General features: G+C 70.6%; 139 protein-coding genes and 2 pseudogenes (1 of these 141 only partly in view). 112 read left to right on the top strand and 29 right to left on the bottom strand.

Features of this window, described 5'->3' with window-relative positions:
* The 72 genes and pseudogenes from AB0I72_RS19465 to AB0I72_RS19110 all read left to right on the top strand — a co-directional run.
* On the top strand, positions 1-225 hold the 3' portion of the coding sequence (locus AB0I72_RS19465) for a hypothetical protein (RefSeq protein ID WP_358570378.1). The gene continues 9 nt to the left of window position 1, outside the view; only the last 225 of its 234 coding nucleotides appear in the window; the start codon falls outside the window, past its left edge; it ends in the stop codon at positions 223-225.
* Complete coding sequence (locus tag AB0I72_RS19460; protein WP_358570375.1) at positions 222-419, top strand: hypothetical protein; 198 nt, start codon at positions 222-224, stop codon at positions 417-419. Before AB0I72_RS19465 ends, AB0I72_RS19460 begins: the two co-directional genes overlap by 4 nt.
* Positions 420-662 carry a hypothetical protein gene (locus AB0I72_RS19455; RefSeq protein WP_358570372.1) on the top strand — a complete coding sequence of 81 codons (243 nt, stop codon included), beginning with the start codon at positions 420-422 and terminating at the stop codon, positions 660-662.
* Positions 663-664: 2 nt separating this feature from the next.
* Positions 665-1,525: a hypothetical protein gene (locus AB0I72_RS19450; protein WP_358570369.1), complete on the top strand. Its 861-nt coding sequence runs from the start codon at positions 665-667 to the stop codon at positions 1,523-1,525.
* Entirely contained in the window at positions 1,525-1,830 is a 306-nt protein-coding gene (locus tag AB0I72_RS19445; RefSeq protein ID WP_358570367.1) for a hypothetical protein, read from the top strand. The genes AB0I72_RS19450 and AB0I72_RS19445 overlap by 1 nt, the downstream gene beginning before the upstream one ends.
* Positions 1,827-2,279 carry an SsgA family sporulation/cell division regulator gene (locus tag AB0I72_RS19440; protein WP_358570364.1) on the top strand — a complete coding sequence of 151 codons (453 nt, stop codon included), beginning with the start codon at positions 1,827-1,829 and terminating at the stop codon, positions 2,277-2,279. The genes AB0I72_RS19445 and AB0I72_RS19440 overlap by 4 nt, the downstream gene beginning before the upstream one ends.
* Positions 2,276-2,824, top strand: coding sequence for a hypothetical protein (locus AB0I72_RS19435; RefSeq protein ID WP_358570361.1), 549 nt, complete (start codon positions 2,276-2,278; stop codon positions 2,822-2,824). Before AB0I72_RS19440 ends, AB0I72_RS19435 begins: the two co-directional genes overlap by 4 nt.
* On the top strand, positions 2,821-3,111 hold the full coding sequence (locus AB0I72_RS19430; RefSeq protein ID WP_358570358.1) for a WhiB family transcriptional regulator: 291 nt from the start codon (positions 2,821-2,823) through the stop codon (positions 3,109-3,111). Before AB0I72_RS19435 ends, AB0I72_RS19430 begins: the two co-directional genes overlap by 4 nt.
* Positions 3,108-4,085, top strand: a complete 978-nt coding sequence (locus tag AB0I72_RS19425) for a helix-turn-helix transcriptional regulator (RefSeq protein ID WP_358570355.1) — start codon at positions 3,108-3,110, stop codon at positions 4,083-4,085. The genes AB0I72_RS19430 and AB0I72_RS19425 overlap by 4 nt, the downstream gene beginning before the upstream one ends.
* A complete protein-coding gene (locus AB0I72_RS19420; RefSeq protein WP_358570352.1) occupies positions 4,085-4,603 on the top strand; it encodes a hypothetical protein in 519 nt (172 codons plus the stop codon). The genes AB0I72_RS19425 and AB0I72_RS19420 overlap by 1 nt, the downstream gene beginning before the upstream one ends.
* Positions 4,600-4,938, top strand: coding sequence for a hypothetical protein (locus AB0I72_RS19415; RefSeq protein WP_358570349.1), 339 nt, complete (start codon positions 4,600-4,602; stop codon positions 4,936-4,938). Before AB0I72_RS19420 ends, AB0I72_RS19415 begins: the two co-directional genes overlap by 4 nt.
* On the top strand, positions 4,931-5,242 hold the full coding sequence (locus AB0I72_RS19410) for a hypothetical protein (RefSeq protein ID WP_358570346.1): 312 nt from the start codon (positions 4,931-4,933) through the stop codon (positions 5,240-5,242). The genes AB0I72_RS19415 and AB0I72_RS19410 overlap by 8 nt, the downstream gene beginning before the upstream one ends.
* A complete protein-coding gene (locus tag AB0I72_RS19405) occupies positions 5,239-5,385 on the top strand; it encodes a hypothetical protein (protein ID WP_358570343.1) in 147 nt (48 codons plus the stop codon). Before AB0I72_RS19410 ends, AB0I72_RS19405 begins: the two co-directional genes overlap by 4 nt.
* Positions 5,382-5,609 (top strand): hypothetical protein, encoded by a 228-nt coding sequence (locus AB0I72_RS19400; protein WP_358570340.1) that lies wholly within the window; start codon positions 5,382-5,384, stop codon positions 5,607-5,609. Before AB0I72_RS19405 ends, AB0I72_RS19400 begins: the two co-directional genes overlap by 4 nt.
* Positions 5,610-5,683: 74 nt before the next feature.
* A complete protein-coding gene (locus AB0I72_RS19395; protein ID WP_358570337.1) occupies positions 5,684-6,538 on the top strand; it encodes a phage antirepressor KilAC domain-containing protein in 855 nt (284 codons plus the stop codon).
* On the top strand, positions 6,535-6,879 hold the full coding sequence (locus tag AB0I72_RS19390; RefSeq protein WP_358570334.1) for a hypothetical protein: 345 nt from the start codon (positions 6,535-6,537) through the stop codon (positions 6,877-6,879). Before AB0I72_RS19395 ends, AB0I72_RS19390 begins: the two co-directional genes overlap by 4 nt.
* A 626-nt stretch (positions 6,880-7,505) precedes the next feature.
* Entirely contained in the window at positions 7,506-7,859 is a 354-nt protein-coding gene (locus AB0I72_RS19385) for a hypothetical protein (protein ID WP_358570332.1), read from the top strand.
* Positions 7,856-8,431 (top strand): hypothetical protein, encoded by a 576-nt coding sequence (locus AB0I72_RS19380; RefSeq protein ID WP_358570329.1) that lies wholly within the window; start codon positions 7,856-7,858, stop codon positions 8,429-8,431. Before AB0I72_RS19385 ends, AB0I72_RS19380 begins: the two co-directional genes overlap by 4 nt.
* Positions 8,428-8,700, top strand: coding sequence for a hypothetical protein (locus AB0I72_RS19375; RefSeq protein ID WP_358570326.1), 273 nt, complete (start codon positions 8,428-8,430; stop codon positions 8,698-8,700). The genes AB0I72_RS19380 and AB0I72_RS19375 overlap by 4 nt, the downstream gene beginning before the upstream one ends.
* Complete coding sequence (locus tag AB0I72_RS19370) at positions 8,697-8,945, top strand: hypothetical protein (RefSeq protein ID WP_358570323.1); 249 nt, start codon at positions 8,697-8,699, stop codon at positions 8,943-8,945. Before AB0I72_RS19375 ends, AB0I72_RS19370 begins: the two co-directional genes overlap by 4 nt.
* Positions 8,942-9,325, top strand: a complete 384-nt coding sequence (locus AB0I72_RS19365; RefSeq protein ID WP_358570320.1) for a hypothetical protein — start codon at positions 8,942-8,944, stop codon at positions 9,323-9,325. Before AB0I72_RS19370 ends, AB0I72_RS19365 begins: the two co-directional genes overlap by 4 nt.
* Positions 9,322-10,173 (top strand): hypothetical protein, encoded by an 852-nt coding sequence (locus AB0I72_RS19360; RefSeq protein WP_358570317.1) that lies wholly within the window; start codon positions 9,322-9,324, stop codon positions 10,171-10,173. The genes AB0I72_RS19365 and AB0I72_RS19360 overlap by 4 nt, the downstream gene beginning before the upstream one ends.
* Positions 10,170-10,463, top strand: coding sequence for a hypothetical protein (locus AB0I72_RS19355; protein WP_358570314.1), 294 nt, complete (start codon positions 10,170-10,172; stop codon positions 10,461-10,463). The genes AB0I72_RS19360 and AB0I72_RS19355 overlap by 4 nt, the downstream gene beginning before the upstream one ends.
* 20 nt (positions 10,464-10,483) lie before the next feature.
* Positions 10,484-11,125 carry a hypothetical protein gene (locus tag AB0I72_RS19350; protein ID WP_358570312.1) on the top strand — a complete coding sequence of 214 codons (642 nt, stop codon included), beginning with the start codon at positions 10,484-10,486 and terminating at the stop codon, positions 11,123-11,125.
* The gene (locus AB0I72_RS19345) at positions 11,122-11,319 is read left to right on the top strand and encodes a hypothetical protein (RefSeq protein ID WP_358570309.1); all 198 of its coding nucleotides are present in this window, start codon (positions 11,122-11,124) and stop codon (positions 11,317-11,319) included. Before AB0I72_RS19350 ends, AB0I72_RS19345 begins: the two co-directional genes overlap by 4 nt.
* Positions 11,319-11,717 (top strand): winged helix-turn-helix domain-containing protein, encoded by a 399-nt coding sequence (locus tag AB0I72_RS19340; RefSeq protein ID WP_358570306.1) that lies wholly within the window; start codon positions 11,319-11,321, stop codon positions 11,715-11,717. The genes AB0I72_RS19345 and AB0I72_RS19340 overlap by 1 nt, the downstream gene beginning before the upstream one ends.
* A complete protein-coding gene (locus tag AB0I72_RS19335) occupies positions 11,717-12,439 on the top strand; it encodes a hypothetical protein (protein ID WP_358570303.1) in 723 nt (240 codons plus the stop codon). The genes AB0I72_RS19340 and AB0I72_RS19335 overlap by 1 nt, the downstream gene beginning before the upstream one ends.
* Complete coding sequence (locus tag AB0I72_RS19330; RefSeq protein ID WP_358570300.1) at positions 12,436-13,215, top strand: N-6 DNA methylase; 780 nt, start codon at positions 12,436-12,438, stop codon at positions 13,213-13,215. The genes AB0I72_RS19335 and AB0I72_RS19330 overlap by 4 nt, the downstream gene beginning before the upstream one ends.
* Positions 13,215-13,454, top strand: coding sequence for a hypothetical protein (locus tag AB0I72_RS19325; protein ID WP_358570297.1), 240 nt, complete (start codon positions 13,215-13,217; stop codon positions 13,452-13,454). Before AB0I72_RS19330 ends, AB0I72_RS19325 begins: the two co-directional genes overlap by 1 nt.
* Positions 13,451-13,771 (top strand): hypothetical protein, encoded by a 321-nt coding sequence (locus AB0I72_RS19320; protein WP_358570295.1) that lies wholly within the window; start codon positions 13,451-13,453, stop codon positions 13,769-13,771. Before AB0I72_RS19325 ends, AB0I72_RS19320 begins: the two co-directional genes overlap by 4 nt.
* Positions 13,768-13,968 carry a hypothetical protein gene (locus tag AB0I72_RS19315; protein ID WP_358570293.1) on the top strand — a complete coding sequence of 67 codons (201 nt, stop codon included), beginning with the start codon at positions 13,768-13,770 and terminating at the stop codon, positions 13,966-13,968. The genes AB0I72_RS19320 and AB0I72_RS19315 overlap by 4 nt, the downstream gene beginning before the upstream one ends.
* Positions 13,965-14,174, top strand: coding sequence for a hypothetical protein (locus AB0I72_RS19310; RefSeq protein WP_358570290.1), 210 nt, complete (start codon positions 13,965-13,967; stop codon positions 14,172-14,174). The genes AB0I72_RS19315 and AB0I72_RS19310 overlap by 4 nt, the downstream gene beginning before the upstream one ends.
* The gene (locus tag AB0I72_RS19305) at positions 14,167-14,691 is read left to right on the top strand and encodes a hypothetical protein (RefSeq protein ID WP_358570287.1); all 525 of its coding nucleotides are present in this window, start codon (positions 14,167-14,169) and stop codon (positions 14,689-14,691) included. Before AB0I72_RS19310 ends, AB0I72_RS19305 begins: the two co-directional genes overlap by 8 nt.
* Positions 14,692-15,030 carry a hypothetical protein gene (locus AB0I72_RS19300; protein WP_358570284.1) on the top strand — a complete coding sequence of 113 codons (339 nt, stop codon included), beginning with the start codon at positions 14,692-14,694 and terminating at the stop codon, positions 15,028-15,030. It abuts the gene before it with no gap.
* Positions 15,017-15,694: a hypothetical protein gene (locus AB0I72_RS19295; protein WP_358570281.1), complete on the top strand. Its 678-nt coding sequence runs from the start codon at positions 15,017-15,019 to the stop codon at positions 15,692-15,694. Before AB0I72_RS19300 ends, AB0I72_RS19295 begins: the two co-directional genes overlap by 14 nt.
* On the top strand, positions 15,691-15,855 hold the full coding sequence (locus AB0I72_RS19290) for a hypothetical protein (RefSeq protein ID WP_358570278.1): 165 nt from the start codon (positions 15,691-15,693) through the stop codon (positions 15,853-15,855). Before AB0I72_RS19295 ends, AB0I72_RS19290 begins: the two co-directional genes overlap by 4 nt.
* Before the next feature lie 196 nt (positions 15,856-16,051).
* The gene (locus tag AB0I72_RS19285; RefSeq protein WP_358570275.1) at positions 16,052-16,234 is read left to right on the top strand and encodes a hypothetical protein; all 183 of its coding nucleotides are present in this window, start codon (positions 16,052-16,054) and stop codon (positions 16,232-16,234) included.
* Positions 16,231-16,974 carry a hypothetical protein gene (locus tag AB0I72_RS19280; protein ID WP_358570272.1) on the top strand — a complete coding sequence of 248 codons (744 nt, stop codon included), beginning with the start codon at positions 16,231-16,233 and terminating at the stop codon, positions 16,972-16,974. The genes AB0I72_RS19285 and AB0I72_RS19280 overlap by 4 nt, the downstream gene beginning before the upstream one ends.
* Positions 16,971-17,387, top strand: a complete 417-nt coding sequence (locus AB0I72_RS19275; protein WP_358570269.1) for a hypothetical protein — start codon at positions 16,971-16,973, stop codon at positions 17,385-17,387. Before AB0I72_RS19280 ends, AB0I72_RS19275 begins: the two co-directional genes overlap by 4 nt.
* On the top strand, positions 17,384-17,728 hold the full coding sequence (locus AB0I72_RS19270) for a hypothetical protein (RefSeq protein ID WP_358570266.1): 345 nt from the start codon (positions 17,384-17,386) through the stop codon (positions 17,726-17,728). The genes AB0I72_RS19275 and AB0I72_RS19270 overlap by 4 nt, the downstream gene beginning before the upstream one ends.
* Positions 17,725-18,093 (top strand): hypothetical protein, encoded by a 369-nt coding sequence (locus AB0I72_RS19265; RefSeq protein WP_358570263.1) that lies wholly within the window; start codon positions 17,725-17,727, stop codon positions 18,091-18,093. Before AB0I72_RS19270 ends, AB0I72_RS19265 begins: the two co-directional genes overlap by 4 nt.
* A 217-nt stretch (positions 18,094-18,310) precedes the next feature.
* Complete coding sequence (locus tag AB0I72_RS19260; protein ID WP_358570260.1) at positions 18,311-18,757, top strand: DUF6221 family protein; 447 nt, start codon at positions 18,311-18,313, stop codon at positions 18,755-18,757.
* 201 nt (positions 18,758-18,958) lie between these two features.
* Positions 18,959-19,174, top strand: coding sequence for a helix-turn-helix domain-containing protein (locus AB0I72_RS19255; RefSeq protein ID WP_358570257.1), 216 nt, complete (start codon positions 18,959-18,961; stop codon positions 19,172-19,174).
* Positions 19,175-19,561: 387 nt separating this feature from the next.
* The gene (locus AB0I72_RS19250; RefSeq protein WP_358570255.1) at positions 19,562-19,864 is read left to right on the top strand and encodes an HNH endonuclease; all 303 of its coding nucleotides are present in this window, start codon (positions 19,562-19,564) and stop codon (positions 19,862-19,864) included.
* 195 nt (positions 19,865-20,059) lie between these two features.
* A complete protein-coding gene (locus tag AB0I72_RS19245) occupies positions 20,060-20,317 on the top strand; it encodes a hypothetical protein (RefSeq protein ID WP_358570252.1) in 258 nt (85 codons plus the stop codon).
* Positions 20,298-21,740, top strand: coding sequence for a hypothetical protein (locus tag AB0I72_RS19240; RefSeq protein ID WP_358570249.1), 1,443 nt, complete (start codon positions 20,298-20,300; stop codon positions 21,738-21,740). The genes AB0I72_RS19245 and AB0I72_RS19240 overlap by 20 nt, the downstream gene beginning before the upstream one ends.
* A gap of 11 nt (positions 21,741-21,751) precedes the next feature.
* A complete protein-coding gene (locus AB0I72_RS19235) occupies positions 21,752-21,952 on the top strand; it encodes a hypothetical protein (RefSeq protein ID WP_358570246.1) in 201 nt (66 codons plus the stop codon).
* Between the two features lie 2 nt (positions 21,953-21,954).
* Positions 21,955-23,382 (top strand): phage portal protein, encoded by a 1,428-nt coding sequence (locus AB0I72_RS19230; RefSeq protein ID WP_358570243.1) that lies wholly within the window; start codon positions 21,955-21,957, stop codon positions 23,380-23,382.
* Positions 23,382-24,497 carry an HK97 family phage prohead protease gene (locus tag AB0I72_RS19225; protein ID WP_358570240.1) on the top strand — a complete coding sequence of 372 codons (1,116 nt, stop codon included), beginning with the start codon at positions 23,382-23,384 and terminating at the stop codon, positions 24,495-24,497. The genes AB0I72_RS19230 and AB0I72_RS19225 overlap by 1 nt, the downstream gene beginning before the upstream one ends.
* Positions 24,494-25,780 carry a phage major capsid protein gene (locus AB0I72_RS19220; protein ID WP_358570238.1) on the top strand — a complete coding sequence of 429 codons (1,287 nt, stop codon included), beginning with the start codon at positions 24,494-24,496 and terminating at the stop codon, positions 25,778-25,780. The genes AB0I72_RS19225 and AB0I72_RS19220 overlap by 4 nt, the downstream gene beginning before the upstream one ends.
* A gap of 59 nt (positions 25,781-25,839) precedes the next feature.
* Positions 25,840-26,265 carry a hypothetical protein gene (locus AB0I72_RS19215; protein ID WP_358570236.1) on the top strand — a complete coding sequence of 142 codons (426 nt, stop codon included), beginning with the start codon at positions 25,840-25,842 and terminating at the stop codon, positions 26,263-26,265.
* A complete protein-coding gene (locus AB0I72_RS19210) occupies positions 26,265-26,636 on the top strand; it encodes a hypothetical protein (RefSeq protein WP_358570233.1) in 372 nt (123 codons plus the stop codon). The genes AB0I72_RS19215 and AB0I72_RS19210 overlap by 1 nt, the downstream gene beginning before the upstream one ends.
* Before the next feature lie 63 nt (positions 26,637-26,699).
* Complete coding sequence (locus AB0I72_RS19205; RefSeq protein WP_358570230.1) at positions 26,700-27,314, top strand: hypothetical protein; 615 nt, start codon at positions 26,700-26,702, stop codon at positions 27,312-27,314.
* Positions 27,314-27,592, top strand: coding sequence for a hypothetical protein (locus AB0I72_RS19200; protein WP_358570227.1), 279 nt, complete (start codon positions 27,314-27,316; stop codon positions 27,590-27,592). The genes AB0I72_RS19205 and AB0I72_RS19200 overlap by 1 nt, the downstream gene beginning before the upstream one ends.
* An 8-nt stretch (positions 27,593-27,600) precedes the next feature.
* Positions 27,601-28,038, top strand: coding sequence for a hypothetical protein (locus tag AB0I72_RS19195; RefSeq protein WP_358570224.1), 438 nt, complete (start codon positions 27,601-27,603; stop codon positions 28,036-28,038).
* Between the two features lie 12 nt (positions 28,039-28,050).
* Positions 28,051-28,371, top strand: a complete 321-nt coding sequence (locus AB0I72_RS19190) for a hypothetical protein (protein ID WP_358570221.1) — start codon at positions 28,051-28,053, stop codon at positions 28,369-28,371.
* Positions 28,371-28,673, top strand: coding sequence for a hypothetical protein (locus AB0I72_RS19185; protein ID WP_358570218.1), 303 nt, complete (start codon positions 28,371-28,373; stop codon positions 28,671-28,673). Before AB0I72_RS19190 ends, AB0I72_RS19185 begins: the two co-directional genes overlap by 1 nt.
* Before the next feature lie 4 nt (positions 28,674-28,677).
* Positions 28,678-29,094: a hypothetical protein gene (locus tag AB0I72_RS19180; RefSeq protein ID WP_358570215.1), complete on the top strand. Its 417-nt coding sequence runs from the start codon at positions 28,678-28,680 to the stop codon at positions 29,092-29,094.
* Positions 29,095-29,096: 2 nt separating this feature from the next.
* Entirely contained in the window at positions 29,097-29,648 is a 552-nt protein-coding gene (locus AB0I72_RS19175; protein ID WP_358570212.1) for a hypothetical protein, read from the top strand.
* Between the two features lie 84 nt (positions 29,649-29,732).
* Positions 29,733-30,095: a hypothetical protein gene (locus tag AB0I72_RS19170; protein WP_358570209.1), complete on the top strand. Its 363-nt coding sequence runs from the start codon at positions 29,733-29,735 to the stop codon at positions 30,093-30,095.
* A gap of 26 nt (positions 30,096-30,121) precedes the next feature.
* Positions 30,122-30,466 carry a hypothetical protein gene (locus AB0I72_RS19165; RefSeq protein ID WP_358570206.1) on the top strand — a complete coding sequence of 115 codons (345 nt, stop codon included), beginning with the start codon at positions 30,122-30,124 and terminating at the stop codon, positions 30,464-30,466.
* A 24-nt stretch (positions 30,467-30,490) separates the two neighbouring features.
* Positions 30,491-31,636 (top strand): annotated as a pseudogene (locus tag AB0I72_RS19160) (phage tail tape measure protein); the annotation flags it as partial.
* 1,869 nt (positions 31,637-33,505) lie between these two features.
* Positions 33,506-33,583: pseudogene (locus AB0I72_RS19155) on the top strand (NlpC/P60 family protein); the annotation flags it as partial.
* Between the two features lie 542 nt (positions 33,584-34,125).
* Entirely contained in the window at positions 34,126-37,770 is a 3,645-nt protein-coding gene (locus tag AB0I72_RS19150) for a hypothetical protein (protein ID WP_358570203.1), read from the top strand.
* A gap of 95 nt (positions 37,771-37,865) precedes the next feature.
* Positions 37,866-38,234, top strand: coding sequence for a hypothetical protein (locus AB0I72_RS19145; protein ID WP_358570200.1), 369 nt, complete (start codon positions 37,866-37,868; stop codon positions 38,232-38,234).
* On the top strand, positions 38,213-38,755 hold the full coding sequence (locus AB0I72_RS19140) for a hypothetical protein (protein WP_358570197.1): 543 nt from the start codon (positions 38,213-38,215) through the stop codon (positions 38,753-38,755). Before AB0I72_RS19145 ends, AB0I72_RS19140 begins: the two co-directional genes overlap by 22 nt.
* 12 nt (positions 38,756-38,767) lie before the next feature.
* Entirely contained in the window at positions 38,768-39,307 is a 540-nt protein-coding gene (locus tag AB0I72_RS19135) for a hypothetical protein (protein WP_358570194.1), read from the top strand.
* Positions 39,308-39,323: 16 nt separating this feature from the next.
* The gene (locus AB0I72_RS19130; protein WP_358570192.1) at positions 39,324-39,611 is read left to right on the top strand and encodes a hypothetical protein; all 288 of its coding nucleotides are present in this window, start codon (positions 39,324-39,326) and stop codon (positions 39,609-39,611) included.
* Between the two features lie 24 nt (positions 39,612-39,635).
* Positions 39,636-40,085, top strand: coding sequence for a hypothetical protein (locus tag AB0I72_RS19125; RefSeq protein WP_358570189.1), 450 nt, complete (start codon positions 39,636-39,638; stop codon positions 40,083-40,085).
* 8 nt (positions 40,086-40,093) lie between these two features.
* Positions 40,094-40,360 carry a hypothetical protein gene (locus AB0I72_RS19120; protein WP_358570186.1) on the top strand — a complete coding sequence of 89 codons (267 nt, stop codon included), beginning with the start codon at positions 40,094-40,096 and terminating at the stop codon, positions 40,358-40,360.
* A gap of 62 nt (positions 40,361-40,422) precedes the next feature.
* Complete coding sequence (locus AB0I72_RS19115) at positions 40,423-40,782, top strand: hypothetical protein (RefSeq protein ID WP_358570183.1); 360 nt, start codon at positions 40,423-40,425, stop codon at positions 40,780-40,782.
* 3 nt (positions 40,783-40,785) lie between these two features.
* A complete protein-coding gene (locus AB0I72_RS19110) occupies positions 40,786-41,898 on the top strand; it encodes an N-acetylmuramoyl-L-alanine amidase (protein WP_358570181.1) in 1,113 nt (370 codons plus the stop codon).
* A 61-nt stretch (positions 41,899-41,959) separates the two neighbouring features.
* Here the strand turns inward: AB0I72_RS19110 and AB0I72_RS19105 are convergent, their stop codons facing one another.
* Both AB0I72_RS19105 and AB0I72_RS19100 read right to left on the bottom strand, forming a co-directional pair.
* On the bottom strand, positions 41,960-42,403 hold the full coding sequence (locus AB0I72_RS19105) for a hypothetical protein (protein ID WP_358570178.1): 444 nt from the start codon (positions 42,401-42,403) through the stop codon (positions 41,960-41,962).
* Between the two features lie 10 nt (positions 42,404-42,413).
* Positions 42,414-42,815 (bottom strand): hypothetical protein, encoded by a 402-nt coding sequence (locus tag AB0I72_RS19100; protein ID WP_358570175.1) that lies wholly within the window; start codon positions 42,813-42,815, stop codon positions 42,414-42,416.
* Positions 42,816-42,924: 109 nt separating this feature from the next.
* Here AB0I72_RS19100 and AB0I72_RS19095 point away from each other — a divergent pair, with 109 nt between their 5' ends.
* From AB0I72_RS19095 to AB0I72_RS19075, 5 genes are all read left to right on the top strand, one after another.
* Entirely contained in the window at positions 42,925-43,929 is a 1,005-nt protein-coding gene (locus AB0I72_RS19095) for a DUF932 domain-containing protein (protein WP_358570172.1), read from the top strand.
* A 45-nt stretch (positions 43,930-43,974) separates the two neighbouring features.
* Positions 43,975-44,400: a hypothetical protein gene (locus AB0I72_RS19090; RefSeq protein ID WP_358570170.1), complete on the top strand. Its 426-nt coding sequence runs from the start codon at positions 43,975-43,977 to the stop codon at positions 44,398-44,400.
* Positions 44,400-44,693: a hypothetical protein gene (locus tag AB0I72_RS19085; RefSeq protein WP_358570167.1), complete on the top strand. Its 294-nt coding sequence runs from the start codon at positions 44,400-44,402 to the stop codon at positions 44,691-44,693. The genes AB0I72_RS19090 and AB0I72_RS19085 overlap by 1 nt, the downstream gene beginning before the upstream one ends.
* A 2-nt stretch (positions 44,694-44,695) precedes the next feature.
* Positions 44,696-44,944, top strand: a complete 249-nt coding sequence (locus AB0I72_RS19080; RefSeq protein WP_358570164.1) for a hypothetical protein — start codon at positions 44,696-44,698, stop codon at positions 44,942-44,944.
* A 630-nt stretch (positions 44,945-45,574) separates the two neighbouring features.
* Entirely contained in the window at positions 45,575-45,859 is a 285-nt protein-coding gene (locus tag AB0I72_RS19075; RefSeq protein WP_358570161.1) for a hypothetical protein, read from the top strand.
* 101 nt (positions 45,860-45,960) lie between these two features.
* Here the strand turns inward: AB0I72_RS19075 and AB0I72_RS19070 are convergent, their stop codons facing one another.
* The 6 genes from AB0I72_RS19070 to AB0I72_RS19045 all read right to left on the bottom strand — a co-directional run bounded on the left by AB0I72_RS19070 (position 45,961) and on the right by AB0I72_RS19045 (position 48,553).
* On the bottom strand, positions 45,961-46,344 hold the full coding sequence (locus AB0I72_RS19070; protein WP_358570158.1) for a hypothetical protein: 384 nt from the start codon (positions 46,342-46,344) through the stop codon (positions 45,961-45,963).
* Between the two features lie 17 nt (positions 46,345-46,361).
* Positions 46,362-46,493: a hypothetical protein gene (locus AB0I72_RS19065; RefSeq protein WP_358570155.1), complete on the bottom strand. Its 132-nt coding sequence runs from the start codon at positions 46,491-46,493 to the stop codon at positions 46,362-46,364.
* A 651-nt stretch (positions 46,494-47,144) separates the two neighbouring features.
* Positions 47,145-47,369 carry a hypothetical protein gene (locus tag AB0I72_RS19060; RefSeq protein ID WP_358570153.1) on the bottom strand — a complete coding sequence of 75 codons (225 nt, stop codon included), beginning with the start codon at positions 47,367-47,369 and terminating at the stop codon, positions 47,145-47,147.
* Positions 47,369-47,593: a hypothetical protein gene (locus AB0I72_RS19055; protein ID WP_358570150.1), complete on the bottom strand. Its 225-nt coding sequence runs from the start codon at positions 47,591-47,593 to the stop codon at positions 47,369-47,371. The genes AB0I72_RS19060 and AB0I72_RS19055 overlap by 1 nt, the downstream gene beginning before the upstream one ends.
* Positions 47,593-48,039, bottom strand: coding sequence for a hypothetical protein (locus tag AB0I72_RS19050; protein ID WP_358570147.1), 447 nt, complete (start codon positions 48,037-48,039; stop codon positions 47,593-47,595). Before AB0I72_RS19050 ends, AB0I72_RS19055 begins: the two co-directional genes overlap by 1 nt.
* Positions 48,040-48,169: 130 nt before the next feature.
* Complete coding sequence (locus AB0I72_RS19045) at positions 48,170-48,553, bottom strand: hypothetical protein (RefSeq protein WP_358570144.1); 384 nt, start codon at positions 48,551-48,553, stop codon at positions 48,170-48,172.
* A gap of 192 nt (positions 48,554-48,745) precedes the next feature.
* On the opposite strand from AB0I72_RS19045, the gene AB0I72_RS19040 reads away from it, so the two are divergent.
* Both AB0I72_RS19040 and AB0I72_RS19035 read left to right on the top strand, forming a co-directional pair.
* The gene (locus AB0I72_RS19040; RefSeq protein WP_358570141.1) at positions 48,746-49,597 is read left to right on the top strand and encodes a helix-turn-helix transcriptional regulator; all 852 of its coding nucleotides are present in this window, start codon (positions 48,746-48,748) and stop codon (positions 49,595-49,597) included.
* A 12-nt stretch (positions 49,598-49,609) separates the two neighbouring features.
* Positions 49,610-49,801 carry a DUF397 domain-containing protein gene (locus AB0I72_RS19035; RefSeq protein ID WP_358570138.1) on the top strand — a complete coding sequence of 64 codons (192 nt, stop codon included), beginning with the start codon at positions 49,610-49,612 and terminating at the stop codon, positions 49,799-49,801.
* 154 nt (positions 49,802-49,955) lie between these two features.
* Here the strand turns inward: AB0I72_RS19035 and AB0I72_RS19030 are convergent, their stop codons facing one another.
* Positions 49,956-51,335, bottom strand: coding sequence for a hypothetical protein (locus AB0I72_RS19030; protein ID WP_358570136.1), 1,380 nt, complete (start codon positions 51,333-51,335; stop codon positions 49,956-49,958).
* Positions 51,336-51,597: 262 nt separating this feature from the next.
* Between AB0I72_RS19030 and folE the strand changes: the two genes are divergently transcribed.
* Genes folE through AB0I72_RS19000 form a run of 6 tightly spaced genes read left to right on the top strand, consistent with a single transcriptional unit; the run spans position 51,598 to position 56,155 of the window.
* A complete protein-coding gene (gene folE / locus AB0I72_RS19025; protein WP_358570133.1) occupies positions 51,598-52,206 on the top strand; it encodes a GTP cyclohydrolase I in 609 nt (202 codons plus the stop codon).
* Positions 52,206-52,685 carry a 6-carboxytetrahydropterin synthase gene (locus AB0I72_RS19020; RefSeq protein ID WP_358570130.1) on the top strand — a complete coding sequence of 160 codons (480 nt, stop codon included), beginning with the start codon at positions 52,206-52,208 and terminating at the stop codon, positions 52,683-52,685. The genes folE and AB0I72_RS19020 overlap by 1 nt, the downstream gene beginning before the upstream one ends.
* Positions 52,678-53,490, top strand: coding sequence for a hypothetical protein (locus AB0I72_RS19015; protein WP_358570128.1), 813 nt, complete (start codon positions 52,678-52,680; stop codon positions 53,488-53,490). Before AB0I72_RS19020 ends, AB0I72_RS19015 begins: the two co-directional genes overlap by 8 nt.
* A complete protein-coding gene (locus AB0I72_RS19010) occupies positions 53,465-54,307 on the top strand; it encodes a DUF2797 domain-containing protein (RefSeq protein WP_358570125.1) in 843 nt (280 codons plus the stop codon). Before AB0I72_RS19015 ends, AB0I72_RS19010 begins: the two co-directional genes overlap by 26 nt.
* Positions 54,285-54,923 (top strand): AAA family ATPase, encoded by a 639-nt coding sequence (locus tag AB0I72_RS19005; RefSeq protein WP_358570122.1) that lies wholly within the window; start codon positions 54,285-54,287, stop codon positions 54,921-54,923. Before AB0I72_RS19010 ends, AB0I72_RS19005 begins: the two co-directional genes overlap by 23 nt.
* Entirely contained in the window at positions 54,923-56,155 is a 1,233-nt protein-coding gene (locus tag AB0I72_RS19000; protein ID WP_358570119.1) for a glycosyltransferase family 4 protein, read from the top strand. The genes AB0I72_RS19005 and AB0I72_RS19000 overlap by 1 nt, the downstream gene beginning before the upstream one ends.
* Here the strand turns inward: AB0I72_RS19000 and AB0I72_RS18995 are convergent.
* The 3 genes from AB0I72_RS18995 to AB0I72_RS18985 all read right to left on the bottom strand — a co-directional run bounded on the left by AB0I72_RS18995 (position 56,143) and on the right by AB0I72_RS18985 (position 58,730).
* Positions 56,143-56,652, bottom strand: a complete 510-nt coding sequence (locus AB0I72_RS18995; protein WP_358570116.1) for an NUDIX hydrolase — start codon at positions 56,650-56,652, stop codon at positions 56,143-56,145. The genes AB0I72_RS19000 and AB0I72_RS18995 overlap by 13 nt on opposite strands.
* 56 nt (positions 56,653-56,708) lie before the next feature.
* On the bottom strand, positions 56,709-57,152 hold the full coding sequence (locus AB0I72_RS18990) for a DUF732 domain-containing protein (protein WP_358570113.1): 444 nt from the start codon (positions 57,150-57,152) through the stop codon (positions 56,709-56,711).
* A gap of 447 nt (positions 57,153-57,599) precedes the next feature.
* Positions 57,600-58,730: an undecaprenyl-diphosphate phosphatase gene (locus AB0I72_RS18985; protein ID WP_358570110.1), complete on the bottom strand. Its 1,131-nt coding sequence runs from the start codon at positions 58,728-58,730 to the stop codon at positions 57,600-57,602.
* A 273-nt stretch (positions 58,731-59,003) separates the two neighbouring features.
* Between AB0I72_RS18985 and AB0I72_RS18980 the strand changes: the two genes are divergently transcribed.
* The 3 genes from AB0I72_RS18980 to AB0I72_RS18970 all read left to right on the top strand — a co-directional run bounded on the left by AB0I72_RS18980 (position 59,004) and on the right by AB0I72_RS18970 (position 61,758).
* On the top strand, positions 59,004-59,396 hold the full coding sequence (locus tag AB0I72_RS18980; RefSeq protein ID WP_358570108.1) for a PPOX class F420-dependent oxidoreductase: 393 nt from the start codon (positions 59,004-59,006) through the stop codon (positions 59,394-59,396).
* A gap of 126 nt (positions 59,397-59,522) precedes the next feature.
* Complete coding sequence (locus tag AB0I72_RS18975; protein ID WP_358570846.1) at positions 59,523-60,131, top strand: TetR family transcriptional regulator; 609 nt, start codon at positions 59,523-59,525, stop codon at positions 60,129-60,131.
* Between the two features lie 55 nt (positions 60,132-60,186).
* Positions 60,187-61,758, top strand: a complete 1,572-nt coding sequence (locus tag AB0I72_RS18970; RefSeq protein ID WP_358570105.1) for an MDR family MFS transporter — start codon at positions 60,187-60,189, stop codon at positions 61,756-61,758.
* Positions 61,759-61,875: 117 nt separating this feature from the next.
* Here AB0I72_RS18970 and AB0I72_RS18965 read toward each other — a convergent pair whose 3' ends face one another.
* Positions 61,876-62,349, bottom strand: coding sequence for a MarR family transcriptional regulator (locus tag AB0I72_RS18965; RefSeq protein WP_358570102.1), 474 nt, complete (start codon positions 62,347-62,349; stop codon positions 61,876-61,878).
* 158 nt (positions 62,350-62,507) lie between these two features.
* Between AB0I72_RS18965 and ctaD the strand changes: the two genes are divergently transcribed.
* Complete coding sequence (gene ctaD, locus AB0I72_RS18960) at positions 62,508-64,148, top strand: cytochrome c oxidase subunit I (protein ID WP_358570099.1); 1,641 nt, start codon at positions 62,508-62,510, stop codon at positions 64,146-64,148.
* Between the two features lie 71 nt (positions 64,149-64,219).
* Here ctaD and AB0I72_RS18955 read toward each other — a convergent pair whose 3' ends face one another.
* Positions 64,220-64,570, bottom strand: coding sequence for a hypothetical protein (locus tag AB0I72_RS18955; protein ID WP_358570096.1), 351 nt, complete (start codon positions 64,568-64,570; stop codon positions 64,220-64,222).
* A 316-nt stretch (positions 64,571-64,886) separates the two neighbouring features.
* Here AB0I72_RS18955 and AB0I72_RS18950 point away from each other — a divergent pair, with 316 nt between their 5' ends.
* From AB0I72_RS18950 to AB0I72_RS18930, 5 genes are all read left to right on the top strand, one after another.
* Positions 64,887-65,141: a PspC domain-containing protein gene (locus AB0I72_RS18950; protein WP_358570093.1), complete on the top strand. Its 255-nt coding sequence runs from the start codon at positions 64,887-64,889 to the stop codon at positions 65,139-65,141.
* Between the two features lie 283 nt (positions 65,142-65,424).
* On the top strand, positions 65,425-67,056 hold the full coding sequence (locus tag AB0I72_RS18945) for a serine/threonine-protein kinase (protein WP_358570090.1): 1,632 nt from the start codon (positions 65,425-65,427) through the stop codon (positions 67,054-67,056).
* 214 nt (positions 67,057-67,270) lie between these two features.
* Positions 67,271-68,848, top strand: a complete 1,578-nt coding sequence (locus AB0I72_RS18940) for a BBE domain-containing protein (protein WP_358570087.1) — start codon at positions 67,271-67,273, stop codon at positions 68,846-68,848.
* A gap of 67 nt (positions 68,849-68,915) precedes the next feature.
* Positions 68,916-69,809, top strand: a complete 894-nt coding sequence (locus tag AB0I72_RS18935; protein WP_358570084.1) for an NAD(P)H-binding protein — start codon at positions 68,916-68,918, stop codon at positions 69,807-69,809.
* 9 nt (positions 69,810-69,818) lie between these two features.
* Positions 69,819-72,575 carry a LuxR family transcriptional regulator gene (locus AB0I72_RS18930; RefSeq protein WP_358570081.1) on the top strand — a complete coding sequence of 919 codons (2,757 nt, stop codon included), beginning with the start codon at positions 69,819-69,821 and terminating at the stop codon, positions 72,573-72,575.
* 265 nt (positions 72,576-72,840) lie between these two features.
* Here the strand turns inward: AB0I72_RS18930 and AB0I72_RS18925 are convergent, their stop codons facing one another.
* Entirely contained in the window at positions 72,841-74,463 is a 1,623-nt protein-coding gene (locus AB0I72_RS18925) for an MFS transporter (RefSeq protein WP_358570078.1), read from the bottom strand.
* Between the two features lie 237 nt (positions 74,464-74,700).
* Here AB0I72_RS18925 and AB0I72_RS18920 point away from each other — a divergent pair, with 237 nt between their 5' ends.
* From AB0I72_RS18920 to AB0I72_RS18870, 11 genes are all read left to right on the top strand, one after another.
* Positions 74,701-75,102 carry a hypothetical protein gene (locus AB0I72_RS18920; RefSeq protein ID WP_358570076.1) on the top strand — a complete coding sequence of 134 codons (402 nt, stop codon included), beginning with the start codon at positions 74,701-74,703 and terminating at the stop codon, positions 75,100-75,102.
* Between the two features lie 144 nt (positions 75,103-75,246).
* Complete coding sequence (locus AB0I72_RS18915; RefSeq protein ID WP_358570073.1) at positions 75,247-75,786, top strand: NAD(P)H-dependent oxidoreductase; 540 nt, start codon at positions 75,247-75,249, stop codon at positions 75,784-75,786.
* 88 nt (positions 75,787-75,874) lie between these two features.
* On the top strand, positions 75,875-76,387 hold the full coding sequence (locus AB0I72_RS18910) for a flavin reductase family protein (RefSeq protein ID WP_358570070.1): 513 nt from the start codon (positions 75,875-75,877) through the stop codon (positions 76,385-76,387).
* Positions 76,384-77,184, top strand: coding sequence for an ABC transporter ATP-binding protein (locus tag AB0I72_RS18905; protein WP_358570067.1), 801 nt, complete (start codon positions 76,384-76,386; stop codon positions 77,182-77,184). Before AB0I72_RS18910 ends, AB0I72_RS18905 begins: the two co-directional genes overlap by 4 nt.
* A gap of 14 nt (positions 77,185-77,198) precedes the next feature.
* Positions 77,199-78,062, top strand: coding sequence for an ABC transporter permease (locus tag AB0I72_RS18900; protein WP_358570064.1), 864 nt, complete (start codon positions 77,199-77,201; stop codon positions 78,060-78,062).
* Between the two features lie 14 nt (positions 78,063-78,076).
* Complete coding sequence (locus AB0I72_RS18895; RefSeq protein ID WP_358570061.1) at positions 78,077-79,195, top strand: ABC transporter substrate-binding protein; 1,119 nt, start codon at positions 78,077-78,079, stop codon at positions 79,193-79,195.
* Positions 79,196-79,226: 31 nt separating this feature from the next.
* Entirely contained in the window at positions 79,227-80,312 is a 1,086-nt protein-coding gene (locus tag AB0I72_RS18890) for an LLM class flavin-dependent oxidoreductase (protein WP_358570059.1), read from the top strand.
* 492 nt (positions 80,313-80,804) lie between these two features.
* Positions 80,805-81,914: an ABC transporter substrate-binding protein gene (locus AB0I72_RS18885; RefSeq protein ID WP_358570056.1), complete on the top strand. Its 1,110-nt coding sequence runs from the start codon at positions 80,805-80,807 to the stop codon at positions 81,912-81,914.
* Between the two features lie 296 nt (positions 81,915-82,210).
* The gene (locus AB0I72_RS18880; RefSeq protein WP_358570054.1) at positions 82,211-82,420 is read left to right on the top strand and encodes a hypothetical protein; all 210 of its coding nucleotides are present in this window, start codon (positions 82,211-82,213) and stop codon (positions 82,418-82,420) included.
* Positions 82,417-82,767 (top strand): DUF6507 family protein, encoded by a 351-nt coding sequence (locus AB0I72_RS18875; RefSeq protein ID WP_358570051.1) that lies wholly within the window; start codon positions 82,417-82,419, stop codon positions 82,765-82,767. Before AB0I72_RS18880 ends, AB0I72_RS18875 begins: the two co-directional genes overlap by 4 nt.
* Before the next feature lie 32 nt (positions 82,768-82,799).
* Entirely contained in the window at positions 82,800-85,241 is a 2,442-nt protein-coding gene (locus AB0I72_RS18870) for a hypothetical protein (protein WP_358570048.1), read from the top strand.
* 442 nt (positions 85,242-85,683) lie between these two features.
* Here the strand turns inward: AB0I72_RS18870 and AB0I72_RS18865 are convergent, their stop codons facing one another.
* Entirely contained in the window at positions 85,684-87,060 is a 1,377-nt protein-coding gene (locus tag AB0I72_RS18865) for a DUF6177 family protein (protein ID WP_358570045.1), read from the bottom strand.
* Positions 87,061-87,198: 138 nt separating this feature from the next.
* Between AB0I72_RS18865 and AB0I72_RS18860 the strand changes: the two genes are divergently transcribed.
* Positions 87,199-87,540 carry a DUF5713 family protein gene (locus tag AB0I72_RS18860; RefSeq protein WP_358570042.1) on the top strand — a complete coding sequence of 114 codons (342 nt, stop codon included), beginning with the start codon at positions 87,199-87,201 and terminating at the stop codon, positions 87,538-87,540.
* Between the two features lie 58 nt (positions 87,541-87,598).
* On the opposite strand, the gene AB0I72_RS18855 is transcribed toward AB0I72_RS18860, so the two are convergent.
* Entirely contained in the window at positions 87,599-88,549 is a 951-nt protein-coding gene (locus AB0I72_RS18855; protein WP_358570843.1) for an acyl-CoA desaturase, read from the bottom strand.
* Between the two features lie 309 nt (positions 88,550-88,858).
* Complete coding sequence (locus tag AB0I72_RS18850; RefSeq protein ID WP_358570840.1) at positions 88,859-89,746, bottom strand: alpha/beta hydrolase; 888 nt, start codon at positions 89,744-89,746, stop codon at positions 88,859-88,861.
* A 742-nt stretch (positions 89,747-90,488) separates the two neighbouring features.
* On the opposite strand from AB0I72_RS18850, the gene nhaA reads away from it, so the two are divergent.
* Positions 90,489-91,763 carry a Na+/H+ antiporter NhaA gene (gene nhaA, locus AB0I72_RS18845; protein ID WP_358570039.1) on the top strand — a complete coding sequence of 425 codons (1,275 nt, stop codon included), beginning with the start codon at positions 90,489-90,491 and terminating at the stop codon, positions 91,761-91,763.
* Positions 91,764-91,857: 94 nt separating this feature from the next.
* Here the strand turns inward: nhaA and AB0I72_RS18840 are convergent, their stop codons facing one another.
* The 5 genes from AB0I72_RS18840 to AB0I72_RS18820 all read right to left on the bottom strand — a co-directional run bounded on the left by AB0I72_RS18840 (position 91,858) and on the right by AB0I72_RS18820 (position 98,977).
* The gene (locus tag AB0I72_RS18840; protein ID WP_358570036.1) at positions 91,858-92,310 is read right to left on the bottom strand and encodes a hypothetical protein; all 453 of its coding nucleotides are present in this window, start codon (positions 92,308-92,310) and stop codon (positions 91,858-91,860) included.
* 29 nt (positions 92,311-92,339) lie between these two features.
* Entirely contained in the window at positions 92,340-92,669 is a 330-nt protein-coding gene (locus AB0I72_RS18835) for a hypothetical protein (RefSeq protein ID WP_358570033.1), read from the bottom strand.
* Between the two features lie 116 nt (positions 92,670-92,785).
* The gene (atzF, locus tag AB0I72_RS18830) at positions 92,786-94,483 is read right to left on the bottom strand and encodes an allophanate hydrolase (RefSeq protein WP_358570030.1); all 1,698 of its coding nucleotides are present in this window, start codon (positions 94,481-94,483) and stop codon (positions 92,786-92,788) included.
* Complete coding sequence (gene uca, locus AB0I72_RS18825; RefSeq protein ID WP_358570027.1) at positions 94,483-98,202, bottom strand: urea carboxylase; 3,720 nt, start codon at positions 98,200-98,202, stop codon at positions 94,483-94,485. Before uca ends, atzF begins: the two co-directional genes overlap by 1 nt.
* Before the next feature lie 49 nt (positions 98,203-98,251).
* Positions 98,252-98,977: a GntR family transcriptional regulator gene (locus tag AB0I72_RS18820; protein WP_358570024.1), complete on the bottom strand. Its 726-nt coding sequence runs from the start codon at positions 98,975-98,977 to the stop codon at positions 98,252-98,254.
* A 200-nt stretch (positions 98,978-99,177) separates the two neighbouring features.
* Between AB0I72_RS18820 and AB0I72_RS18815 the strand changes: the two genes are divergently transcribed.
* Complete coding sequence (locus tag AB0I72_RS18815) at positions 99,178-99,642, top strand: DUF6463 family protein (protein WP_358570021.1); 465 nt, start codon at positions 99,178-99,180, stop codon at positions 99,640-99,642.
* On the top strand, positions 99,642-100,217 hold the full coding sequence (locus tag AB0I72_RS18810; RefSeq protein WP_358570018.1) for a TetR/AcrR family transcriptional regulator C-terminal ligand-binding domain-containing protein: 576 nt from the start codon (positions 99,642-99,644) through the stop codon (positions 100,215-100,217). Before AB0I72_RS18815 ends, AB0I72_RS18810 begins: the two co-directional genes overlap by 1 nt.
* Here the strand turns inward: AB0I72_RS18810 and AB0I72_RS18805 are convergent.
* Together AB0I72_RS18805 and AB0I72_RS18800 are read right to left on the bottom strand one after the other, a co-directional pair.
* Entirely contained in the window at positions 100,214-100,960 is a 747-nt protein-coding gene (locus tag AB0I72_RS18805) for a hypothetical protein (RefSeq protein WP_358570015.1), read from the bottom strand. The genes AB0I72_RS18810 and AB0I72_RS18805 overlap by 4 nt on opposite strands.
* A gap of 337 nt (positions 100,961-101,297) precedes the next feature.
* Positions 101,298-102,908, bottom strand: a complete 1,611-nt coding sequence (locus AB0I72_RS18800) for a DASS family sodium-coupled anion symporter (RefSeq protein WP_358570012.1) — start codon at positions 102,906-102,908, stop codon at positions 101,298-101,300.
* 281 nt (positions 102,909-103,189) lie between these two features.
* Between AB0I72_RS18800 and AB0I72_RS18795 the strand changes: the two genes are divergently transcribed.
* Positions 103,190-104,134, top strand: coding sequence for a TAXI family TRAP transporter solute-binding subunit (locus tag AB0I72_RS18795; protein ID WP_358570010.1), 945 nt, complete (start codon positions 103,190-103,192; stop codon positions 104,132-104,134).
* 70 nt (positions 104,135-104,204) lie between these two features.
* Here the strand turns inward: AB0I72_RS18795 and AB0I72_RS18790 are convergent, their stop codons facing one another.
* The 4 genes from AB0I72_RS18790 to AB0I72_RS18775 form a co-directional block, all read right to left on the bottom strand.
* Positions 104,205-105,620 (bottom strand): HAMP domain-containing sensor histidine kinase, encoded by a 1,416-nt coding sequence (locus tag AB0I72_RS18790; RefSeq protein WP_358570007.1) that lies wholly within the window; start codon positions 105,618-105,620, stop codon positions 104,205-104,207.
* 4 nt (positions 105,621-105,624) lie between these two features.
* Complete coding sequence (locus tag AB0I72_RS18785; protein WP_358570004.1) at positions 105,625-106,293, bottom strand: response regulator transcription factor; 669 nt, start codon at positions 106,291-106,293, stop codon at positions 105,625-105,627.
* Positions 106,294-106,303: 10 nt separating this feature from the next.
* Positions 106,304-106,663 (bottom strand): hypothetical protein, encoded by a 360-nt coding sequence (locus AB0I72_RS18780; protein WP_358570001.1) that lies wholly within the window; start codon positions 106,661-106,663, stop codon positions 106,304-106,306.
* Between the two features lie 68 nt (positions 106,664-106,731).
* On the bottom strand, positions 106,732-107,040 hold the full coding sequence (locus AB0I72_RS18775) for a hypothetical protein (protein ID WP_358569999.1): 309 nt from the start codon (positions 107,038-107,040) through the stop codon (positions 106,732-106,734).
* Positions 107,041-107,256: 216 nt separating this feature from the next.
* Between AB0I72_RS18775 and AB0I72_RS18770 the strand changes: the two genes are divergently transcribed.
* Entirely contained in the window at positions 107,257-108,063 is an 807-nt protein-coding gene (locus tag AB0I72_RS18770) for a helix-turn-helix transcriptional regulator (protein ID WP_358569996.1), read from the top strand.
* Positions 108,060-108,317, top strand: coding sequence for a DUF397 domain-containing protein (locus AB0I72_RS18765; RefSeq protein ID WP_358569993.1), 258 nt, complete (start codon positions 108,060-108,062; stop codon positions 108,315-108,317). Before AB0I72_RS18770 ends, AB0I72_RS18765 begins: the two co-directional genes overlap by 4 nt.
* The last annotated feature ends 178 nt before the right edge of the window (positions 108,318-108,495 follow it).

The raw sequence follows: 108,495 nt of genomic DNA, 5'->3' as shown, positions 1-108,495 counted from the left end.
TTCGCCATCACGCTCGGCGCCGGGCTTGCGTGCGGCATCGCCATCGGGTTCGCCTTCACCTGGCTGATCATGGGCCGCCGCGCCGACGCCACCCAGATCGCCCTGTTCCAGCAGCGACGGCACAACACCACTCTCCGCGAGCTCAACACCAAGCTGTCCCAGCAGTGCGGCCACTGCGGAACCTCGCGCGCCCTGTCCGCCCCCTCGAAGGCGGTGGACCAGTGAGGCACGTCTACTGCTCCCGCTACAGCTGCGACGAGCCCGCCGAGGTGCGGGTCACCTGCCCCGCCACCCGCCAGGACTACGTGCTGTGCAGCGGCCACCGAGCGCAGGTGCGCACCGAACTCCGCGACCGCTTCGGCGACTCCGCAGCCATCCACGAGACCCCGCTGATCGAGCACCTTCAGGAGGTGGTGTGAGTGCGCACCATCCAGGACCTGGTCGCAACCGCCGAAACCGCGATCGCCGTGCGCGCCGCACGAGTGCGCCGCCGCATCCTGCACACCGCCGTGATCGAGGACATGCCCGGCCACCCCGAGCACATCCGGGACCTGGTCAGCGACGATCAGGACGCCTTCGACGACATCATCTTCGAGTTCGTCGCAGAAGCTGACCCGTGCGCCCGCACCGTGTTTGCCCTCTCCCAGAAGGCGGGGTGGTGACCGTGGCCCTCGAATTCCAGATCCACAACGCCGCTGCGGCCCGCCGTCCTGCTCTGGACGTGGACACGATCAACCGGGGCCGCCACGCCCTGCACATCTCCCATGCCGAACGGGACCGCCAGATCGAGGAGGCCGAGCGCAGCCTCGCGGGGATCATGGTGCGCCGCCTCACCAACCGGCACCACTGCGCGTCGGCGTGCGGATGCCCGACGCTGTGCCCGCCCGGCGCACACGGCACCTGCGACCACCCTGACCACGACGACGACATGAACCTGGCCCGGACGTCGCTGGAGGCGCTCGGACTCGAATGGGCACTGGAGACACCCGTCCTGCCTGAGCAGCCCGTCGGCCGCGAGCCCACACCACCACCGACGATCGAGCGACCCGAACCGCTCATCCCGGCGTCCCTCCGGCGCGACACCGTCCCGGCACAGGATGCCCCGGTCGAACACCCCCCGGCCGCGCCGGAGCCGAAGCCGGAACCGCGCCGCGCACCGCCGCAGACCGCCGCCCGTCCGGCCACACCCAAGACGCCCAAGCGCACCACCAAGGCACCACGCGCGAAGGCCACGCCCCCTGCACCGACCCGCCGCCGGGTCCCGATCGCGTGCGGGACCCGACAGGGCTACCAGCGGCACCTGCGCCGCAAGGAAGACCCGTGCGAGCCCTGTCGGCACGCCAACCGCCAGAAGCCTCAGAAGGCCACCCCCGACGCCCCGGCGCGGCCCCGTAAACCCATCAAGCACGGCACACCGGCCGGATACAGCCAGCACCGGTACCGCGGCGAACAGCCCTGCGCCGACTGCACCCGCGCCGCCAGCGCCGCCCAGCGCGCCCGGCGCGAGAAGAAGAGGAGCACCTGATGATCAAGAGGCTCACACTGAACGTCGACCACGTCGGCCGCGGGAAAGTCGAGCTCGACGGAGACGACATCAGCAACGTGGTCCGCGCCGTCACCGTGGCTGCCGAAGTAGGTCAGCTCACCGAAGTCACGCTCGGGCTGAAGCTCCGCGAAAGCGCAGTGGTCGACACCGACGCGGTCATCACCGTCCCCGACGAGACCCGGGACGCCCTCATCCACCTGGGGTGGATGCCGCCGGACGTGGCCCACGACCAGCTCGTGCAGCTCGGCTGGACCCCGCCCGCCGAGAACGGGAGCGTGTCATGACCCCTGTGACCACCCTCATGCACAACGTCCCGATCACGAGCCCCACCTCTGTCGGCGAGTCGGTGACCGCCGTGGAGCTGATCTACGACGCGGACCGCCCCTACGAGGTGACCATGGTGGTCACCAGCCCCGGGCACGACTCCGGGTGCTCCTGCCCACCCGTGAGGGTGACGTGGATCTTCGCGCGAGACCTGCTTGGGTGCGCGGCCGCCATGACCCAAGAAGGGACGGGACACGGGGACGTCCGTGTCGCCAAGGGAAACGGCCCCACCCTGAACATCACCCTGCGGTCCCCGGCCGGTCAGGCGACGCTGGCCCTGCCGATCTGGCAGGTCGCCCAGTGGCTCACCCGGGTGTACACGCTCGTGCCGAAGGGCGCCGAGCACCTTCACCAGCAGGGCGACGTGGACGCCGAGCTCGCCGAGATCCTCGCCGGGGGTGCGTCATGAGCACCAGCAGCACCCTCCGAGTCGTTGGCCTGGATCTGTCCATCTCCGCGACCGGCGTCGCCTGGGACACCGGGGCCCCCGACATCATCGGCTCCGACCGTGACGGCGACACCCGACTCCTCGACATCCGCAACGCCGTGCGCACCGTCGTCGGTGGCTGCCCACCCGGCACACGCGGCATGAACCGGTGGGTGGACCTGGTCGTGCTCGAAGAAGTCCCCCCGGTCCGCGCCAACTCCATCGCCAAGCTCGGCATGGTGCACGGCGTCGTCCGCGCCCTGCTGATCGAGGTGGGCATCCCCTACGCGCTGGTGCCACCCGCCAGCCTGAAGAAGTACGCGACCGGCCGGGGAGGCGCGGGCAAGCCGGACATGCGCATGGCGTTGTTCAAGCGCACTGGCACCGACCTGCGCGACGACAACATGGTCGACGCCGCGTGGCTCCGCCACATGGGCTTGGACGCACTCGGCCACCCAGAGCTGACGCTCCCACAAGCCCACCGTGCTGCCCTCGACAAGATCGCGTGGCCCGAGGCGGCGCGATGAGGAACCTTCACGATCACGCATGGCGCACACGCGCCGAGTGCCGGGGATTGCCGCTCTGGTTGTTCTACGGGTTCGACGACGGCGGACGCCCCGACCACACCGCGAGCTGCGAGCAGATCGCCCTTCGGATCTGCCAGCGGTGCCCGGTCGCTGCGGAGTGCCTGGACGACGAGCTCCGCCACGTGAACCAGTACGGGATTCGAGGTGGTATGACCGCCGAGGAGCGCCGGTCCGAGCGTCGCCGTCGGAAGCGTCGTGCCCGCCAGGTGCGGGAGGTGGCTGCGTGACCACGACCCACGATCCGGCGCTCGTCGAAGGCCTGCGCGTTGCGGTGCCGCTCCACATCCTCCAGCTCACGGGGCACTCCCGTGCGGAGCTGTTGGTCGTCTGCTCGAACACCGGCCGCGAGACAGGCCACAAGGGCGACGGCTTGCAGTTCCTCGCGAAGTCGTCCGGCGGCCGACGTACCGCCGCGCAGGCGTTCAACGCTCTGGCTCGGGGCTTGGCCGCCGCTACCCACCTCAACGGCGCGGTTGACGCCTACGGACTGCACTGGTGCACCCGCGACCATGACGGATGCCCGCGCCGTCCCGACCCGGCTAGCGGTATGAGGCCCATGTCCTACCAGGAGATGAAGGACCGGGCCGCCCGGCTCCTCGACGACTTCGAGGCCCTGCTCGGACCCACCCACACCGCAGAGCAGGAACGGCTCACGGTCGACGCCGTCCTACAGGCCCGGCCGTCCCTCGCCTCTGGTCGCGTGGAGGTCGACGGCGAGACCACCACCGTCACCTACACCTATGCCCACGGCGCACCGGAGCGCGATCTGATCGACGCCGCGCTGCACGAGCGCGGGCATCCGCCCCTGCGGTGGGTCCGCGACTGGCTCACCGAGTGGGTCATCTGGCTCGACGAGGACAGGCCCGAGCGGACACACCGCTACCCGGGCGGGCTGTCCCACATCACCCTGACCGGCCACCTCGGAGGCCAGCCGCTCACTATCCGCGCCGTACCCGCACCCAAGGAGGGACCCGTGTCCGTACCGCACCCGTTGATCACGCAGCTCAAGGCGGCACGCAAGGAGGCCAAGCTGTCTGCCCGAGCTGTAGCTGCTCGGACGGGATACAGCGAGGCCACTGTCTACGCCTGGGAGCACGGGCAGTCCGTCCCCAACGCGGACACGCTCACCGACTACGCCCACGTGCTCGGTTACCAGGTCGTCCTGGTGCCGCTCGACCCGGACACCGAGGAGGCTGCCTGATGAAGCTCAAGATCGACTCGAAGGTGTCCCCGGCTGCCGAGCGCGCGCTGGAACCCTACGTCACCAAGCTCTACGACACTCCAGGCCTGCGACTGATGGCGGTCGCGGAGATCAAGCCCGAGGACCGCAACGCGCCGCCACCGGACAGCGAAGCCGGGCTGTGGGTGAAGGCCCGCATCTCCGCGCTGGAGATCGCCTCCACCGACCAGGAGGCCGCCCTCCGCGAAGCCCAGCGGGCGCTGTACCTCCAGCGCACCGCCCACGGGACGCTCGACGAGGACGGCGAGATGCAGCTCGACGAGCGCACCCTCGAACTCACCGGCGGCCTGCTCAACGCCATCGAGGCCGCCCGATTGACCGCAGTCCTGCGCCACTGGGCCGCCTACGCCCGCCGCGTGAACCGCACCGAACAGCTCACCCTGTCGGAGATCCGCCACGAGCTCGACACCGTGGCCACCGGCCTGACCGCCGCCCTCGACCACGCACGCGACGACGGCGACGAGGAGCAGGACGGATGAACACCATGAAATCCCAGGTCAGGCAGGACCACCGCATCACCCTCGGCATCACCAGCACCCACGGCCGCCGCATCGGCACGCTCTACCCGGACGGGTCCGCGGTCGTGTCCCTCACCATCGGCGACCGACCCGCCGAACTCCACCTCGACCGCGACCAGCGGACCGAGCTGATCGGCGCCCTCCTGCAACCCGTCGAGGTGGCGGTGCCGAGCGAGACCGACCCCGACACGCATGAGATCCGGGTGATGCCGCCGTACCACCGCCCCGGAGCTCACCGGCGGATGCAGGACACCCGGCCTGGGTCGGACGGGAGGGAGGAGGCCACTGATGGCTAAGGCCGTTCGCCCCAAGCCCACCCACATGACCGTCTGCGACATCTGCGACGAAGAGATCCCCGACGGCGAGCCCGGCGAGGTTGGTTCCCTCACCCACGGGTTCATCGCCCACCGGGTCGAGATGCCCAGTACGACGTGGGCGCGGCTGTTCTGGCCGCCCGCGGGCCGCGATCGCCGCATCGGCTGGGAGCAGAGGCAGAAGCCGGAGAACCGGCCGCGCCGCTACGACTTCCACGCCGACTGCATCCTGCGGCTCGTCGAGGACGCGATCAAGGCCCGCACCACAGAGAGGAGCCCGGAGTGAAGTCCCCGCACCGCCGCTGGTCCCCGACCTGGGGACAGGCCATCCTCGCCGGGATCTGCTCGTTCCTGGTGACCCTCGCCCTCATCCAGGTCCTGCTCGACCAGGCCGGACCCGTCGACCTGCTCCTGGTGGTGACCCGATGACCAGAACCGATCACGCCGACGCCGCCCGGGAGCTCCTCGCCGTGTCCGGGTACTACACCGCCGCCGACGCCGCGACCGCCGAGCGCACCGAGCACGCAGCCCGGCTGATCGCCGCAGCCCAGGTGCACGCCACCCTCGCGCTCGTCGCCCACCCCATGGACATCAGTGCCCTGGCCGGAGGAGTCGGAGTTCCCGTAGGAGCCGCCCAGCAGGCGGCCGACTGACCACCCAGCTCCGCGCCCGCCGCGTGACACCGACTCCGCGGCGGGCGCGGCCCAACCAGAGAGGAGGAGGCCCGGTGTCCGACGACCTGATCCTGACCGAGTCGCGCACCCTGCGCAGCAAGCACGCCGACCGCGTCGAGGTCCTCGACAAGGTCAAGGCGCTCACGCTCATGCCCCGCACGATGTACGCGACGATCGAGCAGACCGCCACCTACTACGAGGTCCACCCGGACGCTGTTGAGAAGGCCATCCGCGTCAACCGTGAGGAGCTGGACGCCGACGGTCTCCAGGTCCTGACCGGCGCCCGACTCTCCGCCTTCAAGGCGGAGAGTGGGCTCCGCACTCGGGCCGCCTCTCTGACCCTGCTGCCGCGCCGGGCCATCCTCCGCGTCGGCATGCTGCTGCGCGACTCTTACGTCGCCCGCCAGGTTCGAACTCACCTGCTCACCGCCGAGCGCACCCCGGCTGTGGCCGTCCCGCAGACCTACGCCCAAGCACTCCGAGCTGCGGCTGACGCTGAGGAGGCCCGCGAGCGCGTGCAGGCGGAGCTGGCCGTCGCCCTGCCGAAGGCCGAGTCCTGGGAGTACCTGGCCAGCAGCGAGGGTGACCTGTCCGTCGCCGATGCCGCCAAGGTGCTCTCACGCGACCCCGCGATCTCCATGGGCCGCGACCGGCTATTCGATCACATCGCTGCCGAGGGCTGGGTGTTCCGCGCCAAGGGCGACGGCCGGTGGCGCGCGTACCAGTCCGCCGTGGACACCGGCCGTCTCACCGAGCTGCCGCAGACCTACACCCACCCCAAGACCGAGGAGCGGGTCGTGGGAACTCCCCAGATCCGCATCACCATCAAGGGTTTGCACGAGCTGCACAGGCGCCTCGGCGCGGTCCGCCAGCTCGCGTTGCCCGCATCAGGGAGCGACGCCGCATGACCAGCACCAAACGCCCCACACCGGAACGCAGCGTCCGCGAGTGGCACACCGACGAGTACCACCGCCTCGCCAACGACGCCGAGCACCTGGCAGACCGGGCGAACCACTTCACCTACGGGGACGGGGGAGATCCGACCACCGGCGCGGCCCTGGCCGCCGAAGCGCAGGCCCGCGCCACCCTCGCCTTGGCCGCCGCCCTCATGGCGACCGCGCCGACGACCACGGAGCGCACCGCGGCCACCTTCGTCACACTAACGATCCACGTCCACGGCTCCAGCCAGGCCAACCTGAGCGAGGCCGTCGCCCAGGTGCAGCGCAGCACCCCGCGAACGCAGGCCTGAACCACCAGAACGAAGGGGGGCCGCCGCGGATGACCTGGTTCAAGGTAGACGACTCGTTCCACTCCCACCCCAAGGTGCTGGCGACCTCGGCCGCTGCTCTGGGCCTGTGGGTCGTCGCTGGGGCCTGGTCGAGCGCGAACCTGACCGAAGGGTTCGTGCCAGACCACGCCTTGCCGCGACTGATCCCGGGCTCGGAGCCGCTGGCGAAGGAGCTGGTGTCCACAGGGCTGTGGACGCGAACGAAGGGCGGATACCGGTTCCACGACTTCGCGGACTACAACCCGACCCGATCGGAGGCGATCGCCGCACGCGATCGACAGTCATCGGGGGGAGCGATCGGTAACCACCGCCGCTGGCACGAGCAGCGAGGCGTCACAGACTCCTCATGCCGCTACTGCCAGCAGAAACACCCATCGGACGCCGAATCAGGAAGCGATCGGGTACCCGATCGGTCCACCGATTCGGGGGCGAGTCGCCCGACCCGGCCCGACCCGGGCCCCTCTGATGGTGCAGGTACCCAGGACCCCTCTACGTCTGCTGGGGGTGCAGGGGGGAGCGCCGACGCTGACGCGTCCGGCCAGACAGACGACACGACCAAGAAGAAGCGCACGGACCGAGGGACCCGGGTGCCCGAGGACTTCACCCCGACCGAGGAGATGAAGGCCTGGGCACGTGAGAACGCTCCCACCTGCGGGATGCGCGACCACGAGGCCTTCATGGACTTCTGGCTCTCCGTGCCCGGCGCCAAGGCCCGAAAAGTCGACTGGGTGCGCACTTGGAAGAACTGGATGCGCAGGGAGCACGACAAGAGGGCCGCCCCGCCGACGCCCCGCCGCGCCCCGCAGCAGCGCACCACCACCACCGACAAGGTCAACGGCTGGCTCGCGCTCGCCGACAACCCGACCGCCACCGACGTGCTGGAACTGGAGGGAACCGAATGGCACACGACCGGCACAAGCACAAACGGCCTCGGCGCATGAGCGATCAGCAGATGCTCATGGTTCTGGCCAAGGCCTCAGGGTTCGACGGCCGCCACCCCGACAAGGCCGTAGCCGCCGCCTGGCTGGAAGCCATCGGCGACCTGCCCTTCGAGGACACCCTGGAAGCCGTCGTCGAGCACTACGCGACGTCCACCGACTGGCTCAAGCCTGGCCACCTGCGGGCGATCGTGGAGCGCACCCGCGCCGAGCGCCTACGCAGCGTCGACCGGATGATCCCTCCGGCCGACCCGGACGCCGCTGACTACTCCGCCCAGCTCCAGCGCATGCTGGCCGCCGTCGCCGACGGCCGCACCGTTACCAAGGCCCTCGCCGCCGGGGCGCGCCCGATCCCAGCCCAACCCAGCGCGGAGTACGTCGCCGCCCGCGGACCCGACTACGTGCGCCGCCGTACCGCCCTGGCTGTGCCCTGCCCCGTGGAGGGGTGCCGCATGGACGTGGGCCGCCCCTGCCGTGTGTTCGGCGCGGGCCGCCGCGACTTGCCGACCGGCTACCACCCGGGCCGCCTGGAGGCCGCCCGCGCCGTCCTCGACCAGGAGGTGAGAGGGACGTGACCACCCGAGAGCAGGCCCGCGATGAAGCCGTTGCGCTCATCGCCCGTCGCCTGACCGAGCTACTCGGTCAGCCCGCCGCAGACCGGCCCGACCCGGAGGTGTGGGCCGCCGCTCTACTGACCGAGCTGGCGGGGTTCGGATGGCGGCCGACCGCGGCCCGGCCGGAACCGTGGCAGCCCCGGCCGGAGCGCACTCCGGCCACCGCGACGCAGGTGCACGCCTACGCCGACCACATCCGCCGCCAGCTCACCCGAGAGGGGGAGGCGTGATCAACCACCGCAGTGAAGCCGAACGACACATCGCCGAGGCCCGCCAGGAGATCGACCCGGCCCGAGGCCAGATGCAGGCCCAACTCGCCACCGCCGCAGCTGTGCTCGCTCTGGTCGACGCGGTCGCTGACCTCCGCCGCCCGTGTCCCTGCGAGACCGACGCCTACGACGACTGGCCCATGGATCCACCGGCCCGGCGCGTCGACACCATCCGCCGACCCGACCTCTTCGGAGAGTGCCCATGACCGCCTTGGACGACCAGCGTTCGCCCCGGCTGCGCTTCGAGCTGCGACACCAGCTCAACGTCGGCGACACCTTGACCGTGCCCGGCGCCGACGGCGACCCGCTCACCGTGACCGCTACCGCCTTGCCGCTGGTGTGGCACGTCCGCGACGTCGGAGCGATGCGCGTCGAGGTGATGGAGATGATCTTCAACTGGCGCGTCACCATCGCCTTCACCCGCCACCCGCTAGTCCTCGAAGGTGGCTGGTGCTACTTCGGCCGCTCCTGGGACGTCTTCGAGCGCGCCGTCCGGGCCGCGCACGCCTTCGACCCTGCCTCCCAGCACGCACCGGTGGGGTTCGACAAGGAGGCCTTGGCCTGGTTGGGGGGCGGTGCCCGATGAGCTCAACTTCACTGCCCACCGCCGACGCCCGCGCGGCCTTGAACGCGCTCGTCGGATGCCGGGCGCGTGTCATCGTCACCCGTGGCCCCTGGGGCATGACCGAGGTCATCGAGGGTGAGCTGTTCTCCGAGGAGGGCCTGTACGGCGTCCACGACGCCATCACCCGCTACCCCGGCGTGGACGTTCACGTGGACCACCGCCACCTGGTCTCTGTCGAGGAGGCTGCCCCCCGGCCCGCGTCCTACCGGGACGGTGTCCGCGACGCCCTCAACGCCGCTGCCCGCGAAGTCGAACGCGCCGACGGCAGCAGCCCGCAGACCCTCGCCACAGCCATCCGCATGATGGGCACCGCCGGGGAGCTCGCCCAGGACGGGCCCATACAGGTGGACGCCGGAGACCGCGACGACCTGCGCGAACGGATCGTCACCGTCGTCCACAACGTCCTGGACCGCCCGAACGGAATGGCCTACCGGGGGGCGCTCCCCGCGGCCTTGCTCCCCCTGATCGAGCAGGAGGCTCACACTCGGGACGCTCGTATTCGCGAGCTGGAGGAGGAGCTGGATCGCTTGCGTACCCGCCAGGAGTACGCCACGAGCGACTGGATCCGCCCTGCCGGACTCGACGAGGTCCTCGACGCTTTCGAGCACGACCATCGGCCCTGGCCGCAGGTCCCCCAGGTGCGTAACGAACCGATCGCGGGACACATCCGCCACATCATCAGCCTGTTGGCCGGAGACATCACCCGGGTCGCACTGGAGCAGGCCGACCACCAGATGCGCCTCGACGCTGACCGCGCCCAAGAGGGCGCGGAGGAGACGCCACCCGTCTCGGAAGGCGGAAGCCGATGAAGATTGACGTGTACCCCGTGGCAGTCCTCGACGACCTCCTGTGCGCCTACCGCTGGGCGCGCCACGCGGGCCGGTACAGCGAGGCGCTCTCCCGCCTGCGCTACAGCGCCCGATGCGTCATCGAGCAGGCCCGCGCCGGTCGCTGGCGGGCGGTCCGCAGAGCGTTCAGCGGCTACCTCGCCGAGCCCACCCCCTTCCCTCCCGGTCTCACCCGGTGCGGTGCCGGGTGGACTCGCGCACGGGCGGAACGGGACCTGTACCGGCGGATGCGCACGGCAGGCATCCGGTGACCCCGGACGAGGCGCGGTGGGTGCGCGACCACGTGATCGCCGGACGCAGGTTCGCGCCGGGCTGGCCGGGCTGGTGCCCGTGCTCGTGCCCCTGCCGCTGGGGCCGGTGCGAGAACTGCCGGGAGCAGCACACCGACGTCCCGCAGCCCCAACCGGAAACCCTTCTGGCCGCAGTACCTGTGTGGATCGTCGGCCACGCCTGCCGGACGGTCTGCCGGTGCTGGCCGTGCACCTCCCGCCGCATGCCCTCACCGATGCCCCTGGTCGAGGCCGACCAGGTGATCGAGCAGGTCCACCGGCCCCGCCTCGGCCGCCGGACCCTCCAACCGAACTACATGGGGCAGAACTCGTGCCTGCACCTGGCCTCGCCGGTCTGCGACGGCTGCTCCCGCAGCTACCACCGCGGCTGCTCGGGCTGGTCATGGCCCCGCCTGCACGAGACGTGGATCCGCGACAGCGACGGCTCCGACATCTACTGGCGCGAGGACACACCCCACCTGGTGTGGAACCCGCCCCGACGCTGCGCGTGCTCCTGCTCCGCTGCCCGCCCCGCGGCACCCGCGGCGACGCTCCCACCCGCCCGATCGTCCCGGCCGACACCAGCTCCGACCCAGAACCCTGCACCCGAGCAGCCCGCCCTCTTCGACCTGGAGGCGATGTGAACGCGATCCAGCTCCGCGACCACCTCAACGAGATCATCGCTGACGGCTACGGCCAGTGGCCTGTCCTGGCGACCGACATCGACCCGGACGGCACCGGGCTGGTCTACGAACCGGTCGAGGTCGACGCCCTCGTAGGCGACGACGGCGAGTGGGTCGGCATGGACCTCCGTCTCGCCGACACGGGAGGGGTCTGATGGCCACCCTCGACGACGCCCTCACACAGCTCGGCTCCGCTTACGGCCTCCACGAGGTCGCCCGCGCCGCCGCTCGCCTGGCCGCCGGCCACGACCTCGACGTCCACGGCGTCCGCATCGCCCCGGCCGAGCGCCGCGTGTGGGTCGACGGCACCGAGGTGCACCTGACCCCGCACGAGTACGACCTCCTCCTCTACCTGGCCGCCCGCGCCGGGACCGCCGTCACCCGCCCAGAGCTCCTCCGCGAGGTCTGGAAGTACAAGTTCCCCGTGGAGTCCAAGGTCATCAACGTGGCCATCGGCCACCTGCGCGCCAAGCTCGGCGAGAGCGGCCAGCACCCCCGCAGGATCATCACAGTCGACTCCGTCGGCTACCGGTTCGACCCCGGGGAGGTGTGATGGAGCGCACCTACTACGACCCCGGAGGTCGCGACTGGCTGTGGTGGCGAAACGACCCGACGCCACGAAACCCACGCTCTGAGGACGAGATCCGCCACGGCTACACCCTCGCCGACATCGAGGAACAGGCCCGGTGGGCCGCCGCATCCAGCCACTTCCCTTCCGCGGACTTCGGCGAGCGCTACCGTGCCGCCTACGACGCCATCCTCGACACCCTCCTCACCGAGCAGGACCCGCCCTCACCCACCTACCTGCGACAGATGGGTCGACGCGGAGTCGACGACGTCATCGGAGCCACACTTCGCCACCGCGGCGCTGGCCGGTGGGCTGACGACGGCCATCGTCCCGTCGGCTTCGAGCGGTACTGGTGGTTCGCCGCCCGCCACACGCCCAGCCCCGAAGACCGGGTCGTCGACGCCCAGACAGTCGCACAGATCTGGCCGCTCCTGGTGCCCCGCCAGAGGCGAGCCCTGTGGGCGCTCTCCATCACCGGCGACTACCAGCAGGCCGCCGACCTGCTCGGCATCAAGTACCAGAGCCTCGCCCACAACGTCCGCACCGCACGGATCGCCTTCCTGGAGCTGTGGCACGAAGGCGAAACACCCTCCCGGCTGTGGATGCGCGACCGGCGCATGTGGCGACGCGACGTCACCCACGTCGCCGAACACCGCCCCACCACCGTGCGGTTCCGGGCAGCCCAACGCCGGAGGGCCGCCCGATGAGCCCGAAGAACACCATCATCGTCGCAGCCCAACAGCTCGCCGACACCGCCACCGGGCACGGCGCCGACTGGGAGTGGGTCAAACAGGCCCTCATGCGCCAGGCCGCCAACCTCGGATCGGCGCGTCGCAACCTGCGCATGCCCTGGCCGCTACCTCCCGGAGCCGATGTGCCCGCCGACGCCGCCGAAGGATCGGCCCGCCTGCTCACGGACATGGACCTCGACTTCACCGACATGGGTGCGATCGGATCCCTGTACGAGACCCTCCTCGAACACGACCTGGTCGATGGCCGGGTCGTCCGCTCCCCGGACCCGCACCGGCGCGCCCAGGGCAGCTGGTACACGCCCCCCGAGCTCGCCGCGGGCATGTGCCAGTTCACCCTCGGGGCCGCGCTCAGCCAAGCCGACGAGCACAACCCCGGTATCGGGGCCGACGCCGTCCTCGCCATCAACGCCTACGACCCCGCATGCGGCGCCGGCGTGTTCCTCGTCGCAGCAGCCCGGTGGCTGACCACCACCTACACGGCCCGAGGCGGCGACGCAGACACAGCGCTGCCGCTGGTACTCACCGAGTGCATCTTCGGCGTCGACATCGACCGCGTGGCCGTCGACCTCACGAGGACCGCCCTGTGGTGGGAGATCGACGGCCGGGCCCCGATCACGTTCATGGACGACCACGTCATCGTCGGCAACACCCTGGCTGGGGACGAACCCCCGGCCCTGGCCGAGCGGTACCCGCCCCGCAGCCAAGAGTCCCTTCTCGCGGGAGGTGCTTGATGAGCGCGACGTGCCGCATCTGCCACCTGGCCAAGAAGGACCACGGCCCTGACCGCGACGGTCGCGTGTACGCCGACATCTTCGGCTGGCACACCTTCGCCGGTGACCGCGACCAGCAAACCGGAACCCCGCCGCCCGGCGCCAGCCAGCACCCCACCGCCGCCGCTGGGCGCGCCACACCGCCACGCCCGCGCCCCTGGTGGGGGAGCTGGCGTCACCTGATCGGAGGAACCCGATGAACACCGACCCCTACCTCGCTCCCGGGGCGCGGATCAGCGAACCCGCACCCGAGCCGCCGCCCCCGCCGCCCGGCCCGGCCGGTGCGTCGCAGCCGCACAGCGACGGCCCGACGCTCACGGTCGTCGAGGGCCTGGTGATCCGCCCCGGCGACACCCTCATCGTTCGCGTCGCCAACAGCGAAGAGCCCAAGGCGGCCCGGCAGTTCGCGCGCGACCTCAAGAAGAACCTGCCCGGCGTCAAGATCCTCGTCGTCGGTGCCGAACAGCTCGCCGTGTATCGCGCCAGCGAGCAGCCTGAGGAGGCGGCTGCGTCATGAGCACGATCGCTGTCGGCGACCAGGTCACCATCACCGAACCCGGGGCCGACCCCTACGACGCGGAGATCCTCGCAGTCGGGCCCGGCCCGGACGGCACCGAGATCCGTATCCGCGCTCATCTGCCGTACGAGACCCGCGTGCGGCTCCGGCCCGGCGTGCGCATCACCCGGGCGCACCACCAGGAGGACACCCGGTGAGCACACACCAGGAGATCACCGAACAGCTGCGCGAGCTCGACTCCGCCGACGAGGCAGAGATCAGCCGCCGCCTCAACGCCGCGATGGAATCCGACATCTGGCACCACCGATACGACGCGATGCGCTGGGAGTCCGGTGCCGACCTCGACGCATCCGGACTGCCCACCGATGACCGGCCAGACGACGAGGAGGTCACCGATGAGTGACCTGCACGCCCGCGTGTTCAACGCCATTACTCGTGCCGCAGACGACCGCGACCGGTTCCTCGCCCTCTCCGACCGCGAGCACATCACCGCCGCAGTACTCGCCGAGCTGGGCGGCCACCGGGAGGAGCCCACCACGTGGGTGACAACAGCTCCGACAACGCACCCGGCTGAGGACAGGCGTGCCCTGCGGGACCGCATCGCGGCCGCCACCGAGACCAAGATCAGGCAGCACCCCATGCCGCCCACCAACCCGTGGGACCCACCCGGGACGGCCGCCTTCTGGGGGCGCTCGTTCACCGACCTCGCCGACGCCGTGATGGAGGCCGTGGACGCCGAGATCGAACGTCAGCGCGGCACCTTCCTCCAGACTGTCGCCGACGCCCTGCACACCGACATGGAGCAGTTCTTCGCCGAATACCCGAAGGAACCGCACAACTCGCCCTACGTCCTTGGCCGCAAGGACGCCGAGCGCCTGGTTCGGGAGATGTCTGAAGAGCACCGAGGAGAGGTGGCCTGAGTGCCGCGCATCGCCCTCACCCTCCGAACACCCGATCTCCCGCAGCGCCTGTGGTACCGGCGCCTCGGAATGAACCCACCGGAGGCCGTCGCCGAGAGCGGACCACGCTCGGCAAAGTGGGTGCGGCTGCTGCCCTACGCATGGCGTCGCCTTCACCACGCCTACGCCACCACCCACGGGTACTACTGGCTGCCGTGCTTGCTGTGCGGGCGCGAGTACGGCGGCCACGAGTCCGGTGACACCATCCCCAACCCCCTCAAGGGCGAAGGCTGGGGAATCTCCATCTGCTCACAGTGCACGATCGCCCGACACCGCGGAGGTGGCAATGCCCAAGGTTGAGGACACAGGCCGCACCCTCGCCGCGGTCGGCGCCGCGATCCGCCGCGCCGAGGACCTGCACTGGACCGACCCCGGTTTCCTGGAGTGGGAGCGCGAGCAGGTCGGCCCCGTCCGATGGCACACGATCCTCGTGGAACGGAACCAGATGTGCACCTGCTGGGAACCGGGCCCGGGCGCCTACGACGAGGACGACGGCCACGAGATCCGACCCATGATCCAGGACGTCGCCCTTGACCGGCCGTGCGTCTCCATGCGCATCAAGGCTCACGACTACGCCCATGGGGTCGTCACGTCAGGACCGGTCATGGTCGGCCCAGAGCCCGATGTCGTCCCGTTCGACGCCCCCTCGCCAGATTGGGCGGAGGCGCTCATCGAGGTGGCTGTGGCGTACCACCGCACTATCGAAACCCAGGTCAACCGCACGATGGAGGCGCTCCAGCCCGCCTTCGAGCAGGCCCGGGACGCTGTGGGATCCGCCTATCGACAGTTCCGGGCGAACCACTGGACCTTGTGCCCGCGCCCACCGCAGAATCCCAACCCGAAGGCGTGGGTCGCCTTCACCGGCCAACCCGCCCGGGAGCCCCGCCGAAACCATCGCCGCGGCCCCGACCCACAGCAGCTGTCCGCGACCATCACTCCACGACGCGCTGGGAGACGACCGTGAACGACCACCCGATGAACCTGAAGCAGTCGGCCATCGCCTGCCACGAGTACTTCATCAGCCTCAAGCAGGCCGGGTTCACCCGCATGGAGGCCCTGTACCTGGTCGCGTGCGCGATGTCGGACGGGCCGCGCCCTCCCAAGGACGAGGGAGGGCACTCGTGACCATCTTGTTGATCATCGCCACCGTCCTGGTCTGCTACTTCGGGACCGGCTGGCACCTGGCCAAACGCGGTATGCCTCGCGCGTGGGCGGCCTTCACCGCCGGGCCCCAACACCGGCCGCGCCGCACACACCGCAACGACCCCAACCCGCGGCACCCATCCGTCCACCGCGCCCCGAACCGAGCAGGAAGGCGACCATGACCGGCTGGTATACCGGCTCCTGCGCCGGAGCCGCAACAGCGTTCGGTGTTGTCTACCTGTACGCCCAAGACGTCCTTGCCTGGCCGTGGCTGCTCGTCACGAGCCCCATGGTGATCCTTGGCGGCATCGTCGGCTTGGTCACTCAACTACTCGTCGAGCGACTCAGAGGTTACCGATGACCGACTGCCCAGGACTCTGCAACCGTCGGGCCCGCCAGGCCCGGTACGCCTACGAGGACACCATCACCGCGTGGCGGACCGCGCTCGACGACTGGGAGGCCGCCGACCCCGCCACCCGAGGCGATCGGCCCACGCCGCCCGAGGAGCCCGACATCGACTGGGTGTCCGGCGATCCCGTGTGGTGCCGCCGGTGCCGCGGCGCGATCCGCGTCGCGCTCGCCGACTTGGAGAACCTCGCCGCCCTGGTCGCCGCCGAAGCCGACGGGCACCGGGGCCGCGCCGACGACTCCGACAAGGTCCGCACCACAAAGTCCGCGCCGTCCCCGTCCCCGGCGGCCGACCACCTCGACGAGCTGTACGGGTTCCTCGCCACCACGGAGGCCGACTGGCGGGAGGCCCGCGGGTACGGGCCCCGACCGGAGAGGTCCCGCGGGGCGGCTGCCCGCTCCATCGTCATCGCCTGGCTGCTGGAACGGCTGGACGACATCCTCAACCACCCCGGCAGCGTCCAGTTCGGGCTCGGTGTGCTCCGGTGGCAGCGCGTCCTCCAGCACCTGGCAAAGGCCCGACCTCCCGGCCGCCGGAAGGCCACCCCTTGCCCGCGGTGCGACCGCCGCACCCTGATCTGGGAGGAGGATCGTGAGCTGGTTCGGTGTGAGAACTCCGGCTGCAACCGGGTCATGACCTCTACCGAATACGACGCTCACGTCGAGGAGCAGGCAGGAAGGATGGCGTCATGAAGGTCTACCTCGCCACCGCAGGCGAATACTCCGACTTCCGAGTCCAGGCGGTGTTCGCCAACCGCCCTGACGCGGAAGCCCACGAACTCGCCGACGACGTCATGGAGTACGAGGTCCATGAAGGCCCTATCGAAGTCCGCACCTGGCACGAGCTGCGCTGGCACTCCTGGCAGGAGGACCGCGAAGTCTGCCCCGGCGTCGAAGTGGGCAACCCCGTCGAGTACACCCGGAGGCACCCCTTCGACCACAACCCGAAGAGGGTCACCCACGAATGGAACCGATTCGGCAAGGCCCACCCCGGGGACTGGCTCGTACTGGTCGTCGAAGGGTGGGACCTGGCAGCCGTCGGCAAGGTGTTCTCTGAGCAGCGCACACAGTACGAGGCGACGCGTCCTCAGGAGGGACAGGCATGAGCAACTTGTGGATCCGCATCGACGACGCCGACACCGTCACCAAGAACCGGGCCCTCCACGCCCTGAACAGCGCCGGCTTGGAGGTCGCCGACGCCTGGCTCGGCACACCCGACCTCACCCACGAGATCGAGACGCGGCTCGGCCACCGCCGCGACTGGGCAGGCGTCACCCTCGGCGGAGCCATCGCCGCCGGGTTCGGCGCCGGCGCGTGGGCGTTGTGGAACCTCGGAGGCTGGTGGATCGCGGCGGCCATCGTGTGCACGGCTATCGCCCTGTTCGGCGTCGTCGGGTTCTTCGCCGACCTCCAGAAGAAACCCCGGAAGGAGGACGAGGCAGCATGACCGAACCCACCGTCACCCTGTTCAGCTTTGGTCTGCTCTCGAAATGGGGCTTCGGAGACGGCGATACGCCCGACGAGTGGCTGGACTACCTCGACGAGCACGGAATCGACTGGGACGACGCCCAGTGGCCGCTCGCCGCCCTAGTCCGTCGCTACCTGCTCCCGGAGCTGGCCAAGCACCACACCATCGAGGTGTACGAGATCGAGACCATCCACAACCCGATCAGAGCGAGCAGGGTAGACGGCATCGAGATCGACCCGCTCGCTGCGGACGACGAAGTCGAGCTGATCCCCGCGTCGGTCGACGTCCCGCTCTCCGAAGCGCTCCGGATCGCCCAGCTCGCACCCAAGGAGACCAGCTCATGAGCGGCAACCCCAGCCCTGAACTGTTCGCCCGGGGCGGTGTCATCCCCACCGGCACTGTCCGTGTGGAGATCCGCCCCGTCGAGCACATCGTGAAGCCCGACCCATCAGGGGCGTGGCTGTGCGCCCGCCCCGATCACGAGGGCGTCGGGTACGAATGTGAGGACTCCTGGTGGAACCCCGAGACACGGGCGTGGCAAACGATAGGGGAGGTCAGGTCATGATGATCGTCGATTTCCTCAACGCGCGCATCAACGAGGACGAGCAGGCGGCGCGCGCTGCGACCCCGGCGCCGTGGTCAGTGCACCTTCAGGGCGACGCAGCCGTCGTCAGCCCCGGTGTGGCCATGGACCGCGAAGAAGGCGGAGTCAGCGCCCAGGACGCCACCCACATGGTCCGCCATGATCCCGCCCGGGTGCTGCGGGAGATCGAAGCGAAACGGGGTCTGATCGCCAGTGCACTCGCCGAGAAGCACGTCGTGGTCGAGGACTCCTGGTACACCTGCCCAGCCGCCACCGAAGAGAACGACGGGGGTGAGTGCGGCAACGATGACATGGCCGACGGCCCGTGTGAGTGCGGTCGTGACGCCCGCGTGGACCGGCTGTTCCGCCAGCTCGCCGCCGTCTATACCGACCACCCCGACTACCAGGAGGAATGGCGACCGTGACCGAACTACCGCCACTGAAGTTCGAGGCACCCGACTGGCCATTCCACCAGCAGTCAGAACACGTTCGTGAAAGAGGACAGGTGGGTGTGCACGCTGCTGGCCGATCATTCAGGTGCACACTGCTTCGAGCTGGAGGGTAACGAGCCGTTCGGGTGAGGAGAATCTCCGGGTAGTCTTCCCCGCTGGCATGAGGAGGACACGATGCTCGACCACCCTGACCCGCGCCACCGCTGGTACACCAAGGCCGAGGCCGCTGAGGAAGCCGGGGTGTCCGTGCGCACCATCAACCGGTGGATCGCCGCCGGACAGCTCACCCTCCGGCTCGGCCACGTCAACGCCAACGCGCTGTTCGAGGCCGAGGCGCGTCAGCGGGCCCGCCGGAACCGTGGCCGCCCCGGCGCCCGCTTGCCCGCTTGACCTTGCGTGTCCTACTCTGATCTCAGAGTCGCACGCATGTACCCAACGCCCGGAGGTCCGCCCCGGGCGTTTGTCGTACCCGGCACCGTGTTGGTTGCGTCCCCTTCGCCGGGTACCTGCCCCGCCCTCACCTCATCCTGGGGGCGGACTCCCTGAGGGCGGGGCACTCCCACGCCACGGGCACCCAGTTGCCCAGGGGCCGGCCAACACCACCGGGCACAGGGGCCCCTCAGGGGCCAGACCCCCACGCCGGGAACCCACGCCCCCACACAGGGCACCCCCACATACCGGCCACCTCCCGCACGCACGCCCGCGGCCAACCCCTCCCCACGCGTTGGCCCCGCGCCACCCACAGCCCATCGAGCACACCCAGACACGAGGTGAGACATGACCTCCCTCGACTACAGGCGCGGACGCAGCGGCCGACCACTCGCCCGCGCCAAGGCCCGACTCAAGCGCGAAGGCTCGCACGTGTGCTGGTGGTGTGGCCACGCGATCGACATGCAGCTCAGCCAGCTCGACCCGAACCACCGCGACGCTTGGACCCTGGACCACGCCATACCGCTCAGCCACGGTGGTGACCCCCTCGACCCTGGCAACCACCGTGAGGCTCACCGCAGGTGTAACTCCTCGCGTGGCAACCGCACCGGACCCACACCCCGGCAGAAGACCAACAGCCGCCCCTGGTAGTCCAACCCCACCCAGGTGGGTCCGCACCCGCCGGGGTCGGTAGGGGCGCACTCGGGGCCAGGGTCGGACACCGGCGGGCGGTTACCCCTGGTGATCCCGGGGGGTGGGGGTGTGACTGGTTGTCACTATGGCTGACCCCGCCGCCCTACGGGACCGCTTTTCTCTCCGCGAAAAATCCCCGAGGAGGTGGGCGCGATGAGCCTGCCGGAGGTCGTGTCCACCGGGGACCGTCAGGCGTCGCTGGAGGCCCTGCGCAACGAGCTCGCCCGGCGCCTGCCGAGGGCGTCGGACCGGGAGGCGGCCCCGTTGGCGACGCAGCTGCGGCTGGTCCTGGCCGAGCTCGATGCGATGAAGAGCGGAGAGGCGGGAGACGTTGTCGACGACCTCGCCGCCCGCCGGGCTGCTCGGCGTGCAGACGCCTCAGATCAGGGTGGTGCCACCGGCTCCGAGTAGCGCCGGATCCGACGCGATCGACATCGCCGCCTCCTGCGGTCTGGTCCTCGACCCGTGGCAGAAGCTGGTGTTGGAGGACGCGCTCGGCGAACGCCCGGACGGCCAGTGGGCGGCAGGTGAGGTCGGGCTCATCGTGGCCCGACAGAACGGCAAGGGATCCATCCTGGAGGCGATGGAGCTCGCCGGGTTGTTCCTGTGGGGCGAAGAGCTCCTCATCCACAGTGCCCACGAGTTCCGCACCGCCAAGGAGGCGTTCCGCCGGTTGGTGGCGCTCATCGACCGCAACCCGTCGCTGAAGGCCCGGGTGAAGGCGGTCTCCTACTCCAAGGGTGAGGAGGGGATCGAGCTCAGGGACGGCCACCGGATCCGCTTCACGACCAGGACCGGCGGCGGGGGCCGCGGCTTGACCGCCGACCGGGTGATCCTGGATGAGGCGTACAACCTGTCCGACGATCACATGGCGGCGCTGCTGCCGACCCTGTCGGCCCGCCCGAACCCGCAGATCGTGTACACCACGTCGGCGCCGGACAAGGACCTGGCACCCTGTGACGCGATCGCGAACGTGCGCCGGCGCGCCCTGGACGGAGACCACGACCGGCTCGCGTACTTCGAGTGGTCCGCCGACGTCCACACCGAGTGGTGCCCGCCCGACTGCGACGAGCACGACGACCCGAAAGACCCGGGCACGTGGGCCAAGGCCAACCCAGGGCTCGGGATTCGGCTGAGCGAGGAGAAGATCCTCGGACAGCTCAAGGCGCTGTCGGCGCGCGGGTTCGGGCGCGAGGTGCTGAGCGTGGGCAACTACCCCACCACCGGCACAGGCTGGCAGGTCATCGGCGAGGAGGCATGGGGTGCGCTCGCCGAGACGGAGTCGATGCCGAACAACCCGGTGTGCTTCAGCTTGGACATCAACCCCGAGCGGTCCATGGGCGCGATCGGTGTCGCTGGCATCCGGTCGGACGGCCTCTACCACGTGGAGGTCGTCGACCACCTTCCCGGGGTCACGTGGATGGTGCCGCGCACCGTCCAGCTGGTGAAGAAGTGGCGGCCCGCCTGCGTGGTGGTCGGCAACTTCGGTCCTGCCGCGGCGCTGATCCCCGACCTGGAAGCCCAGGGCGTGAAGGTCATCAAGGCGTCCATGGGCGAGCGCGGCGCGGCGGCCGGCGGTTTCGTGGACGGGTGCGTGCGCCCGGCGAGCGCACCCCCGTCGTGGAGGTCGTCGATCCGCCACCTCGGCCAGGGCTCGCTCACCGCGGCGGTGTCCGCCGCCACCCGCCAGAAGCTCGGCAAGGATGGCGCGTTCGTGTGGAGCCGCAACTCCATGTCGGCTGACATCTGTCCGCTGGTCGCGGTGAGCCAGGCCCTGTGGGGCTTCCGCAAGTTCGGCACCAAGAAGCGCAAACCGAAGATGGCCGTCGTGTGAGGAGACCCCCTGTGGCGCCAGCAGTACCCGAGCACACGTCCCGCATGGAGCTGATCTCCGCTGAGGCCCGGCAGATCCGGTTCGGCCGCGGCCTGCTCGCCGCAGTCGGCGCGCTCATCTACGGAACGGGGTGGGCGCTGTCGAAGGTCACCCTCGGCGCGGCGTGGACGGTGGCGGCGTTCCGCCTCGGCTGGCGCGAGGCGCGTGAGTAGACGTGGGCCTCCTGGATCGGATCGCCGCCGAACGAATCCGCACCCGCGACGTAGGGCGTAAGGCCCGCGGACGCAAGAGCTTCACCGAGCCGCCGTTCTGGTCGTTGGACCCGTTCCGGTCGGCGTTCGTCTCCTCCCTGCCCGACCAGGAGCAGGTCGAGAACGACTTCGAGGGCTACGTCGAGGCCGCGTTCAAGGCGTCCGGGCCGGTGTTCTCGTGCATGGTGGCCCGGCAGATGGTGTTCTCCGAGGCGCGGTTCCAGTGGCGGCGCATCGTCAACGGCCGGCCCCAGGACCTGTTCGGCTCCCCCGAGCTGGCGATCCTGGAGCACCCGTGGCCGTCGGGGACGACCGGCGAACTCCTCGCGCACGCGATCCAGGATGTCGACTTGGCGGGCAACGCGTTCTTCACGGTCACCGACGACAACGGCCGGTTCGGCCGCGCGGCCGCCGGGCCCGGCCGCCGCGCGGTGCGCATGCGTCCCGACTGGATGACGATCATCATCGTGTCGCGGTCGGGCGACCCGTGGGCCATCGACAACCGGGTCGGCGGATTCCTGTACCGGCCCCGGATGAACGGCACGAACCGCGACGGGACGGCCGCGGTGACCGAGACGCTGCTCATGCCCGACCAGGTCGCGCACTTCTCCCCGATCCCCGACCCGGTGGCCCGGTACCGGGGCATGTCGTGGCTGACCCCGGTGCTGCGGGACATCGGCGCGGACAAGGCGTCGACCCGGCACAAGGACCGGTTCTTCGCCAACGGCGCGAACCCCTCCATGGTCGTGAAGTTCGACAAGGAGGTGTCCGAGGACGCCTTCGACGAATTCGTCGAGACGTTCAAGGCCACCCACCAGGGCGCGGAGAACGCCTACAAGACGCTGTTCCTCATGGGCGGCGCGGACGTCACCCCGCTCACCATGGACTTCAGGCAGCTGGAGTTCTCCCAGACGGTCGGTAAGGGCGAGTCCCGGATCGCTTCGGCCGCCGGGGTCCCCCCGTCCTGGGTGGGTTTCTCCGAGGGTCTGCAAGGGTCCTCGCTCAACCAGGGCAACTTCTCCGCCGCGCGCCGCCGGTTCGCTGATGGCACCGTCCGTCCCCTGTGGCGCGGCGTCTCCGCGAGCTTGCAGACCCTGGTCACCCCTCCCGACGACGGCGCGACCCTCTGGTACGACGACCGCGACATCGCGTTCCTGCGTGAAGACGAGCAGGACCAGGCGGAGGTCGTGCGCACCGAGATGAACGCGATCGACGCCGGAGTCAAGGCCGGCTTCGGTCCCGACGACGTCGTGCGGGCCGTGGCCAACAGGGACGTCACCCAGCTGATCGGCAGCCACACCGGCCTGGTCAGCGTGCAGATGCAGCCACCCATGGCAGCAAGTGAACCCACATCGGGCGAGCCGCCCGCGACCTCGGAAGAGGAGGACTGATGGACGTCAAGACCCTCCGCGGGGTCGAGATCAAGGACGCGGACAAGGGCATCGTGCAGGCCGTGTTCTCGACGTTCGACATGATCGACCACGACGGGGACGTGACCCTGCCCGGGGCGATCACCGACGGCGCCCCAGTACGGATCAGCTCCTACAACCACACCTCGTGGGGAGGCGCCCTGCCCGTCGGCAAGGGCGTGGTGCGGGTGCGCGACAACACCGCGGTCCTGGAAGGCCAGTTCTTCATGGGCACCACCCACGGCCGCGACACGTTCGAGACGGTCAAGCAGATGGGCGCCCTCCAGGAGTGGAGCTACGGGTTCGACATCGAGGACGCCGAACCGGGCGAGCGCGACGGCCAGCGGGTGCGGCTGCTCAGGCGGCTGAAGGTCCACGAGGTCAGCCCCGTCCTCCTCGGTGCGGGTATCGGCACCCGCACCCTGGCCACCAAGTCCCGGACCGGCGAGGGTCGTGTGCCCGCCGTGAAGGGGTCGGTGCCCGCGCACGAGACCGCTGTGGCCACCACCTCCTGGGATGCGGCGGCCACCGAGCGACGGCTGCCCGAGGACGCCCGCCCTTCGCACCTGCGCACCGTGTACGCGTGGGTGGACCCCGATGGCGACCCCGAGGCCAAGTCCAGCTACGGCTTCCCGCACCACCACGGCATCGACGGGCCCGCGAACCTGCGCGCGTGCCTGTCCTGGATCGCCGTCCTCAACGGAGCCCGCGACGGTACCGACCTGTCGGACGCCGACCGCAAGGCCGTCTACGACCACCTGGCCGCACACGTGCGTGATGCGGACCGGGAACCCCCGGAGCTGCGGGACCGCAGCGCCGGGCCCACCAAGAACCAGACCCTCAACGAGGAACTGGTCGAAGCCCTCGCCTACACGTCGGGGGTCATCGAAAGCGCGTCCAGGGTGGTCGCCCTGCGTGCTGAGAAGGGCAAGACGCTCAGCCGGGGCAACACCGAACTCCTGGACTGGATCGGCGACGACCTCAAGCAGCTTCAGGCCCTGCTCACCACCCCACCCGCGGGCACGGTCAGCGACGAGGAACTCGCCTCGACCTTCCTGGCCGGTCTGGCCCGCTTGCACGAAGGAGTGACGCGATGACGGCGACACTGGACGCCGGTGAGCGGATCATCGAGTTCCCCGCGCTGACCGAGGCGAAGAGCGCCTTGAACGCCAAGCGCGACGAGCTCGCGAAGATCTTCACCGAGGCCGGGCCCGACTACGACATGGCCAAGGTGAAGTCGATCTCCGGCGACACCCAGGCCAAGGTCGAGCACATCCGGGCCCTGAACGTCGAGATCGACGAGCGCAAGACCAAGGTCGACGAGCTCATGGTGGTGGCCCGCGCCGCCGCCCAGGCCAAGGAACACGGCGGGTCGGCCGAGCCGGGCAGCGAACCGGACGGCCGCAAGGGCGCCGAGGACGGCCTGCACTTCAAGGACGGCCGCCGTAAGAACCTCGGGGAGATCATCACCGAGTCCAAGGCGTGGAAGAACTACGAGCGCGGCTCGGACTCCGGTCCGGTCGCCACCCTCAACATCGACCTGAAGACCCTATTCGAGACGGGCGCCGGGTGGGACCCCGAGACCACCCGCACCGGCCGTGTCGAGATGTTCCCGACCCGGCCTGCACCGCACGTGGTCGACTTCATCCCGCAGACCACGACCACCCAGGCCGCGGTCGTGTTCATGGAGGAGACGACCTTCACCAACGCGGCGGCAGAGACCGCGGAGGGTTCGTCGTACCCGGAGGGTGCGCTGGCTCTGACCGAGCGGTCGCACAGTGTCCGCAAGGTCGCGGTGTTTTTGCCCGTGACCGACGAGCAGTTCGAGGACGAGCCCCGCTCGCGGGACTACGTCAACAACCGGTTGCCGTTCATGCTCCGCCAGCGGCTCGACTCCCAGGTGTTGCTCGGCACCGGGATCGCACCGAACCTGCTGGGCACCGAGAACGTCTCCGGCATCCAGTCGCAGGCGCTCGGCGCGGACCCGATCACCGACGCCGTCTACAAGGCGATGCGGCTCGTCCGCGAGGACGGGTTCGCCGAGCCCAGCGTGGTGTACGCGCGGCCCTCCCACTGGGAGTCGGTGCGCCTGCTCAAGACCGCCGACGGCCAGTACATCTGGGGCCACCCCAGCATGCCGGGCCCGATGACGATCTGGGGTGTGCCCGTCGTGGAGACCACGGCCGCGCCCGCCACCAAGATCCTGCTGGGGGACTACGCCAACTTCTCGGAGCTGGCGATCCGCCGCGGCATCGACGTGCAGGTGTCCAACAGCCACTCGACGTTCTTCGTCGACGGCAAGCTGGCCATCCGGGCGGACCTGCGGGCCGCGATGATCCACCACCGGCCCAAGGCGTTCGCCGAGGTGACCGGGCTGTAAGCCGAGACCTGTCGCGGGGAGGACCACGCTCGTGGTCCTCCCCGCGGTGAGGAGTGAAGATGTCCGTCATTCCCGGCACGAGGAAGCTCGGTTCCAGCCAGTTCCTCGGCCTTCCCAAGCCCGCCGTGGGCTTCTACGACTTCGACGTGGACGGCGGCGCCGTGTCCACCATCCCGCTGCGAGGCGACACGATCCCCTCGGGCGCGATCATCGTGGACTCGCTGCTCCAGGTCGACACCGTGCTGGCCGGAGGAACCGGCACCGACGACGTGTCCATCGACGTGGAGTCCGCCGGTGACATCCAGGCGGCGGGCGACCGCACGGCCGCCCCGTGGGACTCCACGGGAGCGAAGCGGGGTTCGTTGACGGCGACGTCGGCGCCGGTGGCCACGACCGCTGAACGGTCGATCGCCTTCACCATCGCCGGGAGCGCCCTGACCGCGGGCGCCTTCCGGGCCGTCGTCTGGTACGTGGAGCTGGTCTGATGGCTCTGGTGTACGAGAGGGCCAAGGACCCCGACGCGAGCAAGGGCATGGTCACCGTCGAACGGCGCCTGTACCTGACCGAGGACGGCGAGCGGGTGGTGCCGGACGGGCACCCTGCGGCGCGGTGGCTGTGGGCCACCCCGGGCAGTCGGGTCAGTCGCGCCGACGCCGAACGGCTCGGTGCGCTCACCCCGGAGCCGGAGGCCCGCCAGGAGAAGAAGCCCTCCCAGGAGGAGGGGAACAAGCCGACCGGGGCGAAGCGTCGCCAGCCCCGCACGAACAAGGCCCGGCAGGGCTCCGCCGACAAGGCAGCCGACACCGGCTCCTCTGACGAGGACGACCAGGCCACCACCAGCGGATCCCGATGGTGAGCTGTGGCTGACACCGGTGCGGTCGCGGATCCGGCGTTCGCGTTGAGCGACAGGGGCTGACTGATGGCGCTCGGCGACGACTACGCCACACTGTCGGAGCTGAAGGACTGGTTCCGTCCGACGATCGTCGACACCGCTGACGACGACCGGCTCACAGCCGCGTTGACGGCCGCCAGCCGCGGGGTGGAGAAGTTCTGCCGCCGCCAGTTCAACCAGACCGCGACCGCGACGGCCCGCCGCTACCGGCCCACCTCGGCCGCGCTGGTGATGGTGGACGACTTCCACACCATCACCGACCTGGTGGTCGAAACCGACACCACCGGGGACGGCACGTTCGACACCACGTGGACGAGCGCCGACTACGAACTGGAGCCGCTCGACGGCCTCCAGGACGGTGTCGAAGGGTGGCCGTTCTGGCGGGTGCGCGCCGTCAGCGACCGGGCGTTCCCGGCAGGGCGCCGCACCACGGTGCGCGTCACTGCCCAATGGGGGTGGGCGGCCGTCCCCGACCCGGTGGCGGAGGCGACCCTGGTGACGGCCGCCGACCTGTTCAAGATGTCGGACGCCCCCTTCGGCGTCCACGGGTCCGACGACTTCGGGCTGATCCGGGTGCGCGAGAACTACCGTGCGCTGACACTGCTCGCCCCGTACCGGAAGACGACGACGAGGATCGCGTGATGGACGTCTACCGTGAGCGCGCCGCCCTGGTCGCCCACCTGACCGCCCGGTATCCGGCGGTGATCTCCTACAACGACACCGACGAACCCGACTGGCCCGTGATCTACGTGACCTCACCGGTCGGGCAGCTGTCCTGGCACCTGGCACCCGCTGACCTGGATCTGTTCGGCCACGTGCCCACGGTCGCGGCGGATGACGCGCGGGCGGCCTGGGACGGCCACACCACCACCGAGAAGTACGCGCGGCTGGCGAAGCTGGCCGCCGGAGAGGGTGCCTGATGGCGTCGGTGACCAAGGTTCGCACCGTTCTGGCCAACCGGCTGCGCACGATCGAGGGGCTGAGGGTGAGCGAACGGTGGACCGGGTCGATCACCCCGCCAGCCGCCGTGGTGATTCCCGGGGTGCCCTCCTCGGGGGGTGTCCCCGCGGTCCGCTACGACCAGGCGTTCCGCAACGGCCTGGTCGAGATGAACTTCACCGTCAAGGTGATGGTGTCCACCGGCCACGACGACGCCGCCCAGGCCGCGCTGGACGCCTACCTCGCCGACGAGGACGAAAGGTCGGTCAAGGCCGCGATCGACGCGGGGATGACCGACCTGGTCCTGGACGGCGAGGTGGTGGCGTCCTCGGCGCGCGTGTCCCAGGTGGACCACTACGGGCTGGTCGGTTGGGGCGGCCTCGACTACCTCGGCGCGGACCTGCGTGTCGAGGTCAAAGCAGTGTGACCGGAGGGACTCATGGCACTGATCACGACGCAGAACATCACCACGGCGGGGACGGCGCCGACCTTCGCCGCCGCTGCGGTCGGGGACACCACGGAGACAGGCAGCACCCACTTCCTGGTGGTCAAGAACGGCGACGTCAGCTCCAAGACGGTGACGATCACCGGGCAGCCCACGCTGGAGTCCGGCGACACCTACCCGGACAAGCAGTACACCGTCAACGCCTCGGATGAGGTCTGGGTGCCGTTGCTGAGCGTGTACCGCAACGAGAACAACCAGGCGGAGCTCGTCTACTCCGACACCACATCGGTGACGCGCGCGGTGGTGAAGCTCTGATGCCGCCCCGTCCCCGCCGGCGTCCGCGCCCGGCCCCGCCCCCGCCGCCCCCACTCCGCTACGGCACCTACACGGTGATCGGCCCGCACGCCGTGCTCGGCAAGCGGCGCGGCGAGCAGGTGGAACTGGAGGTACAGCACGCGGCCCGGCTCAGGGCCGCCGGGCACGTGGAGCCCACACCGGCCCCGGAGCCCGATCCGCCGCCGAAGAAGACAGCGAAGAAGCCCGACAAGCCCCGGCAGGCGCCGGGGCTTTCTGCTGCCCAGGACTCGGCCGGTCGGCCGGACGAAGTGAAGGAGTAGGCGAATGGCTACGCCGATCGTGCTGAAGAACTGCCGGATCGAGATCGACGGCGTCGACCTGTCGGACGGGTCGAACCAGGTCACGGTCAACATGACCAAGAACGAGGTCGACACCACCTCGTTCGGGTCTGGAGGACGGCGCCGTGCCCACGGCCTGTCCGACGACAGCTTCGAGATCCAGTTCATGCAGGACTACAGCGCCGCCAGTGTGAACGCGACCTTGTCGCCGCTCCAGCGCAACGAAACCGAGTTCACGGTGAGGGTGCGCCCGACCTCGGACCCGGTGTCGGCCACCAACCCGGAGTACGAGGGGACGTGCATCCTGCTGGAGTACACGCCGCTCACCGGCGCGCCGGGCGAGCTGTCGGAGAACAGCGTGACGTTCCCGGCCCAGGGCAGCATCGCCGAGAACACGGTCTGAGGATGGCTCGGCGCTCGGACCGGCCCCCGCTCGACGTCGAGATCCAGCTCGGCCGCGAGGTCGCCCGGGTCGCGGCCCAACTCCGGCAGATCGACGCCAAGTTGCCCACCAAGCTCCGCTCGGAGCTGCGCAAGGCCGCGAAGGTCGGTGTGCAGCGGGTCAAGCGGGAGGCCAAGGGCCTGCCCTCGGCGGGCAAGCGGGGCGGTACCGCCAAGCACCCGCACAAGCCCAAGCAGCTGCGCCGCACGGTCGCCCGCGGAGTGCGCGCCCGCGCCAGCACGAAGATGGGCATGCGCATCATCACCGCGATGCCCGACGCCGAGCAGTCGGTCATCCCCCGCGGGTTGGACTCCCGGACCCGCCACAGGGACGGCGGCTGGCGGCACCCCATCTTCCCCCGCAAGGGCACCGACCGCGCCGACTGGCGGTGGGTGGACCAGAAGGGCGGCAGCTGGTTCATGGAGCCGCTCGGCGAGATGCAGCCCGAGGTCCAGGCGAACCTGCGCAAGGTCTTGGACGACGCCGCCGCGCAGGTTGCCGCTGCGGGCGGATGAGACGTGGGGCGGTCCGGGTGTCTCGGGTCCTCGGGCCGTCCCACCACCACACCTGACCCGAGACCAGTGAGAAGGAGACCCGAGATGGCAAGCAAGCAGCCGGCACGCCAGCCGGTCCGGCCGAAGGAGATCGACTACGCGGCTACGGACGCCGCGGACGCGGCCGAGGAGGAGGCCACCGGGACACGACAGGTGTTCCAGCTCCCGCTCGGTGACGACGAGATGCTGGAGCTCGTGCTGCCGCGCAAGTGGAAGCGGTTCAAGTTCCTGCGCAAGATGTCGCAGGGCGACATGTGGGGCGCGATCGAAACCGTCGGGTTCTCCCCCGCACAGCTCGACCGGCTGGAGGACGCCGAAGTCACCGAGGAGGAGTTCGAGGCCGCAGTCAAGCGGCTCGGCGAGACCCTGACGGGAAAGTCCTCAGCCTCGGAGCGCTCTGGGAGCTGATTCCCGAGGAGCTGCTCGCCCTCGCGGTGCTCGTCACCGAGCACTCCGAGGACGTCGAGGCCGACCTCGCCCGCTACTACCCGCGCACCGAGGACCAGCTCGCCGCTTTCCTGTCCGGGGACATGAGCATCCGCCGCCTGCACGTGCTCGTGTCCCGTCTCCCCCGAGGGTCAGCGACCGGCGCGGCCCGCGCCGGAGGCCGAGCCCACGCCGAGTGGACGGACCAGGTGGAGCTGGCGGCCCAACTGCTGGAGGAGCTCCGGCGGTTGCGCCTGAACTTCATGCAGGCCAACACGCCTGAGACGAAGCAGCACACGCTGCCGCGCGACATCGAGCACGTCTCGCGTCCGCAGGACGACACATCTGGATAGAGGCCCTGAGGGGGGTGGCGCACCATGGCCGCCGTCACCTCCCTGGGCTTCAACATCTTCAGCAAGTGGACGTCCAAGGGTGTCAAGGACGCCATCCGGGACATCGACGGGTTCTCGGGGAAGATGCAGGCCGTCGGCCAGAGGATGGTCGGCGTCGGGTCGACGCTGTCGGCGACGGTGACCGCGCCGATCGTCGGGGTCGGGGCCGCTGTCCTGGCGACGGCCAGCGACTTCGAGGCGAGCATGCAGCGGGTCGCCGCGGTGTCCGGGGCGACCGGCGCCGAGTTCGAGGAACTCAAGGACCTCGCCAAGGAACTCGGTTCGACGACGCAGTTCTCTGCGTCGGAGGCCGCCGACGGCATGCAGTTCCTCGCCATGGCGGGGTTCGACGCCGCAGAGACCATGGAGGCCCTGCCGGGTGTGCTCAACCTGGCCGCTGCGGGCGCGGTGGACCTAGGCACTGCCGCCGACGTTGCCAGCAACATTTTGTCCGGCTACGGGATGCAGACCTCTGAGGTCTCACGGCTCAACGACGTGCTGGCCAAGACCTTCACGAGCACGAACACCGACCTGACGATGCTCGGTGAGTCGTTCAAACACGTGGGCCCGGTCGCCGCCAGCGCCGGGCTGGAGTTCGAGGAAGTCTCCGCAGCGATCGGCCTGCTCGGCAACGCAGGCATCCAGGGCAGCGAGGCCGGCACCGCGCTGCGGGGTGCGATCGCCAACCTGCTCTCCCCCACCGAACAGATCGCCACCACCCTGTCCGACCTGGGCGTGTCCGTCCTGGACTCCAACGGTGAACTGCGCTCCCTCACCGACATCCTCGGCCAGCTGGAAGGCGCCGGGGCATCCACCGCAGACATGTTCGACATCTTCGGGGTCGAAGGAGGGCCGGCCCTGCAGGCCCTCCTCTCCCAGGGCTCAGGAGCACTGTCGGACCTGACGGACAACCTCCGCCAGGCGGGCGGGACCGCCAGCAGCATCGCCGCCACCCAGATGGAGGGGTTCAACGGCGGCGTCAAGGAACTCCAGTCCGCGATCGAAGGGCTGGCGATCGCGATCGCCGAGTCCGGACTGCTGGCCTGGGCCACCGAACTCGTGGGTGTCGTCACCGGGTGGATCCAATCGTTCTCCCAGGCCAACCCGATGCTGTTCCGGATCGGTGTGGTCATCGGCATCGTCGCCGCGGTGGTCGGCCCGCTGATCGTCATGATCGGTGCGCTCGTCGCGTCGATCGGCGCGATCGGCGCCGTCCTGACCCCTGTGGTCGGCATCGTGGTCGCCGTCGTCGCCGGGCTGGTCGCCCTCGGTGCTGCCGTGTGGATGGCCTGGCAAAGATCCGAGACCTTCCGGTCAGCAGTGATGGCCACCTGGGACGGCATCAAGTCCGGGTGGAACGCGCTGTGGGAAGGCGTCCTCAAGCCTGGGCTCGACGCGCTGGTGGCCTGGTGGACAGCGACCTGGCCGACTATCAAAGAAACCGCGATCTCCACATGGTCGGCCATCACGGAATGGTTCCAGGGCATTATGCCCAAGCTGCGGGAGATCTTCGGTCAGCTCGTCGAAATCGTCATGGGCGTGGTCGGCTGGATCCAGGGGATCTGGGAAATCCACGGCGGCTGGATCAGCGCGGTCGTGAGCGGCCTGTGGACGTTCGTCGTCGGTATTTTCCGGGGTGCCTTCACTCTAATCGTCACGATCATTAAAGCGGCCTGGCAGATCATCTCCGGCGTTTTCTCCGGCGCCCTCACAGTGATCTCGGGGATCCTTGATATTTTCATCGGTCTTTTCACTGGCGATTGGCGTCGAATGTGGGAAGGCGTCAAAAAGATATTCAGCGGCCTGTGGACAGCCGTCGTCGCGATTTTCCAAGGCGCCGTCACCCTGGTCAAGGGCATCCTGCGAGCCCTGTACCAGGCGATCATCCAACCGATTGTTGACCTGTACCAGCGGATCGTCGGAAACTCGATCATCCCGGATCTGGTCAACGGGGTGATCAGCTGGTTCACCTCCCTGCGCGACCGGGCCGCAGCGCTGTTCGAGATGATCAAGAACTGGATCATCTCCCGTGTCCTCGGCCTGGCCAAGAGGGCGATTTCGGCGGCCGTCAACCTGCACCTGCGGATCGTCGCGGCCTTTGTCGCCTTGCGCGCCAGCGCCGTCGCAGTGTTCACCGGATTGCGCGATCGGGCACGGTCGATCTGGGACACCATTCGTAGCTGGCTCACCAGCAGGGCCACCCAGTTGCGCGACCGCGTCGTGTCCGCTGTCCGATCGCTCAAGGACAGGGTGATCGATTCCTTCGAGCGCGCGAAGGACGGTGTCAAAAAAGCCTGGGACAAACTGAAATCGGTTGCGAAGGCTCCCGTCAAATTCGTGGTGAACACCGTTTTCAACAACGGTCTTCGGAAGTTGTGGAATAAAGTTGCCGACAAGGTTCCCGGCATCAGCCGGATTGGCCGGGTGACCCTTCGCGGATTCCGGCGCGGCGGTGTCATCCCGGGTTTCCAGGCCGCCAAGCGTGACGACGTACTTACCCCCATGCGCCGCGGTGAGGGCGTCCTGGTTCCCGAGGTCGTCAGGGGCTTGGGGCCCAGGTTCGTTCACTGGCTCAACGCCGTCGGCAACAGCGGCGGGGTCACCGCAGTGCGGCGCCTGAGCGAGCGCACCAGCATGCTCGGGCTCGGCCAGGCCCCCCGGGACGGCCTGCCGCGATTCTCCCGCGGCGTCGGGTTCGCTCGCGGCGGCATCCTCGGGTCAGTCTCGAACTTCCTCAGCGACGCCTGGGACACCATCGTCGGCAAGGTCAAGGAGACCGCGACCGCGCCGATCAACGCGCTCCGCGACCAGCTCAAGGACCGGTTCGGCACCAAGCAGGACTTCCAAGGTCTGCCGTATCACGCCTTCCGACTGATCCGCGAGAAGGTGCTCGACCGGTTCGGCCGCGCCGACCGCGACCACGCCGCCTCCCTCGTCGGAGGAGCGGCCGGGTGGGTCGGTCTGGAATCGGCCTCCGCGCGGTTGCAGCGGGCGGCCCGGTTCGCGCGAGCACAGCGCGGCAAGCCGTACGTGTGGGGCGGGGTCGGCCCCGGCGGATACGACTGCTCAGGCTTCACCTCGGTGATCGAACGGGTCATCCGCGGCCAGTCGCCCAGGCACGCGCGCATGCACACCACCCACAGCTTCGGGTCTACGGCACCCCCTGGGTGGGTGCGCAGTCTCCAGTCCCCGTGGATGGTCGGCGTCACCCACTCCGGCGTCGGTCACATGAGCGGAACGTTGATGGGTGTCAACGTCGAGTCGCGAGGATCGCGCGGCGTCGTCGTGGGCACCTCCGCTCGCGGTGCCCGCAACCCGCTGTACACCGCGACCTACGGTTTCCGGCCCGTCATGGGCGACACCACCGCGGGGAACCGCGGCCGGGCGACGATCGCCGACCGTGGCGCGCGACTGGCCCCTGGCCTCAACCTGCTCGACAACCGGCTGGGTAGGGCCGAGCCGCTCAAGCGCGCCGACTACGACCCGGCTCCGCGTGAGCTGCACCTGCACTTCCACGGGCCGGTGACCAGCCGCCGTCAGGCGGAGGACATGGTCGTGGCGGCGCTCGCGGACGCCGAGCACAAGGGCCGGGTCGCGCGCGGGACGGTGAGGGCGCGCCGATGATCCCGAGCTACGAGTTCCTGGTCGACTGGGACGGCGACGGCGGCCTGGACCTGGGTGAGTTCGAGGCCGGACTGGACTCCTGGGTCGGCTACCCAGACCCGCCGGTGCCGCCGGATCCGACCCCGGCCAGCATCCGGTCGGTGTCCTCAGCGGAGTCGGCGTCCGCGTCCTTCTCGGTAACTAAGCCCGCTGGCGCCGTCGCGGGCGACATCCTCGTGGCGTTCCAGGCCTCCAACCTCGGTGACTCCGCAGACCTGGGCGCTCCAACCGGCGGCGCAACGTGGCAGCAGCTCGGCAGCACGCTGACCGGCGGCACTGGCCAGTTGCATACGAAGGTGTGGTGGAAGGAGGCCAGTGGCAGCGAGCCCGCCAGCTACGGGTTCACCCAGGCGTCCGGCGCGGACGGGTGCGTGGCCATCGCCGCCGTCCAGGGAGGGGACGCCGCGGTCACGCCGGTCGTCGGTACGTTCTCGCCGTTCTCCGATGACACCGAGATCCCGACCCCGGGCGTGACGCCGACCAACGCGGACGATGTTGAGTTGCGGTGGGTGTCGGCGCAGTACACCACCCCGCCGCCGGAGACCCTGGTCAAGACCTACGACGCGACCTGGTCCGCGTCCTGGTACGGATTCGGGAAGAGGTCCACGGAGCGTCTCTACCAGGGCGACTCGCAATTGGGGGACGGCACCGGCGATCAGTATGGGAAGGCCGGTTTCGACTACACGACGATCCAGTCCGACCTCGCGGGCTCGACGATCGACCGCGTCGAGCTGCGGATGAGCAATGAACACTCCTGGTACAACTCGGGGCTAACCGCCCGGTTCGGGAGCCACAACAACGCAACGGAGCCCGCTGGATCGTCGAGCACGGACGGCACATTCAACCGGTCGAGCCACTCGTGGACGAAGGGTCAGACCACCTACGTCGACCTGCCCACCGCGATCGGTGAAGAGCTGCGGGACAACACGACCAAGGGGATCACGACCGGCCGCACCAACGCGGGCAACCGGAACGACTACGGGTACTGGCGGGGCGCCGATGCCTCCTCCTCCCAGAAGCCGCGGCTGCGGATCACGTACACGACTGCCGGCAGTCAGCCGGTCGACATCGACGCGCCAAACGGGTTCGTCCAGCGCAGCGACCAGTCCTCGAACGACTTCTGTGCAGGCAGTCTCGCCACACGCCAGCTGACCACCGGCGCCGCGACCGCGACGCACACATTCACCGCCAACGCCGAGTACGTCCACGCCCACGGCCTGACGGTCTCCGTCGCCTCGGTTCAGCCGACGCCGGATCCGGACCTGTCGCCGACCCTGTCGGCCTCGCAGCTCCAAGCCCGGACCGGCCGCGGATCCCTGCGAGCGCAGTGGACGGACACCAGCCCGGAGCAGTCCGCTCGCAGGGTGCTCACCTCCCTGCGCGACGGACGCTCCTACGACCTGTCGGCGTGGGTGTACGTCCCCTCCGGGGCGCCGCCGGTCCGATTGGGTGTGCTCGGGGTCGGCTGGTCCGCTCCCTCCACAGCCACTGACCAGTGGGAGCGGCTGGCCTTCACGTTCACCGCGCACGCTGCGTCCTACACGGCGATCATCGTGCCCGACTTCGAGGAGGCACTGACCTCCGGATTCGAGTCTGCGTCGGAGATATCCAACGACGGCGGCGACATCGCCACCCACTGGGTGCCGGGCGGCGGCGGGCCGCCCGTGCTCGCCCACTCCACCGCTAGGGCGTTCCAGGGGTCCGGGTCGCTGCTCATCGGCTGGGACACCGCGACCGCGGGCACGTTCCCCCAGTCGCAACGCGACGCGGCAGGGATGACGACCTCCGCAGAGTACGAGTTCTCGGCGTGGGTGTGGGTGCCCTCCGGCAGCCCCGCCATCAACCTGTTCGCCGAAGGCGTGTTCGGCGACGCCTCCACGGTCACCGGCCAGTGGGAGCGCATCACCTGCCAGTTCAGTGCGAGTGGCACGACCGTCAACCTCAAGGTCTTGCCGGTCGGCGACACGACCTCAGGCGAGCAGGTGTGGGTCGACCAGATCTCAGTGGTCCGCACCGACCAGTCCGCGGGCGCGAGCGCGGGCGATGAGGTGTACGTCGACTCGGTGCAGATGCTCGGGCCCGGCGAGGACATCACCGATCGTGTGCTCGGCGTGCGCACCCAGGTGGACATCACCCGCGGCCGGGACCAGGCTCGCAATCTCGCAGCGATCTCGCCAGGTCAGACCGGGCTGGAGCTGGACAACCGGTCGCGTGACTACACCGTCGACAACCCGAACTCGCCGCTGGGCGGGATCCTCGGTTCAGGCAAGCCGGTGGCCATTCGGGCCACCTGGCAGGGCACGGTCTACCCGCTCTACCACGGGTTCCTGGACGACTACGAGATCGACCCTGGCCGCGAGTCTCGGTCGGTCCACCTGACGGCGCTGGACACGCTGGGGCGCCTCCGGGGCGTTGACCTGTCCACGGCGCTGTACCCCTCGCTGAGCACGGGCGAAGCGGTCGGGGTCATCCTTGATGAGATCGGATGGCCCGCCGACAAGCGGGCCATCGACGCCGGCGCGACCACGTTGAAGTGGTGGTGGGTGGAAGGCGAGGACGCCTTCGACGCCCTGGCCGCGGTCGTGGAGGCCGAAGGACCCTCCGCGCTGGCGATGGTGTCACCGTTCGGCGACTTTGTGTTCCGTGGCCGACACCACCGGCTTCTGCGCTCCGCGTCGCTGAACGTGCAGGCGACGTTCCGGGACACCGGAGGCGAGCCCGAGTTCTCCGCGCCCGTGAGCTATGACGTCGGGTGGCGCGATCTGGTCAACACCATCGACGTCGCGGTCGAGGAACGCGAGCCGGTCGCTCGCACGGTCGTGTGGGAGGACGAGGGGATCCTGAACCTGGCCGCTGGGGAGACGCGGAACATCCGTGTGCAGGCAGACGAACCCTTCACTGGCGCGGTCACCCCGGTTCTCGGTGTCCGGCTGATCTCCGCAGCCTACGAACGGGTCACCCCCGAGGAGCACGACTTCGTCGTCCAAGCCGGAGAGGTCGAGGTCAGCCTCTCGCGCACGAGCGGCCAGTCGACGCAGATCCAGCTCAAGGCCGGGCCGGTCGGCGCGACCATCAGCGGCCTTCGCCTTCGGGCCTACCCGGTGCCTGCTGTGCGCACCGTGCAGGTCCGCGCCGAGGACACGGAGTCGGTCGCCGATCATGGCCCGCGCTCCTACGACGGCGACCTGGGGCTGGCCGGAGTCCACGACGTGACCGCGATCGCCCAGCTCATCCTCGGGCAGCGGTCCCGGCGCCTGCCGATCATGTCGATCACCGTCGTCGGCGCAGGCCACTCCGATCGGATGACGCAGATCCTCGCGCGCGACGTCTCCGACCGGATCCACCTGATCGAGGCCGAGACGTTCACGTCGCACGATCACTACATCGAGCGGATCGAGCACTCGATCCGCGACGTCGGACACGACCACCAGGTCACGATCGGGTGCGAACGCGTGCGCGAACAGTACGCGTCGGTGTTCACCTTCGACGACAACGATCGCGGTTTCGACGAGGGGGTGTTCGGGTTGGACGGCTTGGACAATCCGAGCACCGTGTTCGTGCTCGACACCTCGAATCTGGATGAAGGGTTGCTGGGACATTGAAGCCGTTCAGCGCGGTGAACTCGTGGACGCGCGGCCACCGGCCAGAGCCGGGCCCGGACGAATCGCCGCAGTCGACACAAGGCCCGGTCACTGCTGTGCCTGTCCGGGCCTACGTCAACCACTCCAGGTGGGTGGCCGACTGCGTGCGGCTCTACTGCGGCGGCGCCGAGCTGCTCCGCCCCGGACAGTCCGTGGTGTGGTGCTCCAACTGCACGTTGGTCGCACCGGTGGAGTGGCCGGGCGACCCGCAGGCGATCTGGGACGAGCTCATGACGCGGCCCGTCCCGCAGACCCGCAACTGGTACCCGCGCGACCACGAGGTTGCGGTGCGCCACGGGATCCCGCACGGACAGACGGTGGCTGACCTGCGCGAGGAGGCCGCCGCGCACGCCCATGAGCTCATGCCGGGAGGGGCGCCCGCAGGCCTGGAGGGGGGCACGTCGTGGCGTGGTCTGCTCCGCTGACGGCGGTGGCGGGAGCTGGGCTCAGCGCGGCCCAGTGGAACGCCTCGGTGCGCGACAACCTGAACGAGAGCGCTCCAGCGCTCGCCACCACGGCGGGCGGCTACTTCGTCGCGACCGGGACCAACGCGATCGCGCAGCGTCTGCCCGCGGTCGACATCGTCGACACCAGTACGGAGTCCACGGCCTCCACGTCGTACACCGACCTGACCACGTTCGGCCCGTCGGTCACGGTCGAGTGCGGCCCCATGGCGCTGGTCGGGCTCTCCTGCTGGATCGACAACGATGGCACCACGAGCGCCTCCTACGCCTCCTGGGAGATCAGCGGTGACCACACCCAAGCCGTCTCCGATGACTGGAGCCTGCAACGCGACGGCGTGACCGCCGTCAACGGGATCCGGATCGGTGTCACACACCTGCACACCGGGCTGACCGCCGGAACGCTGACGTTCACGGCGAAGTACAAGGCAGGCTCCGGAACGGCGTCGTTCCTCCGCCGTGAACTGTGGGTGCTTCCGCTGTGAGGGAGATCTGACATGGCGTGGACCGCACCGAAAACGTTTGTCCCCAACACTGTTCTCACCGCTGCGGAACTGAATATCCATCTGCGCGACAATTTGCTGGAGACGGCTCCGGCCCACGCGAGCCAGCCCGGCGCGTATTTCGCCACCGCGTCCGAGGGCCGCATCGTCGAACGCGTGCCCGTCCGGCTCACCATCAGCGACGAGGGCACCACCACGTCCACGAGTTTCACCGACCTGGACGGCACTGTGGTCGGGCCGAGCGTCACCGTGACGTCCAACGAGGGCGCCCTCGTGTGCTGGGGGGTCGAATCTTGGAACGATGGCGGCGGGACGACGCGAACCACGGTCGACGTCTCCGGGGCGACGAATATCGCCGGGAATGACAGCCGGGCCATCACTAACATGTCCGGCGCAAACAACCGCCTGCAGGCAAGCCATGTTGTTTACTACTCCGATCTCAATCCGGGCAGCAACACATTCGAGATGAAATACAGGGTGAGCTCGGGGACAGGTTCCTTCAGCCGACGCCGAATTGTCGTTTTCCCCTATTAGCCATCGAGGACATCCCGTGACTGTCACACCGTCTGACGCGATCAGCCAGATCGCGGACGCGGAAGCCCGAGCGATCTTCCTCCCGCACGAGTGGGTGACGATCTCCCCCGACGGAGCCGGCGGGTACACCGTCACCGGCGTCGGGTGGAGCAGCGAACCCGTCGCCGCGGCCGACACCCAGGCCGCGAGCGCCGCGGTCGACTCGCGGATGCTCACCGAACTGTCCACCGTGCGCGTCACCCGGTGGCTGCACGGCGAGGAACAGCTCCGCGCCCTGGCCGTCACCCCAGCGGCATACCGGTAGCCCTCTACCCCCGAGGAGGCCTTCGTGGCCACACAATGCAAGCTGCTCACCGACACGCACCAGCTGATCCAGCCCCAGACCTGGACCACCATCAGGTTCGACCAGGTGCTGCGCAACGACAACGGCATGTACCAGGGAACAGGCGATGTCGCCGACCCCGAGTCCGCGCTGATCGAACCGTCCGCAGACGGGGACTTCCTGTGGTTCCGGAAGGTGCACTGGGCCTCGATCTCCACCGCGGACTGCGATCCGGAGGTGCAGTTCATCGAGCGGTTCGTGCGCGACCCCTACACTGCCCCGGACTCCACCGGCGGGGACGACACCGACGACACGGCCGGCCAGGAGTTCAACGTCGGCGCCTGGGCGTTTCGGGGGCGCGCGGGGCAGCCGGTGGCCGTGGAGGTGTGGCACAACCACAGCTCGCCCGTGCCTGTGGTCCATGCCCAGTTCGTCGCGATGACCTGGGACTACTAGGCCGCGCCATGACCGCACCTGAGCGCGAGACCAGAGATCTGCTGATCGAGATCAAGACCATGCTCGGCGTGGTCGTCAGTCGCGGCGAGGATCACGAGTCCCGCATTCGCGAGATCGAACAGACCGCGGTCACGGTGGAGCAGCTTCGACGCGAGCGTGCGGAGGCCGACGCCCGCACCAAGCGCTTCCTCCAGTGGGCCGGGCTCATCGTCGGCGGGCTCACATTGATCATCCCGACGGTGGTGTCCGTTCTGATCGCCCTCGTCGCCAGCTGACCCCGCACCCGTATTCGACCCGGCCGACGCGCCGGGTTTTTCCATGACCCGAGGAGGTCACCGTGCCCGTCATCGACATCATCCGGCGCGTCGGCGCCGCGCTCGTCACCAACTACGACCGGCTCCGCCACCTGGCGCGCTACCGGCGCAACCCAGCCCTGTACGTGGCCGTCGGCGCTGTCCTCGCGCTGGTCGCCGTCAAGCTGGTGGACGGTGACGTCACCTGGCAGGAGGCGCTCACCGAGGACTTCGTCACCTACCTGATCGTCCTGGCCGGAGGTGTGCTCACCCGGTTGCAGGTGTGGGCGCCGGAGACGGTGGAGGACCTGGAGGCCGCACACGAGGCCGAGGCACTCGACCACTACGACGTCGGCTTCGACCCCGCGCTGCTGGCGCCGGAGGCCGACGGCGGGGAGGGCTGAGCCGTGGCGCTCGTGATCGAGTCGGCGGCCACGGTCGGCATCCCGTCCTCGATCGGTTCCTCCGGCCGCCCCCGCTCGGGCGAGACCGTCCACTTCAACGGCGGTCCGCTCGTGCGCCTTGCGCACACCACCTGCCGGGCTCAGGTGCGGAGCATGCACTCCTACCATCGGAGCAGGGGGTGGGCTGGGATCGGCTACCACCTGCTGATCTGCCACCACGGCGTAGTTCTGACCGGCCGCGGCATCCGCAAGATCGGCGCGCACGCGCCCGGCGCCAACTCGACGCACGTCGGGATCCAGTTCATGCTCGGCGGCTCGCAGACCCCGACGGCGAAGCAGCTCGCCGCGTTCGTCGAGTTGCTGGCGTGGCTGGCCGCGCGCGGAGTGCGCACGTCGATCACTGGGCACCGGGACTGGAACTCAACCGACTGCCCCGGCGAACCCCTGTACGCGCGGGTGCGCTCCGGAGACTGGGGTGGCGGCGGCGAGTCACCAGCCCCGCCGGCCTTCGAGTACTGGGAGGTCGGCGACCTGAAGGTGCCGACCGGAGACCCGGCCCTCTACCGGGGGATGACCGGCACCCCGGTCCGGCGGCTCCAGGAGGCGCTCGCCACCTGGCGGCCCGGCATCCTCCCCGAGTACGGGGCCGACGGGCGGTTCGGCGGCGAGACCGAGGAAGCCGTCCGCGAGTTCCAGCGGGTCCGCGGCATCTCCCGGGACGGCGTCTACGGCACCGAGTCCGCGGGGGAGCTCCGGCGTGCGCTGACCGAGGCCGACCCGGCGCCGGTGCCGCCGCCCCGGCCGCCCGAGGACCCTGACCCGGCGCCCGCGCCGCCGCCCGACTGGCTTGAGGAGGCCATCATGTCCTTGCCCACCCTTCGCCAGGGCGCGACCGGTCCCGCCGTCGGCAAGCTCCAGGCGCTCCTGGCCGCGGCCGGGTACCCTCCAGCGAACTCGTTCAACGGCCGCGGCGAGCCGGACGGGCGGTTCGGTGCTGGCACCGCCGTGGCGCTCGGCCGGTTCCAGGTCGCCCGCCGGGTGCGCAACTCGGTGACGGGCGGCCGCGGCGACCAGATCGCCGGACGTCACACATGGGAGGCGCTCATCCGGGACTGACCCAGGCTCAGCGCAAGGCCCGGCCCCCGCGGGGGCCGGGCCTCTTTCCTGTGCCCGGGGTCTACGCGTCGTCCTCCATGGGCAGTTCGATGTCCCCGACGGAGGAGCCGAGGGCATCGTGGAGCTTCCGGTACAGGTCGGGCAGTTCAGCGTAGGTCGGCTCCAGCATGTGGACCGTCGCCAACCCCTCCTCGTGGGCGTAGGCAAGGCTCGGCGCTGTCCTGACGCCGGTCATGACCACGGTGTCCCCGTCGAGGGTGACGGTGAAGGCCTCCTTGGGCTCGCTCTCCTTGTGCCCGTGTCGGATCCAGTGGTCCCAGGCCAGCTCCACACTGGCGATGAGTGCGGGGAGGTGCTCGGCGGGCAGGGACACGCCGTCGCCCCGGACGGTGAACCGGCCGGGCCCGTCCATCTCCGCGATGTCGTCGCTGACGTAGACGGACTCTCTGCGCATCTCGACCCCCCAGCCATTCATGGCGGGGGTCGGCTCCTGAATGGTTCCCATGGTGTCCTTTCTATCGGCCGCCACGGCGGCGCGCCGGGCGTTCTGGATGCGAGGTTCGAAGTTCAGGCCAGGACGCGGACGCCTGACGGATCGCGCCCTCTGACGCGCCCCGCTGCTCGGTGTCTGGGCGGCGGGGTTCCGTCGTGTGTCGGAGTTGTGTGTCGACCGCGGCCAGGCGGTGAAGCAGTCGGGCCCGCTCGGCGAGCAGGGTGCGCCGTGTGGTCCTGCGGCGGCGGGCGCGTGCGGCCTGGACCATGACGCCGATCGCAATACGGCGGGCGAGGGAGGCATAGGAGATCACCCATCGTCCGGCGCGCCGGACGGCCCGGACGGCCCCTATGCGGCACCAGGCGCGGATGGTGGCGGGAGTGGCGTCGGCGAGGCGGGCGGCGGCTTCGGTGGTGAGCTCCATGTCGACCCCAAAACTTAGCTACGCGAACCGTAGCAATACGGGCTGATCTGGGATATCATTAAAACATAGCTACACAAGACGTAGCAAGGTTTTCGAGAGAGGTCGCATTATGGCACACGAACTGGAAAGGTTCTCCGACGGCTCCGCCTCCTTCGTCAGCGCTCGCACCGACGCCTGGCACCGCCTCGGCACCGTCCTGCCGGACGTCTTCGACGCCGACACTGCACTGCGCACCGCCCGCCTCGACCGGTGGAACGTCCACACCAGCCCGCTGTCCATCACCGAGAACGGCACACCGCTCGTCGTCCCTGACGCCTACGCCACCGTCCGCACCCACCCCGAGACCGGCCGCCCCGACGCCCTCGGCGTCGTCAAGGGCCGGTACCGCCCGATCCAGAACGAGGAACTCACCGAGGTCCTCGACTTCATCACCGACACCTCCGGGGCCCACTTCGAGACCGCCGGGTCCCTGCGCGAGGGGCGCGAGGTCTTTGTGACCATGCGGCTCCCCGAGACCATGAGGGTCGCCGGAACCGATGAGCTGGACTTGTACGTGGCCGCGCTCAACGCCCACGACGGCAGCGCCGCGATGCGGTTGCTCGTCTCGCCGGTGCGGATCGTGTGCGCCAACACCCAGGCCGCCGCGCTGGAAGGTGCCCAGTCGGTGTACGCCATCCGGCACACCTCCGGCGCACGGGGCCGTATCACCGCTGCCCGTGAGGCGCTGGGGATGACCTTCGCCTACCTGGACGAGTTCCAGGCCGAGGCCGAGCGCATGCTCGACCAGCAGATGAACGACGGGGCGTTCATGGACATCGTCGGCCGCGAGCTGTGGCCGCTGGCCAAGGACGCCACCGACCGGCAGATCACCAACCGGGCCCGGATTCTCACGGACGTCCACCAGCTGTTCACCGACGCCCCGACCCAGGACAACATCCGGGGCACCGCGTGGGCCGGATACCAGTCGGTCGTGGAGTACCTCGACCACGTCGCACCGGTCCGGGGCAAGGATGGTGACGCCGCGACCACCGCGCGCGCCGAACGGGTCCTTGTTCAGCCCGCCGTCGTGAACCTGAAGACCCGAGCGTTCGACGCCTTCCGTCTCGCCGCCTGATCAACGACGGGCCCCGGTATCCAGCCGGGGCCCGGGAAGGAGTCCATGATGTCCCGCGCCGACTGGGACGACCCCGACGAGTTCACGGCGATGATGGCCGAGTGGAAGCGCCGCGCGGCCGAGCGTCGGGCCCGTGCCCTGATCTGTCACCGGATGACGTCCACCGCCTACCGCTACCGTCTGCGCCGCAGCGACCAGGCGGACGAGCCGCACGCGCTGATCGGTTCCACCCGCGCTCAGATCGAGGACCTGATCCGGGCGTGCGGACACGAGCACCTCACCGAGGCCGCCATGGCGGTCCTGGACCTGCACGCCCCGGATGAGGAAGGCGAATGCGGGGGCTGTTGCAACCCCGACGGCGGGGTGGCCTACCTGTGGCCCTGCCCCACCACGCTGTTCCTGCTCACGCAGGTACCCGGGGGAGGGTCCGTGGAGATGCACGCCGCCGAACTGCGAACGGAGCCATGGTGATGACCGTCCACGTCGACTACCCCGCGCGCCGTGTCCTCCAGGTCGACGTCGAGCTCGCGGACCGGTTCACCGACACGTGGGCCGAAGCCGACCTCGTCGGCCTGATCGGCCCGCAGCTCTCCTGCTCGGAGACCGAGGACCTCGCCTCCGTGCTCACCGTGTTCGGTGCGCCCGGCACCGCCGAGGGCTGGCTGAAGTCCCACGCCCGCAGCGACGAGGACGGCGACCTGCACACCGACCTGAGGGAAGCCGGGCTCGACGCGTTCGGGCCGAGAGAAGAAGAGGGGGCGTGACGATGAGCACCGCAGCCGAGCGCGACCGCATGACCGAGCTGGCGCTCACCGAGTGGGAGACCGTCGCCGAACTCCTCGCGGCACGAGGCGAGACCTGGCCGGACACCGACGTCACCCGTTGGGGGCCCGGCCTGGCGATGGCGATGGAGCGCGTCAAGGCGCTCGCCGACGCCTGCAAGGTGATCGGAGCCAGAGAGGCGTCCGATGTCGGCCGCCTCGCCGACCTCTACGAGGCGCGGACGCGCTCGTAGAATGGAAGCCTCGCCGCGCGCGGACGGTGCGACCTCCCCGCGCCGCTGGCGAGATGACGCCCCGGGGACCTGGGTGTGACAACCCCCCGGGGCGTCGCCCTGTGAGCGGGGCGCGGACGCGAGGCGACCAGCGCCGGGGCGCAGACGCCACAAGATCAGGGCCCCGGCCCTCCTTCGTCGGGCCGGGGTTGCGCGCGACCTTGGGTCGGGATGGCCGCTCCTCCGTCACACCCACTCCGCACCTACGGAGGTCGCATCATGGACGACAAGAAGCCCACCCTCAGCCGCCGAGCCCTCACCGTGCTGCACATCTGCCTGGCCGGGATCGGCTACCACCTCGTCGCCGTCCTCGTCGTTGAGCACCTGATCCACTGAGCCCTCATCCGCCCCCGGCTCCGCCGGGGGCTTCTTCGTGGCTCAGTGGGGTGCTCACCTCCTCGGGGCTCCGAGGTGGGCCGCTCCCGTCTGGCGGCAGACGTGCGGACGCACGGCTCAGGCACGTCGGCCTTCGGGTGGGCGTCGTCCACGACGCACCCTCCTCCGGCACGTCGCGGTGTGCCGTCGCACGCTATCCCGACCCGGCGGTCGCGCGCGTTCTCCGACCGCGCGCACACCTGTATCGTCACTACAGTGAGCGTAAGTTACCTGGGACTCGACGACCTACCCGGCTACCTCTACGAGCAGCACGGGATCACCGGAGCGATCGGCACCCCGCTGACACGGGGCACCGTGGCGGTCTACCACCGTGGGGCCGAGAAACGGCGCCGTGACGGCGCGCCGCGCCCCGGCGACTTCCCGCCGCCCGACCGGAAGTACGGCCGGTCCCCGGTGTGGCTGCCCGAGACGATCGACCAGTGGGTGGAGAACCGGCCCGGCCGCGGGGCCGGCGGCGGCCGACCGCCGAAGCAAACGTAGAGGCCGCCCGCACCATGGTTTCACGCGGCGCGGGCGGCCCGCCTGGCAGGGGAGCACCACAGTATGCGGCGCGCACGCTGAGCGGAAGGGACGCACTCGCGTCAATCGAGGAAGTGCACCGGGAGGTGCGCCCCGGCCTGTGTGAGCCGTTCGATCCGTTGCCGGAGCACCTCCGGGTCGGGAGCGTCCGTGATGTCCAGCTCAACAGCCCGCAGCATCGCCGCATCATCCTCCGGCAGGATCCCGTCGAGCGCACGCGCGGGAATCACGGCGGACATGGCGAGCGGCCCGCCCTGCCCGGACCCACGCGCCCGGGTGATGGCCTGGGTGGTGTACCAGGCGACCCGGCCAGCGGCGCGCGGGTACTCCGCCAGTGCGGGGACCGCGCGCACGAGGTCAGGCTCCACCAGGCGGCACACCCACGCCGCTATGCGGCGCGGGTAGTGGCTCGTGGCCGGGTGCGGCGGGTGGCTGATGTGCTCCACCCGCCCATTGTCACAGGTCAGTGCTGGTCGAGGTCGATTTCGAGGTACGCCGCAAGTAGCTGGACACCCAGGGGGTCGAGGCTGAGGACGTACTCGGTGATGCGGGCGCGCTCTTCATCGGTGAACGGGACGTCGTCGTCAGGGTCCATGTCTGAGGTGTGCCCGCGCCCGGTGGCCGCGACCAGTTATCCACAGGGCCCGTGCGCTCCTGCCCACGCGCCGGTGGGCGGAGATGAGCCGGGCCTGCTTCCAGCCAGGCCCGGCCCGTGCACCCGCTCTGTCGGGTGCGGCCCGGGGCGCAAGGGGGTGAGTTCGCCCTGGGAGGTTGGGCCGTGCGCCGGACAGAGACGTTGTCCGGCGCACGGTGTGAAGGTTGGGCCCACCGGGGAGCAGCCCGGTGGGCCCTGAGCCCAGGCCCCTCACCTCCTGGGCTAGCCGGGGCGGCTGGCTAGGACGGGGTGGCCAGATCCGCAGCGGTTGTCAGAGCCACAGCGACCCGCCTGTCCGCGCCCGTCACTACCAGGAGTGCCCCTACGGCGCGCGCCCCGGCCGGGGACAACTCCAGGTGGGGTTCCTGTGCGGCGGGGATCTCAGTGGCCACGATCGGCGCGCCGGGCTCCCCGCCCGGCGCATCGGTGCGCTGCACCTTCACCATCACACCGAAGTCGTTGAACACCGTGTGCTCGTGTCGGCTGTGCGGCTCGACTACCCGACACCACGGTGGACAGCTGGCTTTCATGCAGTCGTTCTCCTCGGGTGGCCGCGCCCCTGATGGACGGAGGTGTCGGGGCGCGGCCGGTCTACAGGTCGGCCAGACGGGCTTGCTCGGCAAGCAGGTGGTCCAAATCGTCCCAGGTCGAAGCCTCGATTCGGTTCACCATGCCGCGTGACTTCTGGTAATCGGTGAGCTCGGGCAGACACATTCGGCGCTGCGCAAGCAGGCCGCCGTCGACCACGGCGATGACCCACCGCCCGCGGATGGCGTCGGCCACTCGGGCCTTGCTCCGCCAGGCCTGCGTACCCATCACGCCACCTCCCGCCGCGGGCCGGGGATCGTGGCCGAGTGCAGCATGTCGGTCGCGGTCTCCACGTCGCCGGAGTTCAGAGCAGCCTCGATCGCGATCACCACTGCGATCGCGTTCGCCTGGATCACCACCATGTGCGTCACCTGGGCCTCAGTCGTCGACCCCGAGGGCACCTGAAGAGCGGAGCGGATGGTGTCGAGGAAGTCCTCGATCGCCAGGTCCATCACCGGGCCCACCTCCCCGGACTGGGGACGTGCTCGCCGTGGTGACCGTAGGGCTGGCCGCAGGGGTGTCCGCGTGGCCGGGCGTCACAGCTGTGAGTCGCCACCCACCGGATGGCATCTGCCGCGCGCCCCACATCGGGCCCGTCGTGGCCAGCTCCCACGACCGTGTACCAGCGGCCGGACTCGTGCTGTCCCACACGGCCGAGGACGCCGTCGGTCGAGGAGTCGACGACCAGCCAGTGGGCGGGCAGGTCGGCGTAGTCTCCGGTGGCCGTCAGGTCGACGAGCTCGGGGACGGGCCGGACTCGCACGTGGTGTCGAGTGCGGGCTGCGACCGCGCGGGCCAGGACGGCGTGGACGGCCCTCAGTTCGGGCTCGTCGGCGGTGGCGTCGAGCGGCTGGATGAGAGCCGCGCCGACCATGTCGGCCAGGGTGCGGGCGTTCACCGGACCACCGCCGTCACGGTCGTCGGGACGCTCCGCACGATTGGGATGGCACCGGTGGCGACAGTGGCCTCGGCGTGCGGCAGTTCGCGGAGGAAGGGGCGGATGCGGCTACTGCGTCGGCGTCGGCGGTTCACACTCCCACCCCCGCGAGCTCCCGCCAGGCGCGACCGGCGATGGCCAGATCCTCCAGGTCGACGGGCGGGGCTTTGAAGGACGGCTCGTAGCTCGCGGCGTCAGGGGCGAGGAGGTCATGGTTCTCCTGGATGGTGGGCCGTCCGGCGCGGCGGCGCTCGACCTCCAGGAAGTAGGGGCGCACGAGCGGGGGGTCGTCCACCACCACGGGCGCGGGCACCGGGGGCGAGGCCGGAGCCGGGACGGTGGGCTCCTGCCGAAGGGCCGGGGGCCGCGGGATCGGGTGGCCGCCGTCGGGCGAGGCAGCCCGGAGGTTCGAGCGGACGTGGCGGCCACGAGGTGGGGTCCACAGTGCTCGCCACAGCGTTCGCAGGTATCGCATGCGCGACTCCTCAGTGAGTGCGATTGGTCAGACCGCGCTTGTTCTGGTGTCTCCATCATGGCCTTGATCTCCTAAACTTTCAATACAAAGATTAGGATTGCTGTGATCGGCGTCTCCAAAGTTTCGCGAAACGGGTGATCTACCATCAGCACGGGACGACGAAAAGCCAGGAAGACCAAGGGAGCGCGCGCTGTGGCGGACCAGTACAGCCCGACGGTGAGGCGGCGCCGTCTTTCTGCCGAATTGAGACGTTTGCGCGAGGAGTCTGGCCTGACGGCCAAGCAGGTCGGCGATCGCCTGGGTTGGTCGGGTGGACGGCTGACCAACATGGAGCAGAACAAGTGGAAGCGACCGGACCCGGTGATCATCCGAGCGCTGGCGACCCTCTACGGGGCTACTCCTGAGGTGGCGGAGGGGCTGGTCCTGCTGGCGCGGCAGTCCCGAGAGAAGGGTTGGTGGACTCGCTACGGCGACGTGTTCACTGACGCCTACGTGGGCTTCGAGGCTGAAGCGTCGGCCATCAGCACGTACCAGTCGATGGTCGTGCACGGGCTTCTTCAGACTAAGGAGTACGCTGCGGCCTCAACCAAGATCGGAAAGTCTCGAGAGCCAGCGACCATCGAACGCATCGTCCAGGCCCGACTGGAGCGGCAGGAGATCCTCGACCAGGACGATCCGCCCAAGCTGTGGTGCGTGCTGGACGAGTCCGTCCTGCTGCGCCCGGCAGGAGACAAGAAGGTGATGCGGGATCAGATCGCCAAGCTGATCGACCTCGTGGAAACCGCGGATCACATCAAGATCCAGCTTCTGCCGCTGGACATCGGCCTGCATCCCGGGACTGCCGGGAGCTTCACGATCCTGGACTACGCCAACCCTCTCGACCAGTCCATCGCCTACATCGAGACCCGCACTGACGGCCTCTACCTGGAGGAGGGAGAGGAAGTCCAGGTGCACAGGGACGCCTGGGACGACATCCGGGTCATGGCGTGGCACCCTGACGCGAGTGCTGACCTCATGGGCCAGATCCTCAAGAAGTACGAGTAATAGGAAACCGACGTGTACCAGACAGACCAGAACAACGTGACCTTCCGCAAGTCGTCCTACAGCGCAACCCAGAACGACTGCGTAGAGATCGCCGACCTCCCCAGTGGCGCCGCCGTTCGGGACACGCAACACCGCGAGCTCGGACATCTGACGTTCGCGGACGCGCGCGAGTGGCAGGCCTTCCTCTCCAGCGCCAAGTCGTAGAGACGACAGCGAGGGGCCCCAGTGACCAAACCGGGGCCCCTCGCTGTGTACCAGAACGCTCCCAACTGTACCGGGCGGGGGTGACCGCGGCCAGCGCCTGAACGGTCCTGAACGATTCTGGACACATCCGGCTGGCCTGACCTCCGAAAAGGAATCAGGGTCGAGCACATGCGGTGTTGACCAGATCGCGCAGCTCATCGGCGTGGGCGTCCCCGGCGAAGGGACGTGCTTCGACGCTCACTTCTCGTAGTCGGTCCACCACACGTGTGGAGGCCAGGTCGGGGAGCAGTTCGAGGGCGGTCCGGGTCTTGGCGAGTGCGGCCTCGGTTTCTCTTTGCACCAGGAGAGCTCGGGCCAAGCCGATGTGGTCGAAGGCCAGGCTTCTGTGGCGCTCGACCGGTCGGGCCTGGATCGCCTGCTCCATCATCCACACCGACAGGGTTGCGTGGGCGGGATCGCTCACGCGCGCGACGATCTGGTGACACACCCCGATCGTGGCGTAGTACTCGCCGGTGTCGAAGAACCGCACCCACGACGGCTCCTCCACCGTGTCGCTGTCGCCGAACGCCAGCTCGGCCTGGTGGGCCGAGCGCGCGAACTCGTCGGGGTGCCCCATCATCGCGTGCGCGCGGGCTTCCAGGCTGTGCAGGACAGCCCGCACGGTCGGGGTGGCGACGCGGCGTACCCCGTAGAGCGCCAGGTGCACCAGCTCCAGCGCGTCGTCGGGGTGCTCGAGGTGGCTGGCCTGGCGCGCCATGCAGTTGAGGATGTGCGCCCCCAGGTGGGCGGTACCGGCCTCCTTCGCCGCGCGCAGCGCCAGGAGGAAGTAGTGCTGGGCGCTGGAGTGCAACCCCACGTCGTGGCACATCCACCCGGCCACTCCAGCCAGGTCGCCGACGGCGGTGAACAGGCGGCGGCCGACCTCGTCGGTGTAGGAGGCGTTGGCCAGCATGTCGGTGACCCCGGCCAGCTGGCCGATGACGGCCTGACGGGCCGTACCTCCGCCGTGGAGATTGTCCAAGGAACGCAGGCTCTGAGTGAGGGCTTCGAGCCGGCTCACGTCGGAGTGGCCGAGGCGTCGGGTGCCTCGGGCGTGTGCTGGGTGTACGGGCAGGCTCGCCCAGGGGCGTACCCCTTCCAGTAGCTCGTTGCCGTGAAGGAGCTGGCCGGAAGCGGGGCTGGTCTCTCCGCGCATGATGTCGCTGCGAGTCAACGCGGCCAGCTCACCGGTCAGGACGTGAGCATTCCAGGTGCGCTCAGACAGGGGCAGCGCGCCGTCCTCGCCGAGACCGATGTCGCTCAAGGTCAGGTGCTGGCCGGTGTGCTCGGTGAGGATGTTCAGCAGGAGTTCGGGGACGGGGTCCCGTGGGCGTTCCCCCTGCTTCCAAGCACGCACACGGCGGGCGTCCGGATAGACCTGCGTCTGTCCGCGATCGCGCGCCAGGTCCCGCACCTTGGCGGCGAGCTGGGTGTGGTTGAGGCCACTGGAGTCGATCCAATGGGCGAGGCGCTGGTTGGGGGAGCGTGGGCTCACGCCTGATCCTTCGTCGTCCGTGCGTGTGCAGTACCCCGAGCCTAAGCAGCCCAGGGCGGCCCCGCCAGGGTTTACGAATTCGCCCACCTATTCGCCTCCCCCCGGTCGGGCGGTGCGCCCACCCCGCGCCCGTCACACCCCCGGGTACGCGACCGGGGCTTCGCCCGGCCACGCCCACTTCCTCCAGGCGGCCCCGCCGGGGTGCCCTAGAGGAGAACCCGGCCCTCGGGCTGATCGCTCTCGCACCCGTCGGAGGATGACGATGCCGACCAGCACCATGACCATGCCACCCTCTCCCGCCGTCCATGTTCCCGACCGGACTGCCGACCTGACCGCGGCCACGCGCGCGGCCACCGAACTCCTGGCCGCGCTGGGGGTGCCCGCCACCACCGAGGGCACCCGGCGCACCCCCGAACGGATGGCCCAAGCCCTGCTGGAGCTGCTCACCCCCCAGCCCTTCGACATGACGACGTTCCCCGCCGAGGGGTACCGGCAGATGGTCCTGGTGCGCAGCATCCCGTTCACGTCGGTGTGCGAACACCACATGTTGGCGTTCCACGGAACCGCGTGCCTGGCCTACATCCCCGGCGAGCGCATGCTCGGCCTGTCCAAGCTGGCGCGGGTGGTGGAGCTGTTCGCGCGCCGCCCTCAGGTGCAGGAGCGGATGACCCAGCAGATCGCCGACTTCCTCCAGGACCACCTGGCCCCCGAAGGGGTCGGCGCGATCGTGCGGGCCGAGCACACCTGCATGACCCTGCGCGGTGCCCAGGCCGTGGGCAGCGCCACGGTCACCAGCGCCCTGCACGGCCGACTGCTCAACGACGCCCGCGCCCGGGATGAGTTCATCGCGCTGACGGGGGTGCGGGCCTGATGACGACGACTCGGATCAGTGTTCAGGGCCCCTACTTCGGCGCCGCGCACGCCGGACTCCACCGGGGGCGGTTCGAGGCCCTGCACGGGCACACCTTCACCTGCCGTCTGGAGTTGGTCGGGTCCTTGGACGGCGGGGGGATGGTCGCGGACTTCACCCCGGTGCGCCGGGCCCTCGCCCAGGTCGTCGAACCGCTGCACCGCCGCACCCTGATGCCCGACCGTGCCCCCGATCCGGTGCGGCACTTCGAGGACGAGGGGATGTGCGTCTTCGACGACGGGCACCGCCGGTTCGCCTTCCCGGTTCAGGACGTGGTGCTGCTGCCGGTGGCCAACACCTCCACCGAGCTGATCGCCCGCTACCTGTTGGACCAACTCCGCCCGGTTCTGGAGGGCGTGGAGAGCGCCGAGCTGGTGCTGGCCGAGTCCCCCGGCGCTCAGGCCGTGGCCACCTACACCCCCGGAGGCAGTAGTGACTGAGCACCCGCGGATCCTCATGGTGGCCCACCTGGGCCTGGCGGTGGAGGCGGCCCTGCACGGGGCGACGCCCGCCCCGGCCCCGGCCGGTGCGTGGGAGCGGTGGTGGGTGGCCTACCGACTGGCCCGGTCCGCCCGCCACCTGGGGTGGACGGCCCCCGCCGCCAGCGGATCGTGCGCAACCTGTTGCGCCGACGCCGCCCGTCTGTCGCAGGCCGACCCACCCCACCACACCGACCACCTCACCGAGGTCTGCGACCAGGGGTGCCTGCGCCGGTGGGCCGCCGCGATCCGGTCGGGCGGTTCCAACCCGGGCACGCCGTGGCCGTCGACCCGGCTGGCCCTGGCCGTGATCAAGCCGGGTGCCCCCGCAGGGATCGCCCGCGACGTGGCCGACCACTACCGCGTCCTGCACCAGGTCGAGCGCACCCTGTCGGTGGCCGACGTGCGCCGCCTGTACCCCGAGGCCTACGGCGCGGAGTTCGTCGCCGCACGGGACGCCTACCTGACCAGCGGCCCCGTGCGGGTGCTGGTCCTGCTCGCCGAGACGGACCCGGTGGACGCGACCGCCCTCAAGCACACGATCCGTGCCCGCTACGGGGCCGACCGGCTGCGCAACCACCTGCACATCGCCGACAACCCCGGCGAGACCTACATCGACATCGCTCACCTGGTGGGGCCGAAGGGCTTGACTGACCTGTATGGCACCTACGAACTCGACGGCGCCGACGAGCGCCTGGCGCATCACCGGGCTCTTCTGGGACTCACAGCAACCTCGACTGGTGGCCTCCGCCCCCGCACAACCTGACCGGCCCCTGACCCTGTCTCCCGGCCAGCAGCTCCATGTCGGTGTCCAGGGCCCGCGCCTGTGTGTGGGCCGCTGGGACCCCGAGCTCGACCACCGCATCATCTGCCACACCCGCATCCCCCACGACGGCGGCGACACCCAGTGCGCCGGGTGCGCCGCACGCGACCGGGGCCGACTGCTGGCCCGCGACGCCTACACCGACGACCGCACCTACCTGCTCTACCTGGCGTGGCTTGGCCCCGGCCTGGTCAAGGTCGGCTTGACTGCGGCCGAACGCGGCCACCGGAGGCTCCTGGAACAGGGGGCGCTGGCCTTCACCGAGCTCGGCCGCGGCCCGCTGCCCGCGGTGCGCGCCGCCGAACGCGCGATCGGCGAGAGCGGGTGGGCCACCGAGCGGGTGCGCCACCAACGCAAGCTCCACGCCCTGTGGGACACGCGGTGCTTCACCGACGGCGCCGCGACCCTGAAGACGGCCCGCGAACACATCATCGACGCCCACCTGACCGACCGCATCCAGCCCGGCCCGGACACCATGCACGACAACACCGCCGCGTTCGGACTCACCGCCCCGCTCCCGGACACCTACCTCACCCTCACCGGCCTGGCCGACCCCGCGGGGCTGGCCGTGCAGGTCCGCGCCATCTGGGGGCGGTCGCTCATCACCACCGACCCGGCCACCTCCCAGACACTGGTGATCGACACCCGCCTCCTGGCCGGATACCACCTGGGCCCGGCCCCCGCCCGCTCCGAGGGCCTGACCACGCGCACCCACACCCGTCCCCCTGGAGACGACCGTGACCAGTTCACCCTCTTCTGACCGCCGCCCCGGGCGCCTGTTGGTGCTCGAAGGGATGCCCGGCGCGGGCAAGACCACCGCCGCCACCCACCTGAACGGGCGCCTGCCGGTGGTCGCCGAGTACACCACCCCCAGCGGGAGGCCACTCGGCCACGACCAACATCCGAACCCGCACCAGGACCAGGCACACCAGGACAACTGGCTGATCAAGGCCACCCTGTGCGCCCGCTACCTGGCCGCCAACCCCCTGGTGGCGTGCGACCGCGACTGGCTCACCGCTCTGGCCTTCGCCTACAGCCACCCCGACCAGGCGCTGTTCCCCGAACGCTGCGCCTGGGCCTGGGAACACCTGCGAGCCCAGCGGCTCCACGTGGCCACCACCTACGCCGTGCTCCACGTGGACACCGCCACCAGCCTGACCCGCCGCCAGAACCGGCTGCGCCCCGATCACCCCTGGTCCACCGTCCAGGGGCTGGACCGGCTGGCCGAGTTCTACCGCGAACCGGCCAGCGCGATCCACGCCACCCACCCGGCGCTGGCCTTGGCCTTGAACCAGGCGCGGTTCGTCCACATGGATGGCCACCAACCGCCCGAGGCCGTGCTGGAGCAGATCACCGCGAACCTGGAGCGGGTGTGATGGGCGGCCTGGCGGTCCTACTGCACGACGGGTTCTACGGGTGCGGCACCGGTGCCGGCCACTCCAACCGGGCGCTCCTCCAGGTGCTCATCCACCGCTACCCGCACGCCCGCCTCCGGCTCATGCCGGTCCACGTGTCTTCGACCAGCACCGAGTACAACCCCTCCTGGCACCAGGACACGCAGTCGCTCCTGGCTGACGTCGACGTGCTGGTCACGCCCATCGACAACGGCACCGGCGGAACCAGCCGGTTCGGTGACCTGGCGTGCTTCCAACGCGCCAGCGCGCACGCCGCCCGCCAGCTCAACACCCTGCCCGCGCACGAGCGGCCCGACCTGGTCATCGCCATCGACACCCCCTTCCACGGGCTGCCGCCCCTGCTGGAGGAGGACCTCGTCGGGCGCACCCTGCTGCTGCCGCGCTCCACCGGCCGCCTGCACGGCCCACACGACCGGGCGCGCATCCGCTGGGAGCAGGAAGGGTTTGCCCACCTGGCCGAACGGGGCGGGTATCTGGCCGCGATCTCCGCACACATGCGCACCCACCTGGAGGACGACTACGCGCTGCCGACCACGCAGATCATCGACCTGCCCAACGGGCTCCTGCCCACACCCGACCCCACCGGGCGCGCCCCCGAACTGCCGCCTGCGGCCCGCGACGGGTTCATACTCGCGATGGGCAGGGCCACCCCGTACAAGGGGTTCGAGGATCTCCTGGAAGCCGTGGCCCTCCTCGGCCGGGAGGGTGTGCACGTGCCGCACCTGCTGTTGGCCGCGGTGACCGAAACGCTCACACCGACCCCCTACCAACGGCACCTGGAACGCCGCGCCCACGAAATCGGGGCGGACGCCACGGTGTGGACCCGCTTCGATCCGGCGCTACGCGGCCTGTACGCCCACCCGGCCCTGCGCGCGCTCGTGGTGCCCTCGCGCGCCGAACCCTTCGGGCGGATCCCATTGGAAGCCTTCGCCGCCGGGGCGGCCCCGGTCGTGTCCACCACCGCCGGAGGCCTGGTTGATTTAGTGGCCGAGGGCGTCACCGGGTTCACCGCACCCGCACGCGACCCTGCCCGTCTGGCCGAGGCGCTTCACCGCGGCCTGGTCCTGACGCCGCTACAGCGCGCGGCCATGGTCTCAGCGGGCCGCGCCTTCGCGGAGGCGCTCGACTACGACCGCACCGTCACCACAGCACTGGAGGCGCTGGCTCCCTGGCTGAGTGCTCAGTCGGTGTAGACGGCGGCTGGAGAGCCCACCGGCAGCCCCCACCGCTGTTCGGCCGTCACGGCGGCACACTTGACCTGGCCATCCACCGAAGGCCCCCACCCCAGCAGATCCACCGCCTCCGGGAACGGGCACAACCGACGAACGTGCACCCGGCCCTTGTCAGGGTCGGGCGCGCGCTCCCCCAGCGTGTCCAGACGGGCGGCCATCCGGAGCTGCGCGTAGGGCTCCTGGCTCGGTCGGTGCACCGACTGGTAACCGAGGTAGACCGGATCGGTGATCGTCACCTGGACCTCTTCCCACACCTCCCGGACGAGCGTGGCCACCCTGTCCCCGCCGTCCTCGAGCTCGGGTGTGCCGCCCGGGAGGTTCCACACCCCGTCATCGCACAGCACGACCACCCGGCCCTGGGAGTCGAAGATGTAGGCGTACACCTGCGTGATCTGCTGCGTTTCGGGCGGTGGGGACGCTTCGTGCCAGACGTAGGACACCTTGTTCGTCTCACTCATGGCAGGAGACCCTAGCGGGATTCACCAACCAAGGTGCGTGACATCCCGGACAGCTCTCAGTCGCACAGGTACACCTGCGCGTGACCGACGAGCTCGGTCGCCACATCAGCGATCGGGCCGTCCTCAACTTGGAGGGACTGCACGACCTCGGTCGGCGCCATCCCTGCCTCGATGTCGTCGCACACGGCGTACCCGAGCTCGAGGTTGTCCTCGTCGCCGAACCCGCGGATACCGGAGCCGGCCGCGGCGGCGTCCTCGTACAGGGAGTCGAGGAACGTCTGCTCCCCCTCGGTGGTGTCACCGTCGTCGGTATCGGTGTCCGCCGGCCCCTGGTCCGAGTCGGACTCTTCGACCTCCGGCGCCGGGGTCGAGGCGGCAGGTTCGGGTTCGACGTCGTCGAGGAGGCCGGCGGCCTGCATGATGCCGCCGATGCCGACGAGGCCGAGAACGACGACTCCGGCGATGATCCACGTGTTCCGGCTGGAGGAGGGGGCGCTCATCTTGGTCTCCGTGAGGTCGGGGGAGCGGGGAGAAGCGGAGCGGGCGCTGATGCGACGGTAGCGCCCCCGGCGACGACCTGTCACCGAATTCGCCCGACAGGATTTCAGAGCGTGAAATCCGTTGCTCTCGACAGGGAGAAATCACAGACACGGATCAGTAGCACGACGGTTGATGGTAAAGTCGCGTTCCAGCTGGTCAACCGCGTGTAGCACGACGGTCGAGAAAAGCGGGATTAAAAGTCCGTTGCTCTGCCAATTGAGCTAGGGGCCCGCGATCCGCCTCGGGCCCTCGGGCCCGGCGCTCGCCGGAGACCACTCTACCGCAGCAGCACGGGATCCGGGCGGCTGACCCGGACGGCGGGACGGGGGCCGCTCGCCGCCTCCAGCGGCGAGCGGCCCCCGTCCGGGCAGGGTGTCGGCGGCGCCCGGGCGACACGGGCGCGGGGGTCACTCGACGGTCTCGTACCGCTCCATGGGGTCGTACTGCTCGCCGGTCACCGGGTTGGTGGCCAGCCCGGTGGCGGGGTCGTAGTTGACGTCCATCCCGAGCTCGGGGTCGTAGTACAGCCCCGTGTCCGGGTTGCGCGGCAGGCCGACCTCGGGGTCGATCTCCCAACCGGTCGTCGGGTCGACGCTCGGAATGGCGGGGGACGGTTCCTCCGACGGTTCCGGAGAGGGTGTCGCCTCGGGCGACTCCTCCGCCGGGGCCGTCTCCTCGGCGAGGACCTCGCCGCGGCCGGGCTGCGACTCGGCCCCGCCCTGCGGGCTGAGCACGCCGAAGCTGACCAGGGTCAGGATGAGGATGCCCAGGCCCACGCGGTAGTAGACGAACGGCATGAAGCTGTGCGTGGAGATGAACTTCATCAGCCAGGCGATCACGGCGAACCCGACGGCACCCGCGATGACCGTGCCCACGATGGTGGCCAGCCAACCCGCGTACTCGTTGCCGCCGATGTCGGTGAGCTTGTACACACCCGCTCCGAACACGGCGGGCAGGGCGAGCAGGAAGGAGTACTCCGCGGCGTCCTTGCGGTTGAAGCCCAGGAGCATCCCACCGGTGATGGTTCCGCCGGAACGCGACACACCCGGGATGAGCGCGAGGGCCTGGAAGAGTCCGAAGGTCAGGCCCCGGCTGATGGTGAGGTCCTCGAGGCTGCGGTACTTGCGCGAGTAGCGGTCCACGATGCCGAGGATGACGCCGAAGACGATGAGGGTGAGCGCGATCAGGCGCAGGTCACGGAAGACGCTGTCGATCTGTTCCTCGAACAGCAGGCCGAGGACGACGATGGGGATCGAGCCGATGATGACGTACCAGCCCATGCGCGCGTTGATGTCCGCGCGCAGCTCCCGGTTGACCAGGGACCTGAACCACGTGGACAGGATCGCCCAGATCCGTTTCCTGAAGTAGATCACCACGGCGATCTCGGTGCCGATCTGGCTGACCGCGGTGAAGGCCGCGCCCGGATCGGGCCAGCCGAAGAGCGCCGAGACCACGCGCAGGTGGCCGCTGGAGGAGATGGGCAGGAACTCGGTGAGCCCTTGGACCAGGCCGAGGACGATTGCTTCGAAGAGGGACACGGAGGGGTCTGCTCCTGGGTGTTTCTGCTCCGGTCCGGGTCGCTGGTGGCAACGTCGAAGGGGCCGGGCGCGTTCGGTGGGACAAGGGGGACAACGGGCAGCTTACTGAGGTTCCCGGTCCACATGTCGACGTGTGCGCCCACCTCGACCCTTCGAGTTCGGGCCGCGCCCCCTGTGGCCGAGGGGGCACGCCGAGCCGTCCGCCTTCTTTGCGCTCCCCCGGCCGATTGGTCTACTCGGAACCGTCAACCCAGCCGACGAGGAGAGCACACCATGGCAGTCGTCCCCGAGGACCGGCAGGACATCCTCACCAAGCGCGCGTTCGGGCACGTGGCCACGATCGGCCCGCAGGGCGAGCCCCATTCGAGCCCCGTCTGGCTCGACTGGGACGGGGAGTTCCTGAAGTTCAGCCAGACCAGGTCCCGACAGAAGCTCCGCAACCTCGACCGCGACAACCGCGTCGCGATCTCCGTCGTCGATCCCGACGACCCGTACCGCTACGTCGAGGTGCGCGGGGTCGTGGACCGGGTCGAGGACGACGCCGACCTCGCCTTCATCAACTCCCTGGCCCGGAAGTACCTCGACGAGGCGGTCTACCCCTGGCACCGCCCCACCGACGAGAGGGTGGTCGTGTACGTCCGGCCCCTGCACACGACGAAGATGTAGCCAGCCGCGCACGGATCGACGGCTCCGCCCTCGGGCGGGGCCGTCTTCCGTTGCACGGGGTGAAACAATACACATTGAGAAAGCTTGCACGGCATGCAACTATTGACCGTGCACGGGGAGGACATCATGGGGCTGCGCGAACGAAAGAAGCAGGCAACGCGCCGCGCCCTTCAGGAGGCGGCCGCCAGGCTCACTCTTGAGCGCGGACTGGAGCACGTCACCGTCGAGGAGATCGCGGCCGAGGCCGACGTCTCCACACGCACGTTCTTCAACTACTTCGCGACCAAGGAGGAAGCCCTCCTCGGTGACGTTCCGTCGGCTCCCGACGAGGAGGCCCGGAGGATCTTCGCCGAGGGAGGTCCCACCGGTGGGTTCGTCGACGACCTCATCACCCTGCTGACCGCGTCCCTCATCAGCGCGGAGGGCCTCGCCGCGCACCGCGAAGCCATGCGCCTGCGCAAACAGCTCATGGAACGCGAACCCCAGCTGCTGCCCGGCATGCTCGCCCGCTTCCACAACATGGAACAGGAACTCTCCCGGGCCGTCGCCGAGCGGACGGGCGCCTCACCGGAGGACGCGCGACCGCAGCTGGTCGCCGCGACCGCCATGGCCGTGACGCGGCACACCGTGAAGTGCCTCCACTTCGCGGAGGGGGAGGGCGTCGCGGACGTGCGCGCCGTGCTGCGCGACGCGTTCCGCCACGTCGGCGACGCCTACTCACCGCCCAACGACTGACGCGGAGCCATACCGTCCCAGGGACCTCCCGGGGATCGTTCTCGAACGGAGTTCCATGCCTTCCACACAAGCAGGGCCCGAGGAGGGCGTCAGCCGCTCACGGCTGCGCTGGATCCTTCTCGCGATCATCCTGACCATCCTCCTGGCCTCGCTGGACCAGACGATCGTGGCCACGGCGCTGCCCACGATCGTCGGTGAGCTGCACGGCCTGGAGCAGCTCTCGTGGGTGGTCACCGCGTACATGCTCGCGGCCACGGTCGGCATGCCCATCTACGGCAAGGCCGGGGACCTCTTCGGCCGCCGCCACGTGTACGTCTTCGCCATCGCGGTGTTCCTCCTCGGCTCCGTCCTGGCCGGGCTCGCCCAGAACATGCCGCAGCTCATCGCCTTCCGCGCCCTCCAGGGCATCGGCGGCGGCGGTCTCATGATCAGCGCGCAGGCGATCATCGCCGACGTCGTCTCCCCGCGCGAGCGCGGCAAGTACATGGGGATCATCGGCGCCGTGTTCGGTGTCTCCGCGATCGCCGGTCCGCTGCTGGGCGGGTTCTTCACCGACCACCTGGACTGGCGCTGGATCTTCTACATCAACCTGCCGCTCGGCGCGATCGCCCTGGTCACCGCGGCCACGATGATCCGCCTGCCCCAGCCGACGGGCCCGCGGCCCAGGCTGGACTACCTGGGAACCATCCTGCTGGCGACGACGAGTGTGTGCCTGGTCCTGCTCACCAGCTGGGCCGGGACCACCTACGACTGGGGCAGCCCGCAGATCCTGGGACTGGCGGCGGGCGCGGTCCTGGCGGCCGTCCTGTTCGTCCTGGTGGAGCGGCGCGCGGCCGAGCCGATCATCCCGCTGCGGCTCTTCGCCGACCGCAACTTCGTGCTCACCGCCCTCGTCGGCGTCACCGTGGGCATCGCGATGTTCTCCACGGTCTCCTACCTGCCCACGTTCCTCCAGATGGTCAACGGCGCCACCGCCACCGAGTCGGGGCTGCTCATGCTCCCGATGGTGTTCGGCATGCTCACCAGCACCATCACCACCGGACGGCTGATCAGCGCGACCGGACGCTACAAGCACTGGCCGATCATCGGCACCGCCGTCATCGCGGTGGGCCTGGTACTGCTCTCCCGGATGGACGCGGACACGCCGTACCTCTACAACGGCCTCGGCATGCTGGTGCTGGGGCTGGGCGTCGGCATGGTGATGCAGAACCTCGTGCTCATCGTGCAGAACTCGGCGCCCCGGAGCGACCTGGGCTCGGCGACCTCGGCGAACAACTACTTCCGCCAGATCGGCGCGTCCTTCGGCATCGCGGTGTTCGGTTCGATCTTCGTCTCCCGCCTCAACGAGCGGATGGCCGACCTCCCGGGCGGAGGTCTGGCGTTCGAGGGCGGCGAGGCCGGGATCAGCTCCATGACCCCGGAGATGCTCCAGGGCCTGCCCGATCCCGTGCGCGAGTTCGTCGTGGAGGCGTTCGCCGGGGCGCTCCCGCCGATCTTCCTCTTCGCCGTGCCCATCGTGCTGGTCGGCTTCGCGCTCACCTGGTTCATCCAGGAACACCCGCTCGCCACGACCGTCGGGGAGCGGGAGCGGGCCGAGCCGGAGAAGGACACCGCCCCGGCCGCCTGAACCGAGGGACCCCGGACCACGGCGGCGGATTCCAGGGACCGCCGCACCCGGGGGAGGGCACGGCCCCGCGCCGCGATCGGCGCGGGGCCGTGTGCGCCCGGGGGACCGGGTGCGGGGTCAGGCTCCCTCTTCCCGCCCCAACGCGCTGGTGGCCATGGTGGTCAGCCGGTTGAGCGTGGTGTTGAGCTGCTGGAGCTCCTCCAGGCTGAGCCCGAGCTTCTCCATCATGTGCATGGGGATCGCCTCGGCCCGGGCGCGCAGGTCCCGTCCCGCGCGGGTGAGGCCGACGGTCAGGCGCCGCTCGTCCTCGGGGAGGCGTTCGCGCAGGATCAGGCCCGCGGACTCCAGCCTCTTCAACAGGGGCGACAGGGTCGCGGAGTCGAGTTCGAGCAGGTCGGCGAGTTCGCGGACGGACAGCGGAGCGAACTGCCACAGCGCCAGCATCACCAGGTACTGCGGATGGGTGAGCCCGAGGGGCGACAGGACCGGCCGGTAGAGCGCGATGACCGTGCGCGAGGCGACGGCCAGGGAGAAGCACACCTGGTGTTCGAGGGCCAGCGGGTTGTCGAGCCCTGAGCTGTTCTCGGCCAAGGGGCCACCTCGATGTGTCGACGTCTGACCGTATGCGATGATCCTACTGTCAATTCGTGCACTAATCCTTTGTGCACTAATTGTTAGTGCGCCATAACAAGAGGACGCCGCGTGGACGATCCGCCCGTCCGCCGACACCACCCCAGGGAGGGTCACCCATGACCGTCGTAGCCGCCCCCGACACCGACGCCCGCCAGGAGGCCGGGCCGCCGGGCGCCCTCGTCGTCCGGTGGCTGACCTCGACCGACCACAAGGTCATCGGGTACATGTACCTGGGCGCCGCGTTCGCCTTCTTCCTCGTGGGCGGCGTCATGGCGCTCCTCATGCGGGCCGAGCTGCTGTTCCCGCACCTGCAGTTCATGTCCAACGAGCAGTTCAACCAGCTGTTCACCATGCACGGCACGATCATGCTGTTCTCGTTCGCCACGCCCCTGTTCGCGGGGTTCGGCAACGTCCTCGTGCCGCTCCAGATCGGGGCGCCCGACGTGGCGTTCCCCCGGCTCAACCTGCTGGCGTTCTACCTCTTCGTCTTCGGCAGCCTCATCACACTGGCGGGCTTCCTCACCCCCGGCGGCGCGGCCAGCTTCGGCTGGTTCGCCTACACGCCGCTGTCCGACGCGGTGCGCTCGCCTGGCCTGGGCGGCGACCTGTGGATCATGGGCCTGGTACTCAGCGGCCTGGCGTCGATCCTCGGCGCGGTCAACTTCATCACCACCGTGGTGTGCATGCGCGCGCCCGGCATGACGATGTTCCGCCTGCCCCTGTTCACCTGGAACGTCGTGCTCACCAGCGTCCTGGTGCTCATCGCCTTCCCGGTCCTGGCCGCGGCCCTGATCGCCCTGGGCGCGGACCGCATGCTGGGCACCTCGGTGTTCGCCCCCGAGCACGGCGGCGCCATCCTCTGGCAGCACCTGTTCTGGTTCTTCGGCCACCCGGAGGTCTACATCCTGGCCCTGCCCTTCTTCGGGGTGGCCTCGGAGATCCTGCCGGTGTTCAGCCGCAAGCCGATCTTCGGTTACAAGAGCCTGGTGGGCGCGACCATCGCCATCACCGGCCTGTCGGTGACGGTGTGGGCGCACCACATGTTCCCGACCGGCGCGGTGCTGCTGCCGTTCTTCTCGTTCATGACCTTCCTCATCGCGGTCCCGACCGGTGTGAAGTTCTTCAACTGGATCGGCACGATGTGGCGCGGGCAGCTCAGCTTCGAGACGCCCATGCTGTTCACCGTCGGCTTCCTGACCACCTTCCTCTTCGGCGGTCTGACCGGTGTGCTGCTGGCCTCCCCGCCGATCGACTTCCACGTCCACGACTCCTACTTCGTCGTGGCCCACTTCCACTACGTGCTCTTCGGCACGGTCGTGTTCGGCATGTTCGCGGGCTTCTACTTCTGGTGGCCCAAGTTCACCGGGCGGATGCTCGACGAGCGGCTCGGCAAGGTCCACTTCTGGCTGCTGTTCCTGGGCTTCCACGGCACGTTCCTCGTGCAGCACTGGCTCGGCGCGATGGGCTTCCCCCGCCGCTACGCCGACTACCTGCCCGACGACGGCTTCACCCAGCTGAACCAGATCTCGTCGGTCTCGTCGTTCGTGCTGGGCGCCTCGACGCTGATCTTCTTCTGGAACGTCTACGTCACCGCGAAGAAGGCGCCGAAGGTGACCGTCGACGACCCGTGGGGCCACGGCTGCTCCCTGGAGTGGGCGACGTCCTGCCCGCCGCCGCGACACAACTTCACGTCGCTGCCGCGGATCCGGTCCGAGCGTCCGGCGTTCGACGTCAACCACCCGCACGCCAGGGCCTGAGCCCGGCGGAGGACACGGGGAGGGGCGGGGATCCAGCACGGTCGGGATCGCCGCCCCTCCCCCGTTCAGGCCTACCCGTCGGCGTGCCGCAGCCGGCCGTCGGCGTCCGGCAGGTAGCGGACGCGTCGGCCCAGGTGGGGCAGCTCGATTCCACGCCCCCTCCGGACGACGTCCGGTTCGCGCGCGCTCACCCTGCGCCCGTCGAACGGTCCCCCGTGAAGTTCGACGGGGTGCTCCCGGACCGCGCCGCGGCCGTGCGGGCGCGTGGCGAGGGCCCACGCGCAGAGCAGGGCTCCGCCGCAGAGCAGCATCCCCACCCCGGGGTGCGCGCCCAGACTCAGGGCGACCGAGACGAGGGCGCCACCGCCCAACAGGGAGAACACGGTGGTCGCGCCCGTGCGGCGGGCGACCGGTGGGGGCATGTCTCCTCCTACCCGGGCGGTCGGCGCGACGGAGGCGACGGCCACACCGCCGTCGGTGGCGCGCCACCGCCCAACTTTTATTAGTGGACTAATTATTAGTGTACTAACTAAATGTCTGACGGCCGCTGCGCCCCGCCTCCCCCGTGAGTGTGCTCCACGCCTCAGGAACGACACGCGCCCCCGCGGCCGTCCAAGACGGTGCGGGGGCGCGTCGGCGCCCCCACCCCTCCCCTCTCGGGGGGCTCCGGGGGATGTCAGGGGCGGCCCAGGGCTGTCCCCGATGGGAAACGTCGTCGGCGACCGGCAGGCTGGAGATATGAACGGAAAACTCCAAGGACGTCTCGTCCGCAGTGACTCCGACCGCCTGCTCACCGGCGTCTGCGGCGGTATCGCCGCCTTCCTCGGTATCGACTCCACGATCGTCCGCGTCGCCTTCGCGGCCTTCGCCCTGCTGGGCGGCGGCGTGTTCGTGTACATCCTCGCGTGGCTGCTCATGCCGGCCGAGAGCGAGAGCCACTCCTTGTTGGAACAGATCATCCGCAACTTCCAGGGAAAGCCGAGCGTGAACTGATGTGGACCCTTCGAGCCCAGCCGGGCTGGCAGCGCCGCGAGCTGAGGACCCAGCGCGAGGACCGGGAGGCCGAGGAGACCCGCGAGCCCGCCACCGCGTGCGGAGCCGAGCAGTAGGATCCGGACCCGCCGGTCGCGACGTCACCACGCGGCTCGTCCGGATGCGCGTGCCACCCATGTCGCCGGAGCGCGTTACCATCCGATCTACCCCCGGAAAATCCTGACTCGTCCGGGAGGTCCGCCGTGAGCACGTACCGCACCCGACGATCAAGGTCCCCCTCACCGTGAGCGCAACCTCCTCCGTCGCCCTGCCGGCCTCCGCCATGGATCTGGCCCCGGCCGATCCCCGACGCATCGGCCCCTACCGCACACTCGCGCGTCTGGGCGCGGGCGGGATGGGGATCGTGTACGCGGCGACGTCGGACTCCGACACCGAGCCGGTGGCGGTCAAGCTCATCCACACCGAGTACTCCGCCGACCAGGAGTTCCGAGCCCGCTTCGCCCGCGAGGTCGACCTCCTGGGCCGGGTCGGCGGCGCCTGCGCGGTCCCGCTCCTGGCCTCCGACACCGGTGCCGACCGCCCCTGGCTGGCCACGCCCCTGGTGCGCGGCCTGACCCTGGGCGCCCACATCCGCAAGCACGGACCGCTCGACGAACACCTCCTGCGCGGCCTGGCCGCGGGGGTGGCCGAGGCCCTGGCGCAGATCCACGCCTCGGGGATCGCCCACCGCGACCTCAAACCGACCAACATCATCCTCGCGCCGGACGGGCCGAGGGTGCTCGACTTCGGGGTGGCGCGGGCGATCGACCAGACGGCGTTGACCCGCACCGGGACGGTGGCCGGGTCGCCCGGGTGGATCAGTCCCGACCAGTACCGGGGCGAGCCGATCTCCACCGGTGACGACGTGTTCGCCTGGGGCGCCCTGGTGGCGTACGCGGCGACCGGGCGCCCACCGTTCGGCACGGGCAACCCGGCCGTGGTCGCACACCGGGTGATGAGCGGCGAGCCGGATCTGGAGGGTTTCCAGGGCCCCCTCGCCGATCTGGCCCGGCGGGCGCTGGCCAAGCACGCGGCGGATCGGCCGACTGCCCTGGAGGCGGTCTCGGGGGTGATCCAGGCCGGTGTGCCGGACCGCGCGATCGCCCCGATCACCGACCCGGCCACCGCGGCGGACGCCGTGGCCGCCCTGCTCGACCGCGACTGGCGCGGGATCCGGGCGGGCGCCGAGCGGACGGTGGAGCTCCCGGCGGCCTCCGACGGCGCGGCCGGGCGGACCCTCCGCCTGGTGGGGGCGGCGGTCGGCGGGCTGGTCCTCCTGGCCGGGCTCGCCCTCGGCGGGGTGGCGCTGGCCCAGAACTGGGACTCGCTGCCGATGGCCGCCTGGCTGACCGGCGGGGAGGAGGCCGAGCCCAGCCCCGAGGCGGAGCTGGCCGAGGCGCGCCGCCCCGGCCCGGTCGCGGAGGAGCCCACCGAGGAGCCCTCCGGGGAGGCCTCGCCCTCCCCCTCCCCCGAACCCTCCCCGTCGGAGGAACCGGAGGAGCCGTCACCGGAGCCCGCCGCTCCCGAGGAGAGCACCGCCCCCGAACCCGAGGAGCCGGCCACCGTGGCCATCACGGTGTACAACGCCGAGGAGCCGTGCCGTGCCCCGCGCTCCGCGGAGTGCTCGTTGGGACTGGCGCACAACCCGTACGGCGTGTACTCCGATCCGGGCAACCGCGCCGGGGCCGTCTGGCACGACGACCGGCTGGACGCGGCGTGCGTGGTCGGGGACGGCAGAACAGTCACCGACGAGAGCGGGTACAGCTCCACCCGCTGGTACAAGGTCACCACGGCCGACGGCGTGACGGGCTGGCTGCCCGGGGCGCGCACCCGTGACGGGGGCCAGGTCCGCACCTGCGGGACCCACGAGGTCTGACGCCCGAGGACACCGCCGCAGCGGACGAACGACGGCGGCGCGCCCGGGATTCGGGTCGGCGAACCGTCCGCGGCGTGTTTCGGCGCACCGCGCGGAGTGTCGCGGAACTCCTCCACCACCTCTCACCCACAGCCTCCACGCGACTACTTTTCGTGTGATCGGGGGCGGGGTATACCGGCCGCGTTCGGTTCTCCTCGCAGTTCGGGCGGCTCGCATGACCCATGGACACGCCTTCCCGCCGATGACCACCGTCGGCCCCGACGACAAGCGCTACCCGGCGCTCGCCCGCGGCTTCAACCAACGCTGGATCGCGCGTCCCGACTACGTCCGCCTGGTCGGCTCCCCCGCCGGCGCCGTCCGAGCCCTCTCCGAGGCGGTCAACCAACGCCCCGCCGATCCCACCCGCACCCGGATCACCGTGCGCTCCGGCGGGCACTGCTACGAGGACTTCGTCTCCGGCGACGACGTCCGGGTCATCCTCGACGTCAGCCCCATGTGCGGCGTCTACCACGATCCCGACCTCGAAGCGGACTGCGTGGAGGCCGGCGCCACCAACTGGCACGTCTACAGCCACCTCTACCCGATCACCGGCCGAGCGCTCCCCGGCGGCTCCTGCTACTCCGTCGGGACCGGCGGCCACGTCACCGGCGGCGGCTTCGGGCTGCTGTCCCGCCAGTTCGGCCTCACCGTCGACTACCTCTACGCCGTGGAGGTGGCGGTCGTCCGCCCCAACCGCACGGTCGACCTCGTCCTGGCCACCCGCGACGACCCCGGGACCGACCTCCGGGACCTGCTGTGGGCGCACACCGGAGGCGGCGGCGGGAACTTCGGTCTGGTCACCCGCTTCTGGTTCCGGGACCTCCCCCGACCGCCCAGGAACGTCCGCCTGGCCGCCCTGTCCTGGAAGTGGTCGAAGTTCGACAAAGCCGAGTTCGGCAAGCTGCTCACGGCCTACGGACAGTACTTCCGCGACCACCAGGACCCCGACGAGGCGTCCGGGAAGCTGTTCGCGATGCTCAAGCTCAACCACGTGAGCAACGGGGAGATCGGCCTGCTCGCCCAGATCGACGACGACGATCCCGGCGGCGAGGAGGCACTGGCCTGCTTCCTCGACACGGTCGACGGCGCGATCAAGCCCAGGTCGGGTCAGATGAGCGCCCCCATGGGCGAGCACCCGCCGGTCCGGGACATGCACACCCCGCGCGTGCTGCCCTGGCTCACCGCCACCCAGGCGCTCAACGGCTCGGGCGCGAACCGGTGCGGCAAGTACAAGTCGGCCTACATGCGCAAGCCCTTCACCACCGCCCAGATCGACGAGATGTGGGCCTACCTGGGCAACGTCCACTACAAGGACTACGTCAACGGGGAGGCGCTCATCCAGATCGACTCCTACGGCTCCGCGATCAACCAGCCGCCCAGGGACACGGCGGTGCCCCAGCGCGACTCGATCATGAAGATGCAGTACCAGGTGTACTGGAAGCGCACCGAGTCCGAGGGCGCGATCAAGCGGCACGAGGCGTGGATCCGCGACATCTACCGCAAGACGTTCGCCACGAGCGGCGGGGTCCCCGCGATCAACGACCTGACCGACGGCTGCTACATCAACTACCCCGACGCCGATCTCGGCAGCCGTGAGTGGAACGCCTCCGACGACACGTGGCACACGCTCTACTACAAGGGCGCCTACACCCGGTTGCAGCAGGTCAAGAGGTGCTGGGACCCGCTCGACGTGTTCCGCCACCGGCAGTCGGTCCGGCTGCCCAAGGCCCGGCAGGACGGAGCCGGCTCCTAGGGGATCCCGGTCACGCCAGTCGGTCGACTGATGCTGTGGGAGACCGCCGATCCCTAACGTCGTCCCCATGAACGCGACGAACGAAGGAACGTACCTGGTCACCGGTGCCACGGGCAGGGTCGGGGGCCAGGCGGTACGACAGCTGCTCGACGCCGGGGCGACCAACGTGCGCGCGCTGGTGCGCGACCCGTCGGCGGCCCGCCTGCCCACGGGAGTGGAGCTGGTCAGGGGCGACCTGTCCGACCCGGACTCCCTGGACGCGGCGCTCGACGGCGTGACCCGCGTGTTCCTGGTCTGGCCCACCCTCCAGGCCGACGCCGTCGCCCCGCAGGTCCTGGCCCGGATCACCGAACGCGTCCGTCGGGTGGTCTACCTGTCCTCGACGGGAGCGAGCGACGCCGAGCCCAAGGACCCCGTCAACCGGTCGCACGCGCGGATCGAACGCATCCTGCGCGAGTCGGGAGTGGAGTGGACCTTCGTGCGGGGCGGGGGCTTCGCGGGCAACGACCTGGCCTGGGCCGAGGAGGTGCGCACCCGGGGCGTGGTCCGCGAGGCGTTCGCGGGCTGGCGCAGATCGGTCGTCCACGAGACCGACCTCGCGGCCGTCGGCGTCCGCGCGCTGACCACCGACGACCACGTCGGCGCGGTGTTCGCGGTCACCGGCCCGGAGGCCCTGAGCCAGGCCGAGCGGGTGCGGATCATCGGCGAGGTCACCGGTCTGGACCCGCGTTTCGAGGAGCAGACCCCCGAGGAGGCGCGCGAGGCCTTCCGCGCCTGGCTGCCGGAGGACGCGGTCGAGGACACGATGACCGCGATGGCGGCGACGACGCGCGTTCCCGAGCCGGTCACCGCGGACGTCGCCGAGGTGCTCGGCCGTCCGGCGCTCCCCTACCGGCGGTGGGTGGCCGACCACCTGGCGGACTTCCTCCCCGAGGACGGCCCCGGCGGCGGCGTGCCGTAGCTTGGGGGCGTGCTGCGGGGACGGGACGGGGAGACGGCGAGGATCGACGCGATCGTCGCCGACGCCCGCTCCGGTCGCGGCGGCGCGCTCGTCCTCAGGGGCGAGGCCGGGATCGGCAAGTCGGCGCTGCTGGAGTACGCCCGGTCCAGGGCGACCGGCATGCGCGTGCTGCGCGGAGCCGGGGTCGAGGCGGAGAGCGAGCTGCCCTACGCGGGTCTGCACCTGCTGCTGGGACGGGCCGTGGAACGTGCGGAGACGCTGCCCGGTCCCCAGGCGAGAGCGCTGCGCGGCGCGCTCGGGTCGGCCGACGACGGCGAGCCGAACCGGTTCCTGGTCGGGCTCGCGGTCCTGACCCTGCTGGCCGACCTGGCGGAGACCGAGCCCGTGCTCTGCCTGGTCGACGACGCGCACTGGCTGGACCAGGCCTCGGCCGGGGCGCTGCTGTTCGCGGCCCGGCGACTGGAGGCGGAGCGGGTCGCCGTCCTCATGGCGGTCCGGGAGCCGCACGCGCCCCAGCTCGCCACACCCCACGTCGACGAGCTCCCCGTCCGGCGGCTCCCCCGCGCGGACGCCGAGGAACTGCTGCGGGAGCGCGCGGTCCTCCCGCGCCGGGAGAGGGAACGCGTGCTGGCCGAGGCCGCCGGAAACCCGCTGGCGCTGCTGACGCTGTCGGACACCCGGGGCGACGACGGCACGGGAGCGCGGTTCGGCGAACTCGGCCGGGTCCAGAACGCCTTCGCCGAGCGGGTCGCGGCCCTGCCCGAGCCGACGCGCGCGCTGGTCCTGGTCGCCGCGGCCGACGACTCCGGCGAGATCGCCGCCGTGCTCCGCGCCGCCGCGGACCTGGGCGCCCGAGGGGAAGACCTGCGACCCGCCGAGGACGAGGGGCTGCTCCGCGTCCGCGAGGGACGGGTGGAGTTCGGCCACCCGCTGGTCCGGTCGGCCGTCTACCAGGGGGCAACCTCGGACGCGCGCGCCGCCGCGCACCGGGCGCTGGCGACGGTGTTCGCGTCGCGCCCCGAGACCGCCGACCGTCGTGCCTGGCACCTGGCGGCGGCGTCCGCCGCACCCGACGAGCGCGTCGCCGCCCTCCTGGTGGAGACCGCCGAACGCGCGCGGACACGCGGCGGGCTCTCGGCCGTGTCGGCCGCCTACGAACGCGCCGCCGCGCTGAGCCCCGACCCCGGGGACCGGAGTCGCCGCACGGTGGCCGCCGCCGAAGCGGCCGTCGACGCGGGGGACCTCGCCCGCGCGGCCGGCCTGGTCTCCCGGGTCGACCCGTACCGCGGGGATCTGGCGGAGCGCGCCGCCGTCGCGCGGCTGCACGCGCGCCTCGCCGTGGCTGACGGGAAGGCGGACGAGGCCCATCGGATCCTGTTCGGCACCGTCCTGGCCTCCGGGGGCGCTGAACCTGCGGGTGCGGGTTCCGCCGGTGGTGCCGCGGAGACCGGGGCGCTGTTGGTCGACGCCGTTCGGGCGGCCTGGGTCGCCAACGACTTCGACTGCGTGGCGGGCATCGGCGCGTACGCCGCCCGCTTCCCCGAGGGGGCTCCGGCCCGGACCCTGGCCAGGGCGGCGCTCGCGACCAACCGGCTCGACCACGGGCACGTCGCCGAGGGCGTCCGCGAACTGCGTTCCCTCCTCGCCGAGCCCTCACCGGCCGCCGAGGCGCCACGCGACCGCGTGACCCGCGCCCGGCTGCACCTGGCCGCGGGCGACCTCCACGGCGCCCACCGGCTGGCCACCGACCTCGAACGCGAATGCCGCCACCAGGGCGCGATGGCGGTCCTGCCGGGGGTCCAGGTGGTGCTCGCGCACACCCAGACCCTCCTCGGCCGCCTGCGCGACGCGCGCGCCACTCTCGCCGACGGCCTCCGGAACGCGGCGGAGACCTGCCAGGACCACGCCCGTGTGGAACTCCTGTCGGCGGGGGCCCGGATCGCCGCCCTCCAGGGGGACGACGATCGCTGCCGCGCGCTGGCCGCCGAACCCCTGGAACTCGGCACGGCCCCCGCCTGCGCGCAGGCCGCCGCCGCGCTCAGTCTGCTCGACCTCGGACGGGGCCGCTACGAGGAGGCCGTGGTCAGGATGGAGGCGGTCGTGGCGGGCGATCGCCCCATGGGTGTCGTCGGCAGCCTCCCCGTCCTGGTCGAGGCGGCGTTCCGCCTGGGGCGGCCGGACCGGGCCGCCGACGCGGCCGACCGGTACGCCCTCTGGGCGGAGGCGACCCGGCAGCCCTGGGCACGGGCGGTGGCGCTGCGGTGCCGAGCCCTGCTCGACGGCTCCGGGGCGGACTTCCAGAGGGCGCTGGAGCTGGACGCCCTCCCCTTCGACCGGGCGCTGACCCGGCTGCTCTACGGGGAGTGGCTGCGCCGCCGTCGACGGATGACCGAGGCCAGGCGGCACCTGCGCACGGCGTCAGAGGACTTCCTCCGGTGGCGGGCCGAGCCGTGGGCGGCGCGCGCCCGCGCCGAGCTGCGGGCGACGGGGGAGATCCGCGCGACCGACCCCCTCGCGCGGGACGGCGCGGAGGAGCTGTTGGACCGGCTCACGCCGCAGGAGCTCCAGGTGGTCCGGCTGGCCGCCACCGGCCTGAGCAACCGGGAGATCGGCGCGCGGCTGTTCCTGAGCCCGCGCACCGTCGGCCACCACCTGTACAAGGCCTACCCGAAGCTCGGCGTGGCCTCGCGGACCGAACTGGGCGCGCTGGGGCTGCACCGCGAACCGCCGGAGCGGCACGGCGACGAGCGGGCCCCGACCGGGTGACCGGGCCGCTCGGCGGACGGGGGTCACTCCCGGTCGCCCAGGAGGCCGAACAGCAGGTCCCGGTTCCCCGGCAGGGGGCCTCCGGGGGCCACTCGTCCCAGTGGCCCGTCAGCGTGCCGAGCAGGTACCGCAGGTGGCCGTCCCGGTCGGGCAGCGGCGCGATCCCGCTCGAAGATCCGTTCTCGCTCATGTGGAGGGACGCTGGTAGCCGGGTACGACGGGTTCGCCCGTCACCGCGGACGGAGCTCGCCGGGCGACGGAACACCTAGGCGCCCTGCGGCTCCCTCTCCTTCGCTGCTCGCCCGTCCCCGGACTCGTCGGTCGGGACCTCGGCGCCGGTCGTCTCCCCGCCGAGGCCTTCCAACCGCACACCCCGCAGCGCCCACAGGACGACGAGCCCCACCGGGATCAGCACCGCCGCCGTGAACCCGTACCCCGTCTGCACCGCGACCGTGAACGCCGACCGCGCCGCCTCCAGCAGCTCGGCGCCGATCGCGCCGGGCAGCGTCTGCGCGACCGCCGTCGCGCCGCCGACGCTCTCCCCCGCCGCCTCCACCGCGTCGGCCGGGACCTCCTCCAGCCCCGCGCCGTCCAGCAGCCGCCGGTAGACCACGGCGGCGAGGCTGCCCAGGAAGGCGAGGCTGAGCGCGTTGCCGAAGCCGCCCGCGACATCGCCCATCGCGGCGGCCGACCCCGCCTTCCTCAGCGGCGCCGACGCGATGATGAGGTTGTAGCTCAGCGTGAACAGCGGTCCCAGCGCCAACTGGATCACCACCGCCGCCACGACGATCCCCGGCAGCGTCCCGCCGCCGACGAACCACACCATGGCGACGGCCCCGGCCCCCGCGAGCAGCAGCGCGAACCCCATGACGAACCCCGGCCGCGCCCACCGGTTCAGGACGGTCGGCAGCAGACCGCCGACGATCGAGCCCAGGGCGGGGGCGATCAGCAGGAGGCCCGCCCGTCCCGGCGACATCCCCTCGACCGCCTGCAGGTACTGGGCCAGCAGCATGTCGGCCCCACCCGCGCCCAGCAGCATCAACAGCATGGCCACCAGGGACACCGAGAACGCGGGCGTCGAGAACAACCGCAGGTCGAGAAGGGGTTCCGGCACGCGCAACTGCCGCCGCACGAACAACGCCCCGAGCGCCAGCCCCGCCGCGACGCAGACCAGGTAGGGCCACATCGGGGCGCCGGACCCGCTGGCCATGTCGTCGGCCATCTCCTGGAGCCCGAAGATCACCGCGATGACGGCCAGCACCGAGAACACCACGCCCAGCAGGTCCAGGCGCTGCGTCCGCTCCCCCTCCACACGCGGCAGCAGCGGGGCGAACAGCAGCAGGAGCACCGCCACGGGGACGTTGATGAGGAACACCGAGCCCCAGGAGAAGTACTCCAGGAGCACGCCGCCCAGCGGCGGTCCGATCGCCATCCCCGCCGAGAACGAGCTCATGACCACGGCGATGGCGGCGGAGAACTGACGCGTGTCGGGGAACATCACCCGCAGCAGGGAGGTGATGCTCGGCAGCAGGGAGGCCGCCGCCATCCCCATCACCGCCCGCGTCGCGATGAGCATGAGCGGATCGAAGGACAGCGCCGCGACCAGGGAGGACACGCCGTACACCGCCACCCCGACCGTGAGCAGCCGCCGGTGGCCCATCCGCGGTCCCAGCCACCCCATGGTGAGCACCACGCCGACCTGGAGGAACGAGGCCACGTGCAGGATCCACAGCAGCTGTGTGCTGCTGGGGGCCAGGTCCGCGGCGATGGCTGGCAGCGCCAGGAACAGGACGGTCATGTCCGTGGCCGACATGAGCAGCGGCAACGTCAGCACCGCGAGGCCCAGCCACGCACGCCAGGTCGCGGTTCGGGGGATGTCGGTCGCCACGTCGTTCTCCCATGTGTCGGAGGGGTCCCAGCGCCCCGACCGTAAGACCTCAACCATGGTTTCGATCAACGCGGATGAACGCGATGTGACGAGCGTCACGCGACTCTGCGCGACGAGACGAGACGAAGTCCCAGGAAATTCTCGCCGAGAGTGAGCACAAGGGCACAAGCCCCGTGTCTCACGGGTTCCCGTGCATTATCGTCTCGTCACATGGGGCACACACCGAGACATGCGCTGATGGACACCAAGGACCGTACAGGTCCCCCCGAACCGCACGCGACACTGTCCGCCTACTTCGGGACGCCGCTCGCCCCCCGGGAGTTCACCCTCCCCGACGGCGTGAGAGTGGGCGTGGACTGCGCGGACGACACCCCCACGACCGTGCTCGGACAGTGTTACATCCACTGGGGACAGATCAAGTCGAACCAGCGCAACAAGGTCATCGCCGACGCCTTCAAGCTCGCCTGGCTCCGGAACACCGGCTTCCCCGACGCGCGAGCCGTCCTGGCCCTGAGCACACCCTTCACCCGCCTGCTGGGACGCGGCGCCTGGCTGCCCGCCGCGCTCGCCGCGCACCGGATCGAGGTGCTCCTGGTGGACGAGGGGCAGAACGTACAGCGTATGGATATCGTCCCGTGACCGCTTCTTCATAATTCATCCATTTTTTATCCCTACCTTTGACGGGTCAACGATCTCCGCGGGCCGTCGACGATCCTGCTTCCGCCCGCTCTCCGTCGAAGTCTCCGGTTCCGTACCGGAGGAGTCTTGTCTGGAGGGTGTCCCGTGGGCTCATCCCATGTGGTCGCGCTGGTAGGTAATCCCCGCTCGGGCTCTCGCACCGCCCGCGCCGCGGAGCACCTCGCTCGTCTGCTCTCGGCCGCGATCCGGTCCGACGCACCGGTCACGACCGTCGACCTGTCGGCCTACGGCCCCGCCGTGCTCGACCCCCGCGCCGCCGACGTCGACTCCGCCGTCGACACCGTGCGCTCCGCCGACCTGCTCGTCGTGGCCAGCCCCGTCTACAAGGGCACGTTCACCGGCCTGCTCAAGTCCTTCCTGGACCGCATGCCGCCCGAGGCGCTGCGCGGCACCGTCTGCGTCCCCCTCATGGTCGGCGCGTCCGACGCGCACTCGTCGGCCCCCGAGGCGTCCCTGCGCCCGGTCCTGGTCGAGCTGTCCGCCATCTGCCCCACCCCCGCGCTGTACCTCAAGGAGGCCGTGCTCGGGGAACTGGGCAGTGACACCGACCCCGCGCTGCGCTGGTACGACCGGCACGCGCGGACGCTCTCCTCGGTCATCGACGCACTCCCGGTACGCACGTGATCCGGCAGGCTCCACCGTCCCCCGGCTCGGCCGCCGCCCCCTTCTCCGCGGCGGCCGAGCGCACGTGTTCGTCCCCTGAGGAGCAGGCTTGACCTTCCCCCAACCCGGCCCGCACGCGGCCGACGCCCACCGCGACCCCTCCGCCTTCCGCGACGGCCTCGCCCGCATGGCCACGTCCGTCTGCGTGATCACCACCGAGGTCGGATCCGGCCGCCACGGCTTCACCGCCAACAGCGTCGTCTCCGTGTCCGCCGATCCGCCGCTGATCGGGGTCTTCCTGGCGACCTCCGCCGAGTGCCACGACGCGTTCGCCCACGCACGCACCCTCGCCGTGAACGTCCTCGCCGACGGACAGGAGCACCTCTCCACCCTCTTCGCCACCCGGGGCGCCGACAAGTTCGGCTCGGCCGAGTTCGTCCGCGGCGACCTGGGCGCCCCGGTTCTGCCCGGCGCCGCCGTCATCCTGGAAGGTAGCGTGCACGCACGACACTCCGCCGGGGACCACACGATGTTCCTCGTCGACGTCGCCCGCGTCCGGGCCGGGGACACCACCCCCCTCGTCTACCAGGGGCGCCGCTTCCGAAGGTTGGCCGCCGCGTGACCAGAGAACGCATCGAGGTCCGTGGGCTCACCAAGACCTACGAGGGCGGTGACCCGCACCGGCCCACCCTCGACCGGATCGACCTCGACGTCCCCCGGGGACAGTTCGTCAGCCTCATCGGCCCCAGCGGCTGCGGCAAGTCGACCCTCGTGCGCGTCATCGCCGGGTTGGAGGACTACGACGAGGGCGGTGTGACGGTCTTCGACGCCACGCCCCGCCAGATGTGCGCGGCCAAGGCCGTGGGCTTCGTCCCCCAGACCCCCGCGCTCCTGCCGTGGCTGAACGTGCGGCGCAACGTGTCCCTGCCCGCCCGGGTCAACCGCAGGGCCGGGAGGGGCAACGAGCACCCGGACGAGCTGCTGACGATGGTCGGGCTGGAGGACGCCGCCCGCAAGTACCCGCACGAGCTGTCCGGCGGCATGCGGCAGCGGGTCGCCATCGCGCGCGCGTTCGGGACCCGCCCCGACCTGCTGCTCATGGACGAACCCTTCTCCGCGCTGGACGAGTTCACCCGCGAGGCGCTCCAGTGGCACCTGCTGCGTCTGTGGGAGCACATGTCGACGACGGTCCTGTTCGTCACCCACTCGGTCCGGGAGGCGGTCACGCTCTCCGACCGGATCGTGGTCATGTCCGCCCGCCCCGGCCGCGTGCACGAGGTGATCCCCGTCGACCTCCCCCGACCGCGCGGCGACGAGGTGACCGGTCCCCGCGGGCGCGCCCTGGAGGACCGCGTCCGCGCCTCGCTGCTCGGCGCCTGGGAGAGCGGCGCCGCCCCCGACGACCTGATCCCGCAGTGACGGGAGGAGAGAACGTGGCCACCGTCAGCAGAGCGGCGGGCGTCGATCGCCGCGCCGCGCCCGAACACCCGCCCGCCTCCCGACGGCCCCGGAGGCGTCGCGGGCGCCGATCCCCGCTGTCCCCGCGCGTGTGGCTGCCCACCGTCGTCGCGGTCGCGCTGGTCGGCGTGGGGTGGTCGTGGGTCGCCGCCGAGCACCCCTACGTCCTTCCCGCGCTGTCCGAGGTCGGCGAGACCCTGGTCTCCGACCCCGTGCTCTTCGTGGAGAACGCCTGGTCCACGCTCCAGATCGCGCTGCTCGGCGTGGCCTGGGGCGCGGGGACGGCGTTCGTCCTGGCCCTGCTGATGTCGGAGATCCCCGTCCTGCGCCGGGCGATCATGCCGCTCGCCGTCGTCCTGAACGTCACCCCGGTCGTCGCCCTGGCGCCCGCCCTGGTGGTGGCGTTCGGGTTCGGCATGACCCCCAAGGTCATCGTCACGGCGATCGTCACCGTCTTCCCCGTGCTGATCAACGTCACCACCGGCCTGCGTTCGGTCCCGGGTCCGGCGCTGCACGTGTTCAGGACGCTGCACGCCTCCCGACTGGAGGTGCTGCTGAAGCTGCGCCTGCCCAGCAGCCTCCCCTTCGCCCTGGCCGCGCTCCGCGTGGTCCTCCCGCTGTCCATCGTGGGCGCGGTCGTCGCCGAGTTCGTCGCGGCCGGGTCCTCCAGCGGGCTCGGGACGATGATCCGCAACGCGGCGGCCAACGCCCAGCTGCCCCATGTGTACGCGGCCATCGCCTGCCTGGCGACGATGGGCGTGCTCATGCTCGCTCTCACCACCCTCCTCGAGCGCAGACTCCTGTTCTGGCACGAGTCTCAACAGAGAAATCCCTCATGATCGGAGCTGTCCGCATGTCTACCCCCATCGACCCTCCCCGGCCCCGGTACCTACGCGCAGCGGCCTCGGCGGCGGCGGCATCCGCCGTCCTGCTGGTCTCGGCGTGCGGCGGGGGACAGGAGGGCGAGGCTCCCGCGGCCGCGGCCATCATCGACGACGAGCGGTGCGCGGCCAACGAGGCCGCCGGAACGATCACCTACGTCACCGGTTACCAGTACCAGGCGTCGGTCAGCATCCTGGAGGCGATCGCCGCCGACGCGCTCGGGTACTTCGCCTCCGTGTGCCTGGACGTGGAGATCCAGCCCGGCAGCGGTGACACGATCGGCAACGCCCAGCTGGTCGCCGCGGGCACCGCGCAGTTCACCTCGCTGGGCAACGAGGCCGAGATCCTCCAGGCGAACGCGTCCGACATCGGCGTCATGGGCATCGCCACCTACGGGCACGTGCCCATCGCGACACTGCTGACCGGACCGGACATCGAGGCGCTCGGCGACCTGGAGGGCTCCACGCTCGGCCACAAGGGCATGCTGCCCGCCCCCCTGGAGGCCATGCTGGCCGCCGAGGACGTGAACCTCGACGAGATCGAGCAGGTCGAGGTCGGCTACGACCCCAGCGTCCTGCCGCGCGACCAGGTCCAGGCGCTGACCGCGTTCCGCTCCAACGAGCCGTTCCTCCTGGAGGGCATGGACGAGGAGTTCACCGAGTGGCGGCCCGAGGAGTACGGCGTCGTCGGCTCCTTCGGCGTCATGGCGACCTCGCCGGAGTTCGCCGAGGAGAACCCGACCGTGGTCGAGGACTTCCTGCGCGCGCTGTCGCGTGCCTTCTCCTACTGCGTGGAGAGCGAGAACGGCGAGGAGTGCGTCGGGTACGCGGCCGAGTTGAGTGACTCGGGCTACGACGTCGAGCACAACCTCCGCGTCTGGCAGACCGAGAGCGACCTGGCCACGGGCACGACCCGGGAGAACGCCCCGGTCGGGTTCATCGACCTCGACGCGACCGAGGCCGAGGGCCAGACGCTCGTGGACGCGGGCCAGCTCGACGAGCTGCCGGATCTGGAGCCCCTCTTCGAGCCCAGCTACCTGGAGGGCGTCCACACCAACGGCGAGGTGACCTGGCCCGCCGAGGGGCAGTGAAAGCACGGAAGTGACCAAGGAGTCTGAAGGAATGACTGAACCAGGCGCGACGGCACCCACGGAGTACGGTCTCTTCCTGCCGATCGGCAACGGCGGGTGGATCATCTCCGAGACCGCCCCGCACCCCGAGGCGAGCTACGAGTACAACCGCCGCGCCGCCGTCCTGGCGGAGGAGAACGGCTTCGACTTCATCATGTCGATGGGCAAGTGGCGCGGCTACGACGGCGCCACCGACCACTGGGGCCGGACCCTGGAGTCCATGACCATGATGTCGGGGCTCGCCGAGGCCACGGAGCGGGTGAAGGTGTGGTCGACCGTCCACACCAACCTGTTCCACCCGGCCCTGACCGCGAAGATGTTCACCACCCTCCAGGAGATCAGCGGCGGCAGGGCCGGGCTGAACATCGTGGTCGGCTCCTACGTGGACGAGTTCGCGCAGATGGGCCTGTGGCGTGAGGAGCTGTCGCACGCCGACCGGTACCGGTTCACCGAGGAGTGGACCACACTGGTCAAGCGGCTGTGGACCGAGGACTCGGTGACCTTCGACGGTGAGTTCCACCGTCTGGAGGACTGCCGGTCGCGTCCGCACCCCGACCCGGTGCCGACGCTGATCAGCGCGGGCCGTTCCGAGACCGGCCTGAACTTCCAGGCGCGGCACTGCGACGGGTCGTTCCTGACCGCGTCGACCCTGGAGGGCCTGCGCGACGCCAGCCGCGACGTGCGCGAGCGGGCGGAGGCGCTGGGTCGGCGGATCAGGACGTACTCGATGCTGACCGTCGTGATGGACGAGACCGACGCGGCCGCCGAGGCCCGCCGTGGGAAGTACGGGCGGGGCGCGGACATCGACGCGATCGTCAACATGAAGCGCTCGTGGGGTCTGCCCGCCGACAAGGCGCTCTCCCTCACCGCCGAGAAGCCGGAGGACGAGGCGTTCCAGACGCCGTTCGTCGTCGGCTCGCCGGACACGGTGACCGAGCGGATCCAGGAGATCGTCGGGTTCGCCGAACTGGACGGGTTGATGCTGATCTTCCCGGACTACCACGCGGATCTGGCGGCGTTCGGCGAGGCGGTCATGCCGCGCCTGCGCCCCGACGTCGTCACGGCCACGAGCCGCTGACCGGCACCGCTCCCCCACCCCCGTACCGGGGTGCGGGGAGCGGGGGCCGCCGTCACACCACGGCGGCCCCCACCACCCGCCCCGGACGCGTCGTGACGAGTGCCACATCACCACGGGTGACGATCGGGAGCGTACCCCGACGTGCCCCTAGCCCACAGTGACCAGCGCGCCAAACCCCCTATACCACCGTGGTTTTGGTCCACTAAAGTCCTGATTCATGCGGCACACACCCCACACTGAGCAGGAGTGCTCTCTGGGCTGAACCACCACAGCCATCCCCCTTTTCGTCACCGTCCGTACACATGGTGGCCATGCCCGACCGCCCGGTCGTCGGCACCCCACCTCCCCCAGCCCCGGCCCCGCTGCGGGTCGACGCGAGCCCCGTCCACTACGGCGCGCGATCGACCACACACTCTGAAGCACGTCCTGTCGTGTGCCGCACCTGTTTCCGCCCCGGGGGCGCGTGCCCCCGACACGAAGGAGTGACCGGCCATGTCCACCCCCCACCCCCCTACCCCGCGGCGGCGGTCGCGCTTCGGCTCCGCGGCCGCGGTCTCGGTCCTGTTCCTGAGCGCCGCGTGCGGCGGCGCCCAGGAGGACGAGGAGCCCGAGTCGGCCGCCGTCATCAACGACGAGCGGTGCGCTACCAACGAGGCCGCGGGCACGGTCACCTACCTCACCGGCTACCGGTATCAGGCCTCGGTGAGCATCCTGGAGGCCGTCGCGGCCGACGCGCTCGGCTACTTCAACGACGTGTGCCTCGACATCGAGATCGTTCCGGGCACCGGTGACACCTTCGGCAACGCCGAGTCGGTGGAGAACGGCGAGGCGGAGTTCACCTCGATGGGCAACGAGGGGGAGATCCTCCAGGCCCACGAACGGGGAATCGACGTGATCGGTGTCGCCACCTACGGGCACGTGCCGATCGCGACGCTGCTGACCGGACCGGACGTGGAGCGGCTCAGCGACCTGGAGGGCGTCACCCTCGGGCACAAGGGCGCCCTGCCGCCGCCCATCGCGGCCATGCTCGTCTCCGAGGGCGTGGACCTGGACTCCATCGACCTGGTGCAGGTCGGCTACGACCCCTCCGTCCTGGTCGAGGAGGAGGTCGGCGCCCTGACGGCGTACCGGTCCAACGAGCCGTTCCTGCTGGACGCGATGGACGCGCGGTTCATCGAATGGCTGCCCGGCCAGTACGGCGTGGTCGGGTCGTTCGGTGTGATGGCCACCAACGCCGAGTACGCGGAGGCCAACCCGACGGTCGTCGAGGACTTCCTACGGGCGCTCTCGTACGCGTTCGAGTACTGCCGGGACAACGTCACCGAGTGCGTGGAGTTCGCGGCGGAGTTGGAGGACGAGCAGGAGTACGACGTCGAGCACAACGCGCGCATCTGGCAGGAGGAGTACGAGCTGGTCAGCACCTACACGGTGGAGGGCGACCCGCTCGGCAGCATCGACCTCATCCGCACGGAGGACGAGGCGAACGTCCTGTTGGAGAACGGCCAGCTGGAGGAGATCCCCGAGCTGGAGCCGCTGTTCGAGCCCCGCTTCCTGGAGTCGGTCCACCCGGCCGGCGAGGTGAGCTGGCCCCGCGAGGAGTAGCGGCCCCGCACGGGTCCCGCGCATCCGATCCGCCGTCGCCCCGGGAGGGTGGCGGCGGATCGTTCTGTGTACGCGTACTCACTCCTTCTGTCACCCGTGTCGGCATAATGCACGCGACGAGACGGCACGGAACACGCCGACGCACGAGCCGACACGGGAAGCGATGGATGAAGTTCGAGCTGGTAGATCCCCCCGAAGGGTCACATGAGCCCGCACCCGAGCCCCCGCACCGGCCACATCCGACCGACGCGACCCGCCCTGCGGGGAACGTGGTTCCCGTCACGTCGCTGGCTCGCATGCGCGACCGGTCAGGCAACCATCTGAAGGCGCTCTCCCAGGTCATCGCCTCGATCCAGCCCTCCCTGACCCGGATGAACGCCCGCATCGCCCAGGTCGAGCGCGAACAGGCCGAAAGCGGCCACACGTGCGGCGACCCGCCGGACGACTTCCGCCCCGACCGCTTCTCTCCCCGCCGCCCCTCCGCCGCACCCCAGGAGTCGCCGTGACCGGATGGAACATCGACGCCCCCGGAGTCGGCGGCGTCCTGAACACGGTCCTCACCCACCTCGGCGACGGCGAGGGCAGCGGCCTGGACGGGGCCGTCGGCAGGGCCCAGGACGGGATCGTCGACGCCGCGTCGAGTGCCGTCAGCGCGCCCGTGGAGGCCGAACTCTTCAACCTCCTCGAACACCTGGGCGCGCTGTCCGGGGAGATGTTCGCCCGCGCCGGCTCGGCGTTCGAGGGCTGCGCGAACGCCGTGGACGCCTATCTCGTCGGCAACCACGAGATGGCCGAGGAGGCCCAGCGCAACGCCGGCCGGATCGACGAGTCGGACCTGTCGCCGAACGTGTGACCCCGCCCCTCCCCCAGTGACATGGAGCCCCCGTGCCCCCCGTTGACGTCAGCCAGCCCAGTCCCGACACCAGGTTCCAGCAGCCCGTCGACCCCGACCCACTGACGCTCGTCTATCCCCCGGCGATCCCCATCCCCGGGACCGCACCGGAGTCCCTTCAGGCCGCCGCGGCCGACATCGGCGCCGCGGCCTCGGAGATCTCGCAGGGCGGGAACGACGTCAGGACCACGTGGCAGGGGCTGCAACCGCACTACTCTGCCCCCGAGGCCGAGGACCTGTTCGCCGTCATGGACGTCGTCGCCGAGAAGGGGGACACGATCCAGGACGACCTGGCGGACGCGGTCAGCGCCCTGGAGGAGTTCGCCGAGGCCGCCGAGACGGCCAAGAGCCAGCTGAGGGAGCTCAGGGACAGTTCCTGGGAGTTCTACGAGGAGAACAAGGACGACGAGTACTGGCACCTCAATCTTCGGAAACTCGGTGAGAACAGGGCGCTGAAGCTCGCCGTCAACCGGGTGTGGGCCAGATTCCAGGAAGCCGAACGTGACTGCGCCAACCGGATCGTCGCCGTGCACGGCGGTGACACCACCTACACGGCGGCGAGCGCGGAGGAGCCCGGGGCGAACGAGATCGTCCACGGCATCGATCCGGACGACGTCCCCGACACCGCGTACGACCTGACGTCGTTCGGGGACTGGCAGCGGGTGTGGGATGACGCGAACCACATCGCCCGCGACTCCGCCAAGCCCTGGCCCCTGGACTGGGCCGCCGACACCTACTACGCGAACTGGGACAACTTCGGCGGCGGGATGGTCTGGGACATGGCGGTGTCCTCGGTCGCCACGACCGGGCTGTGGCGCGAGGGCAGCGGATGGGCGGGGACTCCCGGCGAGGCGTGGGACAACGCGATCCAGCACCAGAAGGAGCGGTTCCAGGGGCTGGGCGCCCTGGCGGGGGTCTACGGCGAGGACGGGTGGATGAACCCGTTCTCCGGCCCCGACACGTGGAACTGGGACGGCGACACGTGGCGGGACAACGCCGGTGCGGCCTGGACCGAGGTCGCACATGGCTTCCTCCCGTGGCGGGAGTGGGACGACCGCCCCGCGTACACGGTGTACACGGGTGCGGGCAACCTCGCGCTGACCGTGGTGGCCTTCCCGGTCCGGGGCGGAACGATCCTGGCCCGGCTGGGCAGTGGCGACTTCCTCGACGGCGGCCGCGTGCCCAACGACCTGTCACCGGGGGACCTCCCGACCCACTGGGGAAACGGCGCGGCGAGCCGGATCGACTTCGACCTGTCGGAGCACCTCACGCGCGGCGGTGGGGGTTACGCGGGGGTGACCTCGTCGATCGGCGAGCTTCTGCGGGGTCTGGGCGCGGACTTCGAGGCCCGGTTCGGGGATCTCGGCGACGGTGCCCCGAACCGGGACCTCCACCACGACGGCACAGCCACGGGATCGCGGTCTCCAGAGGTTCTCCCACCCGCCACGACGGGAGATCGGACGGACGTCGCGGACTCGTCCTCGGACCGGGCGGAGGACGACGAGCAGATCGAGCGTCAGGCGAGCGACCTCGTCACCGAGGTCGATGGGCGGTACCGCGACGAACTCAACGGTAGTCAGGGTGAAAGTAACCCCCGCACCCCCGATCGCGCATCTTCCAAACCGAATACCACTCACGAGATAGATCGGATTGGCGCCAAGACCCCCACAAGCCACACTGACAACTACGGACATCGCACTGACCCAAGCCAGTCGTCACAAAGCCAAGGAGGCGTTCACCAAGACGAACCCGACACAGAGGACCTGGAAACAGCCCGGGGAGACACTCCAGAATCTCTGGATCCCTCGCATGACGACCCATGGGAAGAATCCCTCGATAATCGGCAGGACTTCCCCTACAGCATCCCTGAAGACATGCCAGCCGATCTGGTTTCAGAGGTAAGCGACACCGTTTCCCTCCTCGAATCGGTACACAGGTTTCCAGAGAATATGCGCACAGTCAGATTCGAAACCGGGCCATTGCCTCCCGGAGTTCTCGGTAGATATGAGATGCGAACGCGAACGATCACATTTGACCCTGCCGCACCCAGGCTCCGCGAGAACTTGATCCATGAGATCGGCCACGCACTCGATCATTTGGCCTCTCCGAACCCTGGCGTCGCGTCAGCCGTGCCCAAGACGACACAGATGCGGGACTGGCGCAGGGCCGTGGTGGAGTCCTGGTCGTATCACCAACTGGACGCTGAGCCGAGCACCAGGTACCAGAGCTACTTGTTGCGCAACACCGAGATGTGGGCCCGCTCCTACACCCAGTGGGTTGCCGAACGTTCGGGGGACGCCCGGCTGCGGGACGAGCTCCGGCAGCATCTTTCGGGACCAGCGCCGAGCAGGTATCGTCAGTGGGAAGACGAGGAGTTCCAGCCGATCGCAGAGGCGATTGACAAGGTAATCGAAGAAGATTGGGGACTGCAGTGATTGCTATCGTCAACGACCCGGAGAACTACACCCTCGATGAACTGGTCCAGATGTACATGGACGAAGGATTCGACGAGGAGAGTGCTCACGTTTATGCAGACATTCTAAAGAACCCCATCGAGGAAGAGACCAACTAACTCCGAAGACTAGTGAAAACGATCTCAAAGGCGACCCAGACTACCTCGGCGACCGCATCCGAGATCGTCGAATTCTAACGCAGGGCAAGTCAGAAAGACATAGAGTAACGGCTCCCAGAGCACACCTTCCCACACTTTCCACAACTCAATTGAGAGCCCGAAGACGACGACGCATCAAGATCTCCGAATCCACCAGCAACGAAGCCTCCGGGATGAATCTGGGAAACTTTACTCGCACCGAGGAAAACATTCCTGAATGACTTCGGGTGAAGATTCGACGAACCGAGTGTGAGGCCTGAGGACCGTCACCCTCCAGCCGCCCCCAGGTAGTTCAACTGCGCCCGCACCAGGTCCATCGCGCGTCGGGCCTCCGACACTCCGCCGGGAACGGGGCACCAGACCGCCCGGTGCTCCCCCTCTCCCAGCCGGGTGCCTGCCATGGGCCCCGCCACCGCCTTCTCCTCCCCGACCCGGCCCACCCCGTCCGGACCGAGGGCCATGCCCACCGGGACGGCCAGCCCGTGCCAACGGGGCTCGTACGTCACGTCGGACCGCCCGCGCATCCTGCGCACCTGGAGCACGCTCAGCAGATCCTGGGCGGCGAGCGCCTCCACCAGTCCGGGCAGCGCGTCGATCGGCAGGTCCGCCTCGTCCTCGAAGCCCACCACCATGGAGACCCGCTCCGTGGCCCGCTCCCCGTCCCACGCCACACGCACACTCCCCGCGCACGGGTGTCCGACCCCCTGGGGCCCCGAGAAGTGCGCCACCGTCGGTCTGGGCACGCGGTGCCGCGCCAGCCGGATCAGGCGCTCCGGCTCCCACGCCGCGAGCGCGGGCTCGTGCGGTCCCCACCCGGCGGGTGAGCACCCGGCCAGATGTTCCGTGACCGCCTCGACCGCCTGCCCCAAGGGCGGCGCGAACTCCTCCCGGTGGTGCACCGACAGGTCCAGCACGAGCTGGGACCCCAGAGGCGCGGCGTCGAGGAACCCCTCCGGCGGCGCCACCGACCCCTCACCCCGCACGGGCACGTAGCCGTTCTCCTCGTCCCAGTGCAGGGGAAGCCCGCTGACTCCGTCGAAGTGGGTGCCGTCCTCCGCGCGGACGACCCACCTGGCCATCGACGACGTGACCAGCGTGCGCAGGGCGAAGGTGAGCCGTGCCGACGGCGGTGTGAGGATCTGGAGTCCCGTGCCCCGGGCCCAGGACATCGCGTCGGAGATCCACGAGGACAGCGGGACGACGTCGCGGTCCTGGGCGATCACGACCGCCGTGGACGCGGTGCGTTCGGCCGCCGGGTGCTCGGTCTCCCGCCACTCGGAGAAATCCGCGGGACCGGATGTCCACACGGTGCCGCCCGACCTCAGGGCCAGGGCGTCGGCCACGCGGTGCGCCGCCTCCCGCCCCGCGTCGTCCGGTCGGGCCCGCACCTCCACCCACCAGCACGGATCCGGCAGACCGATGGCCGCGTCCGGGCCGAGCAGGCGCACGACCTCGTCCCGTGCCTCCACCAGCTGCGCGCGCTCGACGGAGGCCAGGACGCGCCGGTCCGCGTCGCGGATCTGGAGGATGCCGCCGTCGTGCAGGGGACGGACCCAGTGGTCGGGGCCCGCGTCCTTCAGGGCATGCGCGATCAACCGCAGGTCGGGGTCCCTCGCCGACAACGCCACGACGTCATAACTCACCGGTTCTCTCCCAGCGTCGGTCGGTCACGTCCCGCCGGGAAGCATAGACACGACGCGCACGGGCAGGTCTTTCGACCGTCCTGTCGGAGGCGGGGGCCAGAGTGGGGCCGACGGCACCGGACGAAGGCGGGGAACCGCATGGCGATCACGAACGAGCGGATGGCGGGACACGAGTTCCTGCGGGCGATGTACGCGGACGGCTACTATCCGGACCACGTGGTGGACCAGGGCAGGGACATCCTGGTGCGCCTGTGCGAACGGATCGAGGCGGAGCGGCCCGCGGACCTGGCGGCGCTGTACGCGCTCACGCACGCCGCGACGGACGGGTTCAACGCCCTGGAGGCGGAGTTCGGGGCCGCGGGCAGCGAGATCGAGACCGTCGCGCGCGAGGCGATCGCCGAGGAGTTCTGGCTCGTGGCGTCGGCCTACGGGTTCGCGGGCGCCGACGTGGAGGAACTGATCGCCACCCGGGAGTGGTGACGGCGACCCGCCGTTCGCGGGTCGGTCGCCGCGACGGCCGACGACCGCGCCCGGTCCCTCACCTCCTCCGCCGCTCGCGGAGCGGGGCGCCCGCCGCGTGCATGTGGACGAGTGCCTCGACGTGCGAGCGCACGAATCCCGTCTCGTGGTACGGCACGCCGATCCGCTCGCAGTACGCGCGCACGATGGGCTGGGCCCGCCGCAGGTGGGGGCTGGGCATGCTCGGGAACAGGTGGTGCTCGATCTGGTAGTTCAGACCGCCCAGGGCGATGTCGGTGAACCACCCGCCCCGGACGTTGCGCGAGGTCAGCACCTGCTTGCGCAGGAAGTCGAGCTTCTCGCCCCTCTTCAGCGTGGGCATGCCTTTGTGGTTGGGGGCGAAGATGCAGCCGAGGTAGACGCCGAACAGCCCTTGGTGGACCGCGACGAACGCCAGCGCCTGGCGCGGCTCCAGCACGGTGAGCACCACCGCGAGGTAGAGCACGAAGTGGGCACCGAGCAGGACGCCCTCCAGGAGGCGATGTCTGGTGCTGGGCCGGAACAGCGCGCGCACGCTGCCCACGTGCAGGTTGAGGCCCTCCAGCGTGAGGAGCGGGTAGAAGAGGAACGCCTGCCACCGGCCGAGGAAGGCGGGCATCCCCCGGGCCGCTCGCGCCTGGTCCTGTGACCACACCAGGAGTTCGGGTTGGACGTCGGGGTCGAGCTCCTCGTGGTTGGGGTTGGCGTGGTGCCGGGTGTGCTTGTCCTGCCACCAGCCGTACCCGAGACCGATGCCGAGGTTGCCGACGATACGGCCGACGAACTCGCTGGGGCCGCGCCTCCGCAGGATCTGGCGGTGCGCGAGTTCGTGGGAGACCAGGCCGACCTGACCGAACACCACCGCCATCGCCACCGCCGTGGTGAGCTGCCACCACGAGTCGCCGACGAGGACGAACACCGCCCACGCACCGGCGTAGGCCAGACCGATGAGCGCCAGCCGCACCCCGAAGTACACCGGGGTGCGGTCCATGAGACCCGCGGCCTGGATGAGCCTGGACAGTTCGGCGAAGTCGCTGCCGCCGCCGGGGTTCCCGGGCGTCGGAGCGGTTCGCGCACCGGTGAGGGGCATGGGAGGTCTCCCTGGGGTGACGGGTGCCGCGTGTCCCTCGACGCTAGGCGGGCAGGGACGACCGCCGCCATGGCGCTCACAGGTGGATGCATGGGGGTGCGGGCACCCGTGCGCCGCCGCCTCCAGGCACCTCGTACCGGCGGGTCACCTACCCCTCGGTATCCCGGACCCGGTCGTGCCACCCGACGGATCCGCCGCGCTCCGGGGCCGTCAGTCGAGCTCGCGCAGGAGTTCGGCGACGCGTTCGGGCCTCTCGTGCAGGGCGAGATGCCCGGCGCCCTCCAGCACGCGCACGTCCGTGCCGAGCAGGCGGCGGGCGGGCCCGTGCAGCCGGGCCGGGGAGAAGAAGGTGTCGTCGGAGCCCGTGGCCACGAGTCGGGGCACGTCCGACCACGGCCGCAGGCACTCCATCGTCAGCGGACCGGGGGCGAGGCTGGTCCGGCAGTGCCGCGCGACCAGGGTCATCCACGGGGCCAGCGGGTGCACACCCGCGCTGACGTGCTCGGGTCCGCTCATGGAGTTGAGCAGCCGGGTGCTCTTGCTGTCACGCGGCCCGATCATCCACGGCAGGACCGCGCGCATCACCTCGGGGGTCAGCCCGGCCGCGGTGAGCCCCGCGGGACACACGAGCATCAGCGCTTTGGTGAGCGCGGACGGTTTGGCCGCCAGGGCGATCGCCGCGCCGAGGGAGTGCCCCAGCACGATCACCGGCTCGTCGGTCAGCTGGGGCAGCACCTCGTCCAGCCAGGATCCGTAGGCGGCGGTGCGCGGCGACCGGGGGCGGACGCCGCAGCTGAGGCCGGGCTGACCGGGGACGTCGACGGAGATGACGGCCCGGTCCCGGGCCAGGACGCGCAGCGGCTCGACGGAGCTGGCGGTGTTGAAGTTGGTGCCGTTGAGGACGACGACGGTGGTGCCCGTGCCGGTCGCCCCCGCCGCGGCGCGGAACGCCCGCGTGGTGCCGAGTTCGGAGGTGACCACGGGGAGCGGAACGAGCCCGGTCCACCGCGAGATCTCGTCCTCACACCAGGTGCGCACGGTCCGCGCACCGGATTCGGATCGGTAGACGTGCGCGCCACGCACGTGGGAGTCGAGCATCAGCCGCCTGGCTTCCAGATAGGGGTGTTCAACGCCGACCAGTCTTCCCGGCACTCCATCTTCGGACTGTACGCGGGTGACGCGCATCACGCCAGACCCGTCGCGTCCGGCCGCACCAGCCCTGACGCCCGGGTCACGGAGGCGGACCACGCCGCTCGACCCGACCACCCATGCTAACCCTGGCCCCCCGGTGACCAGGGATCGCGACCGCGACCGCCACCGCTCCGGACCCACGGAGCACGAATGGGACACGCGTCACATTTCTCGTGTCCGGAACACGAACATCAAAGCGCCGCATTCGGGTAGGAGTTCCCGTCGTCGGCGCAATCCCGCCGAGCACACCCCCGAGGGAGCGCGCGCCAGTGGTGGACGTCACCGAGGAACCCACGGGCCGCGCGCCCGAATCGTTGACATATGATGCCTGGTGCCTGTTATCGCAGGACCTGATGTCCATCGTGTAGTCACCGGGACTCCAGGCAGGGACACGACTGGGCCGACAACCAACCAACCCGTTGGTCCCAGTCACCGAAGGCGGTTCCGCCGCCGCGCTCCCCGCCCTCCCGATGACGGCACGACCGCCCGTGCGTGCACCCGACCGAATCGGGTCCAGCGCGGACACATGCCCTCTGGGCTGGACATCCACCCAAGGGTCCGTGAACATGGGCGGGGCGCCGAGCGCCTGAGGTGTGCCGGGAAGACTGGTCGGCGAGTCCCTGTCGAGTCACGTCCTGGAGCGTCGCACATGAGCATCGACCCGATCGAGCACCCCACTCCCTCGAGCCCCCTGCTCAGCCGGTTCGCGGACACTCTGCGCAGCGACAGCGTCGGCGGCTTCATCCTCATCGGCGCGGCCCTGCTGGCACTCCTGTGGATCAACTCGCCGTTCGGCGAGGCCTACGAACACCTGCGCGAGATCCGGTTCGGACCCGAGTCGCTGCACCTGAACCTCACCCTGGAGACGTGGGCGGCGGACGGGCTCCTCGCGATCTTCTTCTTCGTCGTCGGCAACGAGCTCAAGCAGGAGTTCGTCAACGGCGAGCTACGCAACCCACGGCGCGCCATGCTGCCGATCATCGCCGCCATCTGCGGCATGGTCATCCCCGCCGCGATCTACGTCGCGGTCAACTTCTCCACGCCGGAGACCATGTCGGGCTGGGGCATCCCGATGGCCACGGACATCGCCTTCGCCGTGGCGATCCTCGCCGTCGTCGGCCGCTGGCTGCCCCCGGCGCTGCGCACCTTCCTGCTGACCCTGGCGATCGTGGACGACCTGGGCGCCGTCATCGTCATCGCCGTCTTCTACACCGCCGAGATCCACTTCGGCTCCCTGGCCCTGTCCGGCGTCGGCCTCGCGGTCTTCTGGTACCTCCAGCGCGGCAGGGGCCTGGCCGCCAAGCTCAACGCCTCCGCGATCCCGAACTGGCTCGTCTACGTGCCGCTGGCCGTGGTCATCTGGGTCCTCATGCACGAGAGCGGCGTCCACGCCACGATCGCCGGTGTGGCCATGGGTCTGCTCATGCGCACCTCCAAGCAGCCCGGTGAGCACCACGACCCGAGCCACGGCGTCGAGCAGCTTCTGCGCCCCTGGTCCGCCGGTCTGGCGCTGCCGATCTTCGCCTTCTTCTCCGCCGGTGTCGCCTTCGACAGCATGGGCGCCGTGTTCACCGACCGCGCCGCGCTCGGCATCATCCTCGGCCTCGTGGTCGGCAAGGTGGTCGGCATCGTCGGCGGCTCCTGGGTCATGACCAAGCTGACCGCCGCCGAGCTCAACCCCAGCCTGCGGTGGATCGACCTCGTCGGCATGTCGCAGCTCGCGGGGATCGGCTTCACCGTGTCCCTGCTCATCACGGAGCTGTCCTTCGCGGGTGCGCCCGAACACCTCACCCACGCCAAGTCGGGCGTGCTCATCGCGTCGCTCATCGCGACCGTGCTCGCCGTGGTCATCCTGGGCACCCGCAATCGGCACTACCGTGCGCAGGCCGCGGTCTCACCGTCGGAGGCGGAGAAGAGCTCCTGACCCCGCTCCCCTGACAGACGACGGCACGGCGGACGACAGGACGGCCCCTCGCACCGGAACCTCCGGGGCGGGGGGCCGTCGGCCGTTCGTCGCGTCATACCGGGACCAGGTGCACGTCATCGGCGCCGATCGCGTCCACGTAGGCGGTGATGTCGCCGGGATCACTGGTGAAGACCACGGCGCTGCGGTGCCGCACGGCCGTCCAGGCGACGAGGGCGTCCACCGCGTCCGGACGCTTCTTCGCCGGAAGGACCGCCATGCCCAGCACCGCGCCGACACGCCGCCAGTCGGTGACGTCGGGAGGGGTCGCACACGCGATGCACTCCGCCTGTCCCGCGCTCGTGGGACGCAGCGCGGCCGGAGACGAGCGGGCCTGGGGTACCGTGCACTCCTTCAGGACCGCACTCATGGCATGCACCGTCGCCGGATCCGGACGCCACTCCTGGGCCAGCACGGGACCGGGGACCACGGGTCGGTGCGAGGCCCGCAGCAGCCCCCGATGCATCTGGACCGCCGTGGGCTTGCGTGCCGCGAGTGCGATGAGCATGCCCGTGTCATAGACGGGCACACGGGTGCTCACGCGACCTCGCCCCGCTTCCGGGCGTGGGCTTCACCGCTCCCGTAGACCAGGTGCATCGCCTCGTCGACCGCGCGGCGCTCATCCGTGCTCAGGGAGTCGTCACCCGTCTCTTCGGCGGGCTGGTACTGATCGGCCCGTCCCTCGGCGTCGGCGATCAACGCGTCGACGCCCGCGAACCCCGCCTCCGCCGCGTCGGTTTCGGCCATCTGGCGGATGGCCGCGTTCACCAGGTAGGACGACACGTCCATACCCGCGCGGTCCGCGTGCGATCTGACGCGCTCCGCCTCGTCCGGATCAAGGCTGATACTGATGCGCACCTTGGCCATGCCGACAGCGTAATACGAGTATTACCCCATGTCCATCCCCGCTTGCCCAGGTCACGACACTCTCCGCGAAGGCGTGCCCCCTCGCGCCCGGCGACGCGAGGGGGCACGCGCGCGGCTCAGTCCTTCAGGGACGCCCGGTAGGCCAGCCACCCGCCGTGGCGGCTGATGTCCTCGGCCCCCTCCACGGCCGAGGCCTGACAGCCGAACCCGACCACCGACCGGCCGTCGGCCAGCGTGACCGACCCCAGCGTCATCGGCGCGGGCAGCGCGGCCAGAAACGCGCCCAGCCCCGCCGGGGAGATCCGCCAGACCTCGCAGCGCACCGCGGCCCCGGCCTCGGTCACCCGCTGGAGTCCCGGTTTGGGCGGCGTGGTGGCCAGCGCGAACAGCCGGTAGTCGGCGCTGGTCCGGGTCTCCTCGACGAACCGCGCCCCCAGGTCGGTGAGCTGGTGGTTCAGCGGCTGCCCGCGCAGGTGCGCGCCGAACACGGCCAGTTCCACGCCCGGTTCCGGGTAGGCCTCGCCGGGATCGTCGTCGGTCAGCACCGCCGCCAGGTCCAGGCCCGCCTGGTCGTCGAAGGCGTCACTGACCAGGGTCACCCCGAACGCGTGCCCGTCCGCCGTCCCGGCGGGAACCGCGACCGCCGCCAGGTCCAGCAGGTTGACGAAGTTCGTGTACGTCCCGAGGCGCGAGTTCTCCCCGACCGGGTCCGCCGCGACCTCCGCCAGGGTCGGGTGGCCGACCGTGGTGGGTAGCAGCAGTGCGTCGAACCCGGCGAGCAGTGCGCGGGCGGTCGACCGGTAGGCGGCCAGCCGGTGCTGGTCGGCGGCCAGCGCGTGCGCGGGCAGACCGGCGGCGGCCAGGATGATCCCGGACACCGTGGGGTCGGCCGACTCCGGCCCGCCCGCCAGGAAGTCCCCCACGGCGGCGTAGCGTTCGGCGACCAGCGCGCCGTCGTACAGCAGCCGTGCCGCCTCCAGCAGGGGTGCCACGTCCACGGCCGCGACCTCCACGCCCGCCGCGCGCAGGGTGTCGGCGGCGGCGTCGAAGGCGGAGCGTTCGCCGTCGCTCAGCACCGCGATCCCGTCAGCGGTCGGGACGCCCACCCGCGCGGGGTCGCGCGGGGCGAGGCGCACGTCGGACGGCCAGTCGCGGCTGTACGGGTCGCCCGCGTCGGGTCCGGTCATCACCCTCAGCGCGGCCGTTCCCGTCGCCAGGTCGCGGGCGAACACGGTGACGCAGTCGTAGGGCCTGGCCGCCGGCACCACGCCGGTCGCGGGCACGAGGCCGAGCGTCGGCTTGATCCCGACGATCCCGTGCAGCGCCGCCGGGACCCGCCCCGACCCGGCCGTGTCGGTGCCGAGGGCGACGTCCGCGATCCCCAGCGCGACCGCGACCGCCGACCCCGAACTCGATCCGCCGGAGATCCGCTCCGGGTCGAACGCGTTGCGCACCGCCCCGTACGGGCTGCGCGTGCCGACCAGCCCCGTGGCGAACTGGTCCAGGTTGGTCTTGCCGAGCACGAGCGCGCCCGCCTCCACCAGCCGCTGGACGGCGGTCGCGCTCGCCTCCGGGGTGTACGCGAACTCCGGGCAGGCCGCCGTGGTCGGCAGCCCCGCCACGTCGATGTTGTCCTTGACCGCGACGACCGTCCCCGCCAGCGGCAGGTCCTCCCCGGCCGAGAGCCGGTCCTCGACCGCCTTCGCCTCCACCAGCAGGTCCGCTTCGGGGCGCAGGGTGATCCAGACCTCGGGCCGACCAGCCTCGGCGATCCTCCGGTAGGCGTCGTGGACGCGTGCGGTGGGGGTGGGCATCAGGAGGCTCCTCCTTGCGTGATGACGGCCATGGCGCGCCCCGGGTCGAGGTGCTGCCCCGGTGCGACCAGGATGTCGGAGACCGTACCCGCGCGGGGCGCCCGGACCACGACCTCCAGCTTCATCGCCTCCAGCCGGACGATCGGCTGCCCCTCCTCGACCGTGTCGCCGGGGCGGACGTCGACCTTCCAGACGGACGCGGACAGCGGGGACTCGACCAGGGCGGCGCCGGGCGGCGGGTCGACCCGGTCGGGGTCGGCCGCGGGCTCCGGTTCGGGCCGGTCCTCGAACTCGCCCGCCGCCTCCCACGCCTGGCGCTCGGCCTCGAAGGCCGCCGCCTGGCGGTCGCGGAAGGCGCGGACGGAGTCGGCGTGGTCGGCGAGGAAGCGCTCGTGGTCGGCGAGGACGAACTCACCGTCGGCGATCTCCAGCTCGTGCCGTCCGGCGAGCAGGTCGGCCCGGATGTCCAGCAGCTCCTCGTGCCCGACCGGGTACCAGCTGACGCGGTCGAAGAACCGCAGCAGCCACGGGGTTCCGGGCTCGAAGGGGCCGTACTGGCGCAGCCCCGACCAGATCGGCACCGTCCGGCCGATGAGCTGGTAGCCGCCGGGGCTCTCCATCCCGTACACGCACAGGTAGGCCCCGCCGATGCCGACCCCGGCCTCCGGGGTCCAGGTGCGCGCCGGGCTGTACTTGGTGGTGACCAGCCGGTGGCGCGGGTCGAGCGGGGTGGCGGCGGGCGCGCCCAGGTAGACGTCGCCCAGCCCCAGGACCAGGTAGGAGGCGTCGAAGACGATGTCGCGCACCTGGTCGACGGTGTCGAGGCCGTTGATGCGGCGGATGAACTCGATGTTGTCGGGGTTCCAGGGGGCGTCGTCGCGCACACCGGTCCGGTAGCGGCTGATCGCCTCGTGGATCGACGGGTCGTCGAAGGACATCGGCAGGCGCAGGGTCCGGCTCGGCACCCGCAGCCGCGAGGTGGGCGGCAGCTGGCCCTCGATCTCCTGGAGGAGGTCGAGCAGGGTGCGCAGCGGCAGCACCCCGGGGTCGGTGTGCAGGTGCAGCGAGCGCACACCCGGTGTGGTGTCGACGATGCCGCGCGGGGCCGCCTCGTCGAGCGCGGCCATGAGGGCGTGGACGCGCATGCGCAGGCCCAGGTCCAGCACCATCGGCCCGTACTCGACCAGGATGTTGTCGTGGCCGCCGCGGCGGTAGGTGACCTCGGGGGCCCCGTCGGTGGCGGGCAGCCGCGCGAGCACCCCGTCGTCGCCGTCGGAGCCGGTCGCGCGCAGGAGCGGCGCGGCCGTGGGAACGTCGTGCAGCTTCTCGGCCGCGGCCTCGGTCACGGGGTGGAAGCGCACGGTGTCACCGGGGCGGAGCTGGCCGACCTTCCACCGGGAGCCGGTGACCACGGTGACGGGGCAGACGAACCCGCCGAGGCTCGGGCCGTCCGGTCCCAGCAGCACGGGGGTGTCGCCGGAGAGGTTGACGGCGCCGACGGAGTAGGCGGTGTCGTGCACGTTGGACGGGTGCAGACCGGCCTGGCCGCCGTCGGGTCGGGCCCAGCCCTGCTTGGGTCCGGAGAGGCGGACGCCGTTGCGGGCGGACTGGGGGTGCACCTTCCAGGCGGTGGTGTAGAAGTCGGCGAGGCCCTCGCGGGTGAGGAACTCGGGGGCGGCGTGCGGCCCCTCGGAGACCTCGATGTCCCAGTGGGACGAGGTGCCCTCGCCCGCCTCCGCCGGGGCGGAGAAGTCCGGGCGGTCCGCCTCCGGGACGGGTCGCGGTGTGACCGGGGTGACCGGGGTGCCTGACGCGGCCGGGGCAGAGAGCATGCCAGCCGTCGCGGGTGTGGCGGATGTACCCGACGTGATGGGCACGGCGCCCTCGGGGCGCCCGTGGGCCGGAGCCTTCGGCCGGAGCACGTCCCCCAGCCGTAGCGCGCGTCCGCTGTGGCCGCCGTACTCCCCGGCGGTGAACGTGGCCGCGCTGCCCAGGTAGTCGGGCACGTCCAACCCGCCGCGGACCAGCACGTAGGTGCGCATGCCGGGTCCGCGCGCGACCCCGACGTCGAGCACGCCGCCCGCCGGGACCCCGACCGGCTCCCACTGCGGCACCGGCTCGCCGTCGACCGTGACCTCGGCGGGGGCTCCGGTGACGCACACGGTCGCGGCGGCGCTGAACCGGAGCGCGGGTCCCTCGATCGTGCACTCCAGGCCGGGCGCCCCCTCGGGGTTGCCCAGGGCGGTGTTGCCCAGCCGCAGCGACAGGTCGTCCATCGCCCCCGACGGCGGCACGCCCACCTGCCAGTACCCGACTCGACCGGGCCAGTCCTGCACGGTGGTGAGCGTTCCGGCGCGCTCGACCTCGATGCGCGGTTCCGGGTCGCCGACCGTCCCGCAGGTGGCCGTGGTGTGGTCGACGGCGCGCACCCGCGGGTGGTCGGCGAGGGCGCGCAGGAGGCCGAGGTTGGTCTGGAGGCCGTCGATCCGCACCTCGGCCAGGGCTCGGCCGAGCCGGTCGAGGGCGTCGGCCCGGTCCTCGCCCCGGACGATGACCTTGGCGAGCATGGGGTCGTAGTCGCTGGTGACACGCTGGCCGGTCTCGACCCAGCCGTCGACGCGCACCCCCGCGGGAACCTCGACCCGGGTGAGCAGGCCGGAGCTGGGGCGGAAGTCGTGCGCGGGGTCCTCGGCGTAGACGCGGGCCTCGACGGCGTGGCCGGTGCGGTCGGGCCCCTCGGGGGGAACGTCGGCGAGGACGTCCTCGCCCCGGGCCAGGCGCAGCATCCAGGCGACGAGGTCGACGCCGGTGATCTCCTCGGTGACCGGGTGTTCGACCTGGAGCCGGGTGTTGACCTCCAGGAAGGAGGCCGCACCGCGCTCGACGTCGTAGACGAACTCCACCGTCCCCGCGCTGCGGTAGGACACACCGGCGCACAGGGCGCGGGCGGTGCGGTGGAGTTCGGCGCGCAGGGCGTCGGGCAGACCGGGGGCGGGCGCCTCCTCGACGACCTTCTGGTTGCGGCGCTGGAGGGAGCAGTCCCGGTCCCCGAGGGTGACGACGCGGCCCCGGCCGTCGCCGAAGACCTGCACCTCGATGTGGCGGGCGCGGGAGACGAAGCGTTCGACGAACACCCCTCCCCCGCCGAAGTGCGTCTGCGCCATCCGGCTGACCTGGTCGAACGCGGCGCGCAACGCGGCCTCGTCGTGGCAGGGGCGCAGCCCGATCCCACCGCCGCCGGAGGTCGACTTGAGGATCACGGGGTAGCCGATGCGCGCGGCGGCCCCGACGGCCTCGTCGGCGTCGCCGAGGGGGTCGCTGCCCGCGACCATGGGCAGCCCGGCCGCGGCGGCGGCCTTGCGCGCGGTGTGCTTGTCGCCGAACTCCTCCAGGTGGCGGGCCTCGGGGCCGACGAACACCAGTCCCGCGTCCTCGACGGCGTGGGCGAAGGCGGCGCTCTCGGAGAGGAATCCGTAGCCGGGGTGGACGGCCCCGGCGCCGGTGGCGGCGGCCGCGGCCAGGACGCGGTCGATGTCGAGGTAGCTCTCGGCGGCGGAGGCGGGGCCGAGGCGGACGGCCTCGTCCGCGAGCCGGGTGTGCGGGGCGCCCGCGTCGGCGTCGGAGTAGACGGCGACGGTGCGCAGGCCGAGGGACGCGGCGGAGCGGATGATGCGGCAGGCGATCTCGCCGCGGTTGGCGACGAGCACGGAGTCGAACACGCTGTTTCTCCTTCTCTCCCAGGTCAGAGCGCCAGGGGGAGGTTCGCGGTCACAGGATGTCGGAGTGGAGCGCCATCTGGGTCAGGGCGCGCTGGGCGCGTTCGAGGACGACCTCCATGGAGGCGCCCACGTGGTCGTGCATGGCGCGGTAGGCGGAGTCCAGTTCGCGGGCGATGAGGTGCTCGACGATCTGGATGTGCTCGGTGATGGTGGAGGTGATCCGGTCCTCGGTGAGGAAGTCGTACATGCGCACGCGGCGGATGCGCTGGTTGACGGAGACGAGGGACTCGGTGAGGGCGCGGTTGCCGGAGGCCTGGGAGAGGGCGGCGTGGTACTCCTCGTCGCGGAGGACGAACGAGGGGTCGGGGGCGGGGGGATCGGCGCGCAGCTTCTCCCAGCGCTCCAGCTCGGCGGTGAGGATCTCGGGGTCGTGCACGACGGTGGGGTCCTCGATGGCACGGGCGATGCCGCGCAGTTCGAGGGTGACCCGGAGTTCGTAGAGGTCGCGGAGTTCGGCGAGGTTGGGGACGGTGGCGTAGAAGCCGTTCTCGCGCCGCTCGACGAGGCCGTCCGAGTGCAGGCGGGCGAGGGCCTCGCGGACGGGGGTTCGGGAGACGCCGAAGCGTTCGGCGAGGCGGACCTCGCCCAGGCGGGTGTGGGGGGCGATCCGCCCGCTCAGGACCTCCTCGCGCATGAGGGCGTAGACCCGGTCCCGACGCGAGGTGGCCGTGCCGCCGGTCTCCTGGTCGGGCCGTGTATACATCGGTGTGTCCATGGGGCCCGACGGTAGGAAGGCCGTGTTTCGGGGGCCCTGTCGCTCCGTGAAGCCTGCGTTTCCCCGCGTTTCGCCGTGTTTCACGCCTGGTCGGGCGGGGCGGTCGCGGTTGAGGGGGGGTCGGGTGGGGGTCCTTCCCGGGGCATGGCATATTACGAGACGAATAGTTCCGAAACTGATCGTTCCACAAAGGAGTCGTCATGACCTCCACGAGCTCCGAGGGCGCCGCCGCTCTCGGCACCGCCGCTCCGCTGCGCCCGGTCGTGATCGCCGGATGGTGTGTCACGGTCCTCGGTGTCGCCCACACCGTGATCGGCCTCCTCCTGACCACGACCCACGTCCCCGGCTGGTTCACCGGCACGCTGTGGGCCGTCGGCGGGAGCCTGGCCGCGCCGCCCCCGTCGCTGGGGGCGTTCTGGCTGACCGTCGGCTCCTTCGGGGTGCCGCTGGCCACGCTGGGCCTGGTGATCCGGTGGATGGGGCTGCGGGCGATCGTCCCTCCGACCTTCGTCGCGTGGACGCTCGGCGTCTGGTGCACGGTGGCCGGCGCGATGTTCCCCTCGCCCTTCCCCCTGCTCTGGATTCCCGCCGTCCTGTTGATCGTCAAGGCGAGGCGCGCGGCCCGGGCGGGCGACGGACCCGGGCGGGCGGAGGCGGCGCTCTGATGGTGGGACGCCCCAGGGACGCAAGGGTCGACCAGGCCATCCTGGCCGCGACCAGGGAGGTGCTCGCCGAGCAGGGCTACTCCCGGCTCACGGTGGACGCCGTCGCGGCGGCGGCCGGGGTGGGCAAGGCGGCCATCTACCGCCGGTACGCCTCCAAGCACGAGCTGGTCTTCGCCGCCGCCGTCCACGGCGTGGACCTGGAGCCGCCGCCCGACGGGGGGTCGCTCACCGCCGACCTGACCGCGCTCGTCTGGGAGATCCTGGACTCGCTGAGCACCCCGACCGCCCGGGCCGCCGCCCCCGGTCTCATCTCGGACTTCCTGAGCGATCCGGCCCTGGCCGACCGGTTCGAGGAGACCTTCCTCGCCCGGGAGCGGGCGTGTGTCGGGGCCGCCCTGGACCGGGCGGTGGCGCGAGGCGAGATCGAGGCGCCGCCGGAGCGCGACCTGGCCCACTCACTGATCCTCGGGCCGGTGTTCGCGTGGCTGTACATCTTCCGACGCCAGGAGCGGGAGTCCTTCGCCCGCGACCTGGTCGTCCGCGTGGAGGCCGCGCTGCGGCACACCCCGTCCTAGGGGGCCGCGGATCCCTCCGCGCCCTCGGCCGCCTTGGCGCGCTTGTGGGTGACGGAGAGGCGGAACCCGAACGCCGCCAACGCGGTGAGCGGCAGCCAGACGGCCAGCACCGCCCAGAGGTTCTCGCCCAGGCCGCTCACCAGGACCAGGGAGAACAGCCCGAGGAAGAACACCGTGACGGAGAGGCTCAGCGTCGCGCCCATCCCGTCGGTCGGCTCGGGTTCGTGGAGGCGGGCCAGCCGCCACAGGCCCGTGGCCGCCAGGAGGAGGCCGGTGGGGACGGTCACCAGCGCGCCGATGAGGACCCGCGTGCGCATGTCGGCCGGGGCGTCCCTGCTCTCCTGGATCTCGTCCCCGAACGCGATCTCGGTCAGCTCGCCGCGCCAGACGGTACCGGTGACCCGGTCTCCCACGTCGAGCCGGTGGACGACGGGGCCCCGGTCGCCGTAGGAGGACTCCCACGTGCCGCCGCTCGCGTCCGTCAGGACCGTGGTGTACGACGGGCTCCTGGTGCCGCGGTCGTCCAGGTGGACGTCGGTCACGGTGAACTCCTCCGCCCACAGGCAGTCGGAGGGACCGGTCGGAGCCGACGGGCACGGCTCCGCCGCCCGGTAGGCCTCCAGGTCGACGGTGCCGTCCGGGGCGACGGCGGCGACCGCGAGGGTGGGCAGCGCGACGATCCCGAGACCGAGCAGCAGCGTGAGGAAGCTCGTGAGGCCGTTGCGCAGGAGCCGGTGGGTCATGTCCTTATTGTCCAATTCGCGAAGTTCGGCGGCGCACCGCCCCGCTCCCCCTCAGACGGATTCCCGTGCTCCCGCGTTGCACGGCCCCGGGCGACCGCGCTCACACGGCGACCGTGGCCCAGCCGCGGCGCGCACACGAAGGGGCCGTGCACGGTGGTCGCCGTGCACGGCCCTGGGAGTGGGCGGCCTGGTCCGGACGGTCCGGGAGTAGGGAGGGGGGTGCCGTCGGACCAGGCCGCCCCTCGGGCCGGGGCGTCCCGGCGGACTGGGTGATCCGGTGGGGCGGATCACCCCGGGACGCGCGCCCGACCCCTTGGGGAGAGAGCTTCGAACGCCCCTACAGCGGGATCCCCAGCGCCCACCCGGCGAGCGCGTACATCCCCAGCAGGATGATGAAGAGCGCCGCGAGGTTGAGGAGCACGCCGCCGCGCATCATCTGGTTGATGTTCACGTAGCCCGACCCGAAGGCGATGGCGTTGGGCGGTGTGGCGACCGGCAGCATGAACGCCATCGACGCGGCCAGGACCGCCGGGACCACCAGGACGAGGACGTCGACGTCGAGTCCGGTGGCGACACCGCCGAGGACGGGCAGGAAGGTCGACGTGGTGGCGGTGTTGCTCGTGAGCTCGGTGAGCATGAGCACGATCGCGGTCACGCACAGGACGAGCACCCAGATCGGCACCCCGCCGAGCGCGGAGACCTGACCGCCGATCCACGCGCTCAGGCCGGACGCGGTGAACTGGCCGGAGATCGCGATACCGCCGCCGAACAGCAGCAGGATGCCCCACGGCAGCTTGACCGCGGTGTCCCAGTCCAGCAGTCGCGTGGTCCGGTCGGCCGGGATGAGGAAGAGCGCGATCGCCACGGCCATGGCGACGACCGGGTCGGTGATGCTGCCGAGCCACGGCAGCGCGCCGCCGACGACCTCGTTCTTGGCCAGCATCGGCACGAAGATCCAGGCCAGCGCCGCCGTGACGAACACGGCCAGGACCAGCTTCTCCGGCCGCGAGACGGGACCCATCGCGCGCAGCTCCTCGCGGATCAGGTCCTGGGCGCCCTCCACGCGCTTGACGCCGGGCCGGAAGATCAGCCGGGCCAGCAGGATCCAGGCGAGGAAGAGGAAGGCGGCGGCGATCGGGAGGCCGACCATCATCCACTGGCCGAACCCGATGGTGATGTCGTGGAACTCGGACAGGTACGCGACCATCAGCACGTTGGGCGGGGTGCCGATCAGCGTGGCGACGGAGCCGATCGAGGCGGCGTAGGCGATGCCGAGCATGAGCGCGGTCGCGAAGTTCGCGTCCGTTCTCCCGCCCCGGAACTGCGTGATCAGGGCGATGACCGACAGACCGACCGGCAGCATCATCACGGTCGTGGCCGTGTTGGAGACCCACATCGAGATGAACGCGGTCGCCACCATGAACCCGCCGATGAGTCCGACGGTGTTGGAGCCGACCTTGGACACGATGGTGAGCGCGATGCGCTTGTGCAGGTTCCACCGCTGCATGGCCAGGGCCAGCATGAACCCGCCCATGAACAGGAAGATGGTCGGAGAGCCGTAGGACGGCGCGACGTCGCCCACGGCCGCACCGTCGACGAGGATCGGGAAGGCCACCAGGGGCAGCAGCGAGGTGACGGGGATCGGGATGGCCTCGGTCGCCCACCAGGTCGCGATGAACACGGTGATGGCCGCGACCATCCGGCCGTTGACCGCGAGGTCGCCCATGCCCGCTCCGTCGGGCAGCGGCAACGGCATGTCGGGCAGCAGGAAGTAGGTCAGCAGTCCGAGCACCGGACCGAGGACCAGCCCGATCCTGCGCGGAAGGGGGTTGACGTCGCGGTTGCCGCTGGCGCGGTCCTTGTCTGGGGAGACGGAGCCCTGGGGAGCGGATTCCTTGGGGAAGGGCACGCTGACGCGTGCGCCGACACCGGGGTCGTCGGTGGCCATGGTGTTCCTCCTGTGCGGGTGGGGGTGTGGCTGTCGGTGCTGTGCACCCGCCGGGCGAAACCTGGAGCGACGGCGTTGTGGCCCGGAGGTTTCCCCGTGATGTCACGAACCTGATGCAGTGATGGTGGTCACGTGGGTGGGTGACCTGCAATCCACGTGGGGGAGAGTTGGGATTCCCCTGACATTGCGGCACTCTGGGCACCCGATCGCGCACACGTCGTCACCGGGGCGCTGACGTGTGCCCGCCCCGCTCGTTGCTCCGCTGCGTCTAGGCTGCGGATATGCGAGTGAGAGGACCGGACCGGCGGAGCGTGCTGGTCGGCGCGGCGGCCGCCGCCGTCGGCGGGCTCACCGCGTGTGGGCGCGGGGGCGTGCCCGCACCTCCGGAGCTGGTGATCGCGACCGGGCCGCCCGGCGCGGTGTTCCGGGAGATCGGCGGGGCGTTCGCCGAGGTCCTGGGCGAGCGGATGCCGGAGACCGACGTCAGGTCCGTGGAGAGCGGCGCCTCCCTGGACAACCTGCGGCTGCTCGCGTCCGGTCAGGCTCAGCTGGGGCTGGCCAGTCTGGACCTGGTGACGGCGGAGGAGATGACCGAGGACGAGGACCTGTCCGCGATCGGCCGCGTCTACGACAGTTTCCTGCACCTGCTGGTCATGGCGGACTCACCGGTGCGGGAACTCGCCGACCTGGAGGGGCTGCGCGTGTCGCTCGGCGCCCCCGACTCCGGCACCGAGTTCACGACCACGCGGCTCGCCGAGGCCTACGGGCTGACCATGGACGCCGCCCTGCTGAACCAGGCCGACTCCGCCGACCTGCTGAGCCGGGGCGAGCTCGACGCGATGCTCTCGCTGACCGGGATCCCGACCCCGGCCATCGCGAGCCTGGCGCTGCGCCGCACCGTGCGCCTGATCGATCTGAGCGAAGCCGCCGACGTCCTGGCCGCCATCGACCCCGAGGCGTACTTCCCCGCCTCGATCCCCGCCACCACCTACGAGGGCGTGCCCACGACGCCGACCGTGTCCATCCCCAACCTGCTCCTGTGCCGGAACGACCTCGACGAGGATCTCGCCTACCTGGTCACCGACACCCTGTTCACCCGCTCCGCACGGCTGACGGCCACCCGCCCGGAGGCGGCCCAGATCAACGTTCGTACCGGGATCTCGACCGGGGACGTCCCCCTGCACCCGGGGGCCGAGCGCTGGTTCCGCGACAACAAGCCGATCTGACCGCGCGCGGGCCCGTCACCGCCGCGTTGGGCTCGATCGTCCCGCGCACGGGCTCCGGTCCGGACGGACGCTACTCCGGCGACGCCGCCGGAAGCGCGAGCACCGCGCCGAAGCCGGGCCGGTCCCCCGCCGTCAGACCCTCCTCCAGCAGGAGTTCCCCGCCCGCCTCCCGGGCCAGGTCGGCGACGATCGCCAGCCCCATCCCGGTGCCCTCCACGTTCTGGTGCCGCGACGACCGCCAGAACCGGTCCACGGCCGACCGCCGCTCCTCCTCCGTCAGTCCGACGCCGTCGTCGAACACCCCGATCCGCACCCGGTCCCCCTTCCCGGTCCCGGCGCGCTCGGCCTCGGCCCGCACCTCGATCCGCGTTCCCCCCGACAGCCGGAGCGCGTTGCTGACCAGCTCGTCCAGGATGCTGCCCAGACCGCCCGCCGGAGCCTGCACCCACATCCCCTCCGGCACGTCCGTGACCAGGGCGAACCCACGTGCCTCGCACAGCGCCCGCCACCGGTCCACGCGCGTGCCCAGCACCTCCGCCAGCTCGACCGTCTCCGTTCCCGTCACGCTCTCCAGACGGGTGGCGGCCAGCAGCGAGTTCAGCATGCGGTGCATGTGCGTGGCCTCGTCGATCGCGACCTCGTGCGCCTCACGCGCCTCGGGGCCGCTCAGGTGCGGAGCGAGGTTCTCCACCGCCAGCCGCAGGCTCGCCAGGGGGTTGCGCAGCTGGTGGGAGGCCTCGGAGACGAACACGCGCTGTCGGTCCAGAGCACGCCGCACCACCTCCACCATCGTGTTGAACGACTCCGTCAGCCGCCGCAGCTCGGGCGGGCCGCCCGCGGCGTCGACGTGGACGTCGAGGTCGCCCGAGGCCATCGCGGTGGTGGCGGCGTCGAGGCGGCGGATCGGGCGCAGCACCCACCGGGACAGCGGCAGCACCGAGGCGGTCAGCAGCGCCAGCGGCACCAGGCTGGCCAGGGCGATCCAGCCCCACGCGGTGAGCACGTCCGAGGCCAGCCGCTCCGACGGCGCGACCAGGACGACCACGCCGACGACCTCGCTGTCCCGGCCGATGGGTTCGGCGACGACCATCGGTTCGCTCGTCCACGGCCAGACCGCGCCGGGCGGCTCCGGGCGCGCGCCCGCCATGGCGGCGGTGATGCCCGTCCGCGTGGTCACGCCCGCGATCACGTCCTCCAGGCGCTCGACACTGCCCGAACCGCCGACCACCTGTCCGTCCGGGGCGACGATCGCGACCGGGACGCCGTACAGGTACTCGTAGCGGGCCATCTCCTGGGCGAGGGCGTCGCGCCGGTCGGTCTCCAGCGCCGTCCTGGCCAGGGCGGCGAACCGGCCCGCGTCCGCCAGGAGGTCGACGTACACGTGCTGGGTGCGCTGCTGGGCGATCACGCCGCCGATGGGCACGGCGACCGCCGCGACCAGGACGAACACGGCCGGGAGGAGCAGGGTGATCAGGCGGCGGAACACGGTGTCACGCCTGGTCGAGCAGGTAGCCGACGCCCCGCACGGTGCGGATGCGCACCGCCGAGCCGAGTTTGGCGCGCAGCGAGGCGATGTGGGTGTCCAACGTGCGCGACGACGCCTCCCAGGACGCGCCCCAGACCTGGTCGAGGATCTGGTCGCGGGCGACGACCGACGGGGAGCGCGACGCCAGCAGGGCGAGGATGTCGAACTCCTTGCGGGTGAGGTGCAGCTCGCGATCGCCCATGCGGGCCTCGCGGGTGCCCGGGTCCAGGGTCAGCGGGCCGACGTCGACGGCCGGTTCGGTGTCCGTCGCCTCGGCGCGCGCGACCCGGGTGCGGCGCAGGACGGCGTCGATGCGGGCGAGGAGTTCGGCGACGCCGAAGGGCTTGACCACGTAGTCGTCCGCGCCCGCCCGCAGGCCGCGGACCCGTTCGCGCTCCTCGCCCCGGGCGGTCACGGCGATGATGGCCGTCTGCGGGCGCTGCCTCAGGCGGCGGAGGAGGTCGATGCCGTCGGCGTCGGGGAGGCCGAGGTCGAGCAGGACGACGTCGGCGGGCGCGGCCGACAGAGCGCGTTCGGCCGTGGCGACCCGCTGGACGTCGAAGGAGGCCGATCGCAGCGCGGTGACCAGTCCGCGCGCGACCCGGTCGTCGTCCTCGACCACGAGTATGCGCATGTCCTGGATGTTAGGCGCTGGCGGCGGCGTCGTGTCCGAACAGGCCGGGCAGGGCGCGGAGGGAGTCGATCAGCCGGTGGATGTCGGCGGCCTCCTCGGTCGCGCCGATGCTCAGGGCGAGGCGGTGCACCTCCGCCAGGGACGCCACGGCGTCGGAGATCGGGAAGGGGTCGCCGGACACCTGGGCGACGTCCGGGCGGCGCTCGATCAACGCCCGTACCGCCCGGGTGAGCTCGCGCGGGCCGTCGTCGTCGGGCATGGGGTCCCAGTCGGGGTCGGGGAGCGGCGTGCGGGCCGGGGGCGTCAGGTCGATCCGCGCGCGGTGGCGGTGGGGCAGGGGCGGGCGGTCGGCCTGTGCGTGCGGGGGCATGGGCGGCTTCCTGGGTCTGTGGCCGGGGGCTCTCGGAGGAGGCGGCGGCGGAAGTCTGATGCGACGGGTCAGTTCCGTGCCGCGGGGGTCAACGGGCACGGGCTGTGGAACATGGGGTTGACGGAGGTCCAGGCGCATCCGGCGACCGGACAGCGCCAGTAGGACGCGGGGTGCGTGCGGGCGATGGCCGACTGCGCACGTCGGATCTGCTGGTCCAGGTCCTCCGGCGATGTGGCGTGGATGGGTTCGACGTCGGCGTCGCCCTGGTAGAAGGCGAAGTACCGGCGTGCCCCGGGAGCCCACATGACCCACCACAGGCGGCGGTGTCGTTCGTGCAGCCGTTCGGCGGCGCGATACTGCTCATAGTCATCGCTCACGTGCCAGGCCACCGTGTTCACCGTGCTCCCTTGCGTCCCACTTTCGGGGATATGCGTGAATGCACGAGGGATTCCGTTCGTGCAGGTCATACCGTTGTTTTCAGGAAGCCTGCCAACACTTCAGACCATGGGTCTAGGGTTATCGAGCAAGTCGATCTCATTCGAATGGCTCGCGATGAGATTCGATTCCCCTGCGATACCAGCGGTGAGGCAGCGATGAAGACCGACCCCGCGAAGCTCCGATTCGGCGCCCTGCTACGCAAGTACCGCAACCGAGCTGGGATGACGCAGCAGGAGCTGGCCAGAGCGGCGGCGGTATCACAGAGCGCGGTGAGCGAACTGGAGACCGGGGCGAAAGGGACGACTCGTGACTATGTCGCGCGTCTGGACGCCGCGCTTATCGCTCGTGGGGTCCTCGTCAACTCCTGGGACGCGTACTTCTCTCCGAACGGGACGATCAACTACTTCAAGGAGATCGCGGAGCGCGAGCTGAACGCCCCGGAGATCCGCGAATACGGCTTGGGGCTCATCCCGGGCCTGGTCCAGACGGAGTGCTACGCCCGAACCTTCACCCAGTTGGGCTCGCCGTTCGCCACTCCCAAAGAGGTTGATGCGATGGTGCTGACACGTATGCGGCGGCAGGAGATCCTGGATCGCCCACACCCTCCCGTCCTCACTGTTCTTCTGGACGAGAGCACCATCATGCGTACGTTCAGCGACCCCGCAGTGATGCGCGCGCAGATCAACCGCCTGATCACGCTCTCCTACCGACCACGCGTCACCATCCAGGTGGTGCCAATGATGGCTGAGGGACACCTTGGTCTGGAGGGGTCCTTTAAGCTGATGACCGTTTCCGGCGGTGAGGAGCTCGCCTACATCGAGGGTCATGCGACAGGGTTGACCATCAAGGAGCCCCGGCTCGTTCAGTCCTACAAGCGGCTGTTCGGCGAACTTCAGGGAGCCGCGCTCACTGTCCCCGACTCCCGAGCACGGATGGCAGAGATTCGAGGAGAAGTCCCATGATGAGCGAGCACTGGGCCAAGTCCAGCTATAGCAACCGAGAAGGCGGCAACTGCGTGGAAGCGCGCTGCATCATGGACGGGTGGACCAAGTCCAGCTACAGCAACGGCAAGGGCGGCGAATGTGTGGAGGCTCGCGGCGTCCTGGCGGTCTCGACTATCGCCGTACGCGACACCCAGAACCGTGACCTCGGCTCCCTCTGCTTCCCCGGCGGGGAGTGGACCGCCCTGCTCGACACCCTCAGGCAGCGCGGCTAGCAGCGGATCTCAGGGGCGGCGCATCCCGGCGGGAGTGCCGCCCCTTTCCCATGCCCGCGACCCGCTGGCACGCGGCGGGGGCACCAGGGCCCCGGAGTTCTCGCGGTTCAGATCCATACGGGCTGGGTTCGGGTGATGCCGTGCAGGGCGAGGATCTTGTCCGGGTTGGTGTGGGCTC

The sequence above is a fragment of the Nocardiopsis sp. NPDC049922 genome, from assembly GCF_040660275.1.
Taxonomy (GTDB): Bacteria; Actinomycetota; Actinomycetes; order Streptosporangiales; family Streptosporangiaceae; genus Nocardiopsis.
This window is presented reverse-complemented; position numbering and strand designations above follow the sequence as displayed.

Coding starts and splice junctions, on each gene's coding strand:
- AB0I72_RS18950 (WP_358570093.1), top strand. CDS start 64,887: ATGAACGGAAAACTCCAAGGACGTCTCGTCCGCAGTGACTCCGACCGC.
- AB0I72_RS18970 (WP_358570105.1), top strand. CDS start 60,187: ATGCCTTCCACACAAGCAGGGCCCGAGGAGGGCGTCAGCCGCTCACGG.
- AB0I72_RS19420 (WP_358570352.1), top strand. CDS start 4,085: ATGAAGCTCAAGATCGACTCGAAGGTGTCCCCGGCTGCCGAGCGCGCG.
- AB0I72_RS19255 (WP_358570257.1), top strand. CDS start 18,959: ATGCTCGACCACCCTGACCCGCGCCACCGCTGGTACACCAAGGCCGAG.
- AB0I72_RS19270 (WP_358570266.1), top strand. CDS start 17,384: ATGAGCAACTTGTGGATCCGCATCGACGACGCCGACACCGTCACCAAG.
- AB0I72_RS19105 (WP_358570178.1), bottom strand. CDS start 42,403: ATGGGAACCATTCAGGAGCCGACCCCCGCCATGAATGGCTGGGGGGTC.
- AB0I72_RS19245 (WP_358570252.1), top strand. CDS start 20,060: ATGAGCCTGCCGGAGGTCGTGTCCACCGGGGACCGTCAGGCGTCGCTG.
- AB0I72_RS19150 (WP_358570203.1), top strand. CDS start 34,126: ATGATCCCGAGCTACGAGTTCCTGGTCGACTGGGACGGCGACGGCGGC.
- AB0I72_RS19045 (WP_358570144.1), bottom strand. CDS start 48,553: ATGCGATACCTGCGAACGCTGTGGCGAGCACTGTGGACCCCACCTCGT.
- AB0I72_RS18860 (WP_358570042.1), top strand. CDS start 87,199: ATGGCGATCACGAACGAGCGGATGGCGGGACACGAGTTCCTGCGGGCG.
- AB0I72_RS18820 (WP_358570024.1), bottom strand. CDS start 98,977: ATGGACACACCGATGTATACACGGCCCGACCAGGAGACCGGCGGCACG.
- AB0I72_RS18895 (WP_358570061.1), top strand. CDS start 78,077: ATGTCTACCCCCATCGACCCTCCCCGGCCCCGGTACCTACGCGCAGCG.
- AB0I72_RS19000 (WP_358570119.1), top strand. CDS start 54,923: ATGGGCGGCCTGGCGGTCCTACTGCACGACGGGTTCTACGGGTGCGGC.
- AB0I72_RS19190 (WP_358570221.1), top strand. CDS start 28,051: ATGGCACTGATCACGACGCAGAACATCACCACGGCGGGGACGGCGCCG.
- AB0I72_RS18800 (WP_358570012.1), bottom strand. CDS start 102,908: ATGGCCACCGACGACCCCGGTGTCGGCGCACGCGTCAGCGTGCCCTTC.
- AB0I72_RS19315 (WP_358570293.1), top strand. CDS start 13,768: ATGAGCACGATCGCTGTCGGCGACCAGGTCACCATCACCGAACCCGGG.
- AB0I72_RS19210 (WP_358570233.1), top strand. CDS start 26,265: ATGGCTCTGGTGTACGAGAGGGCCAAGGACCCCGACGCGAGCAAGGGC.
- AB0I72_RS18795 (WP_358570010.1), top strand. CDS start 103,190: ATGCGAGTGAGAGGACCGGACCGGCGGAGCGTGCTGGTCGGCGCGGCG.
- AB0I72_RS18880 (WP_358570054.1), top strand. CDS start 82,211: ATGCGCGACCGGTCAGGCAACCATCTGAAGGCGCTCTCCCAGGTCATC.
- AB0I72_RS19170 (WP_358570209.1), top strand. CDS start 29,733: ATGGCAAGCAAGCAGCCGGCACGCCAGCCGGTCCGGCCGAAGGAGATC.
- atzF (WP_358570030.1), bottom strand. CDS start 94,483: ATGCCCACCCCCACCGCACGCGTCCACGACGCCTACCGGAGGATCGCC.
- AB0I72_RS18890 (WP_358570059.1), top strand. CDS start 79,227: ATGACTGAACCAGGCGCGACGGCACCCACGGAGTACGGTCTCTTCCTG.
- AB0I72_RS19320 (WP_358570295.1), top strand. CDS start 13,451: ATGAACACCGACCCCTACCTCGCTCCCGGGGCGCGGATCAGCGAACCC.
- AB0I72_RS18765 (WP_358569993.1), top strand. CDS start 108,060: ATGATGAGCGAGCACTGGGCCAAGTCCAGCTATAGCAACCGAGAAGGC.
- AB0I72_RS18855 (WP_358570843.1), bottom strand. CDS start 88,549: ATGGACCGCACCCCGGTGTACTTCGGGGTGCGGCTGGCGCTCATCGGT.
- AB0I72_RS18815 (WP_358570021.1), top strand. CDS start 99,178: ATGACCTCCACGAGCTCCGAGGGCGCCGCCGCTCTCGGCACCGCCGCT.
- AB0I72_RS19260 (WP_358570260.1), top strand. CDS start 18,311: ATGATGATCGTCGATTTCCTCAACGCGCGCATCAACGAGGACGAGCAG.
- AB0I72_RS18955 (WP_358570096.1), bottom strand. CDS start 64,570: ATGCCCCCACCGGTCGCCCGCCGCACGGGCGCGACCACCGTGTTCTCC.
- AB0I72_RS18980 (WP_358570108.1), top strand. CDS start 59,004: ATGGCAGTCGTCCCCGAGGACCGGCAGGACATCCTCACCAAGCGCGCG.
- AB0I72_RS19200 (WP_358570227.1), top strand. CDS start 27,314: ATGGACGTCTACCGTGAGCGCGCCGCCCTGGTCGCCCACCTGACCGCC.
- AB0I72_RS19135 (WP_358570194.1), top strand. CDS start 38,768: ATGGCGTGGACCGCACCGAAAACGTTTGTCCCCAACACTGTTCTCACC.
- AB0I72_RS19055 (WP_358570150.1), bottom strand. CDS start 47,593: ATGGACCTGGCGATCGAGGACTTCCTCGACACCATCCGCTCCGCTCTT.
- AB0I72_RS19365 (WP_358570320.1), top strand. CDS start 8,942: ATGACCGCCTTGGACGACCAGCGTTCGCCCCGGCTGCGCTTCGAGCTG.
- AB0I72_RS18935 (WP_358570084.1), top strand. CDS start 68,916: ATGAACGCGACGAACGAAGGAACGTACCTGGTCACCGGTGCCACGGGC.
- AB0I72_RS18995 (WP_358570116.1), bottom strand. CDS start 56,652: ATGAGTGAGACGAACAAGGTGTCCTACGTCTGGCACGAAGCGTCCCCA.
- AB0I72_RS19100 (WP_358570175.1), bottom strand. CDS start 42,815: ATGGAGCTCACCACCGAAGCCGCCGCCCGCCTCGCCGACGCCACTCCC.
- AB0I72_RS18840 (WP_358570036.1), bottom strand. CDS start 92,310: ATGCTCATCGCACTCGCGGCACGCAAGCCCACGGCGGTCCAGATGCAT.
- AB0I72_RS18940 (WP_358570087.1), top strand. CDS start 67,271: ATGACCCATGGACACGCCTTCCCGCCGATGACCACCGTCGGCCCCGAC.
- AB0I72_RS19180 (WP_358570215.1), top strand. CDS start 28,678: ATGGCTACGCCGATCGTGCTGAAGAACTGCCGGATCGAGATCGACGGC.
- AB0I72_RS19250 (WP_358570255.1), top strand. CDS start 19,562: ATGACCTCCCTCGACTACAGGCGCGGACGCAGCGGCCGACCACTCGCC.
- AB0I72_RS19065 (WP_358570155.1), bottom strand. CDS start 46,493: ATGGACCCTGACGACGACGTCCCGTTCACCGATGAAGAGCGCGCCCGC.
- AB0I72_RS19060 (WP_358570153.1), bottom strand. CDS start 47,369: ATGGGTACGCAGGCCTGGCGGAGCAAGGCCCGAGTGGCCGACGCCATC.
- ctaD (WP_358570099.1), top strand. CDS start 62,508: ATGACCGTCGTAGCCGCCCCCGACACCGACGCCCGCCAGGAGGCCGGG.
- AB0I72_RS19430 (WP_358570358.1), top strand. CDS start 2,821: ATGAGGAACCTTCACGATCACGCATGGCGCACACGCGCCGAGTGCCGG.
- AB0I72_RS18810 (WP_358570018.1), top strand. CDS start 99,642: ATGGTGGGACGCCCCAGGGACGCAAGGGTCGACCAGGCCATCCTGGCC.
- AB0I72_RS19280 (WP_358570272.1), top strand. CDS start 16,231: ATGACCGACTGCCCAGGACTCTGCAACCGTCGGGCCCGCCAGGCCCGG.
- AB0I72_RS19445 (WP_358570367.1), top strand. CDS start 1,525: ATGATCAAGAGGCTCACACTGAACGTCGACCACGTCGGCCGCGGGAAA.
- AB0I72_RS19265 (WP_358570263.1), top strand. CDS start 17,725: ATGACCGAACCCACCGTCACCCTGTTCAGCTTTGGTCTGCTCTCGAAA.
- AB0I72_RS19390 (WP_358570334.1), top strand. CDS start 6,535: ATGACCAGCACCAAACGCCCCACACCGGAACGCAGCGTCCGCGAGTGG.
- AB0I72_RS19305 (WP_358570287.1), top strand. CDS start 14,167: ATGAGTGACCTGCACGCCCGCGTGTTCAACGCCATTACTCGTGCCGCA.
- AB0I72_RS19285 (WP_358570275.1), top strand. CDS start 16,052: ATGACCGGCTGGTATACCGGCTCCTGCGCCGGAGCCGCAACAGCGTTC.
- AB0I72_RS18920 (WP_358570076.1), top strand. CDS start 74,701: ATGGACACCAAGGACCGTACAGGTCCCCCCGAACCGCACGCGACACTG.
- AB0I72_RS18850 (WP_358570840.1), bottom strand. CDS start 89,746: ATGCTCGACTCCCACGTGCGTGGCGCGCACGTCTACCGATCCGAATCC.
- AB0I72_RS19295 (WP_358570281.1), top strand. CDS start 15,017: ATGCCCAAGGTTGAGGACACAGGCCGCACCCTCGCCGCGGTCGGCGCC.
- AB0I72_RS19415 (WP_358570349.1), top strand. CDS start 4,600: ATGAACACCATGAAATCCCAGGTCAGGCAGGACCACCGCATCACCCTC.
- AB0I72_RS19080 (WP_358570164.1), top strand. CDS start 44,696: ATGAGCACCGCAGCCGAGCGCGACCGCATGACCGAGCTGGCGCTCACC.
- AB0I72_RS19435 (WP_358570361.1), top strand. CDS start 2,276: ATGAGCACCAGCAGCACCCTCCGAGTCGTTGGCCTGGATCTGTCCATC.
- AB0I72_RS19095 (WP_358570172.1), top strand. CDS start 42,925: ATGGCACACGAACTGGAAAGGTTCTCCGACGGCTCCGCCTCCTTCGTC.
- AB0I72_RS19085 (WP_358570167.1), top strand. CDS start 44,400: ATGACCGTCCACGTCGACTACCCCGCGCGCCGTGTCCTCCAGGTCGAC.
- AB0I72_RS18805 (WP_358570015.1), bottom strand. CDS start 100,960: ATGACCCACCGGCTCCTGCGCAACGGCCTCACGAGCTTCCTCACGCTG.
- AB0I72_RS19205 (WP_358570230.1), top strand. CDS start 26,700: ATGGCGCTCGGCGACGACTACGCCACACTGTCGGAGCTGAAGGACTGG.
- AB0I72_RS19175 (WP_358570212.1), top strand. CDS start 29,097: ATGGCTCGGCGCTCGGACCGGCCCCCGCTCGACGTCGAGATCCAGCTC.
- AB0I72_RS19225 (WP_358570240.1), top strand. CDS start 23,382: ATGGACGTCAAGACCCTCCGCGGGGTCGAGATCAAGGACGCGGACAAG.
- AB0I72_RS19400 (WP_358570340.1), top strand. CDS start 5,382: ATGACCAGAACCGATCACGCCGACGCCGCCCGGGAGCTCCTCGCCGTG.
- AB0I72_RS18990 (WP_358570113.1), bottom strand. CDS start 57,152: ATGAGCGCCCCCTCCTCCAGCCGGAACACGTGGATCATCGCCGGAGTC.
- AB0I72_RS19215 (WP_358570236.1), top strand. CDS start 25,840: ATGTCCGTCATTCCCGGCACGAGGAAGCTCGGTTCCAGCCAGTTCCTC.
- AB0I72_RS19360 (WP_358570317.1), top strand. CDS start 9,322: ATGAGCTCAACTTCACTGCCCACCGCCGACGCCCGCGCGGCCTTGAAC.
- AB0I72_RS18975 (WP_358570846.1), top strand. CDS start 59,523: ATGGGGCTGCGCGAACGAAAGAAGCAGGCAACGCGCCGCGCCCTTCAG.
- AB0I72_RS18835 (WP_358570033.1), bottom strand. CDS start 92,669: ATGGCCAAGGTGCGCATCAGTATCAGCCTTGATCCGGACGAGGCGGAG.
- AB0I72_RS19020 (WP_358570130.1), top strand. CDS start 52,206: ATGACGACGACTCGGATCAGTGTTCAGGGCCCCTACTTCGGCGCCGCG.
- AB0I72_RS19275 (WP_358570269.1), top strand. CDS start 16,971: ATGAAGGTCTACCTCGCCACCGCAGGCGAATACTCCGACTTCCGAGTC.
- AB0I72_RS18785 (WP_358570004.1), bottom strand. CDS start 106,293: ATGCGCATACTCGTGGTCGAGGACGACGACCGGGTCGCGCGCGGACTG.
- folE (WP_358570133.1), top strand. CDS start 51,598: ATGCCGACCAGCACCATGACCATGCCACCCTCTCCCGCCGTCCATGTT.
- nhaA (WP_358570039.1), top strand. CDS start 90,489: ATGAGCATCGACCCGATCGAGCACCCCACTCCCTCGAGCCCCCTGCTC.
- AB0I72_RS19440 (WP_358570364.1), top strand. CDS start 1,827: ATGACCCCTGTGACCACCCTCATGCACAACGTCCCGATCACGAGCCCC.
- AB0I72_RS19355 (WP_358570314.1), top strand. CDS start 10,170: ATGAAGATTGACGTGTACCCCGTGGCAGTCCTCGACGACCTCCTGTGC.
- AB0I72_RS18770 (WP_358569996.1), top strand. CDS start 107,257: ATGAAGACCGACCCCGCGAAGCTCCGATTCGGCGCCCTGCTACGCAAG.
- AB0I72_RS18885 (WP_358570056.1), top strand. CDS start 80,805: ATGTCCACCCCCCACCCCCCTACCCCGCGGCGGCGGTCGCGCTTCGGC.
- AB0I72_RS18780 (WP_358570001.1), bottom strand. CDS start 106,663: ATGCCCCCGCACGCACAGGCCGACCGCCCGCCCCTGCCCCACCGCCAC.
- AB0I72_RS19220 (WP_358570238.1), top strand. CDS start 24,494: ATGACGGCGACACTGGACGCCGGTGAGCGGATCATCGAGTTCCCCGCG.
- AB0I72_RS19335 (WP_358570303.1), top strand. CDS start 11,717: ATGGAGCGCACCTACTACGACCCCGGAGGTCGCGACTGGCTGTGGTGG.
- AB0I72_RS19325 (WP_358570297.1), top strand. CDS start 13,215: ATGAGCGCGACGTGCCGCATCTGCCACCTGGCCAAGAAGGACCACGGC.
- AB0I72_RS19380 (WP_358570329.1), top strand. CDS start 7,856: ATGAGCGATCAGCAGATGCTCATGGTTCTGGCCAAGGCCTCAGGGTTC.
- AB0I72_RS19410 (WP_358570346.1), top strand. CDS start 4,931: ATGGCTAAGGCCGTTCGCCCCAAGCCCACCCACATGACCGTCTGCGAC.
- AB0I72_RS19330 (WP_358570300.1), top strand. CDS start 12,436: ATGAGCCCGAAGAACACCATCATCGTCGCAGCCCAACAGCTCGCCGAC.
- AB0I72_RS19120 (WP_358570186.1), top strand. CDS start 40,094: ATGACCGCACCTGAGCGCGAGACCAGAGATCTGCTGATCGAGATCAAG.
- AB0I72_RS19090 (WP_358570170.1), top strand. CDS start 43,975: ATGATGTCCCGCGCCGACTGGGACGACCCCGACGAGTTCACGGCGATG.
- AB0I72_RS19340 (WP_358570306.1), top strand. CDS start 11,319: ATGGCCACCCTCGACGACGCCCTCACACAGCTCGGCTCCGCTTACGGC.
- AB0I72_RS19185 (WP_358570218.1), top strand. CDS start 28,371: ATGCCGCCCCGTCCCCGCCGGCGTCCGCGCCCGGCCCCGCCCCCGCCG.